This is a genomic window from Paenibacillus hemerocallicola, from assembly GCF_006265175.1.
In the GTDB taxonomy this organism is placed as follows: domain Bacteria; phylum Bacillota; class Bacilli; order Paenibacillales; family NBRC-103111; genus Paenibacillus_AB; species Paenibacillus_AB hemerocallicola.
The window spans coordinates 57,672-147,443 of record NZ_VDCQ01000016.1; the positions used below are offsets into that span (position 1 = coordinate 57,672).

Here is an 89,772-nt window from a genome sequence, read left to right on the forward strand (position 1 = left end):
GGACGAATGGTTCAAGCGGACCTGGAATACGCAAGATTTCGAGCAGCCGGTCGACCGGCGCAAATATTGGCTGAACGTGCTCACGAACGAGAAATTGTTCGGGCTCACCGGCATGTATTCGAGCAAGGACGGGCCTCTCCTGATCGACGGCAGCCTGGACGACTGGCACCAGCTCAAGGACAAGAAGAAGTTCGATCCCGGCGTACCCGGCTGGAGCAGCATGTGGGTTACGCATGACGAGGCTTACGTCTACATTGCGGGAGAGCTGGAGAACGAGTTCGATCCGGAGAAGGAAACGCTGCATATCGGGGCGGATACGCTGGAGGGCGGCAACCGTCATTCGAAGGAACTGGGAGACCGGACGCTGAGCGAAGGGCTGGAGACGCTCGTAACGATCGGCAAAACGTTGGACAGCCAAGTAACCATCGCGTCAAACTATGATTTTACGACCCGCTATTGGGGCGTCGTGAACGGAATGGCTCCGGTCGTCGAAGAGGAGATGAACGACGATTCCGGCATCTTCAAGCCTTGGAAATTGATCGTCGACATGGAGTTCAGTCCCCCGGCGGCCAAATATTACCGACCTTACAAGGACGTTCCGGCAGGCCAACTGAAGCGCGGTACGACCGATCCGGCTTCCACGGACTACAATTCGCTGACGATGTGGCAGGCGAAAGGGAACGTCGTCGAGATGCGGATTCCGTGGATGCTGCTGGGCTTCTCCGATCCGAGCTCGCTGCTCGCGATGGACTACGGGGAGAAGGGCGGCAAGCTGCAAACCCGGAAGGTGGACGGCATCCGCCTCGTCCCGTGGATCACGGACAGAAGCACGGGCCAAATCAAGGGCTTGGGCGACGGCGGCGACGTCGTGGATGTGTCCAAGCTGCCCAAGTACAAATGGAAGCCATGGAACCAGGTACAGTACCAGGAAAGGCTGAAGAAAAGCTATGCGATCATGCAGGAGGCGTTCCGGAAAATCGGCGGCGACAACTGAATAAAGCTTTTGACAAGCCGGCCCGCCATGATTTCCACGATCTTGGCGGGTTTTTTAAACAGTTACAAGGCATAAGATTCGGGGTCCCCGCAAAGTGCCTGGATAAGGATCGGAGCAAAGGCCCTACTTTGTGGGGGTATTTAAAGCTTAGCGATGGAGGGGGAACACATGAGTATAGCTAACGGGTTGATCCGAACGGGCTTGGCGGCTTGCGCGGCGGCTTTCCTGGTCACCGGCTGCTTCTCCGACAAGCCCGGCGCAACGAAGAAGGCGACGGAGGTGCGGAATCCGAAGGAAGAATCCGGAGCAGGCGGGAGCAAGTTCGTGCTGGGGCAATCTCCGCTCGCCTTCAGTTTATACGGCAACTATGACTGGTACGAGATGCAGCCGTGGGGAGGCGATCCGGCAACGCGCTGGATTAAGGAGAGCAAAAAGGTAAGCGTTACCAATATACCGTCCGGCGGGAAGGCGGCCCAAACGTTCCAGGCAATGCTCGATTCTGGCCAACTGCCAGACGTTATTTTTACGGAGCGGGGGACGGATGTGGAACGGCTGCGCAAGGCGGGAAAACTCGTGCCTCTGGACCCTTACTTGGACAAATATCCGAACTTGAAAAAGTGGGCGGGGGCCGGTACCCTCGATTTGCTTCGTTCCGAAGACGGCAAGCTGTACCAGTTTCCGAACTGGCACACGTCCACGCCTACCGGCAACGGGGGCTACAGCATCAACATGAAGCTGTACGAAGAGCTGGGCTCCCCGCAGCTCGAAACATTCGACGATCTATACCGGTATTTGCAGCTCGTCAAGCAGAAATACCCGAACGTCGTACCGTTCGAGGTGACGATTTTCGGTCAGGGAGTCGACCTTCTGTATTCCGGCTTCGCGGACGACCATCCCACGTTGTTTATTTCCCAACTGGCCGTTCCGCAGGGAGACCGGCTGACGTCCATTTTCTCCGATCCGGTGTACAAGGAGACTATGCTGTATGCGAGCAAGCTGTACCGGGAGAAGCTGATGGGGGCGAATGCGCTCTCCCAGACGCTCGAGCAGGTCAGGCATAAGGTAACGTCCGGAGCAGTGGCGGTCATGGCCGCATATAATGTAACGGATTTGACGCGGCGGGGGAACTTGACCCAGCAGGAGGCCGCTTCGGGAGTGGGCTACAAGCTCATATGGCCGCTGCGCAAAGCCGGGGTAGATCGCCATAAAGTATGGCCGACCCAGTACGATTCGACCGGCTGGAACTCGTCCGTCATTACGACCGGAGCCGCGAATCCGGAAGGTTTATACGCTTATTTGGACTGGCTGACCGGCGAGGAAGGGCAGCGCGTCTTGAATTTCGGACCGGAGAGCTTGTATTGGAGCGGTACCGACGAGGCGGGCATCCCCGTGCTCAAGCCGAACTATTATGACGAGACCGGGGAGATCAACCGTCTGCTGGGCGTCTGGGACACGTTTCAGTGGGCGGGCAATTCCACCTATATGAGCAAAGCTTGGGAAAGCGTGGAGAAGCAGCGTGCGCTGCATGAGAGGGGCAAGGAGCCGCAAGCGTCGATTCCGCTGCAGACGTCTTTCGATGCGACCGCCTTCGTCAACCTCGATCCGGCTCCCGAGTCGGAGGAAGGCAAAATCGCGGAGATCGTAAGGGGCATTTACGACGAAGCGAAAGCGGCCATGCTGAACGCGAAAAGCGACGCGGAGGTCGTCGCCGCGCTGGAGCAGGCGAGCAAGGCGGCCAACGAGGCGGGGTACGAACGATTGCTGCAATTCAAGACGGCCAAGTGGCTCGATAATAAACGGAAGCTTGACGCGAAGAAGTAGAGGAGGGAAATGGAGATGGCTGAGATGGCTGAGCCTGTGGCGATTCAGACGAACAATACGGCTTATTTGAACAGTTATTGGTTTAGCGGCATCGAACCGATGTCGGACGCTCAGATGCGGGCGCGCGTACTGGAGCTGAAATCCTACGGCATCAAGTATCAATTGGCGGACATCGGAGTATTGCTCTCCAGCGGAGATTCCCGCAACGGCACGCTTCCGGCCGACGGTTACTCGGAGCTGGGCCGTTGGATCAAAGTGTCGCGGGAAACCGACCCGTCGCAAAAGATCGTCGCCGCCGTCAACGACGGCAAGCGGACGATATGGCTGGACGGCGGCAAAATCGGAAATCCGAGCTTCGGCAATGCCGTATACAACGGTAACCTGAGAACGCTGGCGGACAAATTGGTCAACCGGGGAGTCCCTTACGGTGGAGCGCTCTACATGGCGGATGGCATCCAACTGGATATCGAAGGGTTTATGCGGGATGATCCGGTACTAAAGGCGACTGCCCAATCTGTTCGGAGCGTCTTGGACGACGCGGCCGTTTATTCGATCGCCTGCCCGTATGACCCTGCGCTATGGTCCGATTCGTATATCGGAGAGATGGCCGGCATTTTCAATATGCTGAACCCGATGATGTACGATCAATTGGGCTGGGGTTCGCCCGTATATTCGCCGGAGACGTACCGGCAATTTTGGGAGACGACGATCGTCCGGTATGCGCATGCGATCGTGAAGAGCAGTCGGCCCGGAACGAGACTTAACCCGACGATGCCCGCCTACGAGAAAAAAACGGCCGATGACGGTACCGTATATCACGATCCGGCGATCGAAAATATTTTGTATGCGGCGCAAGGATTGAAGCGGGCGAGAGACCGGCTTTCTCTGGACCGGGCCGGCGATCCCCGGCTGAATCCGAACGGCGTGCACGGAGCCGGCATTTTCTGGTGGAGCAAATTTATTATGCGCGGCCCCGATCCGCATGACCCGGACGCTCACGACTATGCTCAGGATCGCAGCTGGTGGATGGAGGAATGGATGCGCCAGCCGTAAGCCGAGCAGTCAGAACCGACAATCGCCACCAAGCCGAAAATATGCTTGCGAGAACGGGTGCTCCCCCGGAAGGAATCGGAATCCGCTACTGGGCTTTCCGTCGCCTCCGGGGGACTTTTTCCGTGTACCGGGTGCCGCCGGCGCGGGACTATTTGCTTATTTTTGCTCAAACGCTCAAAACGAGCTATCCTTTTGCCCGTTCTTTTCCGTATAATTCCATTGTAACGCGTTTCATAACACCGCGTGCGACCAGTTTGACATCCAGGAGGAACAACAAGGTGAAACGAAAATCAGTGGGGATTTTGGCGCTTGTTACGATGCTGTTATCCGTATCCATTTCGCTTGCCGTCTACGGTCAGGAAGCAACGAATGCGGATGGCGTATGGCAGGCGAACAATACCGCTTATTTGAACTCATATTGGTTCAACGGCACGGAGCCATTGACGGACGAGCAAATCAAGGAACGGGTGCTGGAGCTGCAAAAATACCGCATCAAGTATCAGCTGGCCGATATCGGGGTGCTCGTCTCGAGCGGCAATGCCCGCAACGGCACGCTTCCGGAGCAAGGCTACAAGCATTTGGCGCGCTGGATCAAAATATCCAGGGAAACGGCTCCGGATCAAATCATTATCGTCATGGTCAACGACGGCAGGCGGACGCTGTGGCAAAACGGCAAAAAAGTCGGCAACCCGAATTTCGGAAATACGGTTTACAATGCCAATTTGACGGCCGTTGCGGACAAACTGCTCAATCAGGGCTTGGCTTATCAAGGAAACCTGTACAAAGCGGACGGAATCCAGCTCGATATCGAAGGATTTTTGCCGAACGATCCGGCTTTGAAGGCGACGGCGGAATACGTCCGGACCGTTCTGGACGACAAGGCGATCTACTCGGTCGCAGCGCCTGCGGATCCGGCATTATGGTCGGATACATATGTCAGCGAGATGGCCGGCATATTCAACATGCTGAATCCGATGATGTACGATCAGCTGGGCTACGGCTCCCGCGTTCATTCTTCGGACACGTACCGGCAATTTTGGAAAACGACGGTCGTTCGATACGCGCGTGCCATAGCGCATAGCAGTAACCCCGACACGATGCTGAATCCGACGATGCCGGTGTATGAGACGAAGGCGGACGAGGACGGTACGGTGTATCACGACCCTGCCATAGAAAATATTTCCAACGCGGCCGCAGGGCTTAAGCTGGCCAGAGAGCAACTGAATCTCGACCGTACGATCAACCCGAAAATCAATCCGAACGGCGTGCATGGCGCGGGTATTTTTTGGTGGAGCTCGTTTACTCTCCAACTTCCCGATCCGAGGACCGGCTACGATTATGCGCCGGATCGCGGCTGGTGGATGGACGGCTGGGTGCGGCAAAAATAACGGGTTGCGGGGAAAACCGTCCGGGGCACGGATGGTTTTTTGTCGTGTCATAAGGCGCGTTTGGCGCGGTAGCGCGGGACGGCTGCGTTGTTCGGGGGAACATTGGCGTGGAGTAACAAATGCCGAGTAAAACGTAGAATCGTACAAGTGTTGTTGTTTCATTAATGTTCGCCGAAGTTCGCTGCGATTATAATGGTAGTGTTGAATGGCTGTCTTTAAAACGACGATGCCAAGGGGGACTTTTATGAGCATGTACGAAGCTGCGAATGCCGTACGTAATGCCGATGGCTTGATCAGCTTCTGGGATTTTCAGGAGCAGGGCGGGCAGAGCAGGAAAGCGCAAGGACCATACGCTTACGAGCTGGCGGAAGGGGCCGGAGCCGTAGAGCGGGCGGAGGACGGCATATTCGGGCCGTACGCGGCGGACGTAAAGCACGGGCAATGGTTTTCGCTGCCCAGGGCGGAATGTCCCGCGCTTGATATTCACGGGCCAGCCGCTCAAGTGACGATCGCCGCCTGGTTGAAATGGGCTGACGTCGAGAGCAAGGGCTGCCAGGCCGTCGCCGGAATATGGAACGAATCGCGGCGCAAACGCCAATATTGTCTGTTTCTCGACCTGCGCATTTGGCAAAGCAAGGGGCAGGCTTGCGGTCACGTATCTTCCGTCGGCGGACCGACGCCCGGGTTTCCTTATTGCATGACGAGCGCGATCGGAAATACGCCGCTAAGCAAGGCGGAGTGGCATTTTGTCGCGTTCACGTACGACGGCAGCCATGCCAAAATTTATTTGGACGGCTCGTTGGATGCAAGAGAGCATTACAATCCGTTCGAGTATCCCGAAGGGTTGTACGATGGAGGGGCGGAAGGGGCCGATTTTACGGTCGGCGCCGTGGATCGGTCGGGCGAGATGGGCAATTTCTATACCGGTCTGCTCGGAGGCTTGGCCGTATACAGCCGTGCGCTTACGGCGGAGGAAATAGCGGAGCTGCATGCCCGCACGACGTCCGTCCCATCCGTGTGAGAAATAAAACTGCGACAGCATAATCCACAAACAACCTGGAAGCCCCTTGATGAAACGGGTGCAACGTGTTGCCGTTAAATAGAGGAACTATATTCCGTAATGGTCCCGAATTCCGTTGCACGCTTGAAGATAACGGAACAGGCTTCCGTTATTCTCAAACTTTGAGGGTATAAATGATCGTGAACAGCGGAATAGCGGAACGGTTTTCCGTTATTTTGCCATCAACAGGAGTACTCGGGACAATAGCATACTCAAGTTCCGCTATTTGTTGGATTCGCGGTCCCGCAAGATCGGGCATGGCACCGACAAAGGCAACCAGCCTTCCCCGATCTTGCGGGACGGCACTCCTGAATGTGAATGATGCTGTCGTAGAAAAAAGCAGAGCCCGCTCTTCCCGTACGTATGCGCGGGAGAAGCGGGCTCTGCCGGTTATCGCTTGTTATCCGTTTTCCTCGCGAGCGTCCTGCTACTGGAGAACGACCGTATCGCCTTCCTGGAGTCCTTCCAGCACTTCGGTTTTGTCGGCGGTTTCCAGACCGACCTTGATCGCGCGCTTCTCGACGCCCTGCGCCGTTTCCAGCATCACGTAGTAGCCGTCCTTGTCCCGCTGCACCGCAATCGTGGAGACGGTGAGCACGTTTTGCTTGTTGTCGGTCTCGATCGTGGCGGTCAGGGTGAGCCCGGCGACCAAATTATCGTGGGTGTCGAGCGAGATGACGACCTCGAACTGAGCCGGACCGGTATCGGTGGCGGTCGTCGTTTTCGGAAATTTGGATACTTTCTCGACCTTGCCGGTCAGCTTCGTCTGCTTCAGCGCATCGATGTTCACCTGCACCGGCATGCCGGGCCGGATGCGGAACACGTCGTATTCGCCTACGGAGGTCGTCATCTGCAGCTTGGAGACGTCGACGATTTTGCCGATCGCTTCGCCCTCCGCCACCTTTTGCGGCTTGGTGGTGCCGGCCATCAGGTAAATTCCCGATTCCGGGGCGACCGGCTCGGCCTGAGCCAGCTTCTCCCGCTTCGTCTCCAATTTGACGCTCGATAGGGAACGATTTACCCGATCCAGCTCCTCCTGCACATCCTTGGAGGCGGATTTCGTAAACAGCTGAAGCGCTTCGCCCTCGTTGGCCGCGATCTTCTCGCCGGTTATCGCCGCGGCGGCCTGCTCCGCCGTTTTCAGCTTCGCCTCCAGCTCCGATTTGCGGATGCTCGCCGTCTGCTCCGCAATCTCGTCGCGCAGCGACTTGTCGTCCAGATTGAACAGCGGACTGCCTTTCTCGACCTGCATGCCGTCGCTCACCGACCACTGTGTAATCTCCGCGGAAAACGGCGCGTACACGATCGTTTCCTTCACGTAGGACGACTTTCCCTTCACCTCGACGGTATTGGACAAATGTTGTTTCTCCGCCTTGAATTTCAACGCGCTTCCGGCAGGGCTCGCGACCGGCTTCTGAGTCCCGGGGTGACTTTGCACATACAGCAAACTGCTTATGGCGAACAGTAGAATGACGATGGCGAGATACAGCCACGTTTTCTTTTTACGCATCATGCTTGCTCCTTTGCTACTCTCGTTTTATCGCGGTAAGCGCGTCGGTTCTCGAAGCTTTGATCGCCGGGAAGATGCCGGACATGATGCCGGTAAGCATGGCGAAGAACAGGCCGAGCGGCAATATCCAGAAGCTGATGAACAAAATCTCCGCATCGCCGGAGCCGGTGCTGTTCGTTTTGATCAGGATGACGTTGATCCCCCATATGACCCAATACGCGAACAAAATGCCGGCAAGCCCGCCCATGACGCCGAGCAGTGCCGATTCGACGACGAACATGTTGCGGATTTGTCCCAAATTCGCCCCGAGCACCTTCATAATGCCGATTTGGCGTCTGCGCTGATGCGTCGACATCGTCATGGCCACAATGATCGAGATGGAGGCGACGAACAGGATGAACAAGCCGGCCCCCCCGAATATGATCCGCACGATGACAAATTCCTTGCTCATGCTTTCCTGCCGGCTCAAATTGTTCATCGTCCGCAGCTTCAGCGATTGGATCAGCTTGTCCGTTTCGGCCACGTTGGCCGCCTGATCGACTTTGACCGTAACGTTGTCGAAATGGCTCTCGGCTTCGAGGCTCCCCGGACTTTTGCCGGAGACGGCAGCTTCCGCCTCGCGGATTTGCCTTGCCAGCCCGGGCGAGATGTAAGCCGTTTTCTGCGAAAAAAAGACCGCGCGGTCGGACATGTTCTCGGCCCTTTTCTCGATCGCTACGACCCGGACGGGAAATTCCAGCGTTCTGGACGTACCGTCCGCCATATTGACCGTTTTGAGCAGTCGGATCTGTTTGCGATACAGCGGATATGGGACGATGGGCGGCTGCTCGCGGCCTTGAATTACGTCCTGCTCCAGCTGCGCCTGTTGTCGCCGCGCAGCGTCGGTAAGCGAAGTCTGGCGATCCCGCAAGCCTACCGTGGCGGTATAGCTCAGCACGATTACGTTGTCCTGGTCGATAGGGGCTCCCTGCTGATATTCGAAGCCGAAGTCGGTCAACGTCCCCAGATCCGTAGCGGTAATATCCAGATAACCGGTTTTCGTATCGTCCGCGACGAATTGCAGGTTGCCGATACGTTCGAAGCTCGCCGCCGTCTTGACATGGGGCAGCGATTTGATCAAATTCAGCTTTTGCTTCGTAATGCCGAAATCGTCTACGGCGCTTGTCTGGCCCGAGCCGCTACCGCTGCTGTTGTTCATGATGGTAATTTCGTCCGTTTTCAAATAGTAGCTCATCTGCTTCGTGCTGTAATGGGAGATCGATTCGCCGAAAGCAAGCGCCACGACGATCGAGGCGGAGCCGATGGCGATGCCCATGACGCACAGCAGCGTCACGACTTTGCGACGTCGCAGCTGGTCCCAGCCGAGTGCGATATAATCGCGCAACCTCATGTTCCGACCTCCCCGTGCAGCAACGCATCCTCGTCGCTTTCCGCGTCCGATTCGACGAGCCTCCCGTCTCTCAGCTGGATGATCCGTTTCGTACGTCTCGCCACCTCGTGCTCATGGGTAACGATGACAAACGTGATGCCGTGATTGACGTTCAGCTCGATCAGCAAATCGATAATTTCCGCTTCCGTCTTCGTGTCCAGATTGCCCGTAGGCTCGTCGGCGAACACGACGGCCGGCTCGGTAATGAGCGATCGGGCGATACTGACGCGCTGCTGCTGGCCGCCCGACAGCTGGGACGGGAACAGCTCCGTTTTTCCCGCGAGACCTACCCGCGTAAGGAGCGCATTTGCCCGTTCGCGACGAATTTTGGCTTTCTCGCCCTGAAAGACGAGCGGCAGCTCGACGTTCTCGCGCACCGTCAAATGGGGAATCAGCTCATAGGACTGGAAAATAAAGCCGATGTGCGTACGCCGGAACACGGCAAGCTCGTTCTCGCTCATTTTCTCGATCGGTCGGCCGGCGATGAGAATGCTGCCTTCGGTCGGCTTCATCAAGCCGGCCATCAGGTTGAGCAGTGTCGACTTGCCGGAGCCGGAGCTGCCGAGCAGCGCGACGATCTCGCCGCGCTCGACGCGGAAATCGATGCCGGCGAGCACTTGCGTCGATTCGGTTCCGTTCAGGAACGAATGGGAAAGCTTTTGAACGACTAGCACGATACCCCTCCGTCTGTTGGTTGGCATGGCGGTCCGCCATGACCTTAACATGTCTCATCATACATGACGGTACTTAATAGTTTTTCAAGAAATAATGAAGTTTTTCTTAATGTTTCGGAATTTTGCCGTTCGATGAAGCGATGAGGTTGCGGAACAGCCCCGCTATGATCCGATTTTGAGGGAATGTCATTGGTTGTACTGCATGAAACTGATGCCGAATAACGCTCTGCTTTTTGTATAAAAGAACCATAGTTTCCGGAAATCCTCCGCGATATAGTGAATACAGGCGGTTAACGAGGAGGTGAGAGCGGTATGGAGTTTATGTCGAAGTGGGTGTGGCAACAAATGACGGATGAGGCACCGAGCATTTTGCAGACTCCCGTCCCGGACGGATATACGTCTGACGGCTTCGCAGCGGCCGCTCTGAAGCAATGCGGCGTCATCGCGACCGCCGGGCACCGCCTTCGGACCGTCGGGAGAAGGATATTCCTGATCTCGCTTTTTTTGCCCGGAGAACGGTTGCCGGAAGCAGAGAGGTTGAAGCAAATGCGGAGGAGCTGGAGCAATGGATAGAGCGGTCAACTATATAAACGGAGAATGGGTCGCATCCGCATCGGGACGGTATTTGCCCAATACGAACCCGGCTACGGGAGAACGGCTGGGAGAAGTTGTCCAGTCGGTTGCTGCGGATGTCGAGCTTGCCGTCCGCGCGGCCTCCGAGGCGCAGCGGAAATGGCGGCTCGTGCCGGCGCCGAAGCGGGCGGAAGTACTGTACCGCGTCGCCCTGCTGCTGCAGGAGAGAAAAGAAGCGCTGGCGAAGACGATTACGCTCGAAATGGGCAAGGTGATCGAGGAAGCGAGAGGCGAAGTACAGGAAGCGATCGATATGGCCTATTATATGGCCGGCGAAGGGCGGCGCATGTTCGGGGATACGGTCCAGTCGGAGCTTCCCGACAAGTTCGCCATGAGTCTGCGCGTTCCCGTAGGGGTGGTCGGCCTTATTACTCCTTGGAATTTCCCGATCGCGATCGCTTCGTGGAAATCGCTTCCCGCATTGGTCGCCGGGAATGCGGTCGTATGGAAGCCGGCTTCCGAGACGCCGTTCACCGCCGCGGGCTTCGTGCGCGTATACGCAGATGCCGGACTGCCCATAGGGCTGGTCAATCTCGTCAACGGCTCCGGCAGCACGGTCGGGGCCGCGATGGTCGACCATCCGGGCATATCGGTCATCTCCTTTACCGGCTCGAACGAGGCGGGAAGAGCGATTAACGGCCGCGCCGGGTCGCTGCTCAAACGGACCTCTCTGGAAATGGGCGGCAAAAACGCGATTACGGTGCTGGAGGACGCGGACCTCGATCTGGCGGCGGACGGCATCCTATGGAGCGCCTTCGGGACGAGCGGCCAGCGCTGCACCGCTTGCAGCCGGATTCTGGTCCACCGGGACGTCCGGGACCGGCTCGAACGAAAGCTCGTGGAGCGGATAGCGAGGCTGAGCATCGGCAACGGTCTCGATCCTGAGGTCCATGTCGGTCCGGTCATCAACCGGGCATCCTTGGAACGAATCGACCGGTACGTCCGGATCGGCTTGGAGGAAGGAGCCAAACTGTTGTGCGGAGGCGGCATCGCGAACGTGGATGGTCTCCCCGGCGGGTACTTTTTCCAGCCGACGCTGTTTACGGATGCGAGGCCCGGCATGAGAATCGTGCAGGAAGAAATATTCGGTCCCGTCGCCGCCATTATCCCGGTCGGCAGTCTGGAGGAAGCGATCGAGGCGAACAACGACGTGGAGTTCGGCTTGTCCAGCTCCGTGTACACATCAGACGTGAACCGGGTATTCCGGGCGATCAGGGATTTCGACACCGGGATCGTCTATGTCAATGCCGGCACGTCGGGCGCGGAAATCCATCTTCCTTTCGGAGGCACGAAAGGAACCGGCAACGGCCACCGCGATTCGGGCGTAGCCGCGCTGGACGTATTTACGGAATGGAAATCGGTATACGTGGATTACAGCGGCAAGCTGCAGCGGGCGCAAATCGACAACAATTGACGCAGGGCAAGCGGAATCAATCCCGCTTCGCCTATCGCCGTTCATCTACGTCCGCCGTCCGCTCATTGTTCCGGATCGCCATGTACAGCAGCATGCAATGCTCGAAGCAATCGAGGCGCAACGAAGTGAGCTCGGCTATTTTGTCCAGCCGGTATATGACCGTATTGCGGTGCACGAACAGCGTGCGGGCGACTTCGCTCCTATTCATGTTCAGCTTGCAATAGGCCAAAAACGTCGCCGCGAGCGTCTCGTAGCTGCCGAGCTTGACCAATGGCGCGATGATGGACTGCAGCTTCGTTCGTATATCCGGCGACAGCTCCTGGGGAAGAAGCTCCAACGTAATGAGCCGATCGTCGCAAGCGTAAATTTTGTTTTCTTTCTTCGTCCTTTTGCCTGCCGACATCGTCTTGGCCGCGCTGCGGTACGATTCGGAGACGCCCTGTAGGCCGCGATTCACCGTGCCGATCGAGATGGCCGCCGTGCGGTTGTACTTGGATTGCAGGAACAGGCTCAGCTTCCGCAGCTCCTTCTCGAGCGCGACGGACAGCTGCGCGGGTTCCGTCTTCGACTTGACGGGCAAAATGGCGATAAACCGTTCGACGCTGATTTGCGATACGATATCGTCCTTCGATTTCTTGAACAGCAAATTCAAATAGTCGAGTATTTCCTGCTGGAGGTAGGGGAGCGGGATCGGATCGGCGGGGGGCGGAGCGGGCGCGGCGCTATCCGGGGCGTGCGGATAACCGGCGATGTCGATCAGCAGGCAGACGCGGTCGGTCTCGAGGTTGTAATCGAGCGTTTTCGCATACTGCATAATCGGCTCGGCATCTTCGTCGTTTTTGAAATGGATGAGCTGCTGCACGAAAATTTCCACCATTTTCGTTTCGAGGTGCATCGTTTCTTTGCGAAACGCTTCGAGACACAGCATTTCGACATGGCTTTTCACAAGATGAACGTATTTGATCACCTCGTTCGGGTCGCCGATGATGCCTAACACGCCGATCGGCTTGTTGTGGAGCGCGAGCGGAACGGAGATGCCGGGGAGGACGTTCTCGGGCGCATGCTCCAGACCGCTTTCGCAGTCGACGGCGCCGTTTCTGCGAATGACGTCGAGGGACGGCTTGTGAAAGTTGCCCAGGCGGCTCCGGTCGGTCGAGCCGATAATGTACCCCTCCTTGTCCGTAATGCTGATCGGGTAACCCAGAATGGCTGTCGTTTTATCGGCGATGTCTTGGGCCATATGCTCGAGAATTTTCATCCGCTTGTGTCCCTCCATAATCCATAACCCAAATAATAGCTTTAATTGTACCCGGTTTTTGTGCATATTCAACATATAATTTCCAATCCGATCAAGCTAAGATGAAGGTAACGAAAACGAAATCAACTACGAGCGGCTCCGGAGGGAGCGGGGGGATGAGGCAATGAGAGTGGCCGTATTGGGAACGGGGATGGTGGGCCATGCGGTAGTCGGTCAGTTGGCCAAGAGCCGGGCGGTCGCGGAAGTCGTGGCGGTCGATGCGGAGCAGTCGAGGGTCGAACGGATCGCGGCCGCGGCGAATCGTCCGAACGTGACGGGAAGAACGGTAAATTTGGGCGATGAAGCGACAGTGACCGGATTACTGCGGGAATTCGACATTGCGGTCAACTGTCTCCCGGCCGTCTTGACGCTGCAGACGACGAGAGCCGCGATCGCGGGCAATTGCCATCTGGTCGATCTGTCCAATGCCGCCTATACGGAGAAGCTGGAGCTGGATGATTCGGCGAAGGCTGCGGGCGTGCTGGTCGTAACGGGCTGCGGAGTGGCTCCCGGCATCGTGGGCATCTTGGCGGCCCGCGGCGCGGAACTGCTCGACGAGGCGGACGAAGCGGTCATGATATGCGGCGGTCTGCCGCGACATCCCGTTCCGCCCTTATGGTATCAGGTCGTGTTCAGCGTAGACAGCCTATTCCAGCTGTACCGCAAACATTCGCTTGCGGCGGAGAACGGTCAATTGGTGCAAATCCCTCCTTTCTCCGGGCTGGAAACGATCGAGTTCGACGCCCCCGTAGGCGAGTGCGAGGCGGTCATAACGGACGCCTGGAGCGTCCCGTACACGCTCAGGCACAAGGTCAAGCGGATCTACGAGAAAACGGTCAGATACAAAGGACATTGGTCCAAGCTGGCGACGCTCGCCGAGCTGGGCTTCATGAGCGATACGCCCGTCGAGGCAGGCGGCGTGCAAGTAAGTCCCTACGAGCTGACGAAGCGTGTATTGGAACCGCAGATGAAGGGCGGCTCGGTCGAAGACATTACGGTAGCCCGGGTTACCGTTACGGGAATGTACCGGGGGCAGCCGGCAAAGGTGCAATGGGAGATGACCGATTTCTTCGACCCGTTGCGGAATATGACCTCGATGGCCCGGACGACCGGATTTCCCGCGGTCGTTATGGCCGAATGGATCGCCGAGGCGCGCATGGGCGAACGGGGCATTCGGACGCCCGAACAGCTGATTACGGGAAATCGGTTCGAGCCGTTCCTCGCCGCTTTGCACGAAGAAGGGATACGCATTGCGTATACCGGGAATCCCGTACCGGAAGCGGAAGGAGAACGGCCATGAAGCGGAGCGAAGGAATCGGTGCGGATATCGATCATGGAGCAAGGGGGCGAAAACCGAAGATCGTCCAAGTGCTGTCCATGTATCATCCGGCCGGCGAAGCGATACTGCGCGAGGCTGCGGAAGTGGTCCGGACCGACGATACCGGCATCGATCGGCTGCGCGAGACGGTCCGGGAAGCGGAAGCGATCGTGCTGCGGGCTCCGGCACGGATCACGAAGGAGATCATCGACGCCGCGCCGTTGCTCGAGGTCATATCCGGAGCGGGGGTCGGACTCGACAATATCGACGTGGAATACGCGACGGCGAAGGGCATTCCCGTCCTGCACGCGCCCGCGGTCAACGGCGTATCGACAGCGGAGCATACGATGCTGTTGATTATGGCGGCGGGTAAATCGCTGATTCCGTTCCATGAGGAGATGCGCAAAGGCAATTACGGCTCTCGGATGGCGATACCATCCCGGGAGCTGCAAGGAAAGCGGGCCGGCCTCGTCGGCTTCGGCACAATCGCCCGGGAAGTGGCGAAGCGGCTGCGGTTCGGGCTCGGCATGGAGGTGACCGCATGGGTCCGGTCGTCCGAAGACGGCAGACGCGAAGCGGCCGCGACGATCGGGGCGGAATTGACAAGCGATCTGGACCGGCTGTTCGCCGAGTCGGATTTCGTATCGCTTCATATTCCTTTGAACGGGCATACCCGCGGGTTAATCAATCGGCGCCATTTCGCGCTCATGAAGCGCGACGCCTGGCTGATCAATACGGCCCGGGGGGCCATCGTCGACCAAGCCGACATGGTCGAGGCTCTCCGCTCCGGCCTGTTGGCCGGAGCCGCTCTGGACGTATTCGATCCGGAGCCGCTCCCGGCGGATCATCCGCTGCTGTCGATGGGCAACGTCATTTTGACCCCGCATGTCGCGGGAACGACGGAGGAAAGCAATTACTTGATGGCCACGGCCGTAGCTCAAAACGTGCTTCGGGTGCTCGCGGGCGGCCGTCCGGAGCCTGTCGCCAATCCCGAAGTGTGGGGGCTCGGCCGGAAGGCGGGATACTGATGCTAATCTCATAACACTTCATAGCCTGAAAACATGTAAAACATGCAGTTATTTTGTATGGAAGGCATCCGGTATCCGTTGTTAGCTGGAAAAAGTCCAGTTATTTTCACCCGTATTAGACCGTATGGCGGCTTGATGGCGATTTGACTGCATGATTTCCATTTCATTTGGCTAATTCCGCTTTATTATTGAAATTACCTGCATAATTTGAGGCTGTTGAGAAAGTCTGCAAAGAGAGGAAGCGCCGGAGACAAGAGATGGGGGAATGCGCTCCACAGCGTCGGAGACAAATGATGGAGGAATGCGCTCCACAGCGTCGGAGACAAGAGATGGGGGAATGCGCTCCACAGCGTCGGAGACAAATGATGGGGGAATGCGCTTCACAGCATCGGAGACAAATGATGGGGGAATGCGCTTCACATCCGTTAAAATCGTGTTGTCTTTAAGATTTAGCGGTTACGACACGATTTAAAGTCAACCGCTTCGCTTTCCGCGCATTTCCCCCACCTTTTTTTGTATGACAAATCTCTCTTTTTGACTTTTTCAACAACCAGATGATTTCCAGTTATTGTTTGCGGAAGGCGGGCGGCTATATCGCGCTACAGGCCGTGGCCTAAAGGAACCGAAAGAAACGTCCGGAATCGCGCCATATGTGCGCGTCCTCGGCTTCTGGGAAGCGGCCCGCCGACCAGATGGAGCACAGCCAGCATAGCTCCCGCATCCCGGAGCGGGTGAGAAGGAGAAGCATGCCCCCACCCGAATCAATCGGGAGGAGCCTTCACATGCTTCCGGTCTCCCCCGTATAAATCCGGGGGACCCGGCTTCCGACGGCGCATACGACCTCGTAGTTGATCGTATTTGCGAGTGCCGCCACTTCATCGATCGCTATGCTTTCGTTGCCGGACGTCCCGAACAAGGTGACCTCGTCGCCGACTTCCGCGTACGGGGCGATCGTCACGTCCAGCATCGTTTGATCCATGCATACCCTTCCCGCGAAGGGCACCCGAACGCCTTGTACGAGAGCGACGCCTTTGTTGGACAGCTGCCGGGACAAGCCGTCCGCGTAGCCGATCGGAATGGCGGCGATCAGGCTGTCCCGCTCCGGGACGAACGTGCAGCCGTAGCCGACGGGCCGGCCTTCGGGCGATCGTCTCAAGTCCGCAATGCGCGACTTCAGTTGCATCGCCTGCTGGAGCGGATACGCCGGCAGCCGGGTATGGCTCGAGGGATGCAAGCCGTACAGGGCTATGCCTACCCGAACCATATCCAGGTGCATGGAAGGGTAGCGCATAGTCGCGGCGCTGTTGCAGCAATGCTTCAGGGGAATTTGTATTCCGTTTTGCTCCAACAGGCGGATAACGGACTGGAACGTCCGGAACTGGCGCCATGTGTAAGCCGGATCTTCCCCGTCCGCATCGGCGAAATGGGTAAAGACGCCTTCAAGCTCGACGAAGCGGGCCAGCATCGCCCTACGGGCCAACGCGAGTACGGCATCCGGGTCGGAGAGGCCGATCCGGTTCATGCCCGTATCGATTTTGAGATGGATGCGGACCCGTTTGCGCAGCGTTTCCGTCTGACGGACAATTTCCTCCAATACATCGTCGGAAAACACGGTCAAGTCTGCTTCGTTATCTATAGCTGCCCGAACGGAGTCGGGAGGCGTATAACCTAGCACGAGCACAGGGTGTCCGATCGAGGCGCTCCTCAGTTGTACGGCTTCGTCCAGGATGGCCACGCCCAAACGGTCGGCTCCCGCATTCAATGCGGCACGAGCCGCTTCAGCGGCACCATGGCCGTAACCGTTCGCTTTGACGACAGCCATCAAGGCGGCATGCCCGCCCAGGCTGGATTTGAACAATCGGGTATTGGAAGCAATCGCTTCCAAAGAAATTTCCGCCCATGTGTGGCGATAGCCGGTCGGCGGCCGTTCGCCGGTAATGGAATGCATCATTCGTTTTCTCCCGCTTGACGGATAGTGTGGCTCTATCGAGCTAATTGGTTTTTATGGAGAGGCTCCTACCATTCTGTACATTCTTCATTGATAAAATAAGTATAGTCCGCGATAAGTCACGTGTCTTCGTCAAGGAAAACGAAAGTAACGCCCCCGGTTCGTCGGTTGTCACAATAATCGTCCTTGAACGATGGGCGAAAAATGTCCCAAGCAGCAGCTTTGCCGCACGATCCGGGAGATGGAAACGAAGAGGGAATTAGCTGTCTTCATCTTGTCTATAATCGGTATACCGATTGTAAATAATGGGAGCGCCAATTATAATTGGAGTAACGCAGCAGACGCAATTCACTCGTTGCAGTCGATGATCCATAGACAACATGCGGGTAGTTTTGGAGGATATTTACGCCGAATTCGATTTAAAAGATCGGATTTTTCCATTCGTTAGGCGCAGGATGGGAATAGGGGCGTAGGACGCCGGAAATGACGGATTTATTAGCTGCCCGGGAGGTGGTGCATGTCGGATAGCTGCAGGAAGGGCGTGTTCGTGAAATGAGCTTCTATTCAGGGGACATCGATTTCAAAGAGTTTCGTTGTGCAGCATCATTTTGTAAGCGTTATCATTTTTTTTGCGACCTTGCGAAAATGCGGAGTGAAATCGAAAAGGAGGAAGTCCGGATGACGGGAGTTTCACGCAATTTCAAGGTAGGTACATTGCTGCTGATGTCGTCATTGTTGGCGGCAGGATGCGGCGGCAGCGGGGATAATGGGAGCGCGGCGCCCGTTATGGAGAAGAAAGAACCGTTCGAGATGTCCATTTATGCGGCGGGCGTAAGCGTAAAGGAGTTCGACGACAGGTTCAGAAAAACGCTGGAGGCGAAGTTTCCTCACATTACTTTCAAATACCGGACGAACCAGCCGGGCGCCACGATTACGGAGTTTGTAGCGCAGGGTGATATTCCCGATTTGATCCGTACCGATATCCCGACCCTGAAGACGCTATATACGGATTTGGGGTTGGCCTACGATTTGCGTGAGATGGTCAAAAAGTACAAGTACGACTTAAACCGGTTCAACTCGGTTTTCACTCAGGAAATCATTGACGTTATGGGCACGGGCGCCATGTATGGCCTCCCCGTACCTCCCTACTTCCCGCAAGTGTTGTATTACAATAAAGATTTGTTCGACAAGTTCGGGGTCGCGTATCCGAAGGACGGCATGACGCTGGACGACGTGTATGAGCTCGCGAAAAAAATGTCCAGAACGGACGGCGGAGTAACGTATCGCGGCTTCAGCGCGAATACGATGGCATTTCTGCGCGACAATCCGTTCTCGCACCCGATATTGGATCCGAAAACGGACGCCTTGTCCGATCCGGAGAGATGGAAGGGCTTGTTCACGACGCTGAAGCGCTTCTACGATATTCCGAACAATGCGATAGGCAAGACGGTGGCTGAAGAGAACAACGCGTTCTCCAAAGGCAATGTGGCGATGCAAATCAACCAGCACAGCGTCTATCTCATTATACCTCCCGAAGTGAACTGGGACCTGGTGTCCGCGCCGCTCATATCCGGAGCGCCCAAGATGATGGGTCAGCGGGGGCCGGCCTATTGGTCGATCACGAATCAGAGCAAGCATAAGGAGGAGGCGTTTCAAGCGATTATGGAGATGCTGTCCGATGAAATCCAGATGCAGGATTCGAAAAACGGCATACCGACGACGCTGGCCAGCAAGGAAATCCAAGCCGCTTTGGGTAAAGATCATCCCGTATACAGCAAGAAAAATATGAATTCGCTTAACTTGTATCCGCCTATTTCGGCCACGCCGAAACGCCAGTCCGGGCTCGTGGACGTCGCCCTCGGTACGCAGCAGAACCTGATGTCCGGTCAATTCCAGAAATTCGCCACCAATGCGATGGATATCAACAGCGTAATGCGAGAGGCCGACGAGCTGCTGAAGAAAGAAGTCCAGAAGGAGAAAGAAAAGACAGGCGCCAAATAAGCCATGCCGGAGGGATGACTTTATAGTCGTAATGAGGGGAACGCGCCTTTATCGGGCTGCCTCCCCTTTTTTGTATGCAGCTGTACGGGAGGTGCTGCACTGAACAGGGAACAGCGGGCGGACTGGCTTAACCATGCTATGAAAAGCAGACTAACAACAGTGCAGCGAATCATCAACGCGACCGTGAAAAATGGGGTTTATTCAAACGGAGCCGAGGAGCATTTCTTTTCTTGTACGGGACATATGAAACGGTACGTTTACAGAGGGCGCTTCGGCTTATTCCAAAGCTTGACCCATAATTTGTTCGAATCGTCTTTAAAAAGCTTGATGCCGAGCAGCTGAAGCGGGGTCCATACTTTTTTGAACTGATAATAGGGCAATGATCGATCACCTCCGGGCAACGATTTTCCAGTTCCATACATATTGTATGTTACAAATATATGACAATCGATATATATTTTTACTATAAACCGATTTTCCGCAAACGAATCAGACCAATGGTTGAGAAGTAACCGTCCGTGGCATATCATAGAGAATATCGTATGATCAAGGAGGAACCGTTCCATGGAATTGCGCCTATACCGGCAAACGGATCACGAGCAAGTCATGAAGCTTCACGAGTTGGCTCTCGAAGAAGCGGGCGCCTACAAAGGGGACGGCCAGCGGGATGACGACATGCGCGATATGGAAGCGGCTTATTTCGCCGACGGCGGGGAGTTTTGGATCGGCGAGATCGAGGGGCAGATCGTGGCGACGGGGGCTTTCCGCCGAACGCCGGGCGATACGGCGGAGCTCAAACGGATGCGCGTCGCACCGGAGCGTCAAGGTCTCGGCTTCGGAAAGATTATGCTGAACAAGCTGGAGGAACGGGCGAAGGAGCTCGGGATAACGCTGCTTCACCTGGAGACGACCGAAGGACAGAACGCCGCGCGGAAGCTGTATGAAAGTGCGGGCTACACGATGCACGAGAGAAGGGTAATCGACGGGAACGACTGTCAGATGTATGTAAAATGGCTCGTTCCCCCGGAACCCGCCGTGGAGATGACGCTTGAGGAGGAGGCGGCGTTTTATGCCGATTGGGACGTCTCTCAGGAATTGACCGAATATGCGAAGAAGCTGCTTCGGGAAGGGGCGTCGCCGGAGCGGGCGATGGAGGAGGTGCTCCGCTCCGAGCTGTATGCGGCATGGTCCGGGAAAGAACGCTGCTTCAACGTAGAGTACGACCGGCTGGACATGTACGAGGACTTGCATAGCTCGGTATTGTCGGATAGACGGATCGGGCATATCGAGGAGCAAGCCGCTGCGCACTTCGACCCGGAAGCGAACTCCGCATCCGTCACGGACTTGGAGGCACCGGATGAAGCGGACGAGCCCGTATTCGCCGAAATGGAAATCCGTATCAAGCCGTCAAGGCTGGCACTGGAGATGGCACGATTTTCGCGTGCCGTCGGACTCGGCAAGCCGATCCGCTATATCCATTTCCTTGCCTTGTTCTCGGGTGCGACGATCGTCGATATGGAGCAGGAAGAGCTCGACCGGTTGGTGGCGAACAAGCAGCAGGCAATCGAGCTGGCGGAAGCGTTTGCCGAACGGTACGGGGACAGCGCGGCCGCTGCGGAAGACGAGACGGACGAGGGGGAGTATCGCTGATGCAGCAAGGTTATAGTCGAGCGGGAGGAAGGAAGTTATCAATATCTTTCTTATCTTCCAGAGAAAGCGCTTGACTTTTGTGCGCACAGCGAATACGATGTAGTTGTCGGTAAATTCGGAAAATTACATGAGCGCTTTAAGGTGGAGACGACGAGAAAGCCTGAAGCCAATGAATCACTCTCCCGTGGAAGACACGGATGGGGATGCTTCTTTGGTCAACGGTTTCGCTCGTCGTCTTTTTGCGTACCCTATTTTTCCGCCGCCGGCGCATCGATTTTTGCTTGAGGATTGGGGGGAGCATACGGCTTGACGCATCAACTGTTCCATTGTCTATCAGGAGAAAGGTCGGGGAGGCGCTAAATATGGGAAAAAGAAAATGGTTTGTCGTATTGTCCATGATTGCCGCATTGTCTGCGGCAGGGTGTTCTTCGGAGAAGTCCGGAAGCGGGAAAACAGCGGAATTTACCGTTTCGACGGAGCCCGTTACGTTAAAGTTTTATGTCAATGTCACCAGATTGTCCGAGCTCGAGTATCAGCAAATCTATATAGAACCGCTCAAAAAGAAATATCCGCATATTACGCTTCAAAAGCTGGAAGGCGATTTGGGGCAGCTGGTCGCCGCCGGAGAAATACCGGATCTGATCATGTCCGACAATGACTGGCATATGCCGTTGAAACAATTGGATCTGCCCGCGGACTTGACCGAGCTGGTCAAAAAGATGAAGCTCGACCTGAGCGCATTCAAACCGGAGACGATTCAGGCCATACACAACTTGGACCCCAAGGGAGGCTTGGAGGGCATACCGTTCGACTTGAACACGGGAGCGCTTTTTTACAATAAAGATCTGTTCGACAAGTTCGGCGTCGCTTACCCGAAGGACGACATGCTGTGGAACGATATATTGCAGTTGTCCAAGAAGCTGACCCGCAAGGAAGACGGGGTGCAGTATATCGGCTGGGATCCCCGCTTTCCCGATCATCTGTTCAGTCCGTATTCGCAGCCGTTCGTCGATCCGAAGACGAACAAAGCGCTGGTCGATACTCCGAATCTCCGGAAAGTTCTCGACTTGTTCCAGCAGGTGTACCAGCAGCCCGGCTATGTCGGAGCGAAAAACGAGTACACGTACGGTCCGGACGGGTTTACGAAGACGCATATATTGGCCATGCAGGCGGATTGGGTAGGCAAGCTGATCAGCGATCTGCTCCAGGCGGAAACGACTGGAGTCAAGATGAACTGGGATATGGCGAGCGAACCGCGTTTCGAAGACGCCGTCGGGAAAGGACGTCATGCGCTGGCGGATATGCTCGTCATCACGAAGCCTAGCAAGTACAAGGAGCAGGCGATGCAGGTCATACAGATGATGATTTCGCGCGAGCAGCAAATTATGCTGACGAGAACGGGACGGCTAACCGCCTTGAACGATCCGGAAATCATCAGTCAGTTCGGCGCCAACTTCCCGTCGCTGCAGGGCAAAAACATGAAGGCCGTATACAAAAATCCGCCGGTGCAAACGCCAAGTCCGCATCTGGCCGACAAAGAGGTGCAGACGATCATCCGCGCCATGCGCAAAGAAATGGCCATCGGCAAAAAAGATGTGAACACGGTTCTCCGGGAAGGGCAAGAAAAAGCGGACAAGAAAATAGCGGAAATGGCTGCGCAATAAATGGAAGTGGACGAATTTCTACAAGAAGGTAAGCGCTTTCCAAATGGAATATGAAGGAAAAGGGCGTTCGGTTAATGGCCGAGCGCTCCTTTCCGTATCGCTTTGTCGGGCTTGGGCTTTGGAGCATACTGGATATGCAGTGCGCAGTTTTCCCTTTAAAAGGCGCCGGTTCGGCGAATTTCTTCGATCCCGTACATGTACGGCCGCAAGGCGGGAGGGATATACACCGATCCGTCCTCCCGCTGATGATTCTCGAGCAGCGGAATGAGAATGCGCGGCGAAGCTACGGCCGTATTGTTCAGCGTATGGCAGTAGCGCAGCTTGCCGTCCTCGTCGCGATAACGGATGTTGGCGCGGCGAGCCTGGAAGTCGCGCAGGTTTGACGACGAGTGCGTCTCGCCGTAGCCGCTGCGGCTCGGCATCCACGTCTCGATGTCGTATTGCTTGTAATTTTTTTGTCCCATGTCGCCGGTGCAGACGGCTACGACCCTATAAGGAAGCTCGAGCAGAGTCAGCAGCTCTTCCGCGTTGGCCGTAATTTGCTGAAGCATGAGCTCCGATTGCTCTGCTTCGCCTCTGCAGATGACGACCTGCTCCACTTTGGCGAACTGATGCACGCGGTACAGCCCGCGCACGTCGCGGCCAGCCGAGCCGATCTCGCGGCGGAAGCAGCTCGTGACGGCGGCGAGCCGGATCGGCTGCGATACGTCGACGATCTCGTCGGCGTAATACGAGACGAGCGACGCTTCCGACGTGCCTACGAGCCATTTGCCGTCGTCCGGCAGCTCGAACGTCTGCTCCCGGCCTCCGGGGAAAAAGCCCGCTCCCGTCAACGTTTCTTCCCGAACGAGCAGCGGCACGTCCATGGCCGTGAAGCCTTTCTTCACGAGCAGATCGACGGCGAGCTGCTGGACGGCCCGGTGCAGGTGGAGCCCGGCGCCCAGCAAGTAATAGTTCCGGCTGCCGGCGACCTTCACGCCGCGAGCGATATCGATCAGACCGAGCGACTCGCCCAATGCGACATGGTCCTGCGGCTCGAAGCCGAACGACGTCGGAGTCCCGACCCGTCTGATCTCTACATTGTCGGCGTCCGATACGCCGATTGGCGTATCGGGCGATACGACGTTGGGGACGAGCAGCATCAGCTCCTTGCAGCGGGCATCCAGCGCTTCGAGCCGCGGCTCCAGAGCCGTCAGCGCCGTTCCGGCCGCTTTCGCTTCCGCTCTGAGCCGTTCGGCTTCCGCCCGGTCCCCGGTACGCATCAGCTGCGAGATGCGCTCCGACAACCGGTTGCGCTCCTGCCGCCAGCGTTCCACTTCCGACAACGCTTGCTTCCGTTCGTCGTCCGTGCGCAGCAGCTCGCCGACCGAAACGGTCAATCCTTTGCGTACCGCCGTTTCCTGCAGCAGCTCCTCGTTTTCCCTAATAAATCTCATGTCCAGCATGCGGTCCACGTCCTTTTTTTCGTAAAATGACAAAAAGCGCCCTTCGTCATTTGGGACGAGGAGCGCTTAGGACCCGCGGTGCCACCCAATTTGACCGGTTGACCGGTCCGCTTGGTTCCGCGGTAACGGGGCGGTACCCGGTATGCTTAGAGGACGCGAGGAGCAATGAAGTCTGCATTCGTACGGTCCCGGTCGCAAACGCCTCGGAGTTGGATTCCCGTCATCGGCATAATGCGCATGTTTAATTGTGCAGTAGTATACCGTAATCGCTCGCCGCTGTCAAATGGAGGAGTGAAATTATAATATTGAATAACGAATGGATGTATGGAATAATATTACATAGCGCATGCATAGTGCGATTCGCCTATTGTCTGCATTCATACAACACGAATATTTGGAAGCGCTCTCAGTATCGAATATGGGGAGGAATAGGAATTGACCAAACTTCGTATCGCCTCATCGCTAGCTTTCATGACGGTCATCGCGAGTTCACTCATCGGATGCAGTCAGGGACAACCTAAAGATACCGCCGCCGAGAACGTTTCAGCCAATAAGGCAAATACGGCCGAATACAAAGGCGGGCCCGCCGAGCTTCTGGTGCTCGATATCAACACCGCCACGACCGACGAGCAATTTCAAACGTTTTTTGTCGCACCGATCAAGGCCAAGTACCCCCAGATCAATCTCGTTCAGACGCGCGATCCTCTCGACAAGCTCATTGCAGCCGGGACCATTCCGGACATGGTCTTGGTCAGCAATCCTTCCTTGGCGACCGTGCTCGAGGCAGACATTCCGGAAGACTTGACGGCAATGATCAAAACATACGGCTTGAACCTGGGACAGCTCGAGCCGGCCGTCGTTCAGCAAATGCAAAAGCTCGGCGAGCAGAAGGCGTTTTACGGAATGCCGTTTGCCATGAACTATGGCGCCATGGTTCATAATAGAGATATATTCGATAAGTTCGGCGTTCCTTATCCGAAGGACGTGATGACCTACGAAGAGGTTCTCGAGCTTGGCAAAAAATTGACCCGCAAAGACGGCAATACCAACTATATCGGCGTAATGCCGCCCGACCTGAGACAGATGTACTGGCAATATGGCGTACCCGTGTTCGACAAAGCCAAAGGGAAGGCTTCCTTGACATCCGACCGGCATGCCCAAGTATTTTCGCTGCTGAAACAGTTTTATGCCATACCGGGCTATATGGAAAACGGGAAGCACATTCACTCGACAGACCTGTTCTTCAAGGAGCAGCGGATGGCCATGTATCCGAACTGGATTTCTTCTTATATTTCGTTCTTTGCCAAGGCCGGGACGAAAGATACCTTCAAATGGGACTTGACCGCCCATCCCGGTTACAGCGATCGGCCAGGGCTGGGGAAAGAGGTCGACTTCCATATGGCGGTCGTAAACAAATCGGGCAAGTACAGGGAGGCCGCTTATCAAGTTGTGCTGAGCTTATTGAGCGAGGAGGTGCAAACGAAGCTGAGCAAGGCCGGACGATTGTCCGTGCTGAAAAACGATGAAATCCGAAAAGTGTACGGCTCGGATAGCGATACGTACAGGGGGAAAAATTTGCAGGCGATTTTCAAGGTAAGCCCTTCCCCATTGCCGGAGGCTTCCAAATACGACCCCAAAATCAATGCATTGCTGAATGGCGAAGTAAGTAAAAATGTGATGGTGGACGGTACGGATATCAATACGGCATTGCGAAACGGAGAAGACAAAGCCAATAAGGAAATCGTAATTCCATAAGACCGGATACCGCATAAATAGTCGAGCCTCAAACCTCGCCCCATATGCTTGCGCATGCGGCGGGGTTTTTCCGTCTCCATTATTTTCCGTAGCCGATTAACGTCAAAAATATGACACGAGCCCAGGCCGAATATCGCTTGCGGAACCGCTTAAAGCGGGGCATAATGAGATAACGCAATTTTACGAAAGAGGTGCAACGACCCATGAAATCCATAACGGTTCAAGACTTGGTCAATCGCTTCCATTTGGAAATACTTGCCGGCCACAGCCAGTTGCACCGGACCATTGACAAAGCGCGCGTTCATAGGCCGGGGCTCGAATTCGTCGGCTATTTCGATTTTTTCCCGCAGCAGCGCGTCCAGGTGCTTGGGCGAAAAGAAATTACGTATTTGCACAAGCAGAGCGAGGAGGAGCGCGATTCCCGGATCGGCCATGTCGTGCAATACCACCCGCCCTGCTTCGTGGTGACGTGGAATCAGGAGACCGAAGGGCTCCATTACCTGATCACGCACTGCGAAAGGGAAGGGATTCCGCTGCTCCGTACGCCGGACTCGACGACGAAATGGATCGGCATGGCCGACGCGTACTTGACCAAATCGTTGGCCCCGGAAATTCAGGTGCACGGCGTATGCGTCAACGTAGCCGGGATCGGCATTCTGCTTCGCGGCAAGTCCGGTGTAGGGAAGAGCGAGACGGCGCTGACGCTGATTAGGCGCGGCCACCGGCTCGTGGCGGATGATGCCGTCGTCCTGAGGAAAATCAGCCCGGAGACGATCCTCGGTACGCATGACGGCAAAACCAAGGAATTTCTGGCTCTCCGCAGCGTCGGACTGATCAACGTCGCCCGCATTTACGGCCGCGGCGCGTTTCAGGATGAAACCCGCATCGTGCTGGACATCGAGCTGACGCAGTGGAAAGAGAACGAGCTGTACAACTCGTTGGACGTAGAGCCCCAGTTCACCGACTATATGGACGTGAAAATTCCCCATATCCAAATCTCGCTCCAGCCGGGACGCGACGTTGCGGGTCTGGTTGAAGCGGCTGCCAACAACTGGTATCTTCGCTTGCAAGGCTATAGCGCGGCCGAAGAGTTCATGCAGCGGATCGAAGCGTTTGCCCAGTCGCAGCAAAAGCACTGATCCGCAGTTCAGACATAGAAAGAAGTGCAAACCTCCAGTACCGCCCATGAAGGCGGTTTGGAGGTTTTGCTTTTAACCTATCCGGCGGGCGGTGCGGCGTTGCAAAATAATCGGATGTCACTCATCGAATAGGGCTGCAAATCAGAAGCTCTTCTTGCTTTGTAAGGAAAACCGCGAGCTTTCTCGCAATCGCTACGTGTCCACCCGCCGGATCAGATTCTCGAGCAGCCTTATATTCCGGACGATATTTTCGTTACCCGGAACGTAGCCGTGCGCCATTTTATTGTGATAGTACGACCGTTCGTAATCACCAAGCCGATAGTAGCAAAGTCCGAGCTGCATATGAGGCAGCCAGGTGGCGCTGACCAGGTTATGGATCGCCCAATCGTTGCTCGGCTGGAATGCGATGGCGGCTTTATACCAGTAAATGGCTTGGATAAACTGATCGCGTTCCATAAAGAAGTAGCCGATCCGGCAGCATGCCTCCGGACGCGGAACATCGTATTCGAACGTTTTGCACGTCATCGCCAGTTCTTTTTGCCTGTCTCCCGAATAGTGATAACAGTCGGCGAGCCTCGTATAAGCGAGAATTCGATTCTCTGCGGATAACTGATCGCATTCCAAAAATTTGAGATAAAACTGTGCGGCCCGCTCGTACGACCTATGCTGGTGCAGCTCCATCGCATAATGGAGCATATCCCGTGCCGTAAGTTCGTTGGCGCCGCTTATCAATTTCTCGTATATTTTCAAATTCCGGTCCGGATCGGCGGTTTTGTCCGGTTTTCGATGCGTCACCACCATATCGCAATCGTAAAAAGTGCCTTCCCGTATCGATAAATCTTCATGGACGGCCCCTTCCCACCTGTAATTCCGCGATCGTTTTACCAATCTTGCGCGCCGGACGCTTAGCGTGACATTGCCATGAGCGTCAAAGTCGCAATGATACCGCATCGTCACGGCATCCGCCTCGGGCGGGAGCGACCGTTTGAGCCGGCAAAGCTTCTCGCAGTCTTCTGGAAGCAGGACATCGTCGGCGTCAAGCCACAGAATATAGTCCATGGTGGCTTTGGCAAAATAAGCATTGCGCGCGGCGGCAAAATGATCGTTCCAAGCAAAGTCTATGACGGACGATGCCCACCTGCGGGCAATTTCTTTGGTCCGGTCCGTCGATCCGGTATCTACGATGATGATTTCGTCGACCGCGTCGCGAACCGATCGCAGACACCTTTCGAGCGTCAGCTGTTCATTTTTGACAATCATGCATAGACTGATCGTAATCATCCGGACACCTCATTGTTCCATTAAGGATTGATCCCCACACCGAATGGGAAATCTCCGACCGAAACGGTAGCCATTACGGTATTGCTTCCTCCATTAATGACAGAGACGTTGTCGTTGAACGAATTCGCCACATAGATCCGATTGGTCGAGGAGTTGACGCCGACCTCTATCGGTTGAACGCCGACGGGGATCGTGGCGAATACAAGATTGGTTAATCCATTAATGCGGACCATGGAGCCAAGGCGCCCGATTCGAAATCCCCATTGACTACGCGATTGTTGAACGACATTCGGATTCACCTTCCAATCTTGCATGGTTTGCTGTTTCATCCCGATAGATAGAAGGACAAAGCCTGTATCAGTATATGAAACATTGGTAGATTGGAGCGGGCTCTTCAAGCGGAGAATCCAACGTGCCAACAAATTAACAAATCGGGGCGAACAATCGAGCATGCATCCTTGCTCTTCCCGGCATTATGATGGAAATCCTTACGATCGGGCGTGCGTGCCCGTTGGCGTTCCCGATCATCGGCCGTATGAAAAGTTGACAAACGTTTTGCCGCTCTTTAGTCTAAACTATAAGTGCAAACGAGCGTTACGCGAATACAAACGAACAAAGCTTCATACCATACGCGCAAACAAACAAGGAGGGGCGTTCATGCTGGCAGCGGAACGGAAAATACGCATCGTCGAATACGTGAAGCAAAATCGCGTTGCTTCGGTAGCCGCGCTTGCCCAGTCGTTTCAGGTGCACGAAGCGACGATACGGCGGGATTTGGCGGAGATCGAGCAGGAGGGCCTGCTGAAGAGAACGCACGGCGGCGTGATCGTCGATCAGGGGGCGAACAGCGAGCCTTCTTTCACGGAGCGGGCGCACGAGCAATTGGAGCAAAAGCGGCGGATCGGCAAGCGGGCGGCGGAGATGGTAGAGGACGGAGACCATATTATACTGGACTCGGGCACGACGACGCTGCATATTGCCCAGCACCTCGTCGAACGTTCCAACATCACGGTCGTGACGAACGATATTAACATAGCCGCTGAGCTTCGCGACTCCAAGGGCATTTCCGTCATCGTGACGGGCGGTTCGCTGTATCATTCGAGCTTCATGCTGAACGGCATGTTTACGGACCATATGCTGTCGACGCTTCATGTGCAGAAGGCGTTTATCGGCACGCCGGCGATTCATTCGAAGCATGGACTGACCCATCCGGAAGCGCAGCTCGTGCCGACCAAGCAGGGCATGATCAGAGCGGCGCAGGAAATCATTGTCGTCGCCGACGATACGAAAATCGGCAAGGCGTCGCTGCACGCCGTCGCCCCGATTCACAACGTGCATACGTTCGTTACCGGAACGGAAGCGTCCGAAGCGCAAATCAAACTGTTTCGCGATGCCGGCGTTAAAGTGATTACCGTATAGAAGCGAGGCGGCGAGGCCGACCGAAAACGAATGCAAGCCCGATGCGAGCGTATCGGGCTATTTCGCATGGGTTCGCAAGGACCAAGGCGGCATTCATCCTCGCAGTCAGCTCAATTCCCGAATCGTTGTCTGTACTGCTTCGGGCTCATGCCCGTCGAAGCTTTGAACACGCGTCCGAAATGGGTCAAGCTTTCGAAGCCGACGCTTTCCGCAACCTCGGTCACGTTCAGCTCCCCGGCCGACAGCAGCTTCTGAGCCTCCTTCAGGCGAACGAGATTGACGTATTCCACGAACGAGAATCCGGTCACTTTATTGAAAATGCGGCTCAAATAATGAGGATTGATATGGAACAAGGTCGAGAGGAGCGTGAGCGACAAATCTTCCGCGTAATGCCCGTTAATGTAAGCGGCTACCGAGGCGACGCGCTCGAACATCGGGTTGTCCGGCTCGGTCCGCTCCGGAACGCTTGCCAGCTCCCGCATGCACCTTCCGGCGAACAGAAGCAGCTCCATAAGCGTGATTTTTACATAGATCGGAGACTCGGGCGTCTGCGCTTTGCTTTCTTCGAGGAGCCTGTCGAGCAAGCTTTCGACGACGGCCTGCTGTTTGATGTTCAAGCGGATGACGGGCTGCCCGAATACCGAACGCGGGTCCCAAGCGGAGCCGCCGAACAACGAATCCAGGAAACCGTCGCGATAATGCAGCAGGATCCGCTCGTGACCGTTCGTTATGTTTTGCGTTTTATGCAGCACATGCTTGTCGATCAGCACGAGATCGCCGGGCTGGACCCGGTATGTCCGGTCCTTGATGAAATAATAGCGCTCTCCCGAGCACATATAGTAGATTTCGTAGGCGTCGTGGTAATGGTTGAGCGGCATGTTGAACGGGCTTGTGCGGTGCGCCTTGTGAATGGAAAATCCTTGCGGCACGGGGTTCAATCGTTCGCTGTAAATGTCGCTCATCGTCCCGGCAGCCTCCTTCCGACAGGTTGGTGAATGAATCGATCCGCAGCTGGAGCCCATTGGCCGTCAACGGACTGGAGTAGCGATTCGTTTCGAGCCAAAGGACAAAATATGTGTAGTTTTATGGTATATCAAGCAAAAATCGCGTAGAAATTATACGTATTTTTACTTATGATCATAACAGAGAATGTTTACTATGAACAGATGGGGTGTACGGATAATGAAAAGGATCGTCGTTTGCGGTGTAAGCAGCCGCGCGTTGGGGATGTTTGTCGGCCCGCTCGTCAAGACATTCGGCAAGCAATATGAAGTAGTAGGCTTGCTCGATATCGACCCGCAGCGTTTTATCGTATGCCGCAACCAATATTCCGAGCTGAAGGAAGTTCCCGGCTACGGTACGGACGAATTCGGCAAAATGGTGACAGAGACGAGACCCGATATCGTGCTCGTCGCGGGCAAGGACAGTACGCATGCCGAATATATCGTGCAGGCGCTGGAGCGCGATCTGGATGTCATTACGGAGAAGCCGATGGCGATATCGGCCGAGCAATGCCGGGAGATTGTCCGGGCGGAACGGAACAGCAAAGGAAAAGTGACGGTCACGTTTAACTACCGCTACAGCCCGTACCACCGCAAAATCAAGGAGCTCGTGCTCGAAGGCAAAATCGGCAGGGTGACTTCGGTCGATCTGAACTGGTATGTCGACACGCACCACGGCTCCAGCTATTTCAAACGGTGGAACCGCAAGCGCGAAAACTCCGGCGGGCTGTCGATCCATAAGAGCACGCATCATTTCGACCTCGTCAATTGGTGGATCGCGCAAAAGCCGGTGGAGGTATTCGCTTATGGGGCGCTCAACTATTTCGGTCCGGACGGGGAGCTGAATCCGAAGAAGGAGGACGGCCGCCATTGCGAAACTTGCGAGGTGAAGCCGAGCTGCCGCTACGTGATGCGCTGGACGACCCGCAGCAAGGAGGTAACGCCGCCGGACGATCATCTGAAGGCGAATACGTCTACTATCTCCCAGCGCTTTACGGCTTATCGCCCTGACGCGTGCATTTTCGATTCGGAAATCGACATCGAGGATACGTATGCGGTAACGGTCAAATACGACAGAGGGGCGCTGCTCAGCTATTCGATCAATTTCTCCGCGCCATACGAAGGCTACAGGCTGGCGATCAACGGCACGAAGGGCAGAATCGAGACGACGGAATATCATGTCCCGGCCCGCATTCCGTTCGAAGTACCGAGGCAGACGATCGAATACATCCCGCTGTTCGGCTCCAGGGAAATCATTGACGTCGTGCAGAACAGCGGCGGACACGGCGGGGGAGACCCATTGCTGCTGGAAGATCTATTCCTCGGCTCCGACCCGCTCCGGGACTACGAAATATTGGCCGGCGCCGCGGACGGCGCTTATTCGATCGCGATCGGGGAAGGCGTCTGGAGGTCGGTCGAGGAGAAGAAGCCGATTTCGATCCCGGGCTTGCTGCAGGAAGCGTATTAGCACTTCATTTCGTAAATTAGCACCTGTGGCCGCCAACGCCCTTGATCGCAAGTCCGCCTTCCGAGTTTCCTCGAAGGGTAAGCCGTGTGGAGGAGACAGCCGTCAGGCAACGCCGGATCGAGCGCCGGGGCGATAAGCGGCGGGAACAATCCGGCGGCGGCGGGTCCGTCCGGAATCTGCCTGCAAATGTGCATCTTGTTTGGTCTCAATTCGACCTGTTGACCCTTTTACCTGCAAATGTGCAGGCAGATCGCGCCATCTCTCGCTAAAAACGGCTATTTCCGGGAAGTTACGTGCACTTTTACAGGCAAATAGCCGGATGTGGCCTTATTGGACCGAATCTGCCTGCACTTTTGCAGGTGAGTTGGAGCGGGGACGCTGGTTCTGTGCCTCCCCATCCGCTCCGGGCTGCCGAAGCCCGGTTCCGCACATATTCGCCGATTCGTTTGGCTAGCGGCTTTTCAGGTGTTGCGATTGTCGGAAAGAAAATCGTTAACTGACCTTGCCCCTCTCCGCGATGCCTCTCGGTACCGTCTGCTTCGCGCCGCGCTTGCCCGAACCGAGCAGGTTCGTACCGAGAACCCCCGCAACGATCAGTACCGCTCCGATGAAATGGTAAGCCTCCAATCGCTCCTTCAATACGAACACTCCGGCCAGCACGGTAATGAGCGTCGCTACGTTGTTGAACGCGCTCACCTTGTAAGCTTCCAGTCTGGATAAGGCAAAATTGGATAAAAACGAGCTGATCAGCGACGACATGACGCCCAAATAAACGATGGACATCACGAACAGCGGACTGGCGAACGGTTGGAAGTAGGTCGACAGCGTGCCCTCCGAGACATGCCGCCCGACAGACATGGCATTGAAGGCGATGAAGCCGATAAGCGACATCATGAACGTCATATCGGTTACGCGGAACGACTGCGCCATTTTGCGCGCCAGTACGCCGTAGCCGGCCAAGGCGAGGGCGCCCAGGGCGATCAGACCGACTCCCGCAAGCGACGACGGTTCGAACCGGGCGCCCTTCATGACGAACATGTAGATGACGCCCGCGATCGACAGCAGCACCGACAGCTTCTGCCACGCGCCTGGACGCTCCTTCAGCAGCGGGATAGCGAGTATCATCGTGAAAGCGGGGACTACCGCCTGGACGATTCCGGCCTCCGAGGAGGACGTATACGCAAGCCCGAACGTTTGGAACGTGAAGAAGAGGACCGGGTAAAACAGCGCGAGCGGCAGCACGGCCAACAGCTCGCGCGGCCGGATCGTCAGCCGGAGCCAGCCGAAGCAGACGGGAAGCGCGGCCGCGATCAGCGAGATCGTAAAGCGGTGAGCGAGCGTATCGAGCGGAGACGCCGCAATCAGCGCGAATTTAACGAAAATGAATGAAAAGCCGATGATGAACGCGTATAAGATAACCGCCGCATAGACGGTACGGTTCCGGTTCGTCGTCATGGCGCATGCCCCCTTTATCGAACGTTTCCTTTGCAAGCCGGCCGGCGGCTTAAGCTATATAGTAAAGGGTCCGCCTATTTGCTACAATAAGAAAAAAGGTCATCTGTATCGATACAGATGATGGCGGCGGGTGAAGGCTATGCATAAATATTTGGAGCTGCTCAATGAATTGGAGCTGCAAATCGAGGGAGGTCCGTACAAGGAAGGCGACAAGCTCCCTTCCGTCCGCGCGCTGTCCGGGCAGTACGGCTGCAATGCGGGTACCGTCGTGCGCGCCTTGCACGAGCTGGAGAAGCGGCATATGATCTACTCGGTGCCGAAGAGCGGCTATTACGTGGTCAAACGCGAAGCCACCCGCGAGGAGAAGGCGAAGACGTTGGATTTTGCCGCTTCCGCGCCCGATCCCGACGTGTTTCCTTATTTGGATTTCCGGCACTGCATCAATAAGGCGATCGATACGTACCGGAACGAGCTGTTCGTGTACGGCACCTCGAAGGGACTGCCTTCCCTGCTTCCGGTCATTCGCAAAGATTTGGCCAACCACCAAGTATTCGCTGCGGAAAGCCGGATTTTCATCACGTCGGGAGTCCAGCAGGCTTTGTCCGTCCTCGTCTCGATCGCTTTTCCGAACGGCAAGTCGAAGGTGTTGGTCGAACAGCCCGGCTACCATTTGTTCGCCGAGCAGTTGGAGACAAGGCGGATTCCGGCAATCGGCATCCGCAGAACGGCGGAAGGCATCGATCTGGGGGAGCTGGAACGGCTGTTCCGCACGGAGGACATCAAATTTTTCTATACGATGTCCCGCTTCCACAGTCCGCTCGGCAGCTCCTATTCGGTCGAACAGAAGAGGAAGATTGCGGAGCTGGCGGAGCGTTACGATGTGTACGTCGTCGAGGACGACTACTTGGCCGATTTGGAGACGAACGGAAAGTCCGATCCGATCTATGCGTATGGCGCGGAGTCCCGTGTCATTTACTTGAAAAGCTATTCGAAAATTATTTTTCCGGGCTTGCGCGTCGGTGTCGCGGTTATTCCCGAAGCGATGGCGGAGCCGTTCGCCCGGTATAGGCGGCTGCTCGATATCGACAGCTCGATGCTGTCGCAGGCCGCTCTGGAGGTGTATATGAAGAGCGGGATGTTCGAGCGGCACAAGCAGAAGATCCGAGCTTCCTTCATAAGCCGGTCGCGACTGCTGCACGAGCACCTGACGAGGCATGCCGCACACGGCGACGGGGCGTTCCGCTATATTCCCGGGCAGCCGCCGGCGATCCATACGCATATCGTGCTGAACGGGGCGGTATCGGTTCCCCAGCTGATCGCCCGGCTCAAGAAACGGTCGATCGTCGCGGAGCCGATCGATAAGCACTATTTGCCGGGATTTCCGCAGGAGCCGCTGCTCAAGCTGAACGTGTCGAATGTGAAGGAGGACGATATCGGAACGGGGATCGACGCAATTATGGAGGAGATTCGCAGGAGAGCTTAACGTCATGAAGGAGGGTTGGCGGCAAGGCGAAGGGGGCAGCGAGGCGAGAGAGCAGCGAGAGGGTGGCAAGGCGAGAGAGCAGCGGGGAGGCGGACGGCTTACGCCGATCCCGCCATGTCCGAAGCGGCGCGCTGCCGGCGGCGCGGAAAGTGCCACAGGGCGAAAGCCGCGAAGATGACGGAGCTGCCGACGTAGGCGGGCACGAGGCCGCCGGCCCAGCCCGCCAGCGCGTAGGTGGCCGCCGGGCCGATGGCCGAGCCGAGGTCGGTTGCGACCGAGTAGGCCGTCATGACGGCGACGACGGAGGCGGTGCGGGCGGCGTCCGAGGCGAGCGCGTCCATAAGCGTGGACATGGCGGTGCCGGCGATCATGACGAGCAGGACGGCGGCGAGCCACAGCGCGAACGGCAGCGGCCACGGCATGAGCGCGAACCCGGCGGCGGAAGCGAGCAGCGACGCGACGAACAGCGGAAGGCGGCCTCTGCGGCCGTCGGACAGCCGCCCGAACCAGGAGGCGAGCAGCGGCTCGGCCGTCCAGCGGACGGCCTGCAGCACGCCGGCGAGCGCGGTTCCGGCCAAGGCGATGCCGAACAGCGTCTGCACGCCGGAATAGTTGGTGTCGATGACGAGGCTGAGCGTGGCGGTCAAGATCGCTTGCAGCATCGACAGCACGAGCCCGGTCGCGATCGCCTTGCGAACCGCCGCGGATTTGTACCATGCGACCGGGCCGGCTTCGGCTTGCCCGTCGTCTGCGGGAGAGGACGGTCGCGGCGGAGCCGCTTTGTCGCCATTCGGCATGAAGATTCCGACGGCAGGCAAGCCGGCCAAGGCGACGATGCCGAACGCGAGAGCGACGGGAGTCAGTCCGAATACGGGAGCGAGCAGACCGCCGAGCAGCATGCCGAACAGGCTGCCGATTCGCGATAGTCCGTTGTAGCGCCCCATCCAGCGGCCCCGGTTCGAATTGTCGGAATAGGCGATAACGGTCAAAAATCCGCCCATCCGCAGCAGCGACCAGGCTACGCCCCATACGGAACGAAGGATGAGCCATGCGGCGAAGCCCTGGAACAGCCCGTATCCGGCCGTCGTCAGCGCGCCCAGCAGGACGGCGGTGACGAGGCCGACGCGCAGCGGCATTTTATTGTACAGCCAGCCGATGAGCGGATTGAGCGGGAGCCGGACGAACCGGTTGACCGACAGCAGAATTCCAACCTGCCATAGGGAAGTCAGTCCCGCTTCCTTCCAGTAAATAGGCAGCACTACGTAAAGCATCGAGTCGCCGAGCAAGCAAAAAGCCGTCACCAAGGCGACCAGCGTGATCGGCCTTTTGGCATTTCCGTTCGTTATCGTCATTTAGTCCCCCATATGTGAAGAATGACTTCGTTATACGGTTTCAATCATCCCGCCCGGCTGCGCTGAAAGTGATGCGTCAACAGGAAACCGACGCAAGCAAGAAGCCCGGATGCGGCCGCGATCCGATACATGGTCGGCGCTCCCCAAGTGTCGAATACCCAGCCGCCGATGATGCCGCTCGTCAATCCGGCGAGACAGGACCATACGATATTGTAGATCGCCTGACCGGTCGCGCGGAATGCGTCCGGTATGAGCTGCTGGATATAACGAAGCGCGGTGACCAGGAAGATGCCGAACGTAACGCTGTGCATGAGCTGGAGCGGAATGATCCAGAGCGGATCGGACACGATGCTGACGAGGAAAAATCGGACCGCATAGAAAAAGGAAGCGATCATGAGCAGCGGCAGCTCCTTGAACCGGTGCCCGTTTTTGCTCAGCCAGAAAAACATCGGGACTTCGCTAAGCGACGATGCGGTCCACGCCCAGCCGATTATCGTATCGCTTGCCCCCATCTCGCGCATGGTCAGGGCGAGGAAGCCGTCGTTCGTCCGGTGCGCGAACGACATCGTGAAGATAAGCGCCAGAAACAGCAGCAGACTCGGCTGGCGGACGACGCTGAAAACACCCGGAAAATTTGACCGAGCCCCGGCCGCCGCCGACCCGATCCTTCAAGAAAAAAGCGAGGAGGAGCGAGGCGGATATCGTCCCGACCGTGAACAGGATCGTATGCTCGACGCCGACGGCGTGAAGCAGGCTGCCGAACACGACCGAGGAGAAGGCGAAGCCGAGCGAGCCCCAGATGCGGAAGCTGGCGTAGCTTTTGCCGCTGCGGCGAATCGACAGCAGCGTCAGACTGTCGTTCAAGCCGTTGATCGGCGTATGGAAAAAATTATAGATGGTCATGGCGATATAAATCCATACGATCGTATCGATTTGCATCAGTACGATCGTGGTGAGCAGCTGCCCGCACAGCATGACGATGATCATTTTGCGGATCGTCTGCAGCTTGTCGCTCGCGAATCCCCAGAACAGGTTCGCCACGATGCCGATAAAAGGGCCTATCGAATAGATGGCCCCGATTTGCAGGTTCGAGTAGCCCTTGGAGCTGAAGTAGAGCGGAAAGAAGGACACTGTCAGCGCCATGGTCATATAAAACACGAACGAAAACGATCGCATCACCGTTTCGTCCTTCACCGTGGGGATCGCGGCTCGTTCCGGGACGGAGGCTTGGCCGTCCGCGGGTTGTTGCGTGCTCGTTCGGCTATCGTTCGCGCTCGGAGCTTGCTGCTCCCTCAATTCGGTGGTCATAGGTCCCATCCTTTTAGTCTAAAGTGAAGGCTCCGCTTTGCGCCCGATACCGGGCGACGAGGAACGGATCGCGTACAGGACGACGCAAAGCTCTCCGGCGATTCCGAGCGATTGCGCCAGCGCTCCGATCATGCCGTTCCAGCCCGGGGTCGCCGCGATGCAAATAATAAGCGAGACCAGCGTCAATGCGACGTTGGCCGTTTGGGAAAACATCATCACCTTCGTCTGGCCGCGCAGCATGATGAGACCGTTGCAGAAGTCGAGCCACGGGAATAGCAGAGCCGTGAACATGAATACCCGCAGCGTATGCAGGCTTGCTATCATCAATCGTTCGTTGACGCCCATTATATGCTCCATGAACCATGGTCCCACCGGCGTATAGCCCAATATGCCGATCAGCACTGTCGGTATGAATCCGCACGTGACGACGAACCGGATGGCGAGCGCCGAATCCTTGCGGTAAAAGTTCAGCACGATCTGATGCGTGTACGAAAAAAAGTTCTGCACGAGCTGCGTCAGGCTCGCGGCGATCGCGAACGAAGCGATGGCCAGCTTGATGTCGGTCGTCTTGCCGAGCATCGCGTTGATGGCCGGGCCGATAATGACCGCAATAAAGGACGAGAACAGCAGCGGCCGGTAAAACTTCAAAATTTGCCCGGCCTTCTCGATATCGTGCCCCTCCTTCTTGAGCGGAAGCGAACGGGCCAGCCTGCTTCCTTCCCAATAGCTCATAGCCGCTTCGATAATCATGCCGGACAGGAAAATGATCGCCCCCACTTCGCCGCTCGTAACCTTTCCCGTACGGATGAAATAGAGGGACAGCGCATACATGACCAGCAGCCGGATGAGCATCCCGATCGTCAGCCATTTCGTGCGCATATTGCTTATAATGATGCCGTGGTACAGGCAGCGGATGCCGGAGAAGATGCTGACGAACATGAGGATGCGGTAAACGTGAATGATGGCCTGCAGCATCGTGTCGTCGACTCCGAACAGATGAAGGAACAGCAGCTTGCCGACGGCGGTGTAGGAGATGACCAGTCCGGCGGCGAACATGCCGATCAATAGACAAACCGCCACGTTGGTCATCGCCTTGAACGAAGTTCGGTCGCGCACGAGCGCGGAACACGTTTGGCGAAGCAAAATGGCGGGTCTCTCGATAACGGCCAGCATACTGAGTCCGATCGCGTAGCTGGCGATGATCACTTCGGGATCGGAGGAGCGGGCAAGCGTACTGTTGATGATGACGTGGGATATCGTGACAAGACTGGCGGAAACGCCCAGCGGTATAAAAAAAGCAAAAAGCTGCCCCATGGTCAGCCGTTGTGGTGTGGATTCCGTCATTTGAGGTTCTCTCCAGACTTGTAGCGTGTCGGACTGTGCCTGCACGTATGTAGAATTGTAAAAGGTTTATGAAGTATAGTATAAAGCGGTAGGCGTCAGGTGCAAAGCAGAAAATGTTGTCACGCCCGCTTTTTTTCATCCGCGGGGGCGAAAACGGCTTGGCGGATCAACCCGCCGCGTGTTAAATTATAGTTCAAGAGCCGCGTCGGGAGGCCTAGCGATGAAATACGAGTTCGTATACGACGAGCGCCTCGGCATTGAATTGCCGCTGCTTCATGAGGATTGGGGATCGTTGTCCGCTGCGGAAAGAGCGGCGATCCTGCACGAGTGGGAGAAGATCCGCGGCCGCATACCGAATCGGATTCAGCAGCTGGAGACCGAAATCGTCGAGAAGCAGAACCGGCTGAACGTCGAGGACGACTTTCCGCTGTCTTGCCGGCTCAATACCGAAATCGCCGAGCTGGCGAGCTGCATAACCGATCTTCATCTGTGGTTCAGAGCCGATCAGGACGTCTCGGACAAGGGCCATCATTAGGAAGTTGAGGCCGATTGTACTATAATAGGGGAATCAAAGCTTTGGAGGAAAAGCGTAACAAGTGAAAACAACGTTGCGACACGACCCGACGGTTCCCCGAAATCCGGTTGCCTTGATGCATCGCATCTACAAGTACGTGTTCCCTGAAGTGAGAAGCGAACTGAAGCGTTGGCGGGAAACGGCGGAGCTGATGCCGGATCCGGAGCTGCGCAAGCAGGCGGTCGACAGCTTGACCCACAAAGAATTCCATTGCAAGGGCGGGGCCGTGTACGCCGCCGCCAATTTGCCGATTCGTCATGTGCTGATTCCGCTTATTGTGGCGTTCCAGACGATCAGCGATTATTTGGATAATTTGTGCGATCGCAGCACCTCGCTCGATCCGGAAGATTTCCGGCTGCTTCATCGATCGATGCTCGATGCGGTCGATCCGGCCGCTCCGTTGGCCGATTACTACGCCCTGCGCGCGGAAAAGGACGACGGCGGCTATTTGCACGAGCTTGTGCGGACATGCCAAAGCTGCGTTTCCCGTCTCCCGTCTTATCCGCTTGTCCGGGAGAGCGTCCGCGAGCTGGTCGGACTGTACGGCGATTTGCAGGTGTACAAGCATATCCGGAAAGAGTTGCGCGAGCGCGAGCTGTTGAATTGGTGGGAGAAGCATCGGCCGAAGTTTTCGCATTTGCGCTGGAACGAATTTGCGGCGGCGACCGGTTCCACGCTAGCCGTTTTCCATTTGTTCCTGGCCGCCTCGGACACGCGTCTGACCGCCCGCGGAGTGGAGACGATCCGGCAAGCTTATTTTCCGCATGTGTGCGGCTTGCACATTTTGCTCGACTATTTGATCGATCAGGAAGAGGATCTGGCCGGCGGGGATTTGAACTTCTGCGGTTATTACGAAGACGGCGAGACGACCGCGAGACAAATCGCGGATATCGCGGAGCGGGCCCGTCGGGACATTGTCCGTCTCGATCACCCGCGGTTTCACCGGATGATTATCGAAGGGCTGCTGGCGCTTTACTTGTCCGATCCGAAGGTGCGGGAGCAGAAACATGTCCGGCAAATTTCCAGAAAGCTGATGAAGGGAAGCCCGCTTATGCGCGTGTTTTTTTTCGCGAACAGCATCTGGATACGCAGATCTTCCTTCTGAGCTTTTACTAACTGAAAGGGGAAACGATTATGACAGTAAAATCGATAGCGGTATTGACCAGCGGAGGCGACTCGCAAGGGATGAATGCGGCCGTCAGGGCGGTCGTGCGCAGCGCGATTTTTCACGGACTGGAAGTATTCGGCGTACAGCGGGGATATTCCGGTTTGATCAATGACGACATTCGTCCGATGGATTTGCGCAGCGTGGGGGATATTATCCAGCGCGGCGGAACGATACTCCAGACGGCCCGCTGCAAGGAATTTACGACCCCGGAAGGCCAGCAGCTCGGAGCGGACAACCTCCGCAAGCGCGGCATCGACGGTCTTGTCGTGATCGGCGGCGACGGCTCTTACCAGGGAGCCAACAAATTGAGCAAGCTCGGCATCCGGGCAATGGGCCTTCCGGGCACGATCGACAACGATATTCCGTTTACCGACTACACGATCGGCTTCGATACGGCCGTCAGCATCGTGGTCGACGCGATCAACAAGCTGCGCGATACGATGAGCTCGCACGAGCGCTCCTCGATCGTCGAAGTGATGGGACGCCATTGCGGCGATATCGCCTTGTATGCGGGGCTTGCGAGCGGTGCGGAAACGATTCTCGTTCCGGAAGTCCCGTTCGACCTCGATGAAGTAGCCAAACGGATGGAAGGCAACTTCCAAGTCGGCAAGCGCCACAGTATCATCGTCGTGGCGGAAGGCGCGGAAAGCGCGCAAAACGTGGCCGACCGGATCAAGCAGCTTAACGGGATAGATGCCCGCACTACGGTGCTCGGGCACATTCAGCGCGGCGGTACGCCGACGCATAACGACCGCATATTGGCAAGCCGACTGGGCGATTTCGCCGTCCGCAGACTGATCGAAGGCGATTCCGGCAAAGCGTGCGGAGTCATCAAGGGACAGCTCGTCGCGACCGATATCGATACGGTCGTCCATACGAAGAAAGAATTCGACCGCGATTTGTACGAGCTTGCGCTGCGCCTGTCGCAGTAAGCGGCGTATTGTAAAGACAGGCCGGTTCGAAATAAAAGCATGCGATTCTATCCTTGGAACGCATGCTTTTTCGTTGCTCGCAATCTGCGATGATCCTTTCTTTCTATGGCAACATTTGTCGCTTGTGATATAATGTCTAGCATAGACCGCATATCGGGAGTATAGCCGTTACGAACACGCGGATAGTCGGAAAAGGAGACGGTAACCATGTCTAATGCGTACGAAGGCGCTTTTCAAGGGGAAAAGGCAATTTGGCTGAAGTTCGGAGCGTACGAAGCGGCGATCGTTCCGGATATCGGGGGCAATTTGGTCGCCTTTCGCGATGCGGAAAGAGGATTCCGCTATTTGCGCGAGCCCGCGGAGGACGAGATGGAAGCATTCAAGAAGCGGCCGATGGTACACGGCATTCCGGTGTTGTTTCCGCCGAACCGCTATGAGGACGGAAAGTTTCCTTGGAACGGCGGCACGTATCAATTGCCCGTCAATGAACCGAACAGAGGCAATCACCTGCACGGGTTTTTCTTCGACATCCCGTGGAAGGTCGACGATTACGGAGCGGACGAGAGCTCGAGCTACGTCGTCGTGGCGCAGCGGGTGAACGAATCCCACCCCGCCTACGCTTCGTTTCCGCACCGGTTTACGATCAAGATCCGCTATTCCCTGGGCAAAGACGGACTGAAGCAGGAAGTTGGCGTCCGCAACGACGGCGACGAGCCGATGCCTTGCGCGATCGGTTTTCATACGACGCTCAATGCTCCGTTCGCGCCCGGCAGCTCCCCGTCCGATTATGTGCTCCGGATGACGATCGGCGAACGGATCGAGATGAACGAACGGATGCTTCCTACCGGCAACTACTTGCCGCTGGACGGCGACGAGCAGCGGTTGAAGGAAGAAGGCACGACCCCTTATTTCGCCCCATTGGACAACCATTATACGGCGGTCCCGCAAGGCGGCCGGAACGTCATGGAGCTTACCGATACCCGGTTGAACGCCAAGCTCGTATATGATGCGGGTACGGCCTACAAGTTCTGGATGATCTATAACGCCGATGCGAACAGCGGCTTCTTCTGTCCGGAACCGCAGACGAATATGGTCAACGCGCCGAACGTTCCCTTCCCGGCGGAAGAAGCGGGACTCGTGACGCTGGCTCCGGGTGAAGTATGGCAGGAGACGAGCCGTTTCTATTCCGAAGGTTAGTCCAGGTATACGCAGGATACAAAAAAGTCCGGGTCGCTGTCGTGAGCCCGGGCTTTTTATTTTTGGCCGCGTGCGTCCGGTTACCGGCTGTTCAAAATGACTTCCAGCAGCACTTCCGCCGGAGGGCTGCCCTTGTACGCGTAAACGATGCGTCCTTGCTTGTCGATTACATATACGATCCGCTGCTGCAAAAAAAGCCCGAGTATTTTGCCGACATCGTAAAGCTTCCGAATCTGCTCGTCCTTGTCGACCGCAATCGGGAAATCGAGACCGTGACGTTCGGCAAATAAACGATGATCTTTCATCGTCCCCGGATTCACGCCGATTACGACGGCGCCGAGCGCGTCGTATTTTTTCTTGTTGTCGCGGACGGCGCACAGTTGGGCCGTGCATCCGGGCGTCTCGTCCATCGGGTAGAAGATGAGCACGACCGGCCGCTTGCCGATGAAGTCTTCCAGCCGAATGAGTCCTTCCGTACTGTCAGCCTCGAAGAGCGGAGCTTGATCGCCGACTTTCAACATACCTGTTTCCTCCGTTCTGCTTTGGAATGGTGGCTAATTCCATTATACTACCGACGGACAAACGCAAGCCAACCGAAGTGACGATTTTGGCGGAAAAAGGGTTCACATTCGATTGACTTCCATAATATAATTAACTAGAATGTATCTTAAATTAGCCGGAAGGGGAACCAATGATGAATATCGCCATTATAGCCGGAAGCAACAAGCAATCCTCCACGAGTACGAAGCTATGCCGATATATTGAAAAGCTGTTGTCGGAAAAGGAATGCGGCGTAACGCTGTTCGATCTACATAAACGCCCCGTACCGTTATTTGCGCCGGACAACCGCAATCCCGCCGACGTCAACTTGTCCGCACTCAAGGAAACGATGCTGCGGGCGGATGCCATCGTCCTGAGCACGCCGGATTACCACGGCTCCATATCCGGAACGCTGAAAAACGCGATCGACCATCTCGGCTTCGATCATTTCGACGGCAAGGTCGTATTGGCGGTCTGTTCGACCGGCGGAGCGGTCGGCATTAGCCCGCTGCAGCAAATACAAGTAATGGTTCGCGCCGTTCACGGCATCAACTGCCCGGAATGGATCTCGATCGGGGGAGAGAACCGGCAGTTCGATGCCGAGGGGGAGCCCGCCGTTGCCCAAGTGAAGGAACGGACGATCCGGGCCGTGAATTATTTTCTGAAAATGGCTCATTCGCTCCGAAAACAATAATCGCTAACAAACAAAAGCCGGTTCCAAGCCCTGAGGCGAGGAACCGGCTTTTGCAATCGATCGAAGTTTTCGCCTATGCGGCATTACTGCTTTTTGCCCCGGAACTCCTTGACGAACAGGAACGCCCCGGCTATGAGCAAGGCCGCTCCGCCGACGGCCGTATTGACCGTGAACAATCCGTCCCACCAGCCTCCGAATGCGGAAAGCGAGCAGAAAAACACGACGGCTCCGATAAATCCGAGCAGCAAATTGCCTCCGTTCGCATTCGGATAAGCGACCGGTCCGGGGAAATGATTGCCGTGCCGGATAGCCCTGTTGATCGCATCGGTCTGGTGAACCGCATCGAATACGTTATAGAAGTAAAGCACCGGAATAAGCAGCGACAGCAGCGTCACCGGCAGCACATTGAACTCGACCGGACCGTCCGCGAAAAAAACGATAGAAACGATATTGAGCGCGAGCAGCAGCATGATCGACATGCCCCGGACGACCGCTCCCAAATACATTTGACCCGTTCCGGGAATGATCATGGACAGCAAGGTCGCCGCGAACTTGCTCTTAAGCGGCAGCTTCTCGACCGGATACGCCATCGGAACGTGCCCTCCGCCATAAGGCGTCGCATGGGTATTCGGCGGCGTTCTCGCTTCGAAAAAATCGTCTTTCATAAGTCGTACCTTCTTTCCGTCGATTCGTTTAGTTACAGCTTACCCTTAACGAATCGGGGCGAAAACCGACCGGGGACGGTATTCCTACTGGTCTAAAGTCGGGCAGGGACGGCCTACTCGTACGAAACGCCCTTCGTATAGGTGTTGCCCGCATTCCAGAGCAGAAACTCGTCGATGCCGCTGTCCTTCAGAGCGCGTATTTGCTCCTCGATTTCGCGTTTCCCGTATTCGATATGGCCCTGCACCCAAGATGCCGTAAAGTCTTGAAGCCATGGACGAACGACCGGCTTGTGCGAGCCGAGCGGGTCCAGCTTTTTCGTCGTATCGGCCATCGCCCCATGAATCGTCGCATAGGGCGCGGCGTCCGGCACCTTGGACCCGAACCAGCCGGTACCGTAATGGCTCGGATAGACCATGGGGGCAATCACGTCCACATATTTCGCTATTTTGCCGAAATCCTGACCGATCCCTTCGGCCGCCGGTACGGATGCCGCATATCCGAATATGTCGACGGATACGCGAACGCCGAGAGGAGCGAGCTGCTCCCGCGCATATTTGACGAAGTCGGCGACGGCATCGATTCGCGGCCGGTCATCCTTCGTATAGCTCAATTGCTCGGCCCGCTTCTCGAATCCTTCCGGAAACCGGACATAATCGAACTGAATTTCCTTGAAGCCGGACTTGGCGGCTTCCTTGGCTACCGCCACGTTATAGTCCCACACTTGCTTCTCGTACGGGTTGACGAAGCTGTCCGGAGTACTTTTGCCGTTCGTCCATAACGTGCCGTCCGGATTGAGGAACGACAGCTCCGGCTTTTTGCCGGCGAGGACGGTATCCTTGAAGACGACGACTCGGGCGATCGGGTATACGTCATGCTCTTGTAGCGTCGCCATCAGTCCGGGCATATCGGCGATAATCGGTTTCGTCGTGCCGAGCGCGTTCAGCTCGGGGTTCTCGGTGTCATAAGTAATATGGCCGTAATCGTCCTTCACGTCGATAACGAACGAATTCAGCTCCGTCTCGTCCAGCAGCTTGAGCAGCGCATTCAGCCTCGAGCCGGCTGCGCTGTGTGCCGTAACGTATACGCCTTTGACGGCCGGGGCGTCTGTCTGCGGATCGGATTTGACGAATTCGGTTTCCGGTATCGAGATGTCGGCTGTTCCGGACGGTGCCGGCGCCGCAGCTTTGCCGGAATCGGCGGCTGCTTGGAGCAACTGCTCGATCGGGACGGCGGCAGCCGCAGTTCCCGGGGCGGTTCCGACAAGCAATAACAAGGCCGCGAGTAATAATTCCATGTCGTTCTCCTCCCTCCCGAAGATAACGGTTAGTCGCGATGCTTGCCCGTACATACTTTTACAGCAAAAGCGCTCTGGTCAATCACCCGACTGCGAACGATGGAAGGAAAGCGAAGGCTGCTTGCGGCATGTCGCGGCCGCGGCATTACTCGTTGCGTACAAAAAAAGACGCCGCTTCTTCAATGAAGAAGGGCGTCTTTCGAATATTCGGAAATGCTGTACTTGACGATATCCAAAGCGTCTTCCGCTTCAAGCGACTCGAGCCCGTTTTTCAGTACGATTTCGATGTCGAGCTCGGAAGATTTCAAGCAAGGGTACATATCGGGCGTTAATTTCATCACAATCCTGGATAATTTGACCGTTTCCATAAGCATCACCTTTCCGCGTTTTTTTTGAATCGGTCTATCGACGATCGTACAAAAAAAAACGAAAAGATCTTAAGTTGTTAAGCCGTCTAACCAGAACCTATGAAATTACAAGTCCATTATATCACAAGAACATCGGTTGTGTATCCACTTGCAACGTTTTCCATAGCCCATTATTTGCCGCTTATATCAATTTGCGGAATTCGCCGATGATCTCCACGGTTTCCACGATATTGACAAATGCCTTCGGATCGGTTTCCTTGACGATTTTGCGCAGCTCCGCCAGCTCGTACCGGGTCGTAACCGTCATCAGCATATCGTGGGGAAGATGGCTGTAGGCGCCTTCGGTTTTGATAAGCGTGATTCCCCGGGGCAGCTGGAGCAGCCTGCCGATCATTTGATCCCTGGAGCTTGTTACGATAAATGCGGTTACCTTCACGTGACGGATATGGATCGTGTCCACCACTTTGCCCGCTATGAAAATCGACAGCATCGACCGCAGGGCGGCATCCCAGCCGAGCACGAGGCCGAGCGCCAGCACGACGGCGCCGTTCAGGGCGAACAGCAGCATGCCGAGCGGGAAGTCCCGCCTGCGGGTCAAGATGGAGCCTATAATATCAAGACCCCCGGTAGAGCCGCCGGACCGAAGCGAAAGCCCGGAGCCCATGCCGATTAGCGCGCCTCCGAAGACGGCGCCGATGATCGGATCGGAGTTGAGCGAAATGTTCGGGACGAGCTGCATGAACCAGGTCGTCAGTACGACCGACACTACGCTGAGCCAGACAAATCGCTTGCCGATAACGATCCATCCCCATACGAGAACCGGCAAGTTGATCAGGAAGTAAAGCATCCCGATGTTCCAGCCCGTAAAATAGCCGATCATCATGGAAATGCCGGACAAGCCCCCGCTCAACAGCTGATGGGGGATCAGAAACAGATTGAAGCCGGCGGCAATCAGCATCGCGCCGACCGACATGAACAGCAGGTCGAATAGATCACGCAATCGGATCATAATAGTCCCTCCATGATAACATTGTTCCCAAAATGTTAGGAAAACGGTACGGGACGGACTTATCGGCGAAATGAAAAAAACAACCTTGGATTGAGACTGTCCAAGGTTGTTCACGGTAGGTGCCTTATAGTTATCGTTTCTTGCCGCCGCTCTTGCTGCTGAAGCTTCCGGACCGGTTCGACGTGCTCGGTTTGCTCGATGATTTGGTTGACGGGGATGAGCCGTCGTTTTTGCGGACGCTCCCCGAGCTCGAAGTCGACCAGCTTCCGGTGCTGGACTTGCTTGAGCTCGAGCTGCTGCTTGAGCCAGTGCTGCCCGAGCTGCTGGAGCCGGAGCTTCCCGCAGCCGACGAAGAGCTGCCGGACGGCACGGAGCCTTTGGACGTAAACGAGCCGGTACGGTCGCTCGTTGTCGGTTTCTTCTCGTCGGTAGAAGAAGAGGAAGACGAGGTCGAGCTTTTGCTTGGAACGGAAGTCGAATACCCTTTGTACGGGGTCGAATATTTTTTGCTCGAATCATACCAGCCGTTTCCGAAAATCGACTGAATCAGGGAAGCCGCGATGTACCCTTCGAGAAACGATGAGCTATAGTTCTGCTTCGCATATTCGATCGTATCGACTTCGATTAGCGTATTGTTCGGGTTATCCGGATTTTTCTGAAGATTGACGACCCGGTTGTCGTAAATGAGGAACATTTGGTCCGGGTCTTCCTTGCTCGTTTCCTGCGGCTTTTCCTTGCCGGCCAATTCTTTGGCCACTGCGGGAACCGTCTTGCCCTCCGCCTCGTACACTTTGGCCGACGTCTTTCCTTTGCCGGCCATATCGACGAGCGGGTACTCATCTTTCACGTAGTTGGCCGCGTTCGCGCAACCGGACAGCAGGGCGACGACGAGCAGCAAGCTTACCCAGGTCGTCCAGCGGTACCAACGCTTCATGGCTGATCACTCCTTTCCCCAAGCGAATCTTAGAAGCCGGCTCCCGTTATTTGGTCGATTTCATAATCTTTACTTCGGCGGAAGGGATGCGGGTTCCTACCATGCCGATAAATTGTCCGTCCTGCCATTGCAGGAAAAAGTGTTCGTTCTCATCGGCGAAATAACGCCAAACCATCACTTCGTCATTGCTGCGAAAATCGGTATTGCCTAGCGTCTGCGTCCTGTCCGTACGCTGATGCTCGAGCGTATAGGTGACGTTGCCGTCGAGCTCCAGCCTGGTCGGAACATCGTTCGGATCGTCCAGACCGCCTTCGAGAAACCGGCACATGAAGCAGTCGTAGCTGCGTCCTTTTTCCACAAGAAGACAATGAATGTCCCTGCCGCTTTGCAAATAATAAGCGTATCGGTGAGGCGCGAAGCCCCGGTCGGAATAGACGACCTTGCCGGAGATCACGTATTCCTCCAGATCGACGTTCATGATGTCTCCGACGGAAGCCCCTTCCAGAGGCGGGACCGAAGCATGGGGAGAGGGCTGCGGCTCTTTATGGCTACGGAATATGTTGACGATTCGTTTGAAAATGGACATATGAATTCGCTCCTTTACCGCGTTTCGCTCGTTCGATTGCTTTGTTCGATCGCTAAGATGTTATACGGCTATGCCGGCAATAGGTTTCGCGCACGAAAAACAAATCTCGACAAACGAAGGGGGAACGGCTAAAAAACTGGAAATGGGATCTTGAATTATGGTATGATATAAAAGATATTCTTAAGTTCGGCTGACGAACGGAATGAGTTGGCGATGGTACCCCGCTCATACCTTTTCTTGAACGATAAAGAAAGTTCAAGTTCCGCTAAGCGTTAAGGCGGTTGGAGACTTTCTTTACCAAGAAAAACTACATCTAAATCCGCGGTCGCTCATCTCTTGAGTGGACCTCGATTGACGTTTTTCTTATAACGAGATCGGATCCGCAAATGATCCCCGTATGAAACGGGTTTGAGGAAAGAGATACTAAACCATCGGATAGAAAAGTCGCGCTTAAGGGTAAATCAAAAATTCAAGGGATCTAGATACCCTAAGTAAAAGGAGTAGAAACATTTGAAATTATTCAGTGAGTTCGGCTTGGACTCCAAAGTAGTCCGGGCTATTACGGAAATGGGATTCGAGGAATCGACGCCGATCCAGGAGAAAACGATACCGCTCGCCCTAGAGGGTAAAGATTTGATCGGTCAGGCGCAAACCGGTACGGGGAAAACGGCCGCATTCGGCATTCCGCTCATTAACCGGATCGAAGCTTCGGAGGAACGGATCGTAGCGCTCATCATGTGCCCTACGCGCGAGCTTGCCATTCAGGTCGCGGAAGAAATCGGGAAGCTGGGCCGGTTCAAAGGAATTCGCTCGCTGCCGATTTACGGCGGTCAAGATATCGTGAAGCAAATTCGCGCGTTGAAGAAAAAACCGCAAATCATTATCGGAACGCCGGGACGTCTGCTCGATCACATCAACCGCAAAACGATCAAGCTCGATAACGTCAACACGGTCGTCCTCGACGAAGCGGACGAAATGCTCGATATGGGATTCATGGAAGATATCCAATCGATCCTGCAGCTTGTTCCGCCGGAGCGCCATACGATGCTGTTCTCGGCTACGATGCCGGAAAACATCAAGCGGTTGGCGAAGCAGTTCCTGAACGAGCCGGAGCACGTATCGGTTATTCCGAAGCAAGTGAGCGCGCCGCTTATCGCCCAATCCTATATCGAGGTGCACGAGAAGCAAAAGTTCGAAGCTTTGTCCCGTCTGCTCGATATGGAATCGCCTGAGCTGGCCATCATCTTCGGACGCACGAAGCGCCGCGTCGACGAACTGTCCGAAGCGCTGCAAAAGCGCGGCTATTCGGCGGAAGGACTGCATGGCGACTTGTCGCAAAACCAACGCGACAACGTAATGCGGAAGTTCCGTGACGGCAGCATCGACGTTCTCGTCGCTACCGACGTTGCCGCACGCGGACTCGACGTATCCGGCGTGACGCACGTTATCAACTTCGATTTGCCGCAAGATCCGGAAAGCTATGTTCACCGGATCGGCCGTACAGGCCGTGCGGGCCGCGAAGGCGCGGCATGGACGTTCGTAACGCCTCGCGAAATCGACCATCTGCACTTCATCGAACGGGTGACGCGTCATCGCATTCCTCGCAAACCTTTGCCGAGCATGGCGGAAGCGATCGAAGGAAAACAACGCGTTACGGCCGAGCGTGTGCTCGAAATCGTCAATGACGAAGGATTGACCGAATTCAAAGGAATCGCGATCCAATTGCTGGAGCAATACGATTCGGTCCAGCTCCTTGCGGCGGCATTGAAGCTTCTGACCGGCGACAAGAAAGAAGTGGATATCGAGCTTACGCCGGAGGATCCGTTGCGCGCGAAGAAACGGCGTCCCGATGTTCGCAGCTCCGGCCGCAAAATGCCCGGATCTTACGTACGCGACGGGCAGGGTCAAAGCGGCGGCGGCGGCTACCGTCGCAGCGGCGATCGTCCGTATTCGTCCGGTTCCGGCGGCGGCGGCGACCGCGGGCGTCGTGATGGCGGCAACCGCGGCGGCTACGGCGGACGCGACGACCGTTACCGTGACGGCGATCGGGGCCAACGGAGAACCGATGACCGCAAGCCGAAGAGCAGCTCCGAATTTGTCAACATTTGATCGGGTAAGTAGAGAAGGCCTGCCGGTTGCGGCGGGTCTTTTCTTTTTTTCGCCATGATGCGGAAGCAAGCGGACAATGTGCCGGTTCGCTTTTCTTTTGGGGGATATAATAGTATATTATAGGTAAGTTAAAGTCAGACAAGGTTTCTTCGGAGGAGGATTTCAGGTTGGAATTTCGTGGTCTCATGGGCGGTTTATACCGGATATCGGAATGGATCATGCGGCTGTCCGTCATCAATGTGCTTTGGGTGATCTGTTCGTTTCCTTTTTTTTATTTGGTGTTGGCCGGTCTGATCGCTTCTGCCGAATCCATCGATTTTTTGAAGCAGTCGGCCGTCATGATCGCGATCGTCACTCCGTTCACGCTTTTTCCGGCAACGGGCGCCATGTTCACGGTCGCGCGTAAATGGGTAACCGGCGATGACGATGTGCCGTTGTTCAAGACGTATTTCCGGGGCTACAAGGAAAATTACCGGCAAAGCATGCTCGGCGGGCTCGTATTTGTCCTGTTCGGCGCGGTCATCTACATCAACTATACGTTTTATTTGAAGCAATCCGGCACGCTCAGCCTGCTGTCCATTTTGTTCATCGTGCTGACGGTCGTCATGATTGCGGCCATATTCCATTTCTTCTCGATTATGGTTCATTTCCATATGAAGTTTTGGCAAATTATTAAAAACTGTTTGCTGATCACGATCGGCAATCCGGTGATGACGATCTTCCTGCTCACCGTCAACGGCATCGTCATCTACGTAAGCGTCAACCATTTCACGTTCCTGATCCCGTTTTTTATGGGAAGCATAATGGCGACCGTGTCGTTCTTCGCGTTTCACCGCATATTTGACCGGATGAAGACGTTGAACGAAAGCAAACAGGAAGAAGCGGAAGAAGAGGCAAACGAGGAGAAAAAGACCGACTCGGACGAGGCTCGGGAACTAAGCGATAACGGTACAAGCGTGAAGACGGACGGGACGGACTCCGATGCGAGCGGCAGGAAGCCGCTGGACTGAATGGGGGATTGCGACAAAGCATCCATCATAAATTAACGGTCTCCGGTTTACTTTTCCGAACGTTGGGCCTATAATAAACATAACGCAAACGACACAACACAACAACAAAACATCCTGCGATGTACGTTTCGATTTTCTACTGTTTTGAACCAATGGATGTTTCTAGGGAGTCCTATCATTGCACGCCAGGCTGACATGCCCTCCAAAAGGGGACTTCAAAACGGCGGCTGCGGACACCCACCTGCGAGAGCGGGTTTGAAACATGAAAATCGGACGGCATAGGCGGGTTTTTTTGTTGTTTCAAGAAATTAAACACGTACATATGGGGTGAAGTCTTGAAAATTTTTATCGATACGGCCAATGTGGAAGAAATCCGCGCGGCGCACGAGCTCGGCGTGCTGGCGGGCATAACGACAAATCCGTCCTTGATTGCCAAGGAAGGTAAAGATTTTTTTGCTACGCTCAAGGAAATTATCGCGATCGTAGGCGAGCAGCCCCCGATCAGCGCGGAAGTTATCAGTCTGAAAGCGGACGAGATGGTCGAGCAAGGCAAGAAGCTCGCCGCGATCAGCCCGAATATCGTCGTGAAAGTACCGATGACGATCGACGGATTAAAAGCGACCAAACAATTGAGCGAGGCAGGCATCAAAACGAACGTGACGCTTATTTTCAGCTCGACGCAGGCTCTGCTTGCCGCTCGTTCCGGCGCGACCTACGTTTCGCCTTTCATCGGACGACTGGACGATATTAACCAGATCGGCATGAACCTCGTTCGCGAAGTAAGCGAAATTTTCCAAATTCACAGCGTTCCTACCGAAATTATCGCGGCGAGCGTCCGTCACTCGGCTCATTTCATCGAAGCCGCTCTTGCAGGAGCTCACATCGCGACCGTCCCTTACAAAGTCATCGAGCAAATGTCCAAACACCCGCTGACCGATCAAGGCATCGCCAAGTTTACGGCGGATTGGGAAGGCGCAAAACTGAGCGCATTTTAGCGTATTGCAACCGGCTTCCGATGGGAGGCCGTTTTTTTTGCTGTATCAGAATTTATAAGTTTCGGAGTCCCCACAGAACCTGAAATTTGCTTGTGAGGGTTGTGGAGGAGAGAGGTACCCTGAATATTACAAAGGGGTGCATGGTTATGAGTACCGGGTCGGAGACGGGTTGAAGTTGAATCAAGTAGAAGGCAGTTCGTGGGTCTGCACACCAAAGCACCGTCCGGGCGTTTTCCCGGACGGTTTTTTCTTAACGGTATTTAAAGCACTCTGGCTTTTACGGTTTTGGCGTATTCCGTCGGCGTCATGCCGACTGCGGTCTTGAAGTGGCGGGAGAACGTATGGATGCTGTTGTATCCGAGCTGCTCGGCGATTTCGGTGAAGTTGCGGCGTTCCTCGCGGATCATCAGCTTGACCCGTTCGATTTTCAGGTTTTTGTACGTTTTCATCACGCTCATGCCCAATCGCTCCTTGAACAGGGCGCTTAGACGCGACTGCCCGACATGAAACCGCGCGCACAGCTCCTCCAGCGTCAGATTGGCGCATAGCTGCTCCTCCATGTAAGCGACCGTCCGCTTTAACAGCTCGTCCTCGCTCCGTTCCATCGCCGCAGACGACAGCCGGTTCGATTGCGGCACCGCCTCGCCTCTGGTGGCGAGACTTAGCAGCAGAAGCTCCAAATGAATCCGCAGCAGCTGCTCGGACCCGAACGGAGCATCGTTTCGTCTGATCAGGTCGTGAACCCGGGGGCGATCGAACGGAGGCTCATAGGCGGCGAAGCCGTGTCTCACCAAGCCGGCCATCCAATTCCGTTCCTGATCGTTTAAGCAGAACAGCTTGTTTTCGAACAGCTTCATGGCCGCAGAGCGGCACTCGAAGCAAACGACGATAACGTTGGGACCGATTTTGCGATTCGCCCACACGGAGTGGAACTCGTTCGGTTTATGAAAGATGACGTCGCCCTGCTTCAGCACATATCCGGCCGAATCGGCCGTTACCTCGATTTCTCCCTTGTCCACATACAGCAGCTCCCAAAAATCGTGCGCTTCCCCTTCGAAAATAAAATCTTTGGCGAACTCGAAATAGTGCAGCGAGAACAGGTGCGTAATCTCAATCGCGGTTTCCAACGGAGTTTTTACGAAATTCATATCGATTCCTCCGCAACGGTTACAAGTGAATAGGTTGCCATACGTCCATCTTAGTGGATATCGGTTGCCGGGGAAAGGGCCGCATCGGTAAAAATGTTAAATATTCAGGCAGTTTCGGTAAAGATTTCGGCAAGGCGAATCGTTACGATGGAGATGAGCGAGCAATTTGCTGGAAAGGGAGATGAGTCGGTTGAAAAAAGGAATCAATCAATGGTCGTTTCCCGTGGATATGTCCGCGGCCGCATGCATTCGGCTGGCGAAGCAAGCAGGCTTTGACGGCATCGAGCTGGCGCTGGCGGAGACCGGCGAGCTGAGCCTTGAGAGCAGCCTGGAGCAAATCGCGGAGCTGCGGCGAATCGCCGACGGGGAAGGCGTCGAAATATCCAGTCTGGCTTCCGGACTTGGCTGGTCTTATGCGCTGACAAGCACCTCCAAGCTTAATCGGGATAAAGCGATCGATGTCGTGAAGCGGCAATTGGACGTTGCGGCGCAATTGAAAGCGGATACGATTCTTGTCGTGCCGGGAGCCGTAGGCGTCGATTTCATTCCGGATTCGGAAGTGACCGAGTATGACGTCGCCTATGACAACGCGCTGGAGGCGCTGAAGGGGCTTGCCGTCGAGGCGGAAGCGCACGGGGTGTCGATCGGCGTAGAAAACGTGTGGAACAAATTTCTGCTGTCGCCGCTCGAGATGAGGGGCTTTATCGACAGTATCGGCTCCGAATTCGTGGGCGCTTATTTGGACATAGGCAACACGGTATTGACGGGATATCCGGAGCATTGGATCAAAATATTGAATCGCAGAATCAAGAAGGTGCATTTTAAAGACTTCCGTCGCAACGGGGCCGGCCTGTCCGCATTCGTCGACCTGCTCGCCGGCGACGTGGATTACCCGCTGGTCATGTCCAAGCTGGAAGAGATCGGCTATGCCGGCTATGTAATCGCGGAAATGATTCCGCCTTATCGACATCATCCGGAGCAGATCGTGTACAACACTTCCGGAGCGATGGATGCCATTATGGGCAGAACACAGAGGAGGACGATATGATCAAGATCGGATTGATTGGTGCGGGCTTTATGGGCTCCATGCACGCTTCCTGCTACGAAGCGCTTGCGGGTCGCGGAGATTTTCGGGTGACGGCCGTGTCGGACGACGATCCGGATAAAGCGGCCAAGCTGGCGGCCAAATTCGGAGCTGCCGTCTATTCTTCGGCAGAGGCGCTTATCCGCGACGGAGACGTAAATACGATCGATATTTGTTTACCCACTTATTTGCATTTCCCTACGGCGGTTTCGGCTATGGAGAAAGGCTACAACGTATTTGTGGAAAAGCCCGTATGCTTGAACGAACGCGAGGCGGAGGAGCTGCTGGCACTGCAACGCAAGACGAACACGCAGGTCATGGTAGGGCAATGCATCCGTTTCTGGCCCGAATATATGGAGCTGAAGCGGCTTGCTTCCGAGCAAATATATGGAAGACTGTTGATGGGCGTATTCAAGCGGATCAGCCCCCGACCGGGCTGGGCATGGAACGGATGGCTGCACGATCCGGAGAAAAGCGGCTCCGCGGCGCTCGACTTGCATGTTCATGACGTAGACTTCGTTCGCTCGCTGCTCGGCGATCCCGACCGCCTCGTCGCGGAAACGGTGGAAAGGGAAGGCGCGAACGGGCATATATTCAGTTTATACCGGTACGGAGATGCGGTTATATCGCTCGAAGGCGGCTGGGACTATCCCGAGACGTTCCCGTTCGAGATGGCGTACCGGGTCAGCTTCGAGAAAGCGACGGTCGTGTTCAGCTCGGCAGCCACGCCGTCGCTGCGCATTTACGAAAACGGCGGCGATATCGTCGAGCCGAAGCTGGATGAGCTGGCGATCTCGGCGGGTGACGGCGGAGGCAATATTTCCAGCTTGGGCGGTTATTATAATGAGCTGCATTATTTTGTAGACTGCTTGTCCTCGGGTCGGGACATTGCCAATTCGACATTGCAGGACGGCTGCGATTCGCTGCGTCTGACGCTGCGGGAAATCGCTTCCGCCGCCCGCTGAACCAATTGAAGGAGGAACTGGGATGAACGTGCTGGCTATCGCCTGCCATCCGGACGATCTGGAGATCGGCTGCGGAGGAACGTTGGCGAAATACGCCTCGCTCGGCCACAAGGTCACGATGGTGCATGTGGCGAACGGGAACAAAGGACATAAAGTGATCCAGCCGGACGAGCTGCGGCTCATTCGGGCCAAGGAAGCGCAAAATTCGGGTGCGCTGATCGGAGCGAACGTAATCAGTCTCGACGTGCCGGACTTGCTTGTGAAATCCGACCAGGACGAGCTTATTTCCAAGCTCGTGGACGTTATCCGCCAAACGGAGCCGTGTGTTATCATTACGCATCCTCCGGAAGATTACATGAAGGACCATATGGAAGTGTCCAAGGCGGTTTTCGATGCCAGCTTCGCCGCTTCCGTGCCTCATTACGAATCCAAGGTTCCCGCGCCGGCGGGTATCAAGGTCGCTCCGATCTATTATATGGACACGCTTGCGGGCGTCGGCTTTTTACCGACGGAATACGTCGACATCACCGAACATATCGAGACGAAAATCGACATGAACGCGGCGCATGAGAGCCAGATCAAATGGCTGTACGAGCACGATGGAATCGATTTCCTCGATTTCGTCCGGACCGTTTCCAAGTTTCGCGGATTGCAGTGCGGCGCCGCCTATGCGGAAGGCTTCGTGCAATGCAAGGCGTGGCCTCGGCTGACGACGGTGCGTTTGCTGCCTTGATAATTTGCCGCTGCTGAAGGTTCAGTCTTCTCCGCTTTCTCTCTTTGCAAATATTCTCGATCGCTATGAAGTAATAAAATCACTTTTGGGGGTGCAGTTATGGATTTTAAATCTACGGTTAAAGGGTCGCTGCTGGAGCGCTTTTACCCGGCGGGTTGGGATATGGCCAAAATCGATCGCTGCTGCGATCACCCGGCCGAGTCCGTTACCGAGCGCCAGCCGTTCTGGAATCGTGACTTTGCGCCGGTCGTCTGCGAGAACGTGTACGACTTCGACATGATGCTCGGGCACGAAATTGCCCAAAACATCCGCCGGACGAAAGAGGCGGGGAAAAAGCTGGCGATGATTTTGCCGGTCGGGCCAATGGGGATGTACAAGTGGGCCGTTTACTTTTTGCAGGAGTGGAGCGTCGACTGTTCGCATGTATATGGCTTCAACATGGATGAATGGAGCGACGCGGAAGGCAACACGCTCGAGCCGACGAATACCGGAGCATTCCAATACGCGATGGAGCAGGCGTTTTACGGGCCGCTTGGCGAGCTGACCGTGCCGCCGGAGCAGCGCAATTTCGCCACGAAGGAAAACTTGCCGACCTACGCCGCAAAGATCGCAGCCTTGAAAGCCGAGGGGGCCGAGCTGATCACCGTATTCGGTATCGGGCGGATGCTGCATATCGCATTTTGGGAGCCCCATTTTGCCGAAGAATACGACAGCGTCGAACAGTGGCGCAGCGATACTCACCGGATCGGCGCGCAGCTTCATCCGCTGACGATCGAGCAAAACGCGATTACGAGCTTCAAAAGCCGGACGACGCTCGTTCCTTGCCGGGCCAACACGGTCGGTCCCGGACTGTTTCTGCAATCGGACCGCGTGATCGGGGGCTGCGACGGCGCGCTCGGACGGGGCATGCAATGGCAGGGCATGTCGCTTTGGATTACGCTGAGGCATGGCCCGGACATGTGGCTGCCTTCGACGTTCATGCCGACGCTCCCTGGAAAGCTGTTTTTCCTGCGTGAGTTGGCAGGACCGTTAGTCGCCGAAGTGAATTGAGCCTAACCGAATAGAAAAAAGGGAACACCTTCATACTAACAACAAAAGCTGCCCTAAACGGCTACTGTTGGATGGAGGTGTGTTCGTTTTGTCTAAAAACGCATGGAGGTCCGTCTCGGTTTTCCTCATGATTGCAGTTATCGCCCTGGTCGCTGTCTGGGTCGCGCCAACGATCGGCTCGACATTCAGCAATCAGACGATCCGCTACGGGTCCAGTGGTTCGGACGTTTACGAGCTGCAGGGCAGATTGTCCTACCTTGACTATTACAGGGGGCCGATCGACGGCGATTTCGGCTGGCAGACCGACCGTGCCGTTCGCGATTTTCAATACAAATTCGGGATGAAGGTGGACGGCGTCGTCGGGCCGAAGACGAAGCTCATGCTATGGAACGCGACGAAAAATTGGGCTCCGGGCGCTGCCGGTGGGACAGGCGGCGGGAATGTGTCCGGTCCCGTATCGGAGTTCAGCAGCGCGGATATCAGCCTGATGGCGAAAGCGGTGTACGGGGAAGCGAGGGGCGAGCCGTATACAGGCCAAGTAGCCGTGGCCGCGGTCATTCTGAACCGGGTAAGGAGCGCTTCGTTTCCGAATACCGTTTCAGGCGTCATTTTCCAGTCGGGAGCTTTCACGGCCGTAGCGGACGGTCAAATATGGCTAACCCCGAACGATACCGCCTTTCAGGCTGTTCGCGACGCTATAAACGGCTGGGATCCTTCCGGCGAGGCCTTGTATTATTTCAACCCGCAAACCGCAACATCGGCATGGATATGGAGCCGACCGCAAATCAAACAGATCGGCCGACATATTTTTTGTAAATAGGATTGCTATTGGGTTGTATAGTACGGCACAATAGCTCGATTCATGTTTATATTGACACACTAATATTAATTAATGCTACAATATATGAGAGGAGAGTCAATGTCGAGGGGGAGAGAGCATGGAAAGGGAGCTGGCGCTGGAAGTCATCCGCGTAACCGAAATGGCCGCATTATCGGCGGCGCAATGGATGGGACGGGGGAAGAAGAACGAGGCGGATGCGGCCGCGACTACGGCGATGCGGATGATGTTCGATACGGTTTCGATCAAAGGAACCGTAGTCATTGGGGAAGGGGAAATGGACGAGGCACCGATGCTCTATATCGGGGAACAGGTCGGCAGTCTGCAGGGGCCCGAGGTGGACGTCGCGGTAGATCCGCTGGAAGGGACGAATATCGTCGCTCGCGGACTGGACAATGCCATCTCCGTACTCGCCATCGCGAACAAAGGACATTTGCTGCATGCGCCGGACATGTACATGGAGAAGCTGGCGGTAGGTCCCCAACTGGTCGGCAAAGTCGACATCAATGCTCCTTTGGAAGAAACGGTTCAAGCCGTAGCATCGACGCTGCGTAAAAATTTGAGCGAGCTTACGGTCATGATGCTGGATCGCGATCGTCATGAGCAGATCGTCCGCACGCTGCGCAAGGTTGGAGTCCGCATCAAGTTCATAACGGACGGCGACGTGGCCGGGGCAATCGCGCCGGCGATGCCGGAGAGCGGCATCGACTTGTTCGTCGGATCCGGCGGAGCGCCGGAAGGCGTTCTCGCCGCCGCCGCGTTGAAATGCTTGGGCGGCGAGCTCCAGGGCAGATTGATGCCCGGCAATGCGGTGGAATACCAGCGCTGCATCGAGATGGGGCTGCAGGATCCGTACAAAGTATTGAGCATGGAAGACATGATCGGCCGGGACGACGTCATATTCGCCGCTACCGGGGTTACGTCCGGCAGCTTCCTGCAGGGCGTCCGGTATTTGCCTGGCGACCGGGCCGAGACGCATTCGCTCGTCATGAGGGCGAAGACGAGGACGATCCGCCATATCCGTACGCTCCACTACTTGCCGAGCAAGCCTATCGTAAAAGTGGCGGCCGAAGGCAAGTGATGGAAGCTGCCGCAAGAGGCGGCAACTCGACCAAGCGCAACAACCCTGAGGACGTCCTGTCGGACGTCTGCAGGGTTGTTTTTTTCTACGACAGCATAGTTCGTGTCCAAATGTGGATAATGGGTGTAGCGCCTGTTCGGTGAAAGCTCGCTGCCTCTGCCGGCGCGTCTTGCGGGACCCTGAGTATAGCGGAACTGGAGTACGCTATTGACCCGAGCCCTCGTGTAGAGTGCAAAATAAGGGAAAACCGTTCCGTTATTCCGCTGATTACGATTATTTTCACACCGAAATCTCGAAATAGAGGAGCTCTGTTCCGCTATCTTCAAGCGAGTAGCGGAATTCGGGACAATAACGGAATGTAGTTCCTCTATTCACGGGCAACGCCATGTCACGTCCATCAAACTCGACCAGATTATATGTGGATTACGCTTTGCTAATGATCAAGGACGTTGACGCAGGGAGACAAGCGACTTATTTGGCCAAATCCTCGATCGAATCGATGTCCATATACGCCGGGACGACGAGGCCGGTTTTCGTACCGTTCAAGTTCGGTCCGAGGTCCTCGACCTTATCCTTGTATTTGTCCAAGTAGTCTGCATGCGTCGTAGGCAGCCAAGCCGCTACCATCGCATCGGTATCGCCGCCGGCGACTCCGGCCCACATCGGCCCGGCTTCTACTTGCAGGGCGGTAACCTTATAGCCGAGCTTGCTCTCCAACACGTATTTGATTACGTTCGTGCTGGCGATCTCCGAATCCCAAGCGACATAACCGAGCTTGAGCGACTTTCCGTCCGCTTTGTCGATGCCTTCGATCCATTTGCCGACCTTGTCCGCGTTGGCGTCGACCCAATCTTTGGCCGCTTGCTCCGGCTTCTTGCCATCCTGAACGGCTCCCATGACGACGGCCATATCGTCCGGCGTCCATTCGAACCGGTCCAGCGCCGCATAGGCCGAAGGGTGATCCGTCTTTAAGCCGAGGCGGGCGATCGTATGAATCTGCTCGTCGCCGCCGAAGGCGTTTTTCGGATCGCTCAAATATTTCAGCTCGTATTTGGCGAACATCCAATGAGGAGTCCAGCCTGTCACGATAATGGGCTTCTTGTCCTTGATAGCCTTATCGAGCGCTGCGGTCATGGCGGCTCCGGAGCCTTCCACGAGCTTCCAGTCTTTGAGGCCGTACGTCTCGATCGCCTTATTCGCCGATTTCATAATGCCGGCTCCCGGATCGATTCCGATAATTTGCCGGTTTACTTGCTCCGCCACGGATTTGGTGCCTCCGGATGCCTGATTCTTGCTTCCGTCGGTGCTGTCGCCGGCGGACGAGCCTTGATTGGAGCAGCCGGTCAAAACGGCCGCCAGAGTAAGAGTAGTGAGCAACAATCGTTTCGTTGTTATCATTGCCATGGATAATCGACTCCTTTAACGTTTGGATTTCATCAGGCGCTGGGTAAAACGGTCCAAAATGATCGCTACGATCACGACGGCGAGTCCCGCCTCGAAGCCTTCGCCGATTTTGAGCTGCGTGACGGCGCGGTAGACGGATGCTCCGACGCCTTGCGCTCCGATCATCGAAGCGATGACGACCATCGACAGCGACAGCATGATCGTCTGGTTGATTCCGGCCATAATGGTCGGCCAGGCGAGCGGGAGCTCCACCTTCAGCAGCTTCTGCGTCGGCGTCGAGCCGAAAGCTTCCGCGGCCTCGCCGAGCTCCGCCGGCACTTGGCGGATACCGAGGTGAGTCAAACGGATCGTGGGGGGGACGGCGAAAATAACCGAAGCGATGACGCCGGGTACGACCCCCAATCCGAAAAACATGACCGCCGGTATCAAATATACGAAAGCGGGCATCGTCTGCATAAAGTCCAATACCGGCGTCAACGTTTGCGCCGCTGCCTTGCTCCGGGAGCATAAAATGCCGAGCGGAATGCCGAACACGATGGAAATGAATGCCGAAGATAGAACAAGGGCGAGCGTGTCCATCGTTTCGTCCCAAAATCCCAAGTTGACGATCAACAGAAGTCCTATTACGGTGAAGGCGGCCATGGGCCATTTCCCGAGCTTGTAGGCAATTGCCGCGAAGATTGCCACGAATAAAAGCGCCGGAGTCATGTGAAGAACGGACGAAAAGCTTTCGACCAGCCCGTTAATGATGAAGGACAGAAAATCGAACACACCCGACAAGTTGTCGGACAGCCAGTCGACGAAGCTTTCCACCCAACGGTCAAGAGGTACTTTCGGCAACACCGGCAGTCACCTCCTTCCTGGGGAGCTGACCCGCGAGCGCTCCCAGAACGGCCCCGCGGACAATGACTCCCATTAACCGGCTGCTGTCGTTCACGACGGCAACGGGAAATTTGGAAGTGCCGCATATTTCGAACAGATCGTTCAAAATCGTCTGGGGCGATACTTGCGGAGCTTCCCGGTTGACGACATCGGCGATCGTTTTATTCGATTGGATCGCTTCGACCGCATCTTCCGCCGATATGACGCCCAGCAACGTTTTGTCCCGGTCTACGACGAACAAATTGGATATTCCCCGTTCGCGCATAAGCTGAAGCGCGACCCGCGGCCCGCGGTCGGGTCCGATCGTTTCCGGCCGTCTCATTACGTGTTCGGCTGTCAATACTTTGGACAAGTCGGCTTCCTCTACGAACCGCTCCACATATTCGTTTGCCGGATGAATCATGATTTCTTCCGGAGTGCCGACCTGTACGACGGATCCGTCTCTCATCAGGGCGATTTTGTCCCCGATTCGCAGCGCCTCGTCCAAATCGTGCGTAATAAAGACAATCGTCTTCTTCATCTTCATTTGCAGCTCGAGCAGCTCGTCCTGCATGCTGCGTCGGATAAGAGGGTCCAACGCGCTGAACGCTTCGTCCATCAGCAGCACGTCCGGCTCGCTCGCAAGCGCCCGGGCTAGCCCGACCCGCTGCTGCATGCCCCCGCTCAGCTCGTCCGGCATCTTGTCGGCCCAATTGTCGAGTCCGACCAGCTTTAACGCCTTCTCCGCTTTCTCCTTGCGCTCTTTTGTCGGCATTCCTTGAATTTCCAGCCCGAATTCTACGTTGGACAGGACGGTGCGGTGCGGGAGCAAGGCGAATTTCTGAAATACCATGCCGATCGTCTTGCGGCGCACCTCGCGCAGCTCTTGCGGATTCATATGCATGATGCTTTTATCCCGCACGGTAATATCTCCCGACGTAGGCTCGATCAGTCTGTTGAGCATGCGTACGAGCGTCGATTTCCCGCTGCCGGACAACCCCATGATCACGAATATTTCGCCTTCCCCAATTTGTAGATCGACCCGGTTGACGGCGAGGACGAGCTGTTTTTCTTTGGCGAGCCGTTCTTTCGTCCAGCCCTCGTCCAGCAGCTTGGCCGCATGATGAGGAGAAGAGCCGAACAGCTTGCTCACTTGTTTAAGCTCGATGATTGCCATGTGCGTCACCCCTTTTCTTTATTTGCCGAGTAAAGCTACCGGTATATTGTATACCTAAAGCGGGTAAAATTACAACGGTTAAAACTTTATATAAAGATCGTACAGAAAAAACTGTACAAACAATCCTTCGTTATGCTCCGGAATGCTCCCGGATGCATCCGGGTATGCTCCTTTACAATGGGAAACGGTTCTCATAAAATAACAAATAGAAAGACGGGCGGCATGGGACTTGCGATGAAACGAAATAACAACGCGACAATCGGAGAGGCATGATCAGCTGGCAAGTTAGGAGGGCGAATACGATGCAACCGTTTGACGGGTTGTCCGAACAACATATAGGAAAGATTTTGAAGGCACGGAAGCGCGTAATCGAAGCGATCGGCAAAAATATGGATTTGTATGGCATCACGCAGTCTGTAGGCCATTTATACGGAATGTTATTTTTCTCCGAGAAACCGATGACGCTTGACGAGATGGGCAAAGAAATGGAAATGAGCAAGACGAGCATGAGCACGGGCGTTAGAATGCTGCTCGATCTGAAGATGGTCAATAAAGTATGGGAGAAGGGCGCGCGCAAAGATTTGTACGAGGCCGAGGCGGATTGGCATCAAACGTTTACCGACTATTTCGGAATCGAATGGCGCAAAGCCGTCGAAGCGAACGTCATTGCATTGAAACGGTCGGCGGCGGAGCTGCGCCAGCTTCAGGAGACGGAGGAAGGGGAAGGGGAGCTGCGGGAAATTCTATCCCGCGATTTGGAGAAGATCGATGGCGCTCTGAGCTACTACGAATGGCTGGACCGGTTGATCGATACGCTCGATTCCGGAAAAATTTACGAGCTTGTCCCGAAAGAAAAACCTTGAATCGCATGGCGGAACTCTTCTAGGGAAGGGTTTCGTTTTTTTTGTTCGATGAAAAAGCGGCTGCTCTGTGGCAATTATTCGTCCGCACTGGTAAACTGGAATAGAAACGATCACAAACGAAATCGAACAATCTCAATCAACCCGTTGCAACGGGATAAATAACGGCAGGAGGACATGCATGTTTGCGGAAGAACGGTACTTGCGCATTATGGAGCTTGTAAATCGCGAAGGCAAAGCGACGGTGGCCGAGCTGAGCGACGCACTCGGGGTATCCCCGGTAACGGTCAGAAGGGATTTGGAGAAGCTGGAGGAGAAGGAGCTGCTCATCCGCACGCACGGAGGGGCGATGGCGCTTCATTCCAGAGTCAGCGAGGTTGCACACGAGAAGTCTTTTTCCGAAAAGGAGGAGGCGCTCGCCGCGGAGAAGGAGCGGATCGCCGAAGCGGCAGCCAAGCTGGTGGGGGACGAAGATGCGGTATTGCTGACGGCCGGTACGACCAATATGATGCTGGCCAAAAAGCTCGCGGGCAAAAAGGGGCTGAAGGTCGTGACCAACGCCGCCAATATTGCCGTGCAAATCGGCAATTACGCCGACTTCGAAGTCATTTTGATCGGAGGAAAGCTGCGTCGCAAATCGTTTGCCCTAGTAGGACCTCTCGCCGAAAATGCTTTGGCCAGCATCCGGGTGGACAAGCTTTTTCTGGGCGTAGACGGCTTCGATATGGCGGAAGGGCTGACGACGCCGAATTTGTCCGAGGCAAACATGGACCGCAATATGATTTCGATTGCGAAGGAAGTTATCGTCGTGGCCGATCACAGCAAATTCGGACGGGTGTTTTTCTCGCATGTCGCTCCGCTTTCCGTCGTCCATACGGTCGTTACGGACCGGAAGCTCGATGCTAAAACGTGCGATCGGATTCGCGATCTCGGCATTCAATTGATCGTGACGTGATTTCGGGTGGTAAAAAAGTATTTGTCACCTGAATCAGGATCAGTTACAATATAAAAAGAAACAAAACGAAACGAAATAGTCAAAAAAGCAAGACATCCGGGAGGAATTGCTCATGCCATTAGTATCTTCTACTCCGATGCTCCAAGCCGCGCGCGCCGGCGGCTATTGTATCGGCGCCTTCAACGTGCATACGCTGGAAATGCTCCAAGCGGTCGTCGAAGCCGCCGTCGAGACGGAATCCCCGCTCATTATCCAGTCGACGGTAGGGACGGTCAAGCATCTGGGACCGGACTATATCGCGGCCGCCGCTACGGTAGCTTCGAATGCGAACCGGATTCCGATCGCTCTCCATCTTGACCATTGTACCGAATTCGATCTTATCGTACGCTGTATACGTGCCGGCTATACGTCGGTCATGATCGACGCCTCTCATTCCCCATTCGAGGAGAATGTGCGTCAGACGTTGAAAGTCGTCGAGGTGGCCAAGCCGGCCGGAGTAAACGTCGAAGCGGAGCTCGGCAAAGTAGGCGGGGTCGAGGACGAGATCGTCGTAGCCGACAACGAAGCTTTGATGGCCGATCCGGACGAATGCGCCAAGTTCGTGGAATTGACCGGAGTACCTACGCTTGCGCCGGCTATCGGGACCGCCCACGGCATATACAAAGGCGAGCCGAAGATCGACTTCGAGCGGATCGGCCGTATTGCCGGTCTCGTGGACGTACCCCTCGTCCTTCACGGAGGATCGGGCATTCCTGAAGAGCAAGTGCGTCGGGCGGTTTCGCTGGGTATGGCCAAGATGAACGTGGCGACGGAGCTTCGGATCGTGTTCTCCGACGCAATTAAAGCGGTGTTCGCCAAAAATCCGGAAGAAAACGATCCCCGCAAATATATGGTGCCGGCGAAGCAAGCGCTCAAGGAAGCCGCTATCGAGAAAATGCGGCTGTGCGGCAGCTTCGGCAAAGCGAAAGATTTTCGTTAATCAGCGTTTCGTCCGAAGGAGGCATCATGAATGAAAGTCTATATCATGACTGACATGGAAGGAATCAGCCTGGCTTATTACTGGGAGCAGGTAAAGGGCGGCGAGCCTTTTTACCCGCGGTACCAGAAAATATTGACTATGGAAACGAATGCGGCGATAGAAGGCGCGTTTATGGCCGGGGCATCGGAAGTTGTGGTCAATGACGGTCACGGCGGAGGGGGCCGGGAATATAACCTGATCTGGGAAGACCTCGACCAGCGGGCCATTATCGAAAAACCCGACAGCGCAGCCAACATTATGCCATCCTTGAACGTATCGTTCGAAGCTTTCCTGCTGGTCGGCTATCATGCCATGTCCGGGACGCCAATGTCCGTAATGCCCCATACGCAAAACAGCAAGAAATGGCAGTCGTTCCGTCTGAACGACCGGGAATGCGGCGAGCTTTCGCAAATGGCGCTGATCGCAGGCGAGTTTGGGGTTCCGGTCGCCTATGTGAGCGGCGACAGGGCGGCGGTCGCCGAAGCGAAAACTTTTTTCGGGGACGATCTCCCTGCCACGATCGTGAAAGAAGCTCATGCGAACGGACGTATCACGAGTCTTAACCCGCGCGAATCGGCGCGGCGCATCCGCAGGGATGTGGAAAAAGCGCTGAAGCAGCCGAAACGGAAGCCTTATTATTTTCCGGGACCGTACCGGATGGAAATCGAGTTCAAGTCGAAGGAATACGCGGATGAGCTGAACGGAAACCCGAAAATGACGCGGGTAAACGATACGACGGTAGCGTTTACGTCGGAACGGGCGTCGAACATACTCGAGCTGTAGCACATTCAACGTAAAGGAAGCGTCGGTACAATGGCACTCATCACAACCGTTACACTCAATGCGGCAATCGATAAAACGTATGTGTTGGATTCGTTCCCGCTTGGCCGCGTATCGCGGGTTTCCGAGATGATCAGCGTCCCCGGCGGAAAAGGCATCAATGTGGCGCGGGTCGTCAGCCAGCTTGGCGGTTCGGTGAAAGCGACCGGCTTCGTCGGAGGAAGCAACGGCGACTATATTGTCAAGGAGCTCGGCAATGCGGGCATCGACAACGATTTCGTAACGGTCGAAGGGGAATCCCGGCTTTGTTTGAACATGATCGACATATCCGCGGGAACGTCGACAGAGCTGCTGGAGCCTGGGCCGATTATTACGGCGCAGCAAATCGAAGCGATAAAGGATAAAGTGAAACGGCTTGCCGCCGACTCGGTCATCGTCGCTTTTTCGGGAAGCTTGCCGAAGGGCGCCCCGGCCGCGTTGTATGCCGACCTGGTCGACATCGCCAAGGCGCAAGGCGCCAAAGCGTTCCTCGATACGAGCGGCGATGCGCTGATAGAAGGGGTTAAAGCGAGGCCGTTTTTCATAAAGCCGAACGAGGATGAAATCGGCAAGCTGCTCGGCCGCAAGCCCGAACGGGAATCGGATATGTATGCCGGCATGATGCAGCTGATGGAGCGGGGCGTCGGCTGTGTCGTCGTGACGCTCGGAGCCGCCGGATCCGTTGCGGGATATGCGGGACGGCTGTATCGTATCCGGGCACCCCGAATCGAGGCGATTAACCCCGTTGGCAGCGGCGATTCGTTCGTAGCCGGGATGGCGGTCGCGGTAGCGTCAGGAGAACCGGTCGAGCAGGCGCTCCGGCTTGCTACCGCGTCCGGAACCGCCAATGCTTTGAACGCGCAAGCGGGCGACGTTCGTGTTGACGATGTCCGGCGCTTAGTCGCGCAAGTGCAAATCGAATCGATCGTCTGAGCAGGCGCCGGTCTTCCGAGACCGGCTCTTTCTCTTTTCCGCAAGCGGAGATTAACTTCATTTTTGGGGATGTTATTGGGGAAAAGCTAATATTTCTTTTTCTTGCGGGAAAAGCATGATAATATGGAGTATAGTGCGAGAATGAGAAGAACGTATCGAACCAGGGGGGATTCGCTTTTGTTGAAGAGAATGTTAGTCGGCCTCATCCGCAGCCACGAAGTAACGGGCGACAAAGCTAGGGATCCGGCGCTCAAGACGAGGTACTACAAGCTTCCGAAGGACAAGCTTTGGGAAGAAGTCATATCGCTCTTGAAGAAACTGCCGAAATACACCCTTCTGCACGAAGTGAAAAACGTCGGGGAAATTGTCGTCACGAAGCGGACGATAACAGGCCGGACTCAGGATATAACGTTAACCTTGTTCTCCATCAATCCGGTCAAATCGGCGATCGACATTTATTCCGCATCCCGAGGCTCGCTCGGCGATCTTGGAGCCAACTACAGAACGATAACCGAGCTGTTCGGCGTGATCGACCAGAAGCTAGGAAGCCATAAAACGGACAAATAATACTCCCAAATAAACGAACAGCGGCCAGGAATCGGAATTCCGGCCGCTGTTATTCGTATAAGCCTTACTCCCGGCTAAGAGCTTATTTCAAGCCTTTGACCGCTTCCAAAGCCGCCTCGTAATCCGGATGCTCGGTCATTTCGCCCAAATATTGGACGTATTGCACCGTATCGTTGGCGTCTACGACGAAGATGGAACGCATCAGCAGCTGCAGTTCCTTGATCAGCACGCCGTAAGCTTGTCCAAACGATTTGGATTTGTAATCGGAGAGGGTTTCGACTTTGTCGACGCCTGCTGCTCCGCACCAGCGCGCTTGCGCGAAAGGCAGATCGACGCTGATCGTCAAAATGACGACATTATCGCCGAGTTCTGCTGCCGCTTCGTTAAAGCGGCGGGTTTGCTGGTCGCAGACGCCCGTGTCGAGCGAAGGGACGACGCTGATCAGCTTGACTTTGCCGGCATAGTCGGCAAGAGTCGCTTCCGTTACCAAATTTTTATTAACCGTAAAGCTCGGAGCTTTGTCGCCTACTTTGATTTCCGGACCGATCAGCGTGATCGGGTTACCTTTAAACGTTCCGGCTCCAGCGCGTTCTTGCGTCATGGATAATCATCCTCCTACCGAATGAGAAAGTTTGGCAATCACCATTTCTCATTATATCGGAATGGCGCAACCATTGTCCAATTATAAAGGGAAGGATATCCGGAACCGCGAAAAACGCCCCTGGGAAAGGGGCGCTATCTACATACTTTATACGTCGTTGCGTTCGCGATTGCGACCGAACAATCCGGCCAAGCCGATTAATCCGAGCAGGCCGAGCCAGCTCCAGTTTGTTTTGTTGGCATTTGTGGCCGCGTAAGAACGATACTTGTTGACGGTATGGCCGTCCGTACCGGTTCGATTCACATTGTATGGGGAGTAGCGGTGCCCGTCGCTGCGGTTGCCGATCGGAGCCGTATTGGTGTCCGTTGTCCCTACAGGATTGGTCATGCTGTTCGATTCGGGATGAGTCGCTCCATAGGCGCCGGGGGTTGTTGGCGTAGTGGCGGTACCGGTCGTCGTGCCAGTAGTGGTACCCATTGTTGTGCCAGTCGTAGTGCCGTCGGTTGTTGTCCCCATCCCCATGGCCGGAACGGCAGATAACGTCAAGGCCGCGGCTAAAGCAAGAGAAGCAGCTGCTTTTTTCAAGTTGTCAACTCCTGTTCGAAAAGTTATGGTTGATTACCTCGTTAGCATTTGCAGTTGCGCCCGATGTATGTGTGCCGCATGTTGAGCGGAACGGGACATATTGGTTTACATAAAGGATTGGGGAACGCCGACACCGACGCTAGTGCTCCTCATCCTGAAGCTTGGAGCCGCCCCGCACGAATACACCGTCGCTGGTCCCGGCCGCATAGGCGTCGCTAAGCTGCTCATGAGTCTCGGCAAGTCCTTTGCTTATCTCGGACGATTGTTCGTAGTCCGAAGCGTCAAACGACTCTTCGGCGACTTCTCCGGCATGCCCGGTCCAGCTTTTGCCCGTTTCATCGGTCATGGCAAGGATTCCCCCTTTTTATCGATTCAGAATTTTCAAGTTCGCTAAATTGGCACTACTGCAAAGCGATGCTTCGATAAAAGGAATGCGAAATGGTGAACCAAGAAAAACAACCTCAAAATCGCGGTCGCTCGTCTTCGAAATAAGTCGATAGACGGTTTTCTTACTTATCAGTTTCCCGCTCGGGCGATTGCACTATACGCAAAATAACTAAATATTTGGCTTACTGCTGCCGCTTGTTGTATGATATTTAGGAAAGCGAATAAGACTCGTCGTTTGTCCGGAGGAGACAAGATGCTTTTTTTGCGATATGAAAATTTAAGGCAATATATAAAATGGTATCCGATCACGACGATCATTTTATCGATTCAGCTGATCATGTACTTATGGATGGAGATCGACGGCAGTACGAGGGACAACCTGACGCTGATCCGGTTCGGGGCATTGCTTAACGAGGTGCCATTCTCGGGAGAATATTGGCGGTACTTTGCCTCGGTATTTCTCCACAGCGGGTTCGATCATCTGCTGTTCAACAGCTTCTCGCTGTTCGTGTTTGCACCGCCGCTCGAGAGAATGCTAGGCAAGTGGAAGTACGCCCTGTTTTATTTGGGCAGCGGGTTTATCGGCAACCTGGCGACCGTGCTGTTCTTCCGAGGACCGGAAACCGTCGTTTCCGTCGGCGCGTCCGGAGCCATCTACGGTATTTTTGCCGCGTATTTGTTCATTGCCCTGTTTTTCAAAAAGGCGCTGGACAAGCAATCGTCTTCGACGATCATTACCGTTGTCGTCGTAGGGTTCATTTATTCGTTTCTTATTCCGCAAGTCAATTATTACGCCCATATCGGCGGCTTCATCGGCGGATTTTTGTTGTTTGCCCCTTTGCTGCGCAGATAGCGGGAAACGTATGATCTTTATAGCCGGAGGATAAACATTTGGAGCTAAGACAGCTGCAATATTTCGTTAAAGTGGCGCGCAAGCAGCATGTTACGCAGGCGGCCGAAGAGCTTCACGTCGCGCAATCCGCCGTCAGCAGACAAATTCATCAGCTGGAGGAAGAGCTGGGCTTGCAGCTGTTTGCGCAAAAGGGACGAAATCTGCAGCTTACGCCTGTAGGCAAGTTATTTTTAAGCCGGGTCGAGGAGCTGCTGACCGGACTGGAGAAGGCGGTCGGGGAAATCAAGGAGTTTCTGGACCCCGAGCTTGGCGAGATATGCTTGGGGTTTCCGCATAGTCTTGGCATCAGCCTCGTGCCGTCCGTCGTCGCCGATTTTCGCAAAGACCATCCTAACGTCAAATTCAGATTGAAAATGGGAACGTTCTCGAGCCTGATTCGCGATGTGGTGCGCGGGGATGTCGATATGGCGTTCATCTCGCCTTTCCCGGAGAACAACGATCATGTAACCGGCGAAATCGTCCTGACCGAGGAGCTGTACGCCATTTTGCCGAGCAATCACGTGCTGGCCGATTACCAATCGATCCGTCTGGAACAGCTGAAGGACGATTCGTTCGTATTATTCAACGAAAATTACTCGCTGCGCACGATCGTATGGGACGCTTGCCGAAAAGCGGGGTTTTCGCCGATAATCGGCTTCGAGGGCGAAGAGACGGATACGATTCGGGGACTCGTAGCGGCCGGCATGGGAGTCAGCCTGCTTCCGGAGATGGCGCTTACGGAGATCAGTCCGCTTATGCCGGTCAAAGTAAAGGTGACGGAGCCTCATGTGACGAGAACGATCGGACTTATTCGCAAATCCGGCCAAAAGCTGCCGATCGTCGCGGAAATGTTTCAACAATTTTTATTCGATTACTTCCATCTGCGGTAAAGGCTGCAAAAACAAAAGCTTCCTGACCGGGTCCGAGACCCAGTAGGAAGCTTTTGTTTTTGCGGCTGATCTTATTCCTCGCGGCGGCTGTTGAAAATCATTATATATTTCAACAATTCGAGCAAAGAGATAAGCGCTGCGGCTACATATGTCAATGCTGCGGCATTCAGTACTTTGGCTACGCCGCCTTCTTCTTGGTTCGTTATATACCCTTCCGCTACCATCGCTTCCCGCGCCCTGTTGCTGGCGTTGAACTCGACGGGCAACGTGATGAGCTGGAACGCTACCGCTGCCGAGAAAAATAGGATGCCTAGCAGCAGCAAGAACGAAAATTGTTGGAAGAACAACCCGGCAAGAATGAGCAACGGCGCAATACCCGACGTAATGTTGACGAGCGGGAATATCCGGTGGCGCGCGACGAGCATCGGATAATGCACTTTGTGCTGGATGGCGTGTCCGACCTCGTGGCAGGCAACGGCAACCGCGGAAATGGACCGTTCGTAATAGACCGGCTCGGACAGCCGGACGACGCGATGGATCGGATCGTAATGGTCGGTCAGCGTTCCAGGTACGGCTTCTACCGGAACATCGTGCAGTCCGTTGCTGTCGAGCATGCGGCGAGCGGCATCATATCCGGTCATTCCGCTGCTGATCGGCACCTGGGCCCAGCGGTTAAACGTACCTTTTACGCGGAACTGGGCCCAGATGGAAATTCCGAAAGCGATGAAGATGAGGATATCCATAGGGTGAAACAACATGCGGCGTAACCTCCTTTAACTTTACCTACATTAATGGTCCTTTGCCGAGAAGAAGGAGAAGCGCCTCGATGCAAGCAGCGCTTTGCGTCGCGAGCGTATTGAATGCGTACTTCGCCTGTCTCGGTTTCATTTCGGCCAATAACGGGCTCAGCTCTTTCACTTCGCGCTCCAGCTGACGCAGATGCATTTGCAAAGATGTGAGTTTTTCTGTCACTACCTCGTCCTGACTCACTTTATTCCATTGATCCAGGCTCTCTTTAATTTCTTCCAAGGTGTACTTTTCCTTCTTCATCGTTTCTATACGTTTCAAACGAGTCAAAGTTTCATCTGTATATAGGCGATAATTCGTTTTCGTTCTTAATTCCGGAAAGATGAGACCAAGCTTCGTGTAATAATCGATCGTCCTCGCGCTCGTCTCGGATAGACGAGCCAGCTCCCCGATTCGATACAGTTTCATAACCCCATTTACGTTCACCTCTTCTATTATAGACAGATTTGAGAAATGCCAACGCCAAACGTACCTAGCCTCATCATAAACGATATGAAACCGTACAGTCAAACGTCATGCTTTGACGGAATCGGATTTGCGAAATTTAAGGATGATTTCTCCATTCGGAGGGAGGAAATGTAACATTGTTCCTCTAAAAGCGAACATTGTAGGCTTGTACAATACACAATGTTTGGATATATCACGTAAATCCGAAAAAAATCGTTGTCTTTTTTGAAGCGTGCGCGTATAATGGCACTAAAGCATTCGCAATATGTTATGAAAACTAACACAAAAGGTGGTTATCGCAATGAAAAAGGTCATTTTTCTATGCCTGACGATGCTTCTGGCTTTCCCGGCTATGGCGCTTGCTGCCGACGGGCCGTCATCCGGACAGCTTCACTTGGCAATCGACTCCGTCTGGGTTATGCTTGCGGCCATTCTGGTCATCTTCATGCAAGCGGGCTTCGCCCTGTTGGAGGCCGGATCGACACGGATGAAAAACGCCGGACACGTGGCCGGCAAAACGATTTTGACTTTCGGCATTGCGGGTCTCGCGTTCTGGGCGTTCGGCTTCGGACTGGCGTTCGGCGACGGCGGCAGTTTAAACAAACTGATCGGATTCGGGGGCTTCTTCTTTAACGGTACGGAGGAGCAAGCGGCGGAATCGTTCGCCTCGTTGTCGGCCTCGGTCGTACCGGGAGCCATCAAGTTTTTGTTCCAGCTCGCCTTCGTAGGGGTCGCGCTCGCCATAGCTTGGGGCGGCTTCGCGGAACGGGCCAAACTTTCCGTATACTTCGTCTTCGGCGTGTTGTTCACGGTTGTCATCTATCCGTTCGTGGCTCACTGGATTTGGGGCGGCGGCTGGCTGGCCGAACACGGCAAGCAAGATTTCGCCGGCTCGACGGTCGTTCACCTTCAAGGGGCAACGGCGGCATTGGCTGCGACGCTGCTGCTGAAACCGCGTCTCGGTAAATATAATAAAGACGGCAAGCCTAACCTCATTCCCGGCCACAACCAAGTTCTCTCCGTACTCGGCGTCATCATTTTGTGGATCGGCTGGTTCGGATTTAACCCGGGCAGCACGCTTACGGCTGTAAACGACGGCTTCTTCGGCTTCATCGCGATGAATACGAACCTTGCGGCCGCCGCGGGCGCGGTAGCGGCTCTGCTCGTATCTTGGCTCTACTTCGGCAAAGCGGATATTCCGAGCATGCTGAACGGCGTATTGGCCGCACTGGTCGCCATCACGGCCTCGTGCGCATTCGTGGAAACTTGGGCGGCGGTCATCATCGGCCTCGTGGCAGGTACTCTGACATTCTTCACCGCTCAATGGTTTGAAAAAGCGGGCATCGACGATCCGGTTTTCGCTTTCTCGGTACACGGCATCGCCGGCGTTTGGGGCTCGTTGTCCACCGGATTTTTCGCTTCCCCTCGTTTGGTCGAAATCGTAGGCGTCGGCAAGGAAGGACTTTTCTACGGCGGCGGTTTCCACCAGTTGGGCGTTCAAGCAATGGGCGTTGCGGTATCGTTCGTCTTCGTCTTTATTCTCTCGTATGCGATCTTGTGGGTCATGAAAAAAACGATGGGTCTTCGCGTCACCGAGGAAGAAGAAATCATGGGTCTCGACATCAGCGAACACGGTACGTACGGTTACCCGGAGCAAATGAAAAAATCCGGCAACGAGACGATAGTCGTGTAACGTTGATCGATTCCTGGGGGTGGGATCGGACGACATGGAGCATTCTTGGATGGAACGATTCGACGTATCGATCTATAACGCCGTGAGCACCGAACAGCTTCGCGGTTTGAGGGACCGGATGCATTTCGAGCTCCGGCCCTCCTTGTTTGAAGATGTAATGGAGTGGAATCGGAGCGTCAATGCGGCTCATGACCGGCTCATTGCCGGTACGATCGCGCTGGCGGAACAAACGCTCAGGCTGGAAGGATTCGGCGTCCCCCCGGTTCCGTACGCTTTCGTGGCGGTGGGCAGCGCAGGCCGCATGGAACAAACGCTATGGAGCGATCAGGACAACGGCATCATGTACGCCGATCCTCCGGTCGAACAAGGGGAAGCGGCTGCCGATTATTTCCGTGTTTTCTCCGAGCGGGTCCATAGCTGGCTTCAATCCGCGGGGTACCCGCCGTGCCCGGGAAACGTATTGTGCACGAATCCGTTCTGGCGCAAGCCGAAATCGGCCTGGATCGATATGGTGCATGGCTGGTTGGACGATCCGCAATGGGAGAACGTTCGTTACTTGCTCATGATCGCCGATGTGCGCTGCATGTACGGCGAAACGGAGCTCGTGCATCAATTCCGGTCGGCTTATATGCAATCCGTCGCGGAGCGGCCTGCCATGCTGGACCATATGCTTCAAAACACTCTGTACCACAAAATTACGATCGGCGTGCTCGGCAATATCATTACGGAGCGATACGGAGAGGATGCCGGAGCGTTTGACGTGAAATACGGGGCGTACATTCCGCTAGTAAACGGCATTCGTCTGCTTGCGCTGGCGGACGGCATAACCGAAGCGTCTACTCTTGAACGGCTGGAGGCTCTTCGGGAAAGCGGCAACTATCCGAAAGCGGACGTAGACCGTTGGCGCGAAGCTTTCGCCACGGCCTTGGAGCTCCGTTCCCTCGCGCAGCATGAGAAAGACGGACCCCTGTATACGACCCGCGGGATGATTGATCCGGAATCATTGACGAAACAAAACAAACGGCGCCTAAAGCAATGTTTGAAAACGGGGATCGAGCTGCAGCAGACAGTGCGAAGAACTGTCGAGAGGATTGCGGACGGTATGCCGAAGAAACGGGGCGGTTTGGGATGAGAAGCATGTCCAAGCTGTGGCGATTGTACAAATTGGGAGGCATCACCCCGGCTGTAACTTCCATGTTCGATCCGCAAAGCGCCCAGCAAATGGCGTTTATTCGTTCCGTCATGAAGGAGCAGCGTAAAAACAGCATGTACGATATTCCTTTGCAAAAGCTGGAAACGGTCGTGTTCGATTTGGAGACGACCGGATTTTCCCCGTACAGCGGAGACGAAATTATATCGATCGGCGCCGTAGGCATGACCGGCGATCTAGTTTTGCTCCAGCAATCGTTCTATAGTCTGATAAGACCGGATAAGACGATTCCCGACGATGTCGTGCGTCTGACCGGCATCTATAATGAAGAAGCCGCAAGCGCTCCGGAACTGATTACCGTGCTGAAGGATTTTTTGGAATTCGTCAACCACCGCGTGCTCGTCGTTCACGGCAGCGGTCATGACAAGCATTTTCTGAATTCCGCGCTATGGCGGACATCGAAGGTGAATTTGTCGCATCGGTTCATCGATTGCCTCATTTTGGCCCAACGGCTCGAGCCGAAGCGGGGAAGCTACGACCTGGACACCCTCCTGACCGACTACGGGATCGAGGTGAACGGCAGACATCACGCTCTTGGCGATGCGGGAATGACGGCTCAGTTGTGGAAATGCTTGCTTAACGAGACGATGCGAAGAGACGTAAATACACTGGGCGATTTGTACGACTTCTTGAGCCGTTAAATAACGGAGTAGGGGATCGGGGTGAATTCTCGGGAACCGCCGATAGCTTCTTCGAGCCGGTATACCCGAACAATCGGTTGTTCCGGGCGGGCGAACGAAACGATCCAATAGCCGAGCCGGTTGTGAGAAGCGCCTGCCATATCTAACGCGGATGGCGTCCCTGACGTCATGGGATGGGAATGAAAAATACCGAGAAGCTGCCTGTTGCTGCGCTCGGCTTCGTAGAGAGAATAGATCCAGTCCTTGGCGTCGAACGCGAATTCCGTTTCGGGGCTTTTTGCCCTGTTGGCTATCGGCGAGAGGAAAGTGACGGCCGGCGTGCCGCTATCGCCCTTCGGACCAAACAAGGCTCCGCAAGCTTCCCGGGGCAAAGCCAATCGGCAATGTCCAATCATTTGCTCCCAAACGGACCGATCGATGCGGATCAAGTTGTTCGCCTCCCTATATAACCGTAGCTACGTTTCATTATAATAGGTGATGGTCCCGTAGGCCAGATGCGCAACGCAAAAAGACCCGCTTTTAGCGGGCGGGTTGTCGAGAAAGTCCGTACCCGCGTCCTGCATATAGCGGGGCTTTTTTGCTTCAGCTCACTTGTTTGTCGGGCTTGATCAAGAAGAAGACGAGGGCGAGCGTAACGAGCGACAAGGATGCGACGGATACGAACACGATCCGATCGGACATTTCCATCATCCAGCCGAACAGCGGGGGACCGGCCGCAACGCCGAGAAACCGCAAGCAGCTGTACAGCGAGGTGATCATGCCTCGTTTTTCCTTTGTGACGGAGCCGGTTATAATCGTGTTCAGGCAAGGAAGGAGAAGGCCGGTCCCGATGCTGCTGATCGTCAATAGACCGATAAAGACGTATAGATTTTTAAAGAAAAAGATCGTTGCGGCAAGAGAGACCGTCATGCTGATCAATCCGATATTCATCAGCCATCGCATCAAAATGCCGTTTTTCTTAATGACGCTGCCGGTAATATAGGACGTTGTCACCATGCCGAGAAGCGGGATAGCCAGAACAAACCCTTTTTTGACTCCGTCAATGCTGTACGGTTCCTTCTCGAGTACGTTGGACAAATAAAACAAGACGCCGAACAAAATAAAAAGCCCGAGAGAGCCGGCGAAAAAGGACGTAATGAGCCATCTTCCCTTTTGCTTTAAAGTCGATAGGATGCCTTGGATGTAAGCCTTCAGCTTTTGCGGCTGCTTGTCCCGCTTCGGCTCCTTGATGAGAAAAAGGACGGCGACAAGCGAGAGCGCGCAAAAAATCGGAAAGGCGAAAAAGGCGGCGTACCAGACGATCAGAGCAAGTAGGGAGCCGATTATCGGGCTGACCACTTTTCCCGCTCCGTTGGAGGCTTCCGTGAGCCCGAGCGCCTTGCTTTCGGTAGCTCCGTTATACATATCGCCGACCAGAGCCATTGCGATCGGCGCGGTTCCGGCTGCGGCCAGACCTTGTATCGTGCGGGCGATGATGATGATCGTATACGATTTCCAGACCGCTCCGAAGCCGGCCAATATTCCTGCCGCCCCGTATACGATCAAGGAAGGGATAATAATCGGCTTTCGCCCGAACCGGTCGGATAAATATCCCAGTACGGGAATAAACACGCCGGCGGCCAACGAGAATAAAGTGATGACGAGGCTGCTCTGAAATTTGCTGATCCCCAGCAGCTGCTGCATATCGGGGAGAATCGGCACCAGCATCGAATTGCCCAGCACAAGCACCATTGGAACGGTAGCGATGGCGATAAATTCCCATATCCGGCCCTTTGACCCGGAATTGTCCTTTTTGTTGCTCCCGGTTTTCGGCTGATCCTCGTAGACGTCCACGTCGCTTTCAAACGAAATCGTCAGCTTCCTCGATTTGGTCTTTGCCATCTTGATCTCCTCTTGCCAGCGCATTGTACCTATAATATGACCGTCCGGACTCGAAGGCATACGACCGACTTTTGCCAAAATGTTCTGACGGATCAAGATGGGAATGGAAATTGCTTCGGAAAGACGATAATATAGACGTAGACGAACAAACGATAAGACAGATGGAGAAGGGACATTTATGAAAAATACTATGATGAAACGGAATGTGTTGGTTATACTTGCTGTCGTGGTGCTGGCCGGTATTGCCGTTTATCAAAATTTCGCGACAAAGGATCGTCAAGCGTCCGCCAATAAGGAAGCGGCCCCCAAGCCGAACTACATGGCTCCGGGATTCAAGCTCACGGCGCTGGACGGCAACGTATACGAAGTGGGCGGGACGAGGGATAAACCGCTGTTGGTCAATTTCTGGGCGTCCTGGTGCGGACCATGCGAGCTGGAAGCTCCGGACTTGAAGCAGCTGTACGATAAATACGAAGGCAAAATCGATTTTTACGCTGTCAATATGACGGCTAGCGATCGGATGGACAATATTAAGTCGTTCGTGAAGCATTTCGAGTTTAAATTTCCGGTGCTGCTCGATTCCGAAGGCAAAGTAGGCGAGCTTTACCGGATCAGCGGCATCCCGATGACCTATTTGGTCGATAAAAACGGGGTTATCAAGGAAGGATTCAGCATTCTTCATCCGGACGAGTTGGAGAAACGGATCAAGCAGCTGATCGAATCTTAGGACGATAAGACACGGCACAAAAAAGCTGCATTGAACTTCTACAAGTTCAATGCAGCTTTTTTAATTTTATATGAAGCTTAACTTTACTTTCGGGTATCGTTTAATGATTGACCAGCCCGAGACGTTCGGTCGAGTTCGCGTTGTTCTCTAGGCGGGTTTTGCCGATCAGAGCGTAGCGGATACTGTCGAGCAACGCTTCCCAGCTCGCTTCGATGACGTTCTCGGACACGCCAACCGTGCTCCACGTATTGTCGAAATTGGTGGACTCGATCAGCACGCGCACCTTGGCGGCGGTAGCGTCCTTCTCGTTGATGACGCGAACTTTGTAATCGGACAAGTGCATTTGTTGGATGTCCGGATAATATTGGACCAACGCTTTGCGAAGCGCATTGTCGAGCGCATTGACCGGTCCGTTGCCTTCAGCGGCCGTATAGACCGACTCGCCGTTTACATTCAGCTTGACGATCGCTTCCGAGGTAATGGCGTCGCCTCCGTTCTTGCCTACGATCAGCTTGAACGATTCTACCGTGAAAATATCCTGGATATCGCCGAACGCCTGACGCAGCAGCAGCTCGAGGGACGCGTCGGCTCCTTCGAACTGGTAGCCTTGATGCTCCAGCTCCTTGATCTTCTCGATGATGTGCTTCGTCTGGTTCGTTTCATTGGTCATGTCGAGGTTCAGTTCCTGCGCTTTTGCCAGCAAATTGCTTTGTCCCGCCAGCTCCGAGACGAGAACGCGCTGTTTGTTGCCGACCAGCTCCGGTACGATATGCTCGTACGTCTTGGCATGACGCATAATGGCGGATACGTGGATGCCGCCTTTGTGGGCGAATGCGGCAGCGCCCACGAACGGTTGGTTTACCGGCATATTGACGTTGGCGATTTCGCTGACATAGCGGGCTACGGTCGTCAAGCTTTGCAATTGTTCATCCGTTATACAGCTGTAGTCCAGCTTCAATTGAAGGTTCGGGATGACGGAGCACAGATTCGCATTGCCGCACCGTTCGCCGAAGCCGTTGATCGTGCCCTGCACTTGACGGGCTCCGGCCTGAACGGCGGCGAGACTGTTGGCTACGCCGAGCTCGCAGTCGTTATGGGCATGGATGCCTACAGGAGTCTTTAGCTTCCCGCAGACGGTATTGACGATATCCGATACTTCGCCAGGCAATGAGCCGCCGTTCGTATCGCACAGGACGACCCAATCCGCACCGGCTTCTTCGGCTTTTTGAATCGTGGAGAGCGCATATTCGGGATTGTTTTTGTACCCGTCGAAAAAATGCTCGGCATCGTATATGACTTCCAGTCCTTGGCTTTTCAAGTAGCGGACCGAATCGTAGATCATGTTCAGGTTTTCTTCCAGCGTCGTCTGGATCGCGGTATGAACGTGGAAGTCCCACGACTTGCCGAATATGGTCGCAACCTTGACGCCGGACTCGACCAGACGGTTCAAATTCGGATCGGTTTCCGCCTTGGAATCTTTGCGGCGGGTGCTGCCGAAAGCGGTAATCTTGGCATGGGACAAATTCAGCTCCTGCGAGCGGTGAAAAAACTCGATGTCTTTGCCGTTGCTTCCCGGCCAGCCGCCTTCAATATAATGAACGCCCAGCTGGTCCAGCTTTTGGGCGATTTTCAACTTGTCCTCTACGGATAGACTGATTCCTTCTCCTTGCGTACCGTCGCGCAAAGTCGTGTCGAAAATGATTACAGGGGTTGCCATCAAACGTCCTCCTCACATTCATAAAGCGTAAGCCGCTGCTGCATTCTTACCATTATAGCATTTTTATGAACCGATGTTGAAGTGTTTTCGCAAAAGTCGTATGCTTGGATGGAATACGATTATGGAGGTCACGATCATGTTCCGGAAATCGCTTTGCACGTCCATGCCGGCGCGGTATGACGAACGAACGGATGGGTCGGGAACGTTATGAACGCCGGCTCGAATCGCGACGACCATTATCCGCGAAACGGCAGAGTCATTTTGCACATAGATATGAACGCGTTTTACTGCTCCGTCCACGAGGCCGTCGAGCCAGAGAAATATAAAGGAAAGGCGCTGGCGGTCGGAGGCAATATCGAGCTGCGCAAGGGCATCATCGTCACATCCTCTTATACGGCGAGGGCGAAGGGGGTAAAAACGGGGATGCATATACGCCAGGCGTTGAAGGCGTGCCCCGAGCTGATCGTGCTGCAGCCGGATTTCGATCTGTACCGTCAGTTTTCCCGCCGCTTCATGCAGATCGCCTACAACTATTCGCCACTTGTCGAAGCGATGTCGATCGACGAGTGCTACATGGACATTACCGGCTCCAAGCAATTCGGGACTCCGCTTGAAATTGCCGAGCTGATTCAGCGGCGCATTCTCGAAGAACTGCACTTGCCTTGCTCGATCGGGGTAGCGCCGAACAAGCTGCTGGCCAAGATGGCGTCGGACATGAAGAAGCCGAACGGCATATCCGTGCTGCGCAAGCGCGACGTGCCCAACCTGCTGTGGGGCAAGCCTTGCTCGCATATGTTCGGAATCGGCTCGCGGACCGGCGACCGGCTGCGCAAGCTGAACATCCATACGATCGGCGACTTGGCCAGCTCGGATGAATCGTTTTTGACCAAAAATTTCGGCGTATACGGGTCGTGGCTGAAGCTGGCGGCGAACGGCATCGACGAATCTGAGGTCAATCCGGAACGGGAGCAGAGCAAGTCGATCGGCCATACGACGACATTGCCGAAAAATTTGACCGAAGCGGCGGATATATCGCGGGTGTTCCTCAATTTGTCAGACCAGGTCGCCAGAAGAATGCGCAGGCAGAAGCTCATTGCCGGCACGATACAGATTACGATCCGGGATCCGGATATGAAGACGATAACGAGATCGTATACGCTTCCGATGCCTACCGAAAATGCCGACGATATTCACCGCGTTTCGGTACGGCTTTTCAAGGAGCATTGGGGATATGGCAGGCCGGTCCGGCTTCTCGGCGTAACGCTGCAAAGCTTGCAGTCCAAACAATCGACGGCCATCCAGCTCGATTTGTTCGATTACGAGAAGCATCCGAAGAAGGAGCAGCTGAACGTCGCGATGGACCGGATTCGCGACAAATACGGAGAAGATGCGATTCTTACCGCAGGCATGGTCGGTACCGATCCGTCCGCCTGGATACGCAACCATAAGCGAAGAGGGACTTCGCTCCAAATGGATCATCTTCGCGAAAGGGGGCTCGACGAGTGACGGTACAAACGACGCCCGTTATCGGTTTTGTCGGTTTTTCGGACAGCGGGAAGACGACGCTTGCCGTCCGGGTGATCGGCATACTCCGACGTTCGGGCTACAAAGTGGCGGTAATCAAGCACGATGCCCACGGCCATTATCGCGAGGCGGCCGGGACGGATTCGGGAAAATACGCGGATGCGGGGGCGGATGCGGTCGTGGTCGTTTCGCCCGGAAGGACGTTCACTTACAGGAGGACGGACCGTCCATACGGGCTAAGCGAGGCGATCACCGGCCTGCACGGATACGATCTGATCGTCGTGGAAGGGTTCAAATCCGAGCCCCATCCGAAAATCGTCGTGTTTCGCAATACGGAGCAGGAGGAGGCCGTCGGGCTAACCGATAGCAACATTGCCGCATATGCTGTAAAGATGAGCGGCAATGCGCCGGAAAGTTATAATAATCCGCGTTGCATTCCCGTTCTCGACATAGACGATCCGGAAGCCGTGGCGGATTTCGTGCTGCGCTATTTTTCGTATATCCCGTAAGGGAAGAGCGCATTTTAAAAATGGCGGACATGCGGGTAAAAGGTTTGAACTTTATAGGATTTTGTATTATAGTGGACAATAGAGCTATTACATTGAGGAGGAATTATTCATGGCAAAGTACACATGGGTAGATAAAGATACATGCATCGCCTGCGGAGCATGCGGCGCAACTGCCCCTGACATTTACGACTACGACGACGAAGGACTCGCGGAAGTCATTTTCGACGGCGACAACAACACCGGCGTAACGGAAATCCCGGAAGACTTGTACGATGATCTTCAAGATGCCTCCGACGGTTGTCCGACCGATTCCATCAAAATCGCCGACGCTCCGTTCAAATAATAATAGATGAACAAAGACGAACCTTTTCCGAATGCCGGAAAAGGTTTTTTTTGTCGTTTTGGGGATGCGGCTATAGGCTGCTGGTCCCGCTATAGGCCTAGAAACGTTAAATATTTCACAGTCGGGAATTCTATCGTTGCTATAAATCGACAGGCGTCATACAATAGATTTTAGGGGTAGGGGAAGGTGTGTCTTTTTTTGTTTTTCAAGCGTTTTTATAGGACTGAAGGTCCTGCCGGGGAGGAAGCGGATGAATAAAAGGAACTGGAAAACATCGGTCATTGCAGCTTTGGCCATCTTTTTATTGGCAGTTTTGACTTATACGACCGGAACGGGGGGCACGTTCCATTATATCGAGAATCCGCTGCGGGACGCGCTGGGCTCGAAAAGCGTCATGCAGCGGGAGCCCGACACGAAAATCAAAATCATAAAGATCGACTCCAAGTCGCTGGAGGCGATAGGTCAGTTTCCGTGGGATCGTTCCGTTTACGCCAAGCTGATCGACAAGCTCGAGCAAGGAAAAGCGAAAGCGATCGGGCTTGACGTCATGATCCCCGAACCGAGCAAAGATCCGAAGCAGGATCAAGCTCTGGCGGAAGTGATGGCCAAATATAAAAATATCGTTCTACCCGTCAATTTTAATTTCCCCGCCAAGCAAAAGGCAAACGATATGCTGGAGTACGACCGCATCGAAGTTCCTACCGCCGCAATCAACGCTCCGCAAAGCCAGCTTGCTCACGTTAACGTATTTCCCGACAATGACGACAAAGTTAGAAGGCTGATCGTCGGACTTCCCGAGAAGAACGGCAAAGTGGTGGAAGCGTTCAGCGTCAAGCTCGCCAATTTCGCTCTGGACGATGAACAGAAAGTAAGATGGGACGAGAACGAACGGAAATGGTATCGCGGTTCCGAGGTAATCCCGGTTAACGCCAGAAATCAGGTCATTACGCAATATTACACGTCGCCTCGCCAAGAAAAAGATTTGAAAACCGGATACGATTCTTTTTCCTTCAGCGATGTGCTTAACGATAAAGTCGACGCGCGGCTGTTCGAGAACGACATCGTGCTGATCGGCCCGTTCACGACAGGCCTGCAGGACGAATATATGACTCCGATGAGCAGGGCGATCAAAATGTTCGGAGTCGAAATCCATGCCAACATGGTCCAAACGATATTGGAGAACAAGTTTTGGAGCGAGCTTGCCAAGCCTTACGGGATCGTCATTCTCGCGCTTGTCGTTCTCTTGGGGGCCTATTTGTTCGAGCGGTTCAAAGGCAAAACTTCCTTATTTATGTTCCTTGGCCTGATGGTCCTGTACATGATCGTTTTCATCGTCGCCAACGAAGCTCTACATACTTATATACCGATTTTTTATCCGTTGCTTGCCATCATTTTGATGTACGTATGGTCCATTGTGAGCCATTACATGGCCGAACGCCGCGAGCGCAGCCGCGTAACCGGCATTTTCGGCCGGTTCGTGCCGAAGGCCGTCGTCGACCAGATGCTCGCCACGGGTGAAGAAGTCAAGCTCGGCGGCGAACGAATGGATATATCATTAATATTCGTAGACATCCGCGGATTTACGACGCTGTCGGAGAAGTTGGAGCCGGAGCAGGTCATCCAGTTTTTGAACGAATACTTGGACGTGTGCACGAAAGCGATATTCAAATTCAACGGAACGCTCGACAAGTTCATCGGCGACGGCGTCATGGCCATATTCGGGGCTCCGATCCGATACGACAACCATGCCGAAATGGCGGTTCGCGCCGCGCTCGAAATGAAGAAGCAAACGGCGATGCTTGAAGCGAGGCTAATGGAGAAGCTCGGATTTACCGTAAGATTCGGCGTCGGCATCAATTGCGGGCCGGCTATCGTCGGAAATATCGGTTCCGAGGAGCTTCGTCTCGATTATACCGCGATCGGGGACACGGTCAACCTGACGGCGAGACTCGAGTCCAATGCGAAGCCGGGAGAAATATTGATCAGCGACAATATTTACGAGCGGGTCAGTCATTTGTTCGAGATCGAGAGCATGGGCGAGATCAAAGTAAAAGGAAAGGAATTGCCTGTAACGATTTACCAGGTTCACGCCGAGAAATCGGATTGATGAAAGAAGTAGAGAAGATTCCAATAGTGCGAGGGAGAAATGGGAGAATGAAGAAGCGTTCCGTAATATCTTTGTCGTTATGCCTGACGCTCCTATTCAGCCTGCTGTCGAATATGCTGGCAGGTGCCGCATTTGCGAAGGAAAGCCGTGCGGCGATCGTCGTTAGCGTAAAAGGAACCGTCATGGTCACGAAAGCGGGCGGATCGACGGAATACCGCGCCTTCGACGATATGAGCCTGAATCAGGGCGACCATATTCGCACCGAGGACGAATCCAGCATCGTTCTGCAAGTAGTCGATCAGGAGGATGAGGTGACGATCGGTCCGAATACCGAAATGTACATATCCTCCTTGCTCGAGTCCGATGAAGGCGGCAAAAAGTCGAAGCTGAAAGTATGGGCGGGCTCGCTGTGGTTCAAAGTGAAAAAGCTCGTAAACGCGGATGACGAATTCGAAGTCGAGACGCCGACGGCGGTCATGAGCGTACGCGGCTCGAACGGATACATCGAGACGATGTACGGCCAGCTGTTCGCCCTGATGACATCCGGCGTGCTGGAAACGACGACCTCTAGCGGGGACGGATCTTCGGACTCGATCCATATAAGTCCGGGACAGCAAATTCAGCAGTCCGGCGAGCAACCGGGAGATTTGGCGGAGAACGTTACGCCGCTGGACATCAAATCTTTCGTGGCCAACGCTTCGCCGGATATTATTCATGCCCTGCTGACCTCGATTCAAGATATTCGCGAAGAAAACGAACAGTTCGTGCAGGATTTGGGCAGCGGGACGAAATCGGTCGATTCGAGAACCGGCCTGAGTCTCGGCACGCCTGAGCTGCAGCAGCAATTCGGCAGCAACTTGACCAACCTGCTCGCGAACATCGCGAAGGAAGCGATCGATTCGAATAAGCTTCCGGCCAGCGAAGTCAATGATCTCATCGCCAAAGCGAACGAAGGCGCGACAGGCGAACGGATCGATCTGAACAACGTCAAGCCTTTCGATACGTCCGTCGGTCTTAACCCCGATGTACAAAAAGCCAAGGAAGAGCAGCTGCAGCGGCAACAGGAGCTTCGGCAATCGGCGCTGGATCGGGAAAAGCAGCAGCAATTGGACAAAATCAGCCAAAACCAAAACCTTGCGGACCGGCTGGCGGCCGAGCGCCAGCGGCAGGAGCAAGGCAACGCCAACGCCAAGAACGAAGAACAGCAGAGAACGAATGAAACGTTCCAGCAGCAAGGCGGTACGGGCAATACCGGAGGAGGCACGGGGGGCAATACGACGACTCCCGGCGGCACTGCCGGAACCGGAGGAAGCACCGGCGGCGGAAATACGGGTGGCGGAGGCACCGGCGGGGGCGGCGGAGAAGAACCCGACAACACTCCTCCGGAGCTTGCAATCGCCCATCCGACAGCTCAACCGTATTTGGTCAATACCGCTTCGCAGGAAGTTTCCGTTTATGCGAAGCAAGGATCGACCGTTACAATCTACAAGGGTGATGCGACTATTCCGCTCGATACGAAAACGGGATTGGGCGCCACAACGAAAGTTACTTTTGCGGTAACTCTTGTCGAGGGTGCCAACACGTTCAAAGTAACGGCGGCGGATTCGTCCGGCAATGTGACGACGAAGACGGCGACTCTGGAACTCGATACGGTTAGTCCGACTTTAACAATCAGCGTACCGGCCAACGAGATAACGACAGTCAATACCAAGCCGCAAAATATCGTGCTCCATGCTGAGCAAGGCTCGTCGGTGAGCTTGTATAAAGGAAATGCAACGACTCCGTTAGAGACGGCGACAGGCGCCGGTGCAACGAGCGTTACTTTCACCTTAAACGATTTGGCGGAAGGCGAGAACAGCTACAAGGTAACGGCAACGGACACTGCCGGCAACGTAACGACGAAGACTTTGAAGTATGTCTTGAATACGTCGGCACCGGGGCTTTCGATCAAGCATCCGACGCTTGAAACGAATACGGTCAGAACGAAGCCTCAGACGATCGAGGTTGAAGCGGCTCAAGGAATTTCCGTCAGCTTGTACAAGGACGAAGCGACGACGCCGCTTGAGACGAAGCAAGGCAGCGGAACGTCAACCGTTGTTTTCGCGATCAACGATTTGGCGGAAGGTACGAACGTCTTCAAGGTAACGGCAACGGATGCTGCGGGGAATACGGCGTCTCGGACTGTGAAGTATGTGCTGGATACCGTGGCGCCGGATTTGGCGATAAGCCACCCTGCAAATGAAATCGCGTATGTAAACGCCAAACCGCAAACCATCGTGCTGCAATCGGAGCAAGGCGCGCATGTGAGCTTGTATAAAGGGGATGGAACGACTCCGTTAGACACGGCGACAGGCGCCGGTGCAACGAACGTTACATTCACCTTAAATGATTTGGCGGAAGGCGAGAACAGCTACAAGGTAACGGCAACGGACGCAGCGGGCAACGTAACGACGAAAATTGTGAAGTATGTCTTGAATACGTCGGCACCGGAGCTTTCGATTCAACATCCGACACATGAAACCAATGTTGTGAGAACGAAGCCTCAAACGATCGAGGTCCGGGCGGCACAAGGGATTTCGTTAAGCTTGTATAAAGGCGACTCCTTAACCCCTCTGGAGACGAAACAGGGCAATGGCACGACGAATGTCGTCTTCACGGTTCAGGATCTGGCCGAGGGCTTGAACACGTTCAAAGTTACCGCCCGGGACGCTGCAGGCAACACGGCATCGCAGACGGTGAATTATGTGCTGGACACATTGGCGCCGTCATTGGTCGTGAGTCATCCGACCAACGAAGTAACCTATGTCAACAGCAAGCCGCAAGGCATTGTATTGCAAGCCGAACAAGGGGCATCGGTGGGCTTGTATAATGGCAATTCGCCGACGCCTATCGAGACCGCAACCGGTCTTGGCGAGGCCAGCATCACGTTTACTTTAAACGATCTGGTCGAAGGCACGAATACGTACAGCATCGTCGCAATCGACGCAGCGGGAAATGTAACGTCCAAGACCGTCCATTTTGTCCTGATCACTTCCGGCCCTTCCTTGGCTATCGTACATCCATATTCGGGAGTGGAAGGGAACACTTATTATGTCGGCTCGAACGAGCAGAGCATACGGGCGCAAGTTTCCGAAGGAATCACCGTACGGTTGTACAAAGGAACGAATCCCGAGCCGATCGATACGTTAACGGGACTCTCTTCGTATCCGGTCGAATTTTTGAATCTGGGACTTGTCGAAGGCTTGAACACGTTCAGGGTAACCGCGACGGACAGCTTGGGCAACGTTTCGGAGAAGTCGGTGAAATACTTTTTGGATACGATCGTCCCCGGTCTTGAAGTTACTCCGAGCGGAATCGTACATGTGAATGCGTTGGCGCAAAGTATCTTTGTATATGCGGAAGAGGGCACTGCCGTCAACTTGTATAGAAGCGGTTCGGAGACGCCGTTGGCGTCCGCGACCGGACTAGGCATGACGACGAAATTCCCTTTCGCATTGAATGATTTGAGCGAAGGAACGAACGCTTTCGTCATCGTGGCGACGGACTCGGCTTTCAACGTATCATCCTCTTTTGTAACGTTCGAGGTCGACACTGTGCCACCGGCAATTCCGATCGTTACGGCTCCGACCAACAATTCGACCGTTAACGTCAACAAGCCGTCCTTTACAGGAACGGCGGAAGTCGGCAGCATCGTGAAGGTTGCAATCGATGAGGAACAAAACGAATATTTAGCGTTCGTGGATAGTATGGGGAACTGGAGCTATAGTTCGTTAACGGAATTGAGCGATGGGCCGCACATGTTTATGGTGAAGGCAACCGACATTGCCGGCAATACGACTTCGTTGCCGAACTGGGTGAACTTGGTCGTCGATACGACTCCGCCGGGAGTGCCGGTAGTGACGGCACCGGC

General features: G+C 55.0%; 82 protein-coding genes and 1 other RNA gene (1 of these 83 cut by a window edge). 49 read left to right on the forward strand and 34 right to left on the reverse strand.

Annotation, left to right across the window (positions count from 1 at the left end):
- The 5 genes from FE784_RS13665 to FE784_RS13685 form a co-directional block, all read left to right on the forward strand.
- Positions 1 to 994 carry the 3' end of a hypothetical protein gene (locus tag FE784_RS13665; RefSeq protein ID WP_139602759.1) on the forward strand. Its footprint begins 1,226 nt before the window's first position, so only the last 994 of its 2,220 coding nucleotides appear in the window; its start codon lies off the left edge, out of view; it ends in the stop codon at positions 992 to 994.
- Positions 995 to 1,162: 168 nt separating this feature from the next.
- Positions 1,163 to 2,815, forward strand: coding sequence for an extracellular solute-binding protein (locus FE784_RS13670; protein ID WP_176706198.1), 1,653 nt, complete (start codon positions 1,163 to 1,165; stop codon positions 2,813 to 2,815).
- Positions 2,816 to 2,830: 15 nt separating this feature from the next.
- A complete protein-coding gene (locus FE784_RS13675; RefSeq protein WP_176706199.1) occupies positions 2,831 to 3,868 on the forward strand; it encodes a glycosyl hydrolase family 18 protein in 1,038 nt (345 codons plus the stop codon).
- A gap of 278 nt (positions 3,869 to 4,146) precedes the next feature.
- On the forward strand, positions 4,147 to 5,256 hold the full coding sequence (locus tag FE784_RS13680; RefSeq protein ID WP_139602762.1) for a hypothetical protein: 1,110 nt from the start codon (positions 4,147 to 4,149) through the stop codon (positions 5,254 to 5,256).
- 244 nt (positions 5,257 to 5,500) lie between these two features.
- On the forward strand, positions 5,501 to 6,277 hold the full coding sequence (locus FE784_RS13685) for a LamG domain-containing protein (protein ID WP_139602763.1): 777 nt from the start codon (positions 5,501 to 5,503) through the stop codon (positions 6,275 to 6,277).
- Positions 6,278 to 6,743: 466 nt separating this feature from the next.
- Here FE784_RS13685 and FE784_RS13690 read toward each other — a convergent pair whose 3' ends face one another.
- The 3 genes from FE784_RS13690 to FE784_RS13700 are packed head-to-tail and all read right to left on the reverse strand — an operon-like array spanning position 6,744 to position 9,929.
- Complete coding sequence (locus tag FE784_RS13690) at positions 6,744 to 7,826, reverse strand: efflux RND transporter periplasmic adaptor subunit (RefSeq protein ID WP_139602764.1); 1,083 nt, start codon at positions 7,824 to 7,826, stop codon at positions 6,744 to 6,746.
- Between the two features lie 16 nt (positions 7,827 to 7,842).
- Positions 7,843 to 9,216: an ABC transporter permease gene (locus FE784_RS13695; RefSeq protein ID WP_139602765.1), complete on the reverse strand. Its 1,374-nt coding sequence runs from the start codon at positions 9,214 to 9,216 to the stop codon at positions 7,843 to 7,845.
- Positions 9,213 to 9,929 carry an ABC transporter ATP-binding protein gene (locus FE784_RS13700; RefSeq protein ID WP_139602766.1) on the reverse strand — a complete coding sequence of 239 codons (717 nt, stop codon included), beginning with the start codon at positions 9,927 to 9,929 and terminating at the stop codon, positions 9,213 to 9,215. The genes FE784_RS13695 and FE784_RS13700 overlap by 4 nt, the downstream gene beginning before the upstream one ends.
- A 312-nt stretch (positions 9,930 to 10,241) precedes the next feature.
- On the opposite strand from FE784_RS13700, the gene FE784_RS13705 reads away from it, so the two are divergent.
- Both FE784_RS13705 and FE784_RS13710 read left to right on the forward strand, forming a co-directional pair.
- On the forward strand, positions 10,242 to 10,502 hold the full coding sequence (locus FE784_RS13705; protein ID WP_139602767.1) for a hypothetical protein: 261 nt from the start codon (positions 10,242 to 10,244) through the stop codon (positions 10,500 to 10,502).
- Positions 10,495 to 11,976 (forward strand): aldehyde dehydrogenase family protein, encoded by a 1,482-nt coding sequence (locus FE784_RS13710; protein ID WP_139602768.1) that lies wholly within the window; start codon positions 10,495 to 10,497, stop codon positions 11,974 to 11,976. The genes FE784_RS13705 and FE784_RS13710 overlap by 8 nt, the downstream gene beginning before the upstream one ends.
- 31 nt (positions 11,977 to 12,007) lie before the next feature.
- Here FE784_RS13710 and FE784_RS13715 read toward each other — a convergent pair whose 3' ends face one another.
- Entirely contained in the window at positions 12,008 to 13,234 is a 1,227-nt protein-coding gene (locus FE784_RS13715) for a CdaR family transcriptional regulator (RefSeq protein WP_139602769.1), read from the reverse strand.
- Between the two features lie 163 nt (positions 13,235 to 13,397).
- Here FE784_RS13715 and FE784_RS13720 point away from each other — a divergent pair, with 163 nt between their 5' ends.
- Both FE784_RS13720 and FE784_RS13725 read left to right on the forward strand, forming a co-directional pair.
- Positions 13,398 to 14,573 carry a saccharopine dehydrogenase family protein gene (locus FE784_RS13720; protein ID WP_139602770.1) on the forward strand — a complete coding sequence of 392 codons (1,176 nt, stop codon included), beginning with the start codon at positions 13,398 to 13,400 and terminating at the stop codon, positions 14,571 to 14,573.
- A complete protein-coding gene (locus FE784_RS13725; protein ID WP_139602771.1) occupies positions 14,570 to 15,619 on the forward strand; it encodes an NAD(P)-dependent oxidoreductase in 1,050 nt (349 codons plus the stop codon). The genes FE784_RS13720 and FE784_RS13725 overlap by 4 nt, the downstream gene beginning before the upstream one ends.
- Positions 15,620 to 16,397: 778 nt before the next feature.
- Here the strand turns inward: FE784_RS13725 and alr are convergent.
- Positions 16,398 to 17,570 carry an alanine racemase gene (gene alr / locus FE784_RS13730; protein WP_342779102.1) on the reverse strand — a complete coding sequence of 391 codons (1,173 nt, stop codon included), beginning with the start codon at positions 17,568 to 17,570 and terminating at the stop codon, positions 16,398 to 16,400.
- A gap of 675 nt (positions 17,571 to 18,245) precedes the next feature.
- Between alr and FE784_RS13735 the strand changes: the two genes are divergently transcribed.
- Complete coding sequence (locus FE784_RS13735) at positions 18,246 to 19,568, forward strand: ABC transporter substrate-binding protein (protein ID WP_176706200.1); 1,323 nt, start codon at positions 18,246 to 18,248, stop codon at positions 19,566 to 19,568.
- Between the two features lie 257 nt (positions 19,569 to 19,825).
- Here the strand turns inward: FE784_RS13735 and FE784_RS42395 are convergent, their stop codons facing one another.
- Complete coding sequence (locus FE784_RS42395; protein ID WP_281287095.1) at positions 19,826 to 19,948, reverse strand: hypothetical protein; 123 nt, start codon at positions 19,946 to 19,948, stop codon at positions 19,826 to 19,828.
- A 184-nt stretch (positions 19,949 to 20,132) separates the two neighbouring features.
- Here FE784_RS42395 and FE784_RS13740 point away from each other — a divergent pair, with 184 nt between their 5' ends.
- Both FE784_RS13740 and FE784_RS13745 read left to right on the forward strand, forming a co-directional pair.
- Entirely contained in the window at positions 20,133 to 21,218 is a 1,086-nt protein-coding gene (locus FE784_RS13740; protein WP_139602773.1) for a GNAT family N-acetyltransferase, read from the forward strand.
- A 362-nt stretch (positions 21,219 to 21,580) separates the two neighbouring features.
- On the forward strand, positions 21,581 to 22,882 hold the full coding sequence (locus FE784_RS13745) for an ABC transporter substrate-binding protein (protein WP_176706201.1): 1,302 nt from the start codon (positions 21,581 to 21,583) through the stop codon (positions 22,880 to 22,882).
- Between the two features lie 155 nt (positions 22,883 to 23,037).
- Here FE784_RS13745 and serS read toward each other — a convergent pair whose 3' ends face one another.
- A complete protein-coding gene (serS, locus tag FE784_RS13750) occupies positions 23,038 to 24,327 on the reverse strand; it encodes a serine--tRNA ligase (protein WP_139602839.1) in 1,290 nt (429 codons plus the stop codon).
- Between the two features lie 435 nt (positions 24,328 to 24,762).
- Here serS and FE784_RS13755 point away from each other — a divergent pair, with 435 nt between their 5' ends.
- Both FE784_RS13755 and hprK read left to right on the forward strand, forming a co-directional pair.
- Positions 24,763 to 26,082 carry an ABC transporter substrate-binding protein gene (locus tag FE784_RS13755; RefSeq protein ID WP_139602775.1) on the forward strand — a complete coding sequence of 440 codons (1,320 nt, stop codon included), beginning with the start codon at positions 24,763 to 24,765 and terminating at the stop codon, positions 26,080 to 26,082.
- A gap of 203 nt (positions 26,083 to 26,285) precedes the next feature.
- A complete protein-coding gene (gene hprK, locus FE784_RS13760) occupies positions 26,286 to 27,221 on the forward strand; it encodes an HPr(Ser) kinase/phosphatase (protein ID WP_139602776.1) in 936 nt (311 codons plus the stop codon).
- A gap of 192 nt (positions 27,222 to 27,413) precedes the next feature.
- Here hprK and FE784_RS13765 read toward each other — a convergent pair whose 3' ends face one another.
- Entirely contained in the window at positions 27,414 to 28,502 is a 1,089-nt protein-coding gene (locus FE784_RS13765; RefSeq protein ID WP_139602777.1) for a tetratricopeptide repeat-containing glycosyltransferase family 2 protein, read from the reverse strand.
- A 20-nt stretch (positions 28,503 to 28,522) separates the two neighbouring features.
- Positions 28,523 to 28,816: a YncE family protein gene (locus FE784_RS13770; protein ID WP_246132019.1), complete on the reverse strand. Its 294-nt coding sequence runs from the start codon at positions 28,814 to 28,816 to the stop codon at positions 28,523 to 28,525.
- A 343-nt stretch (positions 28,817 to 29,159) separates the two neighbouring features.
- Here FE784_RS13770 and FE784_RS13775 point away from each other — a divergent pair, with 343 nt between their 5' ends.
- Positions 29,160 to 29,921: a DeoR/GlpR family DNA-binding transcription regulator gene (locus FE784_RS13775; protein ID WP_139602779.1), complete on the forward strand. Its 762-nt coding sequence runs from the start codon at positions 29,160 to 29,162 to the stop codon at positions 29,919 to 29,921.
- 110 nt (positions 29,922 to 30,031) lie between these two features.
- On the opposite strand, the gene FE784_RS13780 is transcribed toward FE784_RS13775, so the two are convergent.
- Positions 30,032 to 30,883 (reverse strand): helix-turn-helix domain-containing protein, encoded by an 852-nt coding sequence (locus FE784_RS13780; RefSeq protein WP_176706202.1) that lies wholly within the window; start codon positions 30,881 to 30,883, stop codon positions 30,032 to 30,034.
- Positions 30,884 to 31,103: 220 nt separating this feature from the next.
- Here FE784_RS13780 and FE784_RS13785 point away from each other — a divergent pair, with 220 nt between their 5' ends.
- Positions 31,104 to 32,390 (forward strand): Gfo/Idh/MocA family protein, encoded by a 1,287-nt coding sequence (locus FE784_RS13785; RefSeq protein ID WP_139602781.1) that lies wholly within the window; start codon positions 31,104 to 31,106, stop codon positions 32,388 to 32,390.
- Positions 32,391 to 32,882: 492 nt separating this feature from the next.
- Here FE784_RS13785 and FE784_RS13790 read toward each other — a convergent pair whose 3' ends face one another.
- Complete coding sequence (locus FE784_RS13790; protein WP_139602782.1) at positions 32,883 to 33,845, reverse strand: DMT family transporter; 963 nt, start codon at positions 33,843 to 33,845, stop codon at positions 32,883 to 32,885.
- A gap of 139 nt (positions 33,846 to 33,984) precedes the next feature.
- Between FE784_RS13790 and FE784_RS13795 the strand changes: the two genes are divergently transcribed.
- On the forward strand, positions 33,985 to 35,328 hold the full coding sequence (locus tag FE784_RS13795; protein ID WP_139602783.1) for an aminotransferase-like domain-containing protein: 1,344 nt from the start codon (positions 33,985 to 33,987) through the stop codon (positions 35,326 to 35,328).
- 98 nt (positions 35,329 to 35,426) lie between these two features.
- Here FE784_RS13795 and FE784_RS13800 read toward each other — a convergent pair whose 3' ends face one another.
- From FE784_RS13800 to FE784_RS13815, 4 genes are read right to left on the reverse strand one after another with little or no spacing between them, the layout of a single operon-like run.
- Positions 35,427 to 36,680, reverse strand: coding sequence for an MFS transporter (locus FE784_RS13800; RefSeq protein ID WP_139602784.1), 1,254 nt, complete (start codon positions 36,678 to 36,680; stop codon positions 35,427 to 35,429).
- Between the two features lie 44 nt (positions 36,681 to 36,724).
- Positions 36,725 to 37,246 carry an MFS transporter gene (locus tag FE784_RS42400; RefSeq protein ID WP_139602785.1) on the reverse strand — a complete coding sequence of 174 codons (522 nt, stop codon included), beginning with the start codon at positions 37,244 to 37,246 and terminating at the stop codon, positions 36,725 to 36,727.
- Positions 37,140 to 37,988 carry an MFS transporter gene (locus FE784_RS42405; RefSeq protein ID WP_176706203.1) on the reverse strand — a complete coding sequence of 283 codons (849 nt, stop codon included), beginning with the start codon at positions 37,986 to 37,988 and terminating at the stop codon, positions 37,140 to 37,142. Before FE784_RS42405 ends, FE784_RS42400 begins: the two co-directional genes overlap by 107 nt.
- An 18-nt stretch (positions 37,989 to 38,006) precedes the next feature.
- The gene (locus FE784_RS13815) at positions 38,007 to 39,332 is read right to left on the reverse strand and encodes a multi antimicrobial extrusion protein MatE (RefSeq protein ID WP_139602787.1); all 1,326 of its coding nucleotides are present in this window, start codon (positions 39,330 to 39,332) and stop codon (positions 38,007 to 38,009) included.
- A gap of 220 nt (positions 39,333 to 39,552) precedes the next feature.
- Here FE784_RS13815 and FE784_RS13820 point away from each other — a divergent pair, with 220 nt between their 5' ends.
- From FE784_RS13820 to FE784_RS13835, 4 genes are all read left to right on the forward strand, one after another.
- Positions 39,553 to 39,867 (forward strand): hypothetical protein, encoded by a 315-nt coding sequence (locus tag FE784_RS13820; protein WP_139602788.1) that lies wholly within the window; start codon positions 39,553 to 39,555, stop codon positions 39,865 to 39,867.
- Between the two features lie 115 nt (positions 39,868 to 39,982).
- A complete protein-coding gene (locus FE784_RS13825) occupies positions 39,983 to 41,011 on the forward strand; it encodes a tetraprenyl-beta-curcumene synthase family protein (RefSeq protein ID WP_139602840.1) in 1,029 nt (342 codons plus the stop codon).
- Positions 41,012 to 41,040: 29 nt separating this feature from the next.
- Positions 41,041 to 42,006, forward strand: coding sequence for a 6-phosphofructokinase (pfkA, locus tag FE784_RS13830; protein WP_139602789.1), 966 nt, complete (start codon positions 41,041 to 41,043; stop codon positions 42,004 to 42,006).
- 207 nt (positions 42,007 to 42,213) lie between these two features.
- Positions 42,214 to 43,203 carry an aldose 1-epimerase gene (locus FE784_RS13835; protein WP_139602790.1) on the forward strand — a complete coding sequence of 330 codons (990 nt, stop codon included), beginning with the start codon at positions 42,214 to 42,216 and terminating at the stop codon, positions 43,201 to 43,203.
- 80 nt (positions 43,204 to 43,283) lie between these two features.
- Here the strand turns inward: FE784_RS13835 and FE784_RS13840 are convergent, their stop codons facing one another.
- The gene (locus tag FE784_RS13840) at positions 43,284 to 43,724 is read right to left on the reverse strand and encodes a peroxiredoxin (RefSeq protein WP_139602791.1); all 441 of its coding nucleotides are present in this window, start codon (positions 43,722 to 43,724) and stop codon (positions 43,284 to 43,286) included.
- Between the two features lie 173 nt (positions 43,725 to 43,897).
- On the opposite strand from FE784_RS13840, the gene FE784_RS13845 reads away from it, so the two are divergent.
- Positions 43,898 to 44,437, forward strand: coding sequence for an NADPH-dependent FMN reductase (locus FE784_RS13845; protein ID WP_139602841.1), 540 nt, complete (start codon positions 43,898 to 43,900; stop codon positions 44,435 to 44,437).
- A gap of 83 nt (positions 44,438 to 44,520) precedes the next feature.
- Here FE784_RS13845 and FE784_RS13850 read toward each other — a convergent pair whose 3' ends face one another.
- The 6 genes from FE784_RS13850 to FE784_RS13875 all read right to left on the reverse strand — a co-directional run bounded on the left by FE784_RS13850 (position 44,521) and on the right by FE784_RS13875 (position 49,294).
- Complete coding sequence (locus tag FE784_RS13850) at positions 44,521 to 45,102, reverse strand: hypothetical protein (protein ID WP_139602792.1); 582 nt, start codon at positions 45,100 to 45,102, stop codon at positions 44,521 to 44,523.
- 113 nt (positions 45,103 to 45,215) lie between these two features.
- Complete coding sequence (locus FE784_RS13855; RefSeq protein ID WP_139602793.1) at positions 45,216 to 46,397, reverse strand: putative glycoside hydrolase; 1,182 nt, start codon at positions 46,395 to 46,397, stop codon at positions 45,216 to 45,218.
- 179 nt (positions 46,398 to 46,576) lie between these two features.
- The gene (locus FE784_RS13860) at positions 46,577 to 46,765 is read right to left on the reverse strand and encodes a hypothetical protein (protein ID WP_425465544.1); all 189 of its coding nucleotides are present in this window, start codon (positions 46,763 to 46,765) and stop codon (positions 46,577 to 46,579) included.
- 181 nt (positions 46,766 to 46,946) lie between these two features.
- The gene (locus tag FE784_RS13865; protein ID WP_139602795.1) at positions 46,947 to 47,774 is read right to left on the reverse strand and encodes a YitT family protein; all 828 of its coding nucleotides are present in this window, start codon (positions 47,772 to 47,774) and stop codon (positions 46,947 to 46,949) included.
- A gap of 130 nt (positions 47,775 to 47,904) precedes the next feature.
- The gene (locus FE784_RS13870; protein ID WP_139602796.1) at positions 47,905 to 48,708 is read right to left on the reverse strand and encodes a DUF4247 domain-containing protein; all 804 of its coding nucleotides are present in this window, start codon (positions 48,706 to 48,708) and stop codon (positions 47,905 to 47,907) included.
- A gap of 46 nt (positions 48,709 to 48,754) precedes the next feature.
- Positions 48,755 to 49,294 (reverse strand): DUF4178 domain-containing protein, encoded by a 540-nt coding sequence (locus FE784_RS13875; protein ID WP_139602797.1) that lies wholly within the window; start codon positions 49,292 to 49,294, stop codon positions 48,755 to 48,757.
- Positions 49,295 to 49,804: 510 nt separating this feature from the next.
- Between FE784_RS13875 and cshA the strand changes: the two genes are divergently transcribed.
- From cshA to fsa, 4 genes are all read left to right on the forward strand, one after another.
- A complete protein-coding gene (cshA, locus tag FE784_RS13880; protein ID WP_139602798.1) occupies positions 49,805 to 51,403 on the forward strand; it encodes a degradosome RNA helicase CshA in 1,599 nt (532 codons plus the stop codon).
- 167 nt (positions 51,404 to 51,570) lie between these two features.
- Complete coding sequence (locus FE784_RS13885; protein ID WP_139602799.1) at positions 51,571 to 52,413, forward strand: YesL family protein; 843 nt, start codon at positions 51,571 to 51,573, stop codon at positions 52,411 to 52,413.
- 108 nt (positions 52,414 to 52,521) lie between these two features.
- Positions 52,522 to 52,706: non-coding RNA, 6S RNA (ssrS, locus tag FE784_RS13890), on the forward strand.
- Between the two features lie 42 nt (positions 52,707 to 52,748).
- Positions 52,749 to 53,408, forward strand: a complete 660-nt coding sequence (gene fsa / locus FE784_RS13895; RefSeq protein ID WP_139602800.1) for a fructose-6-phosphate aldolase — start codon at positions 52,749 to 52,751, stop codon at positions 53,406 to 53,408.
- A 260-nt stretch (positions 53,409 to 53,668) separates the two neighbouring features.
- On the opposite strand, the gene FE784_RS13900 is transcribed toward fsa, so the two are convergent.
- Entirely contained in the window at positions 53,669 to 54,556 is an 888-nt protein-coding gene (locus tag FE784_RS13900; RefSeq protein ID WP_139602801.1) for an AraC family transcriptional regulator, read from the reverse strand.
- A gap of 190 nt (positions 54,557 to 54,746) precedes the next feature.
- Between FE784_RS13900 and FE784_RS13905 the strand changes: the two genes are divergently transcribed.
- From FE784_RS13905 to glpX, 6 genes are all read left to right on the forward strand, one after another.
- Positions 54,747 to 55,604, forward strand: a complete 858-nt coding sequence (locus FE784_RS13905) for a sugar phosphate isomerase/epimerase family protein (protein WP_139602802.1) — start codon at positions 54,747 to 54,749, stop codon at positions 55,602 to 55,604.
- Entirely contained in the window at positions 55,601 to 56,605 is a 1,005-nt protein-coding gene (locus FE784_RS13910; protein ID WP_139602803.1) for a Gfo/Idh/MocA family protein, read from the forward strand. Before FE784_RS13905 ends, FE784_RS13910 begins: the two co-directional genes overlap by 4 nt.
- Positions 56,606 to 56,627: 22 nt before the next feature.
- Positions 56,628 to 57,338 carry a PIG-L deacetylase family protein gene (locus FE784_RS13915; protein ID WP_139602804.1) on the forward strand — a complete coding sequence of 237 codons (711 nt, stop codon included), beginning with the start codon at positions 56,628 to 56,630 and terminating at the stop codon, positions 57,336 to 57,338.
- Positions 57,339 to 57,437: 99 nt separating this feature from the next.
- Complete coding sequence (locus tag FE784_RS13920; RefSeq protein ID WP_139602805.1) at positions 57,438 to 58,388, forward strand: sugar phosphate isomerase family; 951 nt, start codon at positions 57,438 to 57,440, stop codon at positions 58,386 to 58,388.
- A 127-nt stretch (positions 58,389 to 58,515) separates the two neighbouring features.
- Entirely contained in the window at positions 58,516 to 59,208 is a 693-nt protein-coding gene (sleB, locus tag FE784_RS13925) for a spore cortex-lytic enzyme (protein WP_139602842.1), read from the forward strand.
- 118 nt (positions 59,209 to 59,326) lie between these two features.
- Entirely contained in the window at positions 59,327 to 60,307 is a 981-nt protein-coding gene (glpX, locus tag FE784_RS13930) for a class II fructose-bisphosphatase (RefSeq protein WP_139602806.1), read from the forward strand.
- Between the two features lie 471 nt (positions 60,308 to 60,778).
- Here glpX and FE784_RS41580 read toward each other — a convergent pair whose 3' ends face one another.
- Genes FE784_RS41580 through FE784_RS13945 form a run of 3 tightly spaced genes read right to left on the reverse strand, consistent with a single transcriptional unit; the run spans position 60,779 to position 63,749 of the window.
- Positions 60,779 to 61,711: a glycine betaine ABC transporter substrate-binding protein gene (locus FE784_RS41580; RefSeq protein WP_139602807.1), complete on the reverse strand. Its 933-nt coding sequence runs from the start codon at positions 61,709 to 61,711 to the stop codon at positions 60,779 to 60,781.
- Between the two features lie 15 nt (positions 61,712 to 61,726).
- Positions 61,727 to 62,551 (reverse strand): ABC transporter permease, encoded by an 825-nt coding sequence (locus FE784_RS41585; RefSeq protein WP_139602843.1) that lies wholly within the window; start codon positions 62,549 to 62,551, stop codon positions 61,727 to 61,729.
- Complete coding sequence (locus FE784_RS13945; protein ID WP_139602808.1) at positions 62,532 to 63,749, reverse strand: quaternary amine ABC transporter ATP-binding protein; 1,218 nt, start codon at positions 63,747 to 63,749, stop codon at positions 62,532 to 62,534. The genes FE784_RS41585 and FE784_RS13945 overlap by 20 nt, the downstream gene beginning before the upstream one ends.
- 302 nt (positions 63,750 to 64,051) lie before the next feature.
- On the opposite strand from FE784_RS13945, the gene FE784_RS13950 reads away from it, so the two are divergent.
- The 6 genes from FE784_RS13950 to FE784_RS13975 all read left to right on the forward strand — a co-directional run bounded on the left by FE784_RS13950 (position 64,052) and on the right by FE784_RS13975 (position 68,901).
- Positions 64,052 to 64,612 (forward strand): GbsR/MarR family transcriptional regulator, encoded by a 561-nt coding sequence (locus tag FE784_RS13950; protein ID WP_139602809.1) that lies wholly within the window; start codon positions 64,052 to 64,054, stop codon positions 64,610 to 64,612.
- A 178-nt stretch (positions 64,613 to 64,790) separates the two neighbouring features.
- Positions 64,791 to 65,564 carry a DeoR/GlpR family DNA-binding transcription regulator gene (locus FE784_RS13955; RefSeq protein ID WP_139602810.1) on the forward strand — a complete coding sequence of 258 codons (774 nt, stop codon included), beginning with the start codon at positions 64,791 to 64,793 and terminating at the stop codon, positions 65,562 to 65,564.
- Between the two features lie 112 nt (positions 65,565 to 65,676).
- Positions 65,677 to 66,543 (forward strand): class II fructose-1,6-bisphosphate aldolase, encoded by an 867-nt coding sequence (gene fba, locus FE784_RS13960; protein ID WP_139602811.1) that lies wholly within the window; start codon positions 65,677 to 65,679, stop codon positions 66,541 to 66,543.
- 30 nt (positions 66,544 to 66,573) lie between these two features.
- Positions 66,574 to 67,365: a M55 family metallopeptidase gene (locus FE784_RS13965; RefSeq protein WP_139602812.1), complete on the forward strand. Its 792-nt coding sequence runs from the start codon at positions 66,574 to 66,576 to the stop codon at positions 67,363 to 67,365.
- A gap of 30 nt (positions 67,366 to 67,395) precedes the next feature.
- Positions 67,396 to 68,334: a 1-phosphofructokinase gene (gene pfkB, locus FE784_RS13970; protein WP_139602813.1), complete on the forward strand. Its 939-nt coding sequence runs from the start codon at positions 67,396 to 67,398 to the stop codon at positions 68,332 to 68,334.
- Positions 68,335 to 68,511: 177 nt separating this feature from the next.
- Positions 68,512 to 68,901 carry a DUF1499 domain-containing protein gene (locus tag FE784_RS13975; protein ID WP_139602814.1) on the forward strand — a complete coding sequence of 130 codons (390 nt, stop codon included), beginning with the start codon at positions 68,512 to 68,514 and terminating at the stop codon, positions 68,899 to 68,901.
- An 82-nt stretch (positions 68,902 to 68,983) separates the two neighbouring features.
- Here FE784_RS13975 and tpx read toward each other — a convergent pair whose 3' ends face one another.
- From tpx to FE784_RS13990, 3 genes are all read right to left on the reverse strand, one after another.
- A complete protein-coding gene (tpx, locus tag FE784_RS13980; protein WP_139602815.1) occupies positions 68,984 to 69,502 on the reverse strand; it encodes a thiol peroxidase in 519 nt (172 codons plus the stop codon).
- A 147-nt stretch (positions 69,503 to 69,649) separates the two neighbouring features.
- Positions 69,650 to 70,087: a WGxxGxxG-CTERM domain-containing protein gene (locus tag FE784_RS41905; RefSeq protein WP_139602816.1), complete on the reverse strand. Its 438-nt coding sequence runs from the start codon at positions 70,085 to 70,087 to the stop codon at positions 69,650 to 69,652.
- A gap of 139 nt (positions 70,088 to 70,226) precedes the next feature.
- Positions 70,227 to 70,433 (reverse strand): YozQ family protein, encoded by a 207-nt coding sequence (locus tag FE784_RS13990; RefSeq protein ID WP_139602817.1) that lies wholly within the window; start codon positions 70,431 to 70,433, stop codon positions 70,227 to 70,229.
- 294 nt (positions 70,434 to 70,727) lie between these two features.
- On the opposite strand from FE784_RS13990, the gene FE784_RS13995 reads away from it, so the two are divergent.
- Together FE784_RS13995 and gltC are read left to right on the forward strand one after the other, a co-directional pair.
- Positions 70,728 to 71,327, forward strand: coding sequence for a rhomboid family intramembrane serine protease (locus FE784_RS13995; RefSeq protein WP_139602818.1), 600 nt, complete (start codon positions 70,728 to 70,730; stop codon positions 71,325 to 71,327).
- Positions 71,328 to 71,365: 38 nt separating this feature from the next.
- Positions 71,366 to 72,256, forward strand: a complete 891-nt coding sequence (gene gltC, locus FE784_RS14000) for a glutamate biosynthesis transcriptional regulator GltC (protein ID WP_139602819.1) — start codon at positions 71,366 to 71,368, stop codon at positions 72,254 to 72,256.
- A gap of 71 nt (positions 72,257 to 72,327) precedes the next feature.
- Here gltC and FE784_RS14005 read toward each other — a convergent pair whose 3' ends face one another.
- Positions 72,328 to 73,014 carry a zinc metallopeptidase gene (locus tag FE784_RS14005; protein ID WP_139602820.1) on the reverse strand — a complete coding sequence of 229 codons (687 nt, stop codon included), beginning with the start codon at positions 73,012 to 73,014 and terminating at the stop codon, positions 72,328 to 72,330.
- A gap of 25 nt (positions 73,015 to 73,039) precedes the next feature.
- On the reverse strand, positions 73,040 to 73,471 hold the full coding sequence (locus tag FE784_RS14010; protein ID WP_139602821.1) for a helix-turn-helix domain-containing protein: 432 nt from the start codon (positions 73,469 to 73,471) through the stop codon (positions 73,040 to 73,042).
- A gap of 340 nt (positions 73,472 to 73,811) precedes the next feature.
- On the opposite strand from FE784_RS14010, the gene FE784_RS14015 reads away from it, so the two are divergent.
- The 3 genes from FE784_RS14015 to FE784_RS14025 are packed head-to-tail and all read left to right on the forward strand — an operon-like array spanning position 73,812 to position 77,054.
- Positions 73,812 to 75,203 (forward strand): ammonium transporter, encoded by a 1,392-nt coding sequence (locus FE784_RS14015; protein WP_139602822.1) that lies wholly within the window; start codon positions 73,812 to 73,814, stop codon positions 75,201 to 75,203.
- 34 nt (positions 75,204 to 75,237) lie between these two features.
- The gene (locus FE784_RS14020) at positions 75,238 to 76,335 is read left to right on the forward strand and encodes a DUF294 nucleotidyltransferase-like domain-containing protein (protein ID WP_139602823.1); all 1,098 of its coding nucleotides are present in this window, start codon (positions 75,238 to 75,240) and stop codon (positions 76,333 to 76,335) included.
- Between the two features lie 5 nt (positions 76,336 to 76,340).
- Positions 76,341 to 77,054 carry an exonuclease domain-containing protein gene (locus FE784_RS14025; protein ID WP_425465545.1) on the forward strand — a complete coding sequence of 238 codons (714 nt, stop codon included), beginning with the start codon at positions 76,341 to 76,343 and terminating at the stop codon, positions 77,052 to 77,054.
- On the opposite strand, the gene FE784_RS14030 is transcribed toward FE784_RS14025, so the two are convergent.
- A complete protein-coding gene (locus tag FE784_RS14030) occupies positions 77,051 to 77,482 on the reverse strand; it encodes a M67 family metallopeptidase (RefSeq protein ID WP_139602825.1) in 432 nt (143 codons plus the stop codon). The genes FE784_RS14025 and FE784_RS14030 overlap by 4 nt on opposite strands.
- Before the next feature lie 154 nt (positions 77,483 to 77,636).
- A complete protein-coding gene (locus tag FE784_RS14035; protein WP_139602826.1) occupies positions 77,637 to 78,935 on the reverse strand; it encodes an MFS transporter in 1,299 nt (432 codons plus the stop codon).
- A gap of 178 nt (positions 78,936 to 79,113) precedes the next feature.
- Here FE784_RS14035 and FE784_RS14040 point away from each other — a divergent pair, with 178 nt between their 5' ends.
- On the forward strand, positions 79,114 to 79,662 hold the full coding sequence (locus tag FE784_RS14040; RefSeq protein WP_139602827.1) for a TlpA family protein disulfide reductase: 549 nt from the start codon (positions 79,114 to 79,116) through the stop codon (positions 79,660 to 79,662).
- 100 nt (positions 79,663 to 79,762) lie between these two features.
- Here FE784_RS14040 and cimA read toward each other — a convergent pair whose 3' ends face one another.
- Complete coding sequence (cimA, locus tag FE784_RS14045) at positions 79,763 to 81,379, reverse strand: citramalate synthase (protein WP_139602828.1); 1,617 nt, start codon at positions 81,377 to 81,379, stop codon at positions 79,763 to 79,765.
- A 207-nt stretch (positions 81,380 to 81,586) separates the two neighbouring features.
- Here cimA and FE784_RS14050 point away from each other — a divergent pair, with 207 nt between their 5' ends.
- From FE784_RS14050 to FE784_RS14070, 5 genes are all read left to right on the forward strand, one after another.
- Positions 81,587 to 82,885, forward strand: coding sequence for a DNA polymerase IV (locus tag FE784_RS14050; protein WP_139602829.1), 1,299 nt, complete (start codon positions 81,587 to 81,589; stop codon positions 82,883 to 82,885).
- On the forward strand, positions 82,882 to 83,412 hold the full coding sequence (mobB, locus tag FE784_RS14055) for a molybdopterin-guanine dinucleotide biosynthesis protein B (RefSeq protein WP_139602830.1): 531 nt from the start codon (positions 82,882 to 82,884) through the stop codon (positions 83,410 to 83,412). Before FE784_RS14050 ends, mobB begins: the two co-directional genes overlap by 4 nt.
- 109 nt (positions 83,413 to 83,521) lie before the next feature.
- Complete coding sequence (locus FE784_RS14060; protein ID WP_139602831.1) at positions 83,522 to 83,755, forward strand: ferredoxin; 234 nt, start codon at positions 83,522 to 83,524, stop codon at positions 83,753 to 83,755.
- Between the two features lie 250 nt (positions 83,756 to 84,005).
- Positions 84,006 to 85,862: a CHASE2 domain-containing protein gene (locus tag FE784_RS14065; protein WP_139602832.1), complete on the forward strand. Its 1,857-nt coding sequence runs from the start codon at positions 84,006 to 84,008 to the stop codon at positions 85,860 to 85,862.
- 47 nt (positions 85,863 to 85,909) lie between these two features.
- Positions 85,910 to 89,772 (forward strand): Ig-like domain-containing protein (locus FE784_RS14070; RefSeq protein ID WP_176706204.1); only part of this gene is annotated, 3,863 nt, incomplete at its 3' end.

Excerpts from the sequence above, each read along its gene's own strand:
- FE784_RS13815 (WP_139602787.1), bottom strand. The coding sequence starts at position 39,332 with ATGACGGAATCCACACCACAACGGCTGACCATGGGGCAGCTTTTTGCT.
- FE784_RS13825 (WP_139602840.1), top strand. The coding sequence starts at position 39,983 with ATGCATCGCATCTACAAGTACGTGTTCCCTGAAGTGAGAAGCGAACTG.
- FE784_RS13770 (WP_246132019.1), bottom strand. The coding sequence starts at position 28,816 with ATGCAAGATTGGAAGGTGAATCCGAATGTCGTTCAACAATCGCGTAGT.
- FE784_RS13965 (WP_139602812.1), top strand. The coding sequence starts at position 66,574 with ATGAAAGTCTATATCATGACTGACATGGAAGGAATCAGCCTGGCTTAT.
- FE784_RS13945 (WP_139602808.1), bottom strand. The coding sequence starts at position 63,749 with ATGGCAATCATCGAGCTTAAACAAGTGAGCAAGCTGTTCGGCTCTTCT.
- FE784_RS13950 (WP_139602809.1), top strand. The coding sequence starts at position 64,052 with ATGCAACCGTTTGACGGGTTGTCCGAACAACATATAGGAAAGATTTTG.
- cimA (WP_139602828.1), bottom strand. The coding sequence starts at position 81,379 with ATGGCAACCCCTGTAATCATTTTCGACACGACTTTGCGCGACGGTACG.
- FE784_RS13795 (WP_139602783.1), top strand. The coding sequence starts at position 33,985 with ATGCATAAATATTTGGAGCTGCTCAATGAATTGGAGCTGCAAATCGAG.
- glpX (WP_139602806.1), top strand. The coding sequence starts at position 59,327 with ATGGAAAGGGAGCTGGCGCTGGAAGTCATCCGCGTAACCGAAATGGCC.
- FE784_RS13725 (WP_139602771.1), top strand. The coding sequence starts at position 14,570 with ATGAAGCGGAGCGAAGGAATCGGTGCGGATATCGATCATGGAGCAAGG.
- alr (WP_342779102.1), bottom strand. The coding sequence starts at position 17,570 with ATGATGCATTCCATTACCGGCGAACGGCCGCCGACCGGCTATCGCCAC.
- FE784_RS13705 (WP_139602767.1), top strand. The coding sequence starts at position 10,242 with ATGGAGTTTATGTCGAAGTGGGTGTGGCAACAAATGACGGATGAGGCA.
- FE784_RS13920 (WP_139602805.1), top strand. The coding sequence starts at position 57,438 with ATGGATTTTAAATCTACGGTTAAAGGGTCGCTGCTGGAGCGCTTTTAC.
- FE784_RS13715 (WP_139602769.1), bottom strand. The coding sequence starts at position 13,234 with ATGAAAATTCTCGAGCATATGGCCCAAGACATCGCCGATAAAACGACA.
- serS (WP_139602839.1), bottom strand. The coding sequence starts at position 24,327 with ATGCTGGACATGAGATTTATTAGGGAAAACGAGGAGCTGCTGCAGGAA.
- FE784_RS13870 (WP_139602796.1), bottom strand. The coding sequence starts at position 48,708 with ATGAAGCGTTGGTACCGCTGGACGACCTGGGTAAGCTTGCTGCTCGTC.
- FE784_RS13855 (WP_139602793.1), bottom strand. The coding sequence starts at position 46,397 with ATGGAATTATTACTCGCGGCCTTGTTATTGCTTGTCGGAACCGCCCCG.
- FE784_RS13780 (WP_176706202.1), bottom strand. The coding sequence starts at position 30,883 with ATGAGCGACATTTACAGCGAACGATTGAACCCCGTGCCGCAAGGATTT.
- FE784_RS13800 (WP_139602784.1), bottom strand. The coding sequence starts at position 36,680 with ATGACGATAACGAACGGAAATGCCAAAAGGCCGATCACGCTGGTCGCC.
- FE784_RS13765 (WP_139602777.1), bottom strand. The coding sequence starts at position 28,502 with ATGATTACGATCAGTCTATGCATGATTGTCAAAAATGAACAGCTGACG.
- FE784_RS13790 (WP_139602782.1), bottom strand. The coding sequence starts at position 33,845 with ATGACGACGAACCGGAACCGTACCGTCTATGCGGCGGTTATCTTATAC.
- FE784_RS41580 (WP_139602807.1), bottom strand. The coding sequence starts at position 61,711 with ATGGCAATGATAACAACGAAACGATTGTTGCTCACTACTCTTACTCTG.
- FE784_RS14005 (WP_139602820.1), bottom strand. The coding sequence starts at position 73,014 with ATGTTGTTTCACCCTATGGATATCCTCATCTTCATCGCTTTCGGAATT.
- FE784_RS42405 (WP_176706203.1), bottom strand. The coding sequence starts at position 37,988 with ATGACCACCGAATTGAGGGAGCAGCAAGCTCCGAGCGCGAACGATAGC.
- FE784_RS14010 (WP_139602821.1), bottom strand. The coding sequence starts at position 73,471 with ATGAAACTGTATCGAATCGGGGAGCTGGCTCGTCTATCCGAGACGAGC.
- FE784_RS42400 (WP_139602785.1), bottom strand. The coding sequence starts at position 37,246 with ATGTCGTTCGCGCACCGGACGAACGACGGCTTCCTCGCCCTGACCATG.
- FE784_RS13900 (WP_139602801.1), bottom strand. The coding sequence starts at position 54,556 with ATGAATTTCGTAAAAACTCCGTTGGAAACCGCGATTGAGATTACGCAC.
- sleB (WP_139602842.1), top strand. The coding sequence starts at position 58,516 with ATGATTGCAGTTATCGCCCTGGTCGCTGTCTGGGTCGCGCCAACGATC.
- FE784_RS13710 (WP_139602768.1), top strand. The coding sequence starts at position 10,495 with ATGGATAGAGCGGTCAACTATATAAACGGAGAATGGGTCGCATCCGCA.
- FE784_RS14025 (WP_425465545.1), top strand. The coding sequence starts at position 76,341 with ATGTCCAAGCTGTGGCGATTGTACAAATTGGGAGGCATCACCCCGGCT.
- FE784_RS14065 (WP_139602832.1), top strand. The coding sequence starts at position 84,006 with ATGAATAAAAGGAACTGGAAAACATCGGTCATTGCAGCTTTGGCCATC.
- FE784_RS13695 (WP_139602765.1), bottom strand. The coding sequence starts at position 9,216 with ATGAGGTTGCGCGATTATATCGCACTCGGCTGGGACCAGCTGCGACGT.
- FE784_RS13690 (WP_139602764.1), bottom strand. The coding sequence starts at position 7,826 with ATGCGTAAAAAGAAAACGTGGCTGTATCTCGCCATCGTCATTCTACTG.
- FE784_RS13840 (WP_139602791.1), bottom strand. The coding sequence starts at position 43,724 with ATGTTGAAAGTCGGCGATCAAGCTCCGCTCTTCGAGGCTGACAGTACG.
- FE784_RS13775 (WP_139602779.1), top strand. The coding sequence starts at position 29,160 with ATGCTGGCAGCGGAACGGAAAATACGCATCGTCGAATACGTGAAGCAA.
- FE784_RS14015 (WP_139602822.1), top strand. The coding sequence starts at position 73,812 with ATGAAAAAGGTCATTTTTCTATGCCTGACGATGCTTCTGGCTTTCCCG.
- pfkA (WP_139602789.1), top strand. The coding sequence starts at position 41,041 with ATGACAGTAAAATCGATAGCGGTATTGACCAGCGGAGGCGACTCGCAA.
- FE784_RS13670 (WP_176706198.1), top strand. The coding sequence starts at position 1,163 with ATGAGTATAGCTAACGGGTTGATCCGAACGGGCTTGGCGGCTTGCGCG.
- FE784_RS14060 (WP_139602831.1), top strand. The coding sequence starts at position 83,522 with ATGGCAAAGTACACATGGGTAGATAAAGATACATGCATCGCCTGCGGA.
- FE784_RS14020 (WP_139602823.1), top strand. The coding sequence starts at position 75,238 with ATGGAGCATTCTTGGATGGAACGATTCGACGTATCGATCTATAACGCC.
- FE784_RS14040 (WP_139602827.1), top strand. The coding sequence starts at position 79,114 with ATGAAAAATACTATGATGAAACGGAATGTGTTGGTTATACTTGCTGTC.
- FE784_RS13720 (WP_139602770.1), top strand. The coding sequence starts at position 13,398 with ATGAGAGTGGCCGTATTGGGAACGGGGATGGTGGGCCATGCGGTAGTC.
- FE784_RS13865 (WP_139602795.1), bottom strand. The coding sequence starts at position 47,774 with ATGATCCGATTGCGTGATCTATTCGACCTGCTGTTCATGTCGGTCGGC.
- FE784_RS14050 (WP_139602829.1), top strand. The coding sequence starts at position 81,587 with ATGAACGCCGGCTCGAATCGCGACGACCATTATCCGCGAAACGGCAGA.
- FE784_RS13740 (WP_139602773.1), top strand. The coding sequence starts at position 20,133 with ATGGAATTGCGCCTATACCGGCAAACGGATCACGAGCAAGTCATGAAG.
- FE784_RS13820 (WP_139602788.1), top strand. The coding sequence starts at position 39,553 with ATGAAATACGAGTTCGTATACGACGAGCGCCTCGGCATTGAATTGCCG.
- tpx (WP_139602815.1), bottom strand. The coding sequence starts at position 69,502 with ATGACGCAAGAACGCGCTGGAGCCGGAACGTTTAAAGGTAACCCGATC.
- FE784_RS13745 (WP_176706201.1), top strand. The coding sequence starts at position 21,581 with ATGGGAAAAAGAAAATGGTTTGTCGTATTGTCCATGATTGCCGCATTG.
- fba (WP_139602811.1), top strand. The coding sequence starts at position 65,677 with ATGCCATTAGTATCTTCTACTCCGATGCTCCAAGCCGCGCGCGCCGGC.
- FE784_RS13675 (WP_176706199.1), top strand. The coding sequence starts at position 2,831 with ATGGCTGAGATGGCTGAGCCTGTGGCGATTCAGACGAACAATACGGCT.
- FE784_RS13835 (WP_139602790.1), top strand. The coding sequence starts at position 42,214 with ATGTCTAATGCGTACGAAGGCGCTTTTCAAGGGGAAAAGGCAATTTGG.
- FE784_RS13990 (WP_139602817.1), bottom strand. The coding sequence starts at position 70,433 with ATGACCGATGAAACGGGCAAAAGCTGGACCGGGCATGCCGGAGAAGTC.
- FE784_RS13860 (WP_425465544.1), bottom strand. The coding sequence starts at position 46,765 with ATGGAAACGGTCAAATTATCCAGGATTGTGATGAAATTAACGCCCGAT.
- FE784_RS13845 (WP_139602841.1), top strand. The coding sequence starts at position 43,898 with ATGAATATCGCCATTATAGCCGGAAGCAACAAGCAATCCTCCACGAGT.
- FE784_RS13785 (WP_139602781.1), top strand. The coding sequence starts at position 31,104 with ATGAAAAGGATCGTCGTTTGCGGTGTAAGCAGCCGCGCGTTGGGGATG.
- FE784_RS13735 (WP_176706200.1), top strand. The coding sequence starts at position 18,246 with ATGACGGGAGTTTCACGCAATTTCAAGGTAGGTACATTGCTGCTGATG.
- FE784_RS13915 (WP_139602804.1), top strand. The coding sequence starts at position 56,628 with ATGAACGTGCTGGCTATCGCCTGCCATCCGGACGATCTGGAGATCGGC.
- FE784_RS13995 (WP_139602818.1), top strand. The coding sequence starts at position 70,728 with ATGCTTTTTTTGCGATATGAAAATTTAAGGCAATATATAAAATGGTAT.
- FE784_RS13850 (WP_139602792.1), bottom strand. The coding sequence starts at position 45,102 with ATGAAAGACGATTTTTTCGAAGCGAGAACGCCGCCGAATACCCATGCG.
- FE784_RS13685 (WP_139602763.1), top strand. The coding sequence starts at position 5,501 with ATGAGCATGTACGAAGCTGCGAATGCCGTACGTAATGCCGATGGCTTG.
- FE784_RS14035 (WP_139602826.1), bottom strand. The coding sequence starts at position 78,935 with ATGGCAAAGACCAAATCGAGGAAGCTGACGATTTCGTTTGAAAGCGAC.
- FE784_RS13955 (WP_139602810.1), top strand. The coding sequence starts at position 64,791 with ATGTTTGCGGAAGAACGGTACTTGCGCATTATGGAGCTTGTAAATCGC.
- FE784_RS13910 (WP_139602803.1), top strand. The coding sequence starts at position 55,601 with ATGATCAAGATCGGATTGATTGGTGCGGGCTTTATGGGCTCCATGCAC.
- hprK (WP_139602776.1), top strand. The coding sequence starts at position 26,286 with ATGAAATCCATAACGGTTCAAGACTTGGTCAATCGCTTCCATTTGGAA.
- pfkB (WP_139602813.1), top strand. The coding sequence starts at position 67,396 with ATGGCACTCATCACAACCGTTACACTCAATGCGGCAATCGATAAAACG.
- FE784_RS13875 (WP_139602797.1), bottom strand. The coding sequence starts at position 49,294 with ATGTCCATTTTCAAACGAATCGTCAACATATTCCGTAGCCATAAAGAG.